At 70.1% G+C, this 113532-nt stretch carries 109 protein-coding genes, 2 tRNA genes and 1 pseudogene (1 of these 112 running past the window's edge); 44 read left to right on the top strand and 68 right to left on the bottom strand.

The window, feature by feature from the left end; translation table 11 throughout:
* Window positions 1–861, top strand: the 3' portion of a protein-coding gene (aroA, locus tag AB3M34_RS07030) for a 3-phosphoshikimate 1-carboxyvinyltransferase (RefSeq protein ID WP_370618518.1). It extends 414 nt beyond the left edge of the window; the window shows 861 of its 1275 coding nt (coding positions 415–1275); its start codon lies beyond the left edge, outside the window; its stop codon occupies window positions 859–861.
* A complete protein-coding gene (gene rsgA / locus AB3M34_RS07025; protein WP_370618516.1) occupies window positions 858–1856 on the top strand; it encodes a ribosome small subunit-dependent GTPase A in 999 nt (332 codons plus the stop codon). The genes aroA and rsgA overlap by 4 nt, the downstream gene beginning before the upstream one ends.
* A 16-nt stretch (window positions 1857–1872) precedes the next feature.
* On the opposite strand, the gene AB3M34_RS07020 is transcribed toward rsgA, so the two are convergent.
* Window positions 1873–2370 (bottom strand): DUF2231 domain-containing protein, encoded by a 498-nt coding sequence (locus AB3M34_RS07020; RefSeq protein ID WP_370618514.1) that lies wholly within the window; start codon window positions 2368–2370, stop codon window positions 1873–1875.
* 56 nt (window positions 2371–2426) lie between these two features.
* Between AB3M34_RS07020 and AB3M34_RS07015 the strand changes: the two genes are divergently transcribed.
* The 5 genes from AB3M34_RS07015 to AB3M34_RS06995 all read left to right on the top strand — a co-directional run bounded on the left by AB3M34_RS07015 (window position 2427) and on the right by AB3M34_RS06995 (window position 5647).
* Window positions 2427–3335, top strand: a complete 909-nt coding sequence (locus tag AB3M34_RS07015; RefSeq protein WP_370618512.1) for an inositol monophosphatase family protein — start codon at window positions 2427–2429, stop codon at window positions 3333–3335.
* A gap of 42 nt (window positions 3336–3377) precedes the next feature.
* Window positions 3378–4193 carry a hypothetical protein gene (locus AB3M34_RS07010; RefSeq protein WP_370618511.1) on the top strand — a complete coding sequence of 272 codons (816 nt, stop codon included), beginning with the start codon at window positions 3378–3380 and terminating at the stop codon, window positions 4191–4193.
* Window positions 4194–4250: 57 nt separating this feature from the next.
* A complete protein-coding gene (locus AB3M34_RS07005) occupies window positions 4251–4688 on the top strand; it encodes a CBS domain-containing protein (RefSeq protein ID WP_370618509.1) in 438 nt (145 codons plus the stop codon).
* A gap of 41 nt (window positions 4689–4729) precedes the next feature.
* Window positions 4730–5377: a pyridoxamine 5'-phosphate oxidase family protein gene (locus AB3M34_RS07000; RefSeq protein WP_370618508.1), complete on the top strand. Its 648-nt coding sequence runs from the start codon at window positions 4730–4732 to the stop codon at window positions 5375–5377.
* A gap of 108 nt (window positions 5378–5485) precedes the next feature.
* Window positions 5486–5647 carry a hypothetical protein gene (locus tag AB3M34_RS06995; protein WP_370618506.1) on the top strand — a complete coding sequence of 54 codons (162 nt, stop codon included), beginning with the start codon at window positions 5486–5488 and terminating at the stop codon, window positions 5645–5647.
* 19 nt (window positions 5648–5666) lie between these two features.
* Here AB3M34_RS06995 and gndA read toward each other — a convergent pair whose 3' ends face one another.
* Complete coding sequence (gndA, locus tag AB3M34_RS06990; protein ID WP_370618505.1) at window positions 5667–7109, bottom strand: NADP-dependent phosphogluconate dehydrogenase; 1443 nt, start codon at window positions 7107–7109, stop codon at window positions 5667–5669.
* A gap of 114 nt (window positions 7110–7223) precedes the next feature.
* Here gndA and AB3M34_RS06985 point away from each other — a divergent pair, with 114 nt between their 5' ends.
* Window positions 7224–7742: a DNA polymerase ligase N-terminal domain-containing protein gene (locus AB3M34_RS06985; RefSeq protein WP_370618503.1), complete on the top strand. Its 519-nt coding sequence runs from the start codon at window positions 7224–7226 to the stop codon at window positions 7740–7742.
* Between the two features lie 41 nt (window positions 7743–7783).
* Window positions 7784–8134, top strand: a complete 351-nt coding sequence (locus AB3M34_RS06980; RefSeq protein WP_370618501.1) for a hypothetical protein — start codon at window positions 7784–7786, stop codon at window positions 8132–8134.
* A 4-nt stretch (window positions 8135–8138) separates the two neighbouring features.
* On the opposite strand, the gene AB3M34_RS06975 is transcribed toward AB3M34_RS06980, so the two are convergent.
* The gene (locus tag AB3M34_RS06975; RefSeq protein ID WP_370618500.1) at window positions 8139–11033 is read right to left on the bottom strand and encodes a helix-turn-helix transcriptional regulator; all 2895 of its coding nucleotides are present in this window, start codon (window positions 11031–11033) and stop codon (window positions 8139–8141) included.
* Between the two features lie 83 nt (window positions 11034–11116).
* Entirely contained in the window at window positions 11117–11260 is a 144-nt protein-coding gene (locus AB3M34_RS06970) for a hypothetical protein (RefSeq protein ID WP_370618498.1), read from the bottom strand.
* 170 nt (window positions 11261–11430) lie between these two features.
* Between AB3M34_RS06970 and AB3M34_RS06965 the strand changes: the two genes are divergently transcribed.
* Window positions 11431–13431, top strand: coding sequence for a glycoside hydrolase family 3 protein (locus tag AB3M34_RS06965; RefSeq protein WP_370618497.1), 2001 nt, complete (start codon window positions 11431–11433; stop codon window positions 13429–13431).
* Between the two features lie 72 nt (window positions 13432–13503).
* Here the strand turns inward: AB3M34_RS06965 and AB3M34_RS06960 are convergent, their stop codons facing one another.
* The 6 genes from AB3M34_RS06960 to AB3M34_RS06935 form a co-directional block, all read right to left on the bottom strand.
* Complete coding sequence (locus AB3M34_RS06960) at window positions 13504–13947, bottom strand: glutaredoxin domain-containing protein (RefSeq protein WP_370618495.1); 444 nt, start codon at window positions 13945–13947, stop codon at window positions 13504–13506.
* Between the two features lie 37 nt (window positions 13948–13984).
* On the bottom strand, window positions 13985–14689 hold the full coding sequence (locus AB3M34_RS06955) for a DNA alkylation repair protein (protein WP_370618493.1): 705 nt from the start codon (window positions 14687–14689) through the stop codon (window positions 13985–13987).
* Window positions 14690–14700: 11 nt separating this feature from the next.
* Window positions 14701–15048 carry a hypothetical protein gene (locus AB3M34_RS06950; protein WP_370618492.1) on the bottom strand — a complete coding sequence of 116 codons (348 nt, stop codon included), beginning with the start codon at window positions 15046–15048 and terminating at the stop codon, window positions 14701–14703.
* Window positions 15049–15104: 56 nt separating this feature from the next.
* The gene (ligD, locus tag AB3M34_RS06945) at window positions 15105–16058 is read right to left on the bottom strand and encodes a non-homologous end-joining DNA ligase (RefSeq protein ID WP_370618491.1); all 954 of its coding nucleotides are present in this window, start codon (window positions 16056–16058) and stop codon (window positions 15105–15107) included.
* Between the two features lie 41 nt (window positions 16059–16099).
* Complete coding sequence (locus tag AB3M34_RS06940) at window positions 16100–16237, bottom strand: hypothetical protein (RefSeq protein ID WP_370618489.1); 138 nt, start codon at window positions 16235–16237, stop codon at window positions 16100–16102.
* 115 nt (window positions 16238–16352) lie between these two features.
* Window positions 16353–17132 carry a helix-turn-helix transcriptional regulator gene (locus AB3M34_RS06935; protein WP_370618487.1) on the bottom strand — a complete coding sequence of 260 codons (780 nt, stop codon included), beginning with the start codon at window positions 17130–17132 and terminating at the stop codon, window positions 16353–16355.
* 48 nt (window positions 17133–17180) lie between these two features.
* Between AB3M34_RS06935 and AB3M34_RS06930 the strand changes: the two genes are divergently transcribed.
* Window positions 17181–17615: a DUF2000 family protein gene (locus tag AB3M34_RS06930; RefSeq protein ID WP_370618485.1), complete on the top strand. Its 435-nt coding sequence runs from the start codon at window positions 17181–17183 to the stop codon at window positions 17613–17615.
* Window positions 17616–17630: 15 nt separating this feature from the next.
* Here the strand turns inward: AB3M34_RS06930 and AB3M34_RS06925 are convergent, their stop codons facing one another.
* From AB3M34_RS06925 to AB3M34_RS06890, 8 genes are all read right to left on the bottom strand, one after another.
* A complete protein-coding gene (locus tag AB3M34_RS06925) occupies window positions 17631–18341 on the bottom strand; it encodes a class I SAM-dependent methyltransferase (protein ID WP_370618484.1) in 711 nt (236 codons plus the stop codon).
* Window positions 18342–18351: 10 nt separating this feature from the next.
* Window positions 18352–19500: an imidazolonepropionase gene (hutI, locus tag AB3M34_RS06920; RefSeq protein WP_370619961.1), complete on the bottom strand. Its 1149-nt coding sequence runs from the start codon at window positions 19498–19500 to the stop codon at window positions 18352–18354.
* A 2-nt stretch (window positions 19501–19502) separates the two neighbouring features.
* Complete coding sequence (locus AB3M34_RS06915) at window positions 19503–20642, bottom strand: formimidoylglutamate deiminase (RefSeq protein ID WP_370618482.1); 1140 nt, start codon at window positions 20640–20642, stop codon at window positions 19503–19505.
* Entirely contained in the window at window positions 20639–21934 is a 1296-nt protein-coding gene (locus AB3M34_RS06910) for an allantoate amidohydrolase (protein WP_370618480.1), read from the bottom strand. Before AB3M34_RS06910 ends, AB3M34_RS06915 begins: the two co-directional genes overlap by 4 nt.
* A complete protein-coding gene (gene hutU, locus AB3M34_RS06905; RefSeq protein ID WP_370618478.1) occupies window positions 21931–23601 on the bottom strand; it encodes a urocanate hydratase in 1671 nt (556 codons plus the stop codon). Before hutU ends, AB3M34_RS06910 begins: the two co-directional genes overlap by 4 nt.
* Entirely contained in the window at window positions 23598–25190 is a 1593-nt protein-coding gene (gene hutH, locus AB3M34_RS06900; protein WP_370618477.1) for a histidine ammonia-lyase, read from the bottom strand. The genes hutU and hutH overlap by 4 nt, the downstream gene beginning before the upstream one ends.
* 92 nt (window positions 25191–25282) lie before the next feature.
* Window positions 25283–25780, bottom strand: a complete 498-nt coding sequence (locus AB3M34_RS06895; RefSeq protein WP_370618475.1) for a flavin reductase family protein — start codon at window positions 25778–25780, stop codon at window positions 25283–25285.
* Window positions 25777–26292, bottom strand: a complete 516-nt coding sequence (locus tag AB3M34_RS06890; protein ID WP_370618474.1) for an NAD(P)H-dependent oxidoreductase — start codon at window positions 26290–26292, stop codon at window positions 25777–25779. The genes AB3M34_RS06895 and AB3M34_RS06890 overlap by 4 nt, the downstream gene beginning before the upstream one ends.
* A gap of 199 nt (window positions 26293–26491) precedes the next feature.
* Here AB3M34_RS06890 and AB3M34_RS06885 point away from each other — a divergent pair, with 199 nt between their 5' ends.
* Together AB3M34_RS06885 and AB3M34_RS06880 are read left to right on the top strand one after the other, a co-directional pair.
* Complete coding sequence (locus AB3M34_RS06885) at window positions 26492–27241, top strand: IclR family transcriptional regulator (RefSeq protein ID WP_370618473.1); 750 nt, start codon at window positions 26492–26494, stop codon at window positions 27239–27241.
* A gap of 66 nt (window positions 27242–27307) precedes the next feature.
* Window positions 27308–27742, top strand: a complete 435-nt coding sequence (locus tag AB3M34_RS06880; RefSeq protein ID WP_370618471.1) for a hypothetical protein — start codon at window positions 27308–27310, stop codon at window positions 27740–27742.
* Between the two features lies 1 nt (window position 27743).
* Here AB3M34_RS06880 and AB3M34_RS06875 read toward each other — a convergent pair whose 3' ends face one another.
* From AB3M34_RS06875 to AB3M34_RS06865, 3 genes are read right to left on the bottom strand one after another with little or no spacing between them, the layout of a single operon-like run.
* Window positions 27744–28295 carry a DinB family protein gene (locus tag AB3M34_RS06875; protein ID WP_370618469.1) on the bottom strand — a complete coding sequence of 184 codons (552 nt, stop codon included), beginning with the start codon at window positions 28293–28295 and terminating at the stop codon, window positions 27744–27746.
* Window positions 28296–28325: 30 nt separating this feature from the next.
* Window positions 28326–30404 (bottom strand): vWA domain-containing protein, encoded by a 2079-nt coding sequence (locus AB3M34_RS06870; protein WP_370618468.1) that lies wholly within the window; start codon window positions 30402–30404, stop codon window positions 28326–28328.
* On the bottom strand, window positions 30401–31783 hold the full coding sequence (locus AB3M34_RS06865) for a magnesium chelatase (RefSeq protein WP_370618466.1): 1383 nt from the start codon (window positions 31781–31783) through the stop codon (window positions 30401–30403). The genes AB3M34_RS06870 and AB3M34_RS06865 overlap by 4 nt, the downstream gene beginning before the upstream one ends.
* A 150-nt stretch (window positions 31784–31933) precedes the next feature.
* Between AB3M34_RS06865 and AB3M34_RS06860 the strand changes: the two genes are divergently transcribed.
* On the top strand, window positions 31934–34621 hold the full coding sequence (locus tag AB3M34_RS06860; protein ID WP_370618464.1) for a S8 family peptidase: 2688 nt from the start codon (window positions 31934–31936) through the stop codon (window positions 34619–34621).
* A 15-nt stretch (window positions 34622–34636) separates the two neighbouring features.
* On the opposite strand, the gene AB3M34_RS06855 is transcribed toward AB3M34_RS06860, so the two are convergent.
* A complete protein-coding gene (locus AB3M34_RS06855) occupies window positions 34637–36103 on the bottom strand; it encodes a cytochrome P450 (RefSeq protein WP_370618462.1) in 1467 nt (488 codons plus the stop codon).
* A gap of 74 nt (window positions 36104–36177) precedes the next feature.
* Here AB3M34_RS06855 and AB3M34_RS06850 point away from each other — a divergent pair, with 74 nt between their 5' ends.
* From AB3M34_RS06850 to AB3M34_RS06840, 3 genes are all read left to right on the top strand, one after another.
* Window positions 36178–36801 carry a TetR/AcrR family transcriptional regulator gene (locus tag AB3M34_RS06850; RefSeq protein ID WP_370618460.1) on the top strand — a complete coding sequence of 208 codons (624 nt, stop codon included), beginning with the start codon at window positions 36178–36180 and terminating at the stop codon, window positions 36799–36801.
* A 71-nt stretch (window positions 36802–36872) separates the two neighbouring features.
* Window positions 36873–37088 carry a DUF6458 family protein gene (locus AB3M34_RS06845; RefSeq protein WP_370618458.1) on the top strand — a complete coding sequence of 72 codons (216 nt, stop codon included), beginning with the start codon at window positions 36873–36875 and terminating at the stop codon, window positions 37086–37088.
* 10 nt (window positions 37089–37098) lie between these two features.
* The gene (locus tag AB3M34_RS06840; RefSeq protein WP_370618456.1) at window positions 37099–38664 is read left to right on the top strand and encodes a DNA polymerase ligase N-terminal domain-containing protein; all 1566 of its coding nucleotides are present in this window, start codon (window positions 37099–37101) and stop codon (window positions 38662–38664) included.
* Between the two features lie 16 nt (window positions 38665–38680).
* Here the strand turns inward: AB3M34_RS06840 and AB3M34_RS06835 are convergent, their stop codons facing one another.
* From AB3M34_RS06835 to AB3M34_RS06825, 3 genes are read right to left on the bottom strand one after another with little or no spacing between them, the layout of a single operon-like run.
* A complete protein-coding gene (locus AB3M34_RS06835) occupies window positions 38681–39223 on the bottom strand; it encodes a dihydrofolate reductase family protein (protein WP_370618455.1) in 543 nt (180 codons plus the stop codon).
* Between the two features lie 59 nt (window positions 39224–39282).
* Window positions 39283–39864, bottom strand: a complete 582-nt coding sequence (locus AB3M34_RS06830) for a TIGR00730 family Rossman fold protein (protein WP_370618453.1) — start codon at window positions 39862–39864, stop codon at window positions 39283–39285.
* A gap of 37 nt (window positions 39865–39901) precedes the next feature.
* Complete coding sequence (locus AB3M34_RS06825; RefSeq protein WP_370618452.1) at window positions 39902–40390, bottom strand: SRPBCC family protein; 489 nt, start codon at window positions 40388–40390, stop codon at window positions 39902–39904.
* Between the two features lie 97 nt (window positions 40391–40487).
* Between AB3M34_RS06825 and AB3M34_RS06820 the strand changes: the two genes are divergently transcribed.
* The 4 genes from AB3M34_RS06820 to AB3M34_RS06805 all read left to right on the top strand — a co-directional run bounded on the left by AB3M34_RS06820 (window position 40488) and on the right by AB3M34_RS06805 (window position 43643).
* Window positions 40488–40982 carry a winged helix-turn-helix transcriptional regulator gene (locus AB3M34_RS06820; protein ID WP_370618451.1) on the top strand — a complete coding sequence of 165 codons (495 nt, stop codon included), beginning with the start codon at window positions 40488–40490 and terminating at the stop codon, window positions 40980–40982.
* A 9-nt stretch (window positions 40983–40991) separates the two neighbouring features.
* Window positions 40992–41540: a hypothetical protein gene (locus AB3M34_RS06815; protein ID WP_370618449.1), complete on the top strand. Its 549-nt coding sequence runs from the start codon at window positions 40992–40994 to the stop codon at window positions 41538–41540.
* Window positions 41541–41687: 147 nt separating this feature from the next.
* Window positions 41688–42620: a DUF808 domain-containing protein gene (locus tag AB3M34_RS06810; RefSeq protein WP_370618447.1), complete on the top strand. Its 933-nt coding sequence runs from the start codon at window positions 41688–41690 to the stop codon at window positions 42618–42620.
* Between the two features lie 72 nt (window positions 42621–42692).
* Window positions 42693–43643, top strand: a complete 951-nt coding sequence (locus AB3M34_RS06805) for a calcium/sodium antiporter (protein WP_370618446.1) — start codon at window positions 42693–42695, stop codon at window positions 43641–43643.
* Between the two features lies 1 nt (window position 43644).
* Here the strand turns inward: AB3M34_RS06805 and AB3M34_RS06800 are convergent, their stop codons facing one another.
* From AB3M34_RS06800 to AB3M34_RS06775, 6 genes are all read right to left on the bottom strand, one after another.
* On the bottom strand, window positions 43645–45042 hold the full coding sequence (locus tag AB3M34_RS06800) for a DUF2252 domain-containing protein (protein ID WP_370618444.1): 1398 nt from the start codon (window positions 45040–45042) through the stop codon (window positions 43645–43647).
* Between the two features lie 63 nt (window positions 45043–45105).
* Entirely contained in the window at window positions 45106–45564 is a 459-nt protein-coding gene (locus AB3M34_RS06795) for an LURP-one-related/scramblase family protein (RefSeq protein WP_370618442.1), read from the bottom strand.
* 70 nt (window positions 45565–45634) lie between these two features.
* Entirely contained in the window at window positions 45635–46639 is a 1005-nt protein-coding gene (locus AB3M34_RS06790) for a lactonase family protein (protein ID WP_370618440.1), read from the bottom strand.
* On the bottom strand, window positions 46636–47334 hold the full coding sequence (locus tag AB3M34_RS06785) for a class I SAM-dependent methyltransferase (RefSeq protein WP_370618438.1): 699 nt from the start codon (window positions 47332–47334) through the stop codon (window positions 46636–46638). The genes AB3M34_RS06790 and AB3M34_RS06785 overlap by 4 nt, the downstream gene beginning before the upstream one ends.
* A 67-nt stretch (window positions 47335–47401) precedes the next feature.
* Complete coding sequence (locus AB3M34_RS06780) at window positions 47402–48274, bottom strand: AraC family transcriptional regulator (protein WP_370618436.1); 873 nt, start codon at window positions 48272–48274, stop codon at window positions 47402–47404.
* Window positions 48275–48409: 135 nt separating this feature from the next.
* A tRNA-Met gene (locus AB3M34_RS06775) sits at window positions 48410–48483 on the bottom strand.
* 129 nt (window positions 48484–48612) lie between these two features.
* On the opposite strand from AB3M34_RS06775, the gene cls reads away from it, so the two are divergent.
* Both cls and AB3M34_RS06765 read left to right on the top strand, forming a co-directional pair.
* Window positions 48613–50055, top strand: a complete 1443-nt coding sequence (cls, locus tag AB3M34_RS06770; protein ID WP_370618435.1) for a cardiolipin synthase — start codon at window positions 48613–48615, stop codon at window positions 50053–50055.
* A gap of 23 nt (window positions 50056–50078) precedes the next feature.
* Window positions 50079–51215, top strand: a complete 1137-nt coding sequence (locus tag AB3M34_RS06765) for an aminopeptidase P family protein (protein ID WP_370618433.1) — start codon at window positions 50079–50081, stop codon at window positions 51213–51215.
* A gap of 8 nt (window positions 51216–51223) precedes the next feature.
* On the opposite strand, the gene AB3M34_RS06760 is transcribed toward AB3M34_RS06765, so the two are convergent.
* The 3 genes from AB3M34_RS06760 to AB3M34_RS06750 are packed head-to-tail and all read right to left on the bottom strand — an operon-like array spanning window position 51224 to window position 53593.
* On the bottom strand, window positions 51224–51604 hold the full coding sequence (locus AB3M34_RS06760; RefSeq protein ID WP_370618432.1) for an STAS/SEC14 domain-containing protein: 381 nt from the start codon (window positions 51602–51604) through the stop codon (window positions 51224–51226).
* A 25-nt stretch (window positions 51605–51629) separates the two neighbouring features.
* Complete coding sequence (locus AB3M34_RS06755) at window positions 51630–52043, bottom strand: hypothetical protein (protein WP_370618430.1); 414 nt, start codon at window positions 52041–52043, stop codon at window positions 51630–51632.
* A complete protein-coding gene (locus AB3M34_RS06750) occupies window positions 52040–53593 on the bottom strand; it encodes an MFS transporter (protein WP_370618428.1) in 1554 nt (517 codons plus the stop codon). Before AB3M34_RS06750 ends, AB3M34_RS06755 begins: the two co-directional genes overlap by 4 nt.
* Before the next feature lie 148 nt (window positions 53594–53741).
* Between AB3M34_RS06750 and AB3M34_RS06745 the strand changes: the two genes are divergently transcribed.
* Window positions 53742–54110, top strand: coding sequence for a YciI family protein (locus tag AB3M34_RS06745; protein ID WP_370618426.1), 369 nt, complete (start codon window positions 53742–53744; stop codon window positions 54108–54110).
* Complete coding sequence (locus AB3M34_RS06740) at window positions 54107–55339, top strand: RNA polymerase sigma factor (protein WP_370618425.1); 1233 nt, start codon at window positions 54107–54109, stop codon at window positions 55337–55339. The genes AB3M34_RS06745 and AB3M34_RS06740 overlap by 4 nt, the downstream gene beginning before the upstream one ends.
* Before the next feature lie 11 nt (window positions 55340–55350).
* On the opposite strand, the gene AB3M34_RS06735 is transcribed toward AB3M34_RS06740, so the two are convergent.
* Window positions 55351–55596 (bottom strand): hypothetical protein, encoded by a 246-nt coding sequence (locus tag AB3M34_RS06735; RefSeq protein WP_370618424.1) that lies wholly within the window; start codon window positions 55594–55596, stop codon window positions 55351–55353.
* Between the two features lie 22 nt (window positions 55597–55618).
* Between AB3M34_RS06735 and AB3M34_RS06730 the strand changes: the two genes are divergently transcribed.
* The 5 genes from AB3M34_RS06730 (at window position 55619) to AB3M34_RS06710 (ending at window position 59371) form a co-directional block, all read left to right on the top strand.
* Window positions 55619–56344, top strand: coding sequence for a UdgX family uracil-DNA binding protein (locus tag AB3M34_RS06730; RefSeq protein WP_370618422.1), 726 nt, complete (start codon window positions 55619–55621; stop codon window positions 56342–56344).
* Window positions 56345–56393: 49 nt separating this feature from the next.
* On the top strand, window positions 56394–56573 hold the full coding sequence (locus AB3M34_RS06725) for a hypothetical protein (RefSeq protein WP_370618420.1): 180 nt from the start codon (window positions 56394–56396) through the stop codon (window positions 56571–56573).
* A gap of 3 nt (window positions 56574–56576) precedes the next feature.
* Window positions 56577–57566, top strand: coding sequence for an LLM class F420-dependent oxidoreductase (locus tag AB3M34_RS06720; RefSeq protein WP_370618418.1), 990 nt, complete (start codon window positions 56577–56579; stop codon window positions 57564–57566).
* Between the two features lie 105 nt (window positions 57567–57671).
* Window positions 57672–58571 carry an ABC transporter ATP-binding protein gene (locus AB3M34_RS06715; RefSeq protein ID WP_370618417.1) on the top strand — a complete coding sequence of 300 codons (900 nt, stop codon included), beginning with the start codon at window positions 57672–57674 and terminating at the stop codon, window positions 58569–58571.
* Window positions 58568–59371 carry an ABC transporter permease subunit gene (locus tag AB3M34_RS06710; RefSeq protein ID WP_370618415.1) on the top strand — a complete coding sequence of 268 codons (804 nt, stop codon included), beginning with the start codon at window positions 58568–58570 and terminating at the stop codon, window positions 59369–59371. The genes AB3M34_RS06715 and AB3M34_RS06710 overlap by 4 nt, the downstream gene beginning before the upstream one ends.
* A gap of 20 nt (window positions 59372–59391) precedes the next feature.
* Here the strand turns inward: AB3M34_RS06710 and AB3M34_RS06705 are convergent, their stop codons facing one another.
* The 5 genes from AB3M34_RS06705 to AB3M34_RS06685 form a co-directional block, all read right to left on the bottom strand.
* A complete protein-coding gene (locus AB3M34_RS06705) occupies window positions 59392–60048 on the bottom strand; it encodes a response regulator (RefSeq protein WP_370618414.1) in 657 nt (218 codons plus the stop codon).
* Entirely contained in the window at window positions 60045–61190 is a 1146-nt protein-coding gene (locus tag AB3M34_RS06700) for a sensor histidine kinase (protein WP_370618413.1), read from the bottom strand. The genes AB3M34_RS06705 and AB3M34_RS06700 overlap by 4 nt, the downstream gene beginning before the upstream one ends.
* Before the next feature lie 93 nt (window positions 61191–61283).
* Window positions 61284–61805 (bottom strand): hypothetical protein, encoded by a 522-nt coding sequence (locus AB3M34_RS06695; protein ID WP_370618411.1) that lies wholly within the window; start codon window positions 61803–61805, stop codon window positions 61284–61286.
* Window positions 61802–64267 (bottom strand): molybdopterin oxidoreductase family protein, encoded by a 2466-nt coding sequence (locus AB3M34_RS06690; RefSeq protein WP_370618409.1) that lies wholly within the window; start codon window positions 64265–64267, stop codon window positions 61802–61804. Before AB3M34_RS06690 ends, AB3M34_RS06695 begins: the two co-directional genes overlap by 4 nt.
* Complete coding sequence (locus AB3M34_RS06685) at window positions 64264–64950, bottom strand: helix-turn-helix domain-containing protein (protein WP_370618407.1); 687 nt, start codon at window positions 64948–64950, stop codon at window positions 64264–64266. Before AB3M34_RS06685 ends, AB3M34_RS06690 begins: the two co-directional genes overlap by 4 nt.
* A 420-nt stretch (window positions 64951–65370) precedes the next feature.
* Here AB3M34_RS06685 and AB3M34_RS06680 point away from each other — a divergent pair, with 420 nt between their 5' ends.
* On the top strand, window positions 65371–66006 hold the full coding sequence (locus tag AB3M34_RS06680) for an isochorismatase family protein (protein WP_370618405.1): 636 nt from the start codon (window positions 65371–65373) through the stop codon (window positions 66004–66006).
* Window positions 66007–66631: 625 nt separating this feature from the next.
* Here AB3M34_RS06680 and AB3M34_RS06675 read toward each other — a convergent pair.
* From AB3M34_RS06675 to AB3M34_RS06650, 6 genes are all read right to left on the bottom strand, one after another.
* Window positions 66632–67144 (bottom strand): CbrC family protein, encoded by a 513-nt coding sequence (locus tag AB3M34_RS06675; RefSeq protein WP_370618403.1) that lies wholly within the window; start codon window positions 67142–67144, stop codon window positions 66632–66634.
* Between the two features lie 143 nt (window positions 67145–67287).
* Entirely contained in the window at window positions 67288–67554 is a 267-nt protein-coding gene (locus AB3M34_RS06670) for a DUF7674 family protein (protein ID WP_370618402.1), read from the bottom strand.
* Window positions 67551–68192: a hypothetical protein gene (locus tag AB3M34_RS06665; protein WP_370618401.1), complete on the bottom strand. Its 642-nt coding sequence runs from the start codon at window positions 68190–68192 to the stop codon at window positions 67551–67553. Before AB3M34_RS06665 ends, AB3M34_RS06670 begins: the two co-directional genes overlap by 4 nt.
* Window positions 68193–68209: 17 nt before the next feature.
* Window positions 68210–68632 carry a hypothetical protein gene (locus AB3M34_RS06660; RefSeq protein WP_370618399.1) on the bottom strand — a complete coding sequence of 141 codons (423 nt, stop codon included), beginning with the start codon at window positions 68630–68632 and terminating at the stop codon, window positions 68210–68212.
* A gap of 80 nt (window positions 68633–68712) precedes the next feature.
* Complete coding sequence (locus AB3M34_RS06655; protein WP_370618397.1) at window positions 68713–69732, bottom strand: site-specific integrase; 1020 nt, start codon at window positions 69730–69732, stop codon at window positions 68713–68715.
* Between the two features lie 162 nt (window positions 69733–69894).
* Window positions 69895–69968, bottom strand: a tRNA-Met gene (locus tag AB3M34_RS06650).
* Between the two features lie 124 nt (window positions 69969–70092).
* Between AB3M34_RS06650 and AB3M34_RS06645 the strand changes: the two genes are divergently transcribed.
* Window positions 70093–71517 (top strand): M1 family metallopeptidase, encoded by a 1425-nt coding sequence (locus AB3M34_RS06645; RefSeq protein WP_370618396.1) that lies wholly within the window; start codon window positions 70093–70095, stop codon window positions 71515–71517.
* 124 nt (window positions 71518–71641) lie between these two features.
* On the opposite strand, the gene AB3M34_RS06640 is transcribed toward AB3M34_RS06645, so the two are convergent.
* The 12 genes and pseudogenes from AB3M34_RS06640 to AB3M34_RS06585 all read right to left on the bottom strand — a co-directional run.
* Window positions 71642–73231, bottom strand: a complete 1590-nt coding sequence (locus AB3M34_RS06640) for an HNH endonuclease (RefSeq protein WP_370618394.1) — start codon at window positions 73229–73231, stop codon at window positions 71642–71644.
* Between the two features lie 99 nt (window positions 73232–73330).
* Window positions 73331–73855 (bottom strand): hypothetical protein, encoded by a 525-nt coding sequence (locus tag AB3M34_RS06635; RefSeq protein WP_370618392.1) that lies wholly within the window; start codon window positions 73853–73855, stop codon window positions 73331–73333.
* On the bottom strand, window positions 73852–74424 hold the full coding sequence (locus AB3M34_RS06630) for a hypothetical protein (protein WP_370618390.1): 573 nt from the start codon (window positions 74422–74424) through the stop codon (window positions 73852–73854). The genes AB3M34_RS06635 and AB3M34_RS06630 overlap by 4 nt, the downstream gene beginning before the upstream one ends.
* Window positions 74421–75596, bottom strand: coding sequence for an MlaD family protein (locus tag AB3M34_RS06625; protein WP_370618388.1), 1176 nt, complete (start codon window positions 75594–75596; stop codon window positions 74421–74423). Before AB3M34_RS06625 ends, AB3M34_RS06630 begins: the two co-directional genes overlap by 4 nt.
* The gene (locus AB3M34_RS06620) at window positions 75596–77011 is read right to left on the bottom strand and encodes an MCE family protein (protein WP_370618387.1); all 1416 of its coding nucleotides are present in this window, start codon (window positions 77009–77011) and stop codon (window positions 75596–75598) included. Before AB3M34_RS06620 ends, AB3M34_RS06625 begins: the two co-directional genes overlap by 1 nt.
* Window positions 77008–78042 (bottom strand): MCE family protein, encoded by a 1035-nt coding sequence (locus AB3M34_RS06615; protein WP_370618385.1) that lies wholly within the window; start codon window positions 78040–78042, stop codon window positions 77008–77010. Before AB3M34_RS06615 ends, AB3M34_RS06620 begins: the two co-directional genes overlap by 4 nt.
* Window positions 78039–79067 carry an MCE family protein gene (locus AB3M34_RS06610; protein ID WP_370618384.1) on the bottom strand — a complete coding sequence of 343 codons (1029 nt, stop codon included), beginning with the start codon at window positions 79065–79067 and terminating at the stop codon, window positions 78039–78041. Before AB3M34_RS06610 ends, AB3M34_RS06615 begins: the two co-directional genes overlap by 4 nt.
* On the bottom strand, window positions 79067–80077 hold the full coding sequence (locus AB3M34_RS06605) for an MCE family protein (RefSeq protein ID WP_370618382.1): 1011 nt from the start codon (window positions 80075–80077) through the stop codon (window positions 79067–79069). Before AB3M34_RS06605 ends, AB3M34_RS06610 begins: the two co-directional genes overlap by 1 nt.
* On the bottom strand, window positions 80074–81375 hold the full coding sequence (locus tag AB3M34_RS06600; protein WP_370618381.1) for an MCE family protein: 1302 nt from the start codon (window positions 81373–81375) through the stop codon (window positions 80074–80076). Before AB3M34_RS06600 ends, AB3M34_RS06605 begins: the two co-directional genes overlap by 4 nt.
* The gene (locus AB3M34_RS06595) at window positions 81372–82166 is read right to left on the bottom strand and encodes an MlaE family ABC transporter permease (RefSeq protein ID WP_370618379.1); all 795 of its coding nucleotides are present in this window, start codon (window positions 82164–82166) and stop codon (window positions 81372–81374) included. The genes AB3M34_RS06600 and AB3M34_RS06595 overlap by 4 nt, the downstream gene beginning before the upstream one ends.
* 159 nt (window positions 82167–82325) lie before the next feature.
* Entirely contained in the window at window positions 82326–83087 is a 762-nt protein-coding gene (locus tag AB3M34_RS06590; RefSeq protein WP_370619959.1) for an MlaE family ABC transporter permease, read from the bottom strand.
* Window positions 83088–83552: 465 nt separating this feature from the next.
* Window positions 83553–84101: pseudogene (locus AB3M34_RS06585) on the bottom strand (ABC transporter ATP-binding protein); the annotation flags it as partial.
* A 510-nt stretch (window positions 84102–84611) separates the two neighbouring features.
* Between AB3M34_RS06585 and AB3M34_RS06580 the strand changes: the two are divergent.
* The 4 genes from AB3M34_RS06580 (at window position 84612) to AB3M34_RS06565 (ending at window position 91402) form a co-directional block, all read left to right on the top strand.
* A complete protein-coding gene (locus AB3M34_RS06580; protein WP_370618377.1) occupies window positions 84612–85754 on the top strand; it encodes a helix-turn-helix domain-containing protein in 1143 nt (380 codons plus the stop codon).
* Between the two features lie 41 nt (window positions 85755–85795).
* The gene (locus tag AB3M34_RS06575) at window positions 85796–87571 is read left to right on the top strand and encodes an RCC1-like domain-containing protein (protein WP_370618375.1); all 1776 of its coding nucleotides are present in this window, start codon (window positions 85796–85798) and stop codon (window positions 87569–87571) included.
* Between the two features lie 117 nt (window positions 87572–87688).
* Window positions 87689–89482, top strand: a complete 1794-nt coding sequence (locus AB3M34_RS06570; RefSeq protein ID WP_370618373.1) for an Ig-like domain repeat protein — start codon at window positions 87689–87691, stop codon at window positions 89480–89482.
* 78 nt (window positions 89483–89560) lie between these two features.
* Window positions 89561–91402: an Ig-like domain repeat protein gene (locus AB3M34_RS06565; RefSeq protein ID WP_370618372.1), complete on the top strand. Its 1842-nt coding sequence runs from the start codon at window positions 89561–89563 to the stop codon at window positions 91400–91402.
* An 84-nt stretch (window positions 91403–91486) separates the two neighbouring features.
* On the opposite strand, the gene AB3M34_RS06560 is transcribed toward AB3M34_RS06565, so the two are convergent.
* Both AB3M34_RS06560 and AB3M34_RS06555 read right to left on the bottom strand, forming a co-directional pair.
* Entirely contained in the window at window positions 91487–91768 is a 282-nt protein-coding gene (locus AB3M34_RS06560) for a hypothetical protein (protein ID WP_370618370.1), read from the bottom strand.
* A gap of 182 nt (window positions 91769–91950) precedes the next feature.
* Window positions 91951–92943: a hypothetical protein gene (locus AB3M34_RS06555; RefSeq protein ID WP_370618368.1), complete on the bottom strand. Its 993-nt coding sequence runs from the start codon at window positions 92941–92943 to the stop codon at window positions 91951–91953.
* Window positions 92944–93195: 252 nt separating this feature from the next.
* Here AB3M34_RS06555 and AB3M34_RS06550 point away from each other — a divergent pair, with 252 nt between their 5' ends.
* From AB3M34_RS06550 to AB3M34_RS06530, 5 genes are all read left to right on the top strand, one after another.
* Window positions 93196–93825 carry a hypothetical protein gene (locus tag AB3M34_RS06550; RefSeq protein ID WP_370618366.1) on the top strand — a complete coding sequence of 210 codons (630 nt, stop codon included), beginning with the start codon at window positions 93196–93198 and terminating at the stop codon, window positions 93823–93825.
* A 104-nt stretch (window positions 93826–93929) separates the two neighbouring features.
* Complete coding sequence (locus tag AB3M34_RS06545) at window positions 93930–94556, top strand: hypothetical protein (protein ID WP_370618364.1); 627 nt, start codon at window positions 93930–93932, stop codon at window positions 94554–94556.
* Between the two features lie 241 nt (window positions 94557–94797).
* Window positions 94798–95424 (top strand): hypothetical protein, encoded by a 627-nt coding sequence (locus tag AB3M34_RS06540; protein ID WP_370618362.1) that lies wholly within the window; start codon window positions 94798–94800, stop codon window positions 95422–95424.
* A 350-nt stretch (window positions 95425–95774) separates the two neighbouring features.
* On the top strand, window positions 95775–97019 hold the full coding sequence (locus AB3M34_RS06535; protein ID WP_370618360.1) for a helix-turn-helix domain-containing protein: 1245 nt from the start codon (window positions 95775–95777) through the stop codon (window positions 97017–97019).
* The gene (locus tag AB3M34_RS06530; RefSeq protein WP_370618358.1) at window positions 97016–98527 is read left to right on the top strand and encodes an HAD family hydrolase; all 1512 of its coding nucleotides are present in this window, start codon (window positions 97016–97018) and stop codon (window positions 98525–98527) included. Before AB3M34_RS06535 ends, AB3M34_RS06530 begins: the two co-directional genes overlap by 4 nt.
* Before the next feature lie 126 nt (window positions 98528–98653).
* On the opposite strand, the gene AB3M34_RS06525 is transcribed toward AB3M34_RS06530, so the two are convergent.
* Window positions 98654–99940 (bottom strand): chloride channel protein, encoded by a 1287-nt coding sequence (locus AB3M34_RS06525; RefSeq protein ID WP_370618356.1) that lies wholly within the window; start codon window positions 99938–99940, stop codon window positions 98654–98656.
* Window positions 99941–100116: 176 nt separating this feature from the next.
* On the opposite strand from AB3M34_RS06525, the gene AB3M34_RS06520 reads away from it, so the two are divergent.
* Entirely contained in the window at window positions 100117–102966 is a 2850-nt protein-coding gene (locus AB3M34_RS06520) for an FAD/NAD(P)-binding protein (RefSeq protein ID WP_370618355.1), read from the top strand.
* A 290-nt stretch (window positions 102967–103256) separates the two neighbouring features.
* Here AB3M34_RS06520 and AB3M34_RS06515 read toward each other — a convergent pair whose 3' ends face one another.
* Genes AB3M34_RS06515 through AB3M34_RS06495 form a run of 5 tightly spaced genes read right to left on the bottom strand, consistent with a single transcriptional unit; the run spans window position 103257 to window position 108572 of the window.
* On the bottom strand, window positions 103257–106214 hold the full coding sequence (locus AB3M34_RS06515; RefSeq protein WP_370618353.1) for a UPF0182 family protein: 2958 nt from the start codon (window positions 106212–106214) through the stop codon (window positions 103257–103259).
* A gap of 60 nt (window positions 106215–106274) precedes the next feature.
* Entirely contained in the window at window positions 106275–106793 is a 519-nt protein-coding gene (locus AB3M34_RS06510) for a PPA1309 family protein (RefSeq protein WP_370618351.1), read from the bottom strand.
* Entirely contained in the window at window positions 106784–107833 is a 1050-nt protein-coding gene (locus AB3M34_RS06505; RefSeq protein ID WP_370618349.1) for a YlbL family protein, read from the bottom strand. Before AB3M34_RS06505 ends, AB3M34_RS06510 begins: the two co-directional genes overlap by 10 nt.
* Window positions 107830–108099: a hypothetical protein gene (locus AB3M34_RS06500; protein WP_370618347.1), complete on the bottom strand. Its 270-nt coding sequence runs from the start codon at window positions 108097–108099 to the stop codon at window positions 107830–107832. Before AB3M34_RS06500 ends, AB3M34_RS06505 begins: the two co-directional genes overlap by 4 nt.
* Window positions 108100–108146: 47 nt before the next feature.
* A complete protein-coding gene (locus AB3M34_RS06495; RefSeq protein ID WP_370618345.1) occupies window positions 108147–108572 on the bottom strand; it encodes a molybdenum cofactor biosynthesis protein MoaE in 426 nt (141 codons plus the stop codon).
* 47 nt (window positions 108573–108619) lie between these two features.
* Between AB3M34_RS06495 and AB3M34_RS06490 the strand changes: the two genes are divergently transcribed.
* Both AB3M34_RS06490 and AB3M34_RS06485 read left to right on the top strand, forming a co-directional pair.
* On the top strand, window positions 108620–110152 hold the full coding sequence (locus AB3M34_RS06490) for a zinc-dependent metalloprotease (RefSeq protein WP_370618343.1): 1533 nt from the start codon (window positions 108620–108622) through the stop codon (window positions 110150–110152).
* Window positions 110149–110694, top strand: coding sequence for an NUDIX hydrolase (locus AB3M34_RS06485; protein WP_370618341.1), 546 nt, complete (start codon window positions 110149–110151; stop codon window positions 110692–110694). Before AB3M34_RS06490 ends, AB3M34_RS06485 begins: the two co-directional genes overlap by 4 nt.
* 200 nt (window positions 110695–110894) lie before the next feature.
* Here the strand turns inward: AB3M34_RS06485 and AB3M34_RS06480 are convergent, their stop codons facing one another.
* The gene (locus AB3M34_RS06480; RefSeq protein ID WP_370618339.1) at window positions 110895–112796 is read right to left on the bottom strand and encodes a bifunctional metallophosphatase/5'-nucleotidase; all 1902 of its coding nucleotides are present in this window, start codon (window positions 112794–112796) and stop codon (window positions 110895–110897) included.
* 152 nt (window positions 112797–112948) lie between these two features.
* The gene (locus AB3M34_RS06475) at window positions 112949–113509 is read right to left on the bottom strand and encodes a M48 family metallopeptidase (RefSeq protein ID WP_370618337.1); all 561 of its coding nucleotides are present in this window, start codon (window positions 113507–113509) and stop codon (window positions 112949–112951) included.
* Window positions 113510–113532: the final 23 nt, after the last annotated feature.

Here is a 113532-nt window from a genome sequence, read left to right as displayed (position 1 = left end):
ACGATCGACGACGACGCCCGCGGCACGATGCCGTTCACGGTCCGCGGCTCCGGACGCGTCCTCGGCGGTGCGGTCACGATCGACGCGTCCGCGTCCAGCCAGTTCCTGTCCGCGCTGCTTCTCGCCGGAGCGCGCTACGACGAGGGCATCGACGTGCGTCACGAGGGCCCGCCCGTCCCGTCGATGCCGCACGTGCGGATGACCCTGACCGAGCTCGCACGACGTGGCGTCTCCGTCGAAGCGGGCTCGGAGCGCTGGGTGGTCGAACCCGGCCCGATCGCCGCGTACGACTGCGCGATCGAGCCCGACCTGTCCAACGCCGGCGCGTTCGTCGCCGGTGCCCTCGTCACCGGTGGGCGGGTCCGCGTCCGCCACTGGCCGCTCGAGACCGACCAGCCCGGTGACCGCTGGCGCGAGATCGCACAGGCCTTCGGGGCCGAGGTGCACATCGACGGCGACGACCTGCTGGTGGTGGCTCCTGACACGCTGCGCGGGGTCCGGCTCGACCTGCGCGACGAGGGAGAGCTCACTCCTGTCGTCGCCGCGGTCGCCGCGGTCGCGGCGGGTCCCTCCACGCTCACCGGCATCGCCCACCTGCGGGGTCACGAGACCGACCGGCTCGCCGCGCTCACCGCCGAGATCACCCGGATGGGCGGAGAGGTCGACGAGCACGCCGACGGACTCACCATCCACCCACGACCGCTGCACGCCGCGGACCTGGAGACGTACGCCGACCACCGGATGGCCCACGCCGCAGCCGTGCTGGGACTCGCCGTCAAGGGCGTCCAGGTCCACGACATCGCGACGACGGCGAAGACCTACCCGGGCTTCGAGCAGGACTGGCAGCGGTTCGCGTCGTGACGCAGCGCTACGACGAGGACCGGCCGCACGAGCGGTTCGACCGTCCCCGCCGCCACACGCGTCCTCGCACGAAGGAGCGCCCGTCGTACGACGACGCCGACTCGGGCTGGGTCATCGGGGTCGACCGCGGCCGGTACACGCTGCTCGTCGGCGACGACGAGCGCGCGGTGACGGCGATGAAGTCGAGGCCGCTGGGTCGCAAGGCGGTCGTGGTCGGAGACCGCGTCCGCGTCGTCGGTGACACGACCGGCAGGCCGGACACGCTCGCCCGCATCGTCGAGGTCGAGGAGCGCACGACGGTCCTGCGTCGTACCGCCGACGACAACGACCCGATCGAGCGCGTGATCGTCGCGAACGCCGACCAGATGGTGGTCGTGGCGGCACTCTCCGACCCCCCGCCGCGGCCGCGGCTGATCGACCGCTGCCTCGTCGCCGCGTTCGACGCCGGCATGACGCCGCTGGTGTGCCTCACGAAGGCCGACCTGGGCGACCCGTCCGCGCTGGTGGAGGCACTCGTCCCGCTCGAGGTGGACGTCGTCGTCACGGAGCGTGGCGGCGACCTCGAGATGGTCCGCGAGCGACTCCGCGGGCGTACGAGCGTGCTCGTCGGACACTCCGGCGTCGGCAAGTCCACGCTCGTGAACGCCCTGGTCCCCGACGCCGATCTCGCGACCGGCGACGTCAACGTGGTCAGCCGTCGCGGCCGGCACACCTCCACGTCGACGCGCGTCCTCCCGCTCCCGTTCGGCGGATGGATCGTGGACACGCCGGGGATCCGCAGCTTCGGACTCGCGCACGTGTCCGTCGAACGCCTGCTCGCCGCCTTCCCGGACCTCGCCTCCGCGGCGCGCGACTGCCCACGCGGGTGCCTCCACACCGCCGAAGAACCCGAGTGCGCCCTCGACGTGGCCGCGGCGGAGGGGCAGCTCGACGCGTCCCGGGTCGACTCGTTCCGCCGGCTCCTCGCGAGCCGCGAGGGCAACGACCTCACCTGACGCAGCACGCGGCCGGTCAGGTGCGGAGGCACTCCTCCAGCGACTCGGTCTCGCCGGCCGCCAACCCGGTGGCGCACCACACCGCGCGCGAGCCGCGGTCGCCGGTCTCGTACGTCAGCCATGCCGCGGTGACGCCGGAGATCGCGAGCAGCACCGCCATCACGGTCGCGGCGACCCCCGCCGTGCGTGACACGACGATCGCCGCGATCACGGCCAGCACCGCGAGCACGATCGTGGCGTACAGCAGCCGCTCACCCCACGTCTGGTGCACGTCGATCGCCGCCGCGATCTCGCCGCCGAGCTCGAGGTTCGCCTTGAGGTCTTCGCCCGACTGCACCGTCGCGTACGTGGCGCCGGCGGTCAGGACCGCGAGGACGGCGATCGGCCACCGCAGCGCCCACCGCCACCGCGGCACGAGGAACGCGAGGGTCAGCAGCGCCGTCACCGGCACCAGCACGATCGGTGCGTGGAGGAACAGGGGATGCATCGGGACACCGTCGATGAAGTCGAACATGCGCCCTCCTTCCGGACGCGGTCCATCCTAGGGCCGCGAACCTCTACTGTGGGGCCATGGCGCACTCCCACCACGACGATCTCCGGCTCTGCCACGTGCTCGCCGACAACGCCGACGCGATCTCGATGGAGAAGTTCCGGACCGCAGACCTCGTGGTCTCGACCAAGCCCGACGCGACCTGGGTGACGGAGGCCGACCAGGCCGTCGAGCACGCGATCCGGCGGACGCTGCGCAACGCCCGCACCCGCGACATCGTGCTCGGCGAGGAGAACGGCGAGCAGGTCGGCACCGTCGAGGACGCCACCCGCCGCTGGATCATCGACCCCATCGACGGCACCTCCAACTACGTGCGCGGCGTGCCGGTCTGGGCGACGCTCATCGCGCTCGCCGTCGAGGACGAGGTCGTGGCGTCCTGCGTGTCCGCGCCCGCGCTCGGCCGGCGCTGGTGGGCGTCGAAGGGCGGCGGCGCGTACGTGGGCAAGTCGCTGATGTCGGCCACCCGCCTCCAGGTCTCCAAGGTCGACCGCATCGACGACGCGTCGCTGGCGTACGCCTCGCTCGGAGGCTGGGAGGAGATCGGCAAGCTCGAGAGCTTCCTCGCCCTCACGCGCCGATGCTGGCGGACGCGCGGCTACGGCGACTTCTGGTCCTACATGCTGCTCGCCGAGGGCGCCGTCGACATCGCCGCCGAGCCCGAGCTCGCGCTGTGGGACATGGCGGCGCTCGACCCGATCGTCCGCGAGGCTGGGGGCACCTTCACGGCCCTCAACGGGCAGCCCGGACCGTGGCACGGCAACGCGCTCGCCACGAACTCGATGCTGCACGACGCGGCGATGGCCTACCTCGGCTACTTCCCCGACAACGAGCCGTACGACGAGCGCGACGACGCCCCGGACACGGTCGGCGCGTCGCCCGCTCCGACCAACGTCACCGACCTGGCCGCCCACCGCCGTTCCGACTCCTGATCCGAGCGCTCGGCGGGCAGCCCCGTCGGTAGGATCGGCGCCATGTCCACTCCGACGCCCCCGTCCTCGCCCGAGCCCGGTCGCCCTGCCGGTTCCGATCCGGCTCCGTCGTACGGTCAGCCCGCGCCCGGGCAGCCGTCCTACGGGCAGCCGCCGCAGTACGGACAGCCCTCGTTCGGGCAGGAGCAGCCGCAGTACGGAGGACAGCCGCAGTACGGCTCCTACGGTCAGCAGCCCGCGCAGTACGACCCCTACGCCGCCGGTCTGCCGCAGGCGAGCTATCCGATCCCGAACGATCCCGACGCCCGTCCGGTGACCGTGACGATCGCGGCCTGGACGGCGATCGTGATGTCCGCGCTCACCGCGCTCGGGTGGGTGCTGATCGGCGCGCTGGCCGGCGTGATCATCGAGGAGATGCGCCAGAACCCGGGCGAGTACGACCTCAGCGCGAGCGACCTCGACGTGCTGGACGACAACATGCCCGGCGTGTACGTCGCCGTCGTCCTGTGCGTCCTTGCCTGCCTCGCCGCCGTCGCGCTCGGTGTCCTGGTGCTCCGTCGGGCGGGCTGGGCACGGATCGCGCTGACGGTGCTCTCCGGCGTGACGATCCTGCTCGGGTTCGTCATGATCCTGTCGGTCATCTCGCTGCTGTGGGCCGCGGCCGGCATCGCGGTCGTGGTGCTGCTGTTCACCGGTGGGGCCAATGCGTGGTTCTCGCGCAGCACACCGGGGTGGGACACCCCGTACCCCGGCGGCAGCGCGTACGGGGCCGCCGGCCCGTACGGGCCGCCCGGTCAGCAGCCCGGTCAGCAGCCCGGTCAGTCCTACGGGCAGCAGGGTCCGCCTCAGGGGTGGTGAGCGTGACCGGTGTCACGCTAGGTTGACCCCATCGTCCGCGTCCGAGGGGGTCCCACGATGAAGGTCAGCGACGTCATCACGTCCAAGGGCAGCACCGAGGTCTTCACGATCGGGCCCGACGCTCCGGTCTCCGAGCTCCTCGACGAGCTGGGTGAACGCAACATCGGTGCCCTCGTCGTCAGCGACGACGGCACCCACGTCCTCGGGATCGTGTCGGAGCGCGACGTCGTGCGCAAGCTCCGTGGCATCGCCGACCCGACGACGGAGCGGGTGTCGTCGATCATGACGGCCGACGTCCACACCTGCACGCCCGACGACTCGATCACGGCGATGCTCGAGATCATGACCAACGAACGCATTCGCCACGTCCCGGTGATCGACGAGGACGAGGCGCTGGTCGCGCTCCTGTCGATCGGCGACGCCGTGAAGTTCCGGATGCAGCAGCTGCAGTTCGAGCGCGACCAGCTCAACGAGTACGTCGCCTCCGCCCGATAGTCGGCTGCGGGGCGGGGGCCGGCGTCCCTAGGATGCGAGCCATGCCCTCGTCCGACTCACCCCGCACCCAGGTCACCCGTCTCGCCGAGAAGCAACGGCACGACCGTCGCGCGCTCGACCAGCTGCTCGACTCGTCTCGGGTGTGCCACGTCGCGGTGGTCGTCGACGGTGCGCCCGTGGTGCTTCCGACGGCCTTCGCACGAGACGGCGACACGCTCCTCATCCACGGCTCCACCGGATCCCCCTGGATGCGGACGGTCGCCGAGGGAGGCCCGGTGTCCGTCGCGGTGACGGCCCTGGACGGGATCGTCGTGGCCCGTTCGGCCTTCGAGTCGTCGTTGCGCTACCGCAGTGCCGTGCTGTTCGGTGCCGCGACTCCTGTCCCGGACGACCGCCAGGGCGCTGCGCTGGACCTGCTCACCGAGGCACTGGTCCCCGGGCGTGCCGCGGAGGTGAGGCCGTCGACGCGACGTGAGCTCGCGGCGACCATGGTGCTGGCGCTGCCGATCCGACGCTGGTCGCTCAAGGTGTCCGACGGCTGGCCGGACGACGAGACCGTGGACGTCGCCGGCCCGGCATGGGCGGGCGTGGTGCCGCTGCGCGAGGTCGCCGGGGAGCCGCAGCCGGCGCCCGACCTGCGCGACGGCATCCCGGTGCCCCCGTCGGTGATCCGGGTGTCGGAGCGCTGAGACCGCTGGCTGTTCGCTCGTGAACTGAGGCACGGAGTGGTTGGGGCGTCCTCGACGGGGTACTCCCCCTGCATCGAGCCTATCCATGCGAGGACGGGGGTGTGGAGCATGGAGCACAAGGACGCCTTGTCGGTCGAGGAGGCCGCGACGTCGTACGAGGTTCGCGAGCGCCGCGCGCGGAAGATGACCGCCTACGTCGTCGCCGCAGGCGCGGCTGCGATCGTTGCCGTCGTCGCGCTGGGACTCGCGGGAGTCGAACCGATCCAGTGACCTCGTCGACGGGCGGGCCTCAGTCTGCGCTCTGCTCCGTGCGCCCCTCGGCCCACAGGGTGTGGAAGGTGCCTTCCTTGTCGACACGACGGTAGGTGTGCGCGCCGAAGTCGTCGCGGAGGCCCTGGATGAGGGCGGCGGGAAGCCGGTCGGCACGCAGTGCGTCGAAGTAGGCGAGGGACGACGCGAAGGCCGGCGCTGGGACGCCGGTGCGGGCCGCGATCGCGACCACACGCCGCCAGGACTCCAGCCCGGCCTGCACTGCATCGACGAAGTACGGCGCGACCAGCAGCGTGGGCAGGTCGGGATCGGCGTCGTACGCCTCCCGGATCCGGTCGAGGAACCGCGCGCGGATGATGCAGCCGCCGCGCCAGATCGTCGCCATCGCGCCGGGGTCGACCGCCCACCCGTACTCCTTGCTCCCGGCCTGGATCTCGTCGAAACCCTGCGCGTACGCGACCACCTTCGACGCGTACAGCGCGCGCCGGACGTCTTCGGTGAACGCGTCGGCGTCGTCAGGCCGCCAGGCGGTGTCGGCGTGCGCGTCCGGATACGCGGCGCGGGCGGGCTCGCGCTGCTCCGCGTGCCCGGAGACCGACCGCGCGAACGTCGCCTCGGCGATCCCGGTGACCGGCACGCCGAGGTCGAGGGCGGTCTGCACGGTCCAGCGACCGGTGCCCTTCTGCTCCGCCTGGTCGAGCACCACGTCGACGAACGCGTGCCCGGTCTCCGCGTCGGTGTGGCCGAGCACGTCGGCGGTGATCTCGATGAGGTACGACTCGAGATCGCCCTCGTTCCACTGGCCGAAGATCTCCGCGATGCGGGCGGGCTCAGCGCCGAGACCGTGGCGGAGGAGGTCGTACGCCTCGGCGATCAGCTGCATGTCGGCGTACTCGATGCCATTGTGGACCATCTTGACGAAGTGGCCGGCGCCGTCCGGTCCGACGTGCGTGCAGCACGGGGTGTCGTCGACCTGGGCTGCGATCGCCTCGAACATCGGGCCGAGGGTCGCGTACGACTCGACCGACCCGCCGGGCATGATGCTCGGGCCGTTGAGCGCGCCCTCCTCGCCACCGGACACGCCCGCTCCGACGAAGTGCAGTCCCTTGTCGCGCAGCGCGGCCTCGCGTCGTCGCGTGTCGGCGAAGTGGGCGTTGCCGCAGTCGATGATGATGTCGCCCTCGTCGAGGAGCTCGGCCAGCTCGTCGATGACGGCATCGGTCGGCTCCCCCGCCTTGACCATGATGATGATCGGCCTCGGGCGTTCGATCGAGTCGACGAAATCGCGCATCCCCTCCGACGGCAGGAACGTACCTTCGTCGCCGTGCTCCTCGACGAGCTTCTGAGTGCGGGCGTAGGTGCGGTTGTGCAGAGCGACGGGATAGCCGTGGCGCGCGAGGTTGCGAGCCAGGTTGCGGCCCATCACGGCCAGTCCGGTCACTCCGATGCGGGCCTGAGTCACGTGATCTCCTCGTCGTCGTCCGGTCTCCCCAGCCGAGGGCGACCGCCACCTCTCGACCCTAAGCCCGGGCCGCGTCGCCGCGCAGGCGGCGCCGCTCGGCGCTACCGTGCCGGAGTGCCGCAGTCTGCGCCTGTCTACGTCTGCCAACGTCACCGCGCGACGGCCCTCCACTTCGACCTCCGCCTCGAGATCGACGGCGTCCTCGTCTCGTGGGCGGTCCCGAAGGGTCCGTCGCCGGATCCCGCTCAGAAGCGGCTCGCCGTGCGCGCCGACGACCACGACCTCGCGCACGCCGGCTACGAGGGTGCCTACGAGCGTGCGGGCAGGAAGGTCGGGAGCGTCGTCGTGTGGGACATCGGGACGTTCGAGCACCGCACCCGGCGGGGTGGGGAGCCCCTCCGCGCGAGCCAGGCCCTGGCGGACGGACACCTCGTCGTCGTCCTGCACGGGCAGAAGCTGGTGGGACCGTACGCACTGACGCGGACCAGCGCGCCGGGTCCGAAGGAGCAGTGGATCCTCGTCAAGATGCGCGGACCGGGAGTCGAGGAAGGAGCCGAGCCCGCCCGAGACCAGCTCGCCTCCGTCCTCACCGGTCTCACGAACGACGACCTCGAGCGCGCCTGGCGTGCGTGATCCCACCTGCGCGGGACGGCCTGCAGGGCGACGATGACGTCATGGCGACCTACGAGGTGAACCCGGCCGGCGTCGCGAAGGCGCGGGCCCTCATCGACGCGCGGCAGTACGTGCTCGACAGCGACTGGGGCGACGTCCAGCCGAGCGCGGCGGACGAGAACGCGTTCCTGGAGAGGCACACGTGGGAGGAGTACGCGCAATGGTTCCTCGGCCTCACGGTCGGGCCCTCGGACGAGAGCAAGGCAGGGTACGCGTTCGTGTACGGGGATTTCCGCCGCATCCACCGCACGGGTCTCATCGCCGTCGTCTATCGTGCCGCCGAGTGGCGCCACAAGGACGTCGAGCTCGCGGCCCACGAGCTGCTCCAGCACCTCGACGCGACGTCGGGGTAGCGGCTCAGACGCGCTGACGCCGAGCGATCGCCGCGGCCTCGGTGCGGGTGGACGCGCCCAGCTTCGCGAGGATGTTGGAGACGTGCACCGAGACGGTCTTGGTGCTGATGAAGAGCAGGGTCGCGATCTCGCCGTTCGTACGGCCCTCGACGAGGTGGTCGAGCACCTCGCGCTCGCGGGCGGTCAGCGGCTTCTCGCCGGGCTGGGGCGCCGGCGCGCTCACGGTGACCGTGCGGGGAGAGCCACCGCCCGCACCGCTGCCGAGGAACGGCTCGAGGCGCCGGAGGAGCGGTTGCGCCCGCAGTGCGAGCGCCTTGTCGTGGGCGGCGTCCGCGGCGGCCTTAGCTCCTGGGACGTCACCGGACGCATGGAGCACCTCAGCGAGGCGGGAACCGGAACGGGCCTCCTCGTAGGGGTCGCCGAGGGCGGCGAAGTTCTTGAGTGTGGCCTGCCACGAGTCGAGGAGGGTTGCGAGCTCGGTCTCCGCACCGGCGTACCAGCGGAGCCGGAGGATCTCGGCGTCCAGGCGTTGGCTCCATGCATCGCCCTCGATGCCGAACGGCCCGCGCTCGGCGATGGCGCGGTCGGCGTCGGCGCGCAGCTCGTGCGCTCGATCCACCCACGCGGCCCGCTCCGTCGTCGAGGTGTGGGCGGCATCGTCGGCGAACCGTGCGACGAGAAGCGCTCCCATCCTGAGGCGAGCCGGCGGGAACGGCCCGGCCCAGTCCTTGGCGAGCGTGGCGACGAGCTCGTCGTGCCAGACCGCGGCCGCGGAGGCGTCGGACGCGAGGTCGATCGCCGCCGTACCGCTGTGGATGGCGAGCGCGATGTCCTTCGGCCAGAAGTCGCGCAGGCGACGCACGGTCGCAAGCCTGTCGCGCTCGCCGCGACCGGCGTGCACCAGCAGGCCGACCGCCTCCAGGCACGCCGCGTGCACCGACGGCGGCCGCAGCGCGGTGATGTCGACGAGCTCCTCGACGAGGTCCCAGCGGCCCCGGTGGTAGGCCGTCACCGCGGCGAAGAAGCGACCGTCGAATCCGTAGGGAGCCCACTGTCGACCCGCGTCGGCCGCGGTGCGCATGGCACCGAGGAACTCGCGCTCGGCGCGGTCGAGATCGCCGCGCTCGTAGTAGTGGAAGGCCAGGTGGTGACGGGCGCGCAGCTCGGCGACGACGTTGCCGGCCCCTCGCGCCGTCTCGGCGACGTCGTGGAAGCGGCGCTCGTCGCCACCCGGGTCGTCACCGATCCGGGATCGGGCGCGAGCCTTCGTGGCGGACGCGTCAGCGACGACCCGGGTGAGCCCGAGCCGTTGGCCGAGCGTGATCGCCTGCGTGGCCCAGCGGATCGCGTCGTCGAAGCGGCGGTCGTTGGCGGCGACCTGGGCAGCCAGGGCCTCGAGCGACGCGCGCAGTGCTGTCGGCTGCTCGGGCACGACGGCGAACGCCTGCTCGACCGCCTGCACCGGCTCGACGAGGCGGTCGGCGAGAAGCGCCGCCGTGCCGTACGCGACGAGCAGTCGGCCGCGCTCCTCGTCCGACAGGTCGCGTGGAGCGTCCTGGAGGTGGTCGTCGATGAGCTTCCAGGCACGCCGGACGTATCCGGAGGCGGTGAGCGCCTCGCTCGCGGCGATGACGAGGTCGACGACGTCGGTGCCGTCGGGCGCCGAGCCCGCGACGCTCAGCGCGCGCTCGTAGTGCTGGGCTGCCTCGTCGTGGCCGGTCACGCGGGTCGCCTGCTCGGCCGCCTGCACGCTCGCCGTGAACGCCACGTCGGGCATCTGCGCCTCGAAGGCGTGACGGGCGACGTCGGCGGAGTCGCCGTTGTCGAGGAGGGCACGCACGTAGGCCGCGTGGATGCGTCGGCGCTCGGCGGGGAGCAGGTCGTCGCGCACCACCTCTGCGAGGAGCGCGTGCCGGAAGGCGTAGCCGTCGCTGCGGGTGCGCGTCAGGATGCGGTGGTCGAGCGCGCCGCGGAGGGCCTCCTCGATCGTCGCCGCGGGGAGGTCGACGACCGCGTCCAGCAGGCCGTCGCTGACCTGGCCACCCGCGCAGGCCACCGCACGGATCACCTGACGCCCGGCGTCGTCGAGCCGGTCGAGGCGCACGAGCATGAGGTCGGACAACGTCGACGGGAGCGGGCCTGCCTGGTCGTCGACGTCGATCAGCTCCTCGACGATGAACGCGTTGCCGGCGGCTCGGCGCACGATCGCCGTCACGTCGGAGTCGCCGATGCCGGCGGTCGCCCGCGTGCGTACGAGCTCGCGTACGTCGTCGTCGGCCAGCGGCCCGAGCTCGAGGCGCTGGACCCCCGGCAGCCGGCTCCACTCGGCGACGTCGGGCCGCAGCGGGTGACGGCGGTGCAGGTCGTCGCTGCGGTAGGACACGACGAACCGGACGGGCCCCTCGTAGCGCTGGGCCAGGACGTAGCGGATCAGGTGGCGGGTGGAGGCGTCTGCCCAGTGGGCGTCCTCGACGACGAGAAGGACCGGTCGGCTCGCGGCGAGGACCTCGAGCGCGGCGACCACCGACGAGAACAGCTCGCCCCGGTCGACGCCGGCGCCGTCCACGGCTCCCCACATCAGGGGACCCAGCGGCGGCAGGGCCTCGGAGATCGCCTGTCGGGTCGGCGGGTCGAGACCGACCAGGACCTCGGCGAACGGCTGGAACGGGATGGCGCTGTCGCCGAGGTCGAGGCAGTGCCCGGCGAGGACGTGGTGACCGTCGTCGGCAGCACGGGAAGCGAGCTCACGCAGCAGCCGCGTCTTGCCGATGCCGGCGTCGCCGCTCAGGAGGACACCCCCGCGGGCCTCCGGATCGCCGACGCCGGTCGTCAGCAGCAGCCGCTCGAGCTCGACCTCGCGTCCGACGAGCGGCTCGGTCGTGGTCCAGTCGGAGGGCATGACCCCATCGTCTCGCACACCACCGACAGGAGCCCAGTGCATTACCCCGTCGCCGGGGCTGCGTCGCGCGGCGTCGTCGGTCGTCATCCCGCGGCGTGGGGCGCTGCCGCGCGGGAGCCTCCGAGCCGGCGACGACGACGGGCGGTGCGGTGCCTCGCGCTCGGGTGCGCCTGCTCGATACGGCGGTCCATCTCGTACTTCACGTAGTACTCCGGCATCACGATCATGAATCGATCGTCGTCGTCTGAGGTAGCTGGGCTCATCGGGTGATGTCCCTAGGCCGTCGATCGGCGTACCTCAGATCTGCGGGTCGGCCGCTACCCCTTGCCATTTGTTGCGGCGTACGCAATATTCGGAGGGCGGGTATGACGTAGATCACATTCGAACGGAGGACTCCATGAAAGTCGCACGTCGAAGCAGAGACACCTCGCCCCGCCCGACCTTCCACCGGGCCACCCTCGTCGTCGGAGCCGCGGCCGCGCTCGTCACGGGACTCGCCGTGGTCGGCGCGAGCGCCGCGCCGGCCACCCTCGACACCACGGCAGCCGGCAAGCAGTCCGGCACGCCGGCCTACCTCAACGCACGTCTGTCGACCGAGCGACGTGTCGACGATCTCCTCTCCCGCATGACCCTGGCCGAGAAGATCGGGCAGATGACCCAGGCCGAGCGAGCCAACGCCACGCCCGAGGACGTCACCGAGCTCGGTCTCGGCAGCATCCTGTCGGGCGGCGGGTCCGTCCCGGCGGACAACACCCCCGAGGGCTGGGCCGACATGGTCGACGCCTACCAGGACGGCGCCCTCGCCGGCCGCCTCGGGATCCCGGTCCTGTACGGCGTGGACGCCGTCCACGGCCACGCGAACCTCTACGGCGCGACGGTCTTCCCGCACAACATCGGCCTCGGCGCGACCCGCGACCGCAGGCTGGTCGAAGAGGTCAACCACATCACGGCCAAGGAGACCCGGGCGACGGGTCCGCAGTGGAACTTCGCACCGTGCCTGTGCGTCGTACGCGACGACCGGTGGGGTCGGACCTACGAGAGCTTCGGCGAGTCGCCCGACCTGGTCTCTCGGCTCTCCGTCGCGGTCCGCGGCCTGCAGGGACGTCGTGGCGAGCTCGACGACCGCGACCGCGTGCTCGCGACGCCCAAGCACTTCGCCGGAGACGGCCTCACGACGTACGGCACCCCGACCGGCGACTACACCGTCGACCAGGGCATCTCCATCGTGAGCCGGCAGGAGTTCGCCCGGCTCGCGCTCGCTCCCTACTGGCCGGCGATCCAGAAGTACGACGCCGGGTCCGTCATGCCGTCGTTCTCGTCCGTGGACTGGACCGAGGACGGCGTCGGCAACCCGGTCAAGATGACCGCCAACCGGCAGCTGCTCACCGGCGTGCTCAAGCGGCGGATGGGCTTCGACGGCCTGGTCATCAGCGACTGGGAGGCGATCCACCAGCTCCCCGGCGACTGGAACACCCAGGTCCGGACAGCCGTCAACGCGGGCGTGGACATGGCGATGGAGCCGGCGCAGTTCCGCCAGTTCATCACCGCCCTGACCGAGGAGGTCGAGGCAGGACGCGTCTCGCGGGCACGCATCAACGACGCCGTGCGCCGCATCCTCACCGCGAAGTTCGAGCTGGGACTGTTCGAGAAGCCGTACACCGACCGACGCAACATCGACAAGGTCGGCAGCGCCGCACACCGCAAGGTGGCCCGCGAGGCCGTCGCCGAGTCGCAGGTGCTCCTCAAGAACCGTGGCGGGGTGCTGCCGCTGTCGAAGAAGGCTCCCGTGTACGTCGCGGGCAGCAACGCGGACAACATCGGCAACCAGGCGGGCGGCTGGACGCTGACCTGGCAGGGCGGCTCGACCAACGTGATCCCGGGCACGACGATCCTCGAGGGGATCGACGACGCCTCGCGGCGCAACGTGACCTTCAGCGAGACGGCGTCCACGCCCGTGCCGAGCAACGCGACCGGTGTCGTCGTCGTGGGCGAGACGCCGTACGCGGAGGGCTTCGGTGACGTCGGCGGTCCGCGGTGGGCCTACGACCCGGGCGACAACGGCGTCCCGAGGCCGGTGAAGGACATGTTGCTGTCCGCCGCCGACCAGCAGGCCGTCGACACCGTCTGCACGCAGGCCGCCGAGTGCGTCGTGATCGTGGTCTCCGGACGACCGCTGGAGATTCCGCCGGCGCTGCTGTCGAAGATCGACGGTCTCGTCGCCGGGTGGCTCCCCGGCAGCGAGGGCGACGGCGTCGCTGACGTGCTCTTCGGCAAGAAGCGCTTCACCGGAAAGCTTCCGGTGACGTGGCCGCGCACGGTCGACCAGGAGCCGATCAACGTCGGCGACGCGGACTACGACCCGCTCTACCCGTACGGCTTCGGGCTCTCGACCCGATAAGGACCAGGGGCCGTCGCCCGCGCCCCCGACGTAGGCGGCGGACCCTGCACCACCCGCTCCGCGTGCCTCGTGTCAGGACCTGCCCGACGCGAGGCACGCGGAGCGCACCACGGCAGGATCGGGGTTCACGACCGCCACTCCGTCGAGCACGACCGTCGGGACGGTCTCGTCACCGCCCGTCGCGGCGCGCACCGCGGCGGCGCCGTCCGGATCGGCCCAGATGTTGACCCAGCGCGCCTCGCGGCCGCGTCGTCCCAACCGGAGCCGCAGCCTGAGGCAGAAGCGGCAACCGGGTCGCCAGTAGACGATCGGCCTGCCGTCGCCCGCGCTGCGACGCTGCGCCTCCTGGGCCGGGAGCGATCGCGGGAAGACCAGTGGCGACAGGGCCAGTCCCAGCGCGGCGAGCACGAGGCCCTCGGCGATCGCGAGTCCTGCCTCGCCGGCGTACGCCAGCACTCCGACGAGCAGGCCTCCAGCGACCCAGATCCGAACGGCGACCGACCAGCTGCGCGTCATCGTACGAGCGTATGCCGTCGCCGCGAGGAGCGAGCCGTCAGGTCAGCTCGGTGCGACCGAGGTAGGCGGAGCGTTCCGCCTTGTCGAGCTTCTCGATCGCGGCGCGCAGCATCGCGCGCGGCATCGTCGCGGCGCGCTCGTCGAGGAACTCCCGCAGCGCCGCAGGGTCGACGTCGCCGGCGTAGCGCAGCATCCACCCGGCGCCCTTGTGGACGAGATCCTCCGGGTCGTCGAGGAGCAGGCGGGTGATCGCGAACGTGTCCGCGACCTCACCACGCCGGATGAAGGCGGCAGTCGCGACCACCGCCGTACGCCGCTCGGGCCACACGGCCGACCGTGCCAGTGTGTACAGCGGCTGGCGAGGACGGTCGAGGAGCCAGCTCCCGACGACCTGGTAGGCGACCAGGTCGACGAGGTCCCAGGAGTCGATCCGGTCGTGGCGGCGCAGGCAGAGGTCGTAGAGCTGCTCGTGCCGCTGCTCGGCGACACGCTTCTGCGTCGCAGCCTTGCCCATGATCGAGCACCCCCCGACGCGGACCTCGTGCACGTCGTGGTCGAGCAGGACCTCGATCTCCTGGACGGGCATCGCGAGGTGCTCCTTGGCGAGCGCGAAGACCGATCCCATCCGTACGCCGGCGAACGAGTCGTCGCCGGGGAAGAACCGCTCGTACTTCACCTTCTGCTCGCCGGTCGCCATCGGGAGCAGCCGGGCGATGAACGCCGCGGCGGTGAGATCGGCCACGCGCCTCGCCGTCAGTCGCGTCGGGGTTCGTCGGAGGAGGTGGTCCAGGCCAGCTTCTCGTCGACCTCGACGTGGTTGCCACTGGGCGTGGTCGAGTAGGTGCCGACGATGTCGTCGGAGGAGTCGGAGCCTGGGGTCACCTTGTCGGCCACCTTGTGGGCCGCCTCGGAGACCTTGTCCTTGACCACCGGAGCCTGGTCCTTGATGGTCTCGCCCGCCTTGGCGACCCCGCTCTGCACGGGCTGGCTGCCCATCAGCTTCTTGGTCTGCGCCACGATCTGGTCGTAGCGGCCTCGGCCCGCCCTGGCTCCGAGCACGTATCCCGCACCTGCGGCGATGAGGAGAGACGTCTTGCGCATGAGGGTTCCTCTCGGTGGGTGACTGGAAACCTCGACGCTAGCGCGCTTGCGGGCGGTCAGCCACCCTCGTCGGGCGGCGTCTCGGCGCCCTCGGCCTCGTCGCGGTCCGCCCACTCCAGGAGCGGGGCGATCGAGAACACCGCGTCGTCGATGCCTGCGTGCAGGTCACCGAGCTCGGCGAAGCGCGTGGGCATCGTCGCGATGGTCATCTCGGCCGGCTCGACGTCGTCGACCTCGTCCCAGCGGATGGGGGCCGAGACACGGCCGTCGGGAACCCCGCGTACGGAGTAGGCCGCCGCGATCGTGTGGTCGCGGGTGTTCTGGTTGTAGTCGACGAACAGCTTCGCGGGGTCGCGGTCCTTGCGCCACCACGTGGTCGTCACGTCGTCCGGGACGCGGCGCTCGACCTCGCGCGCGAACGCCAGCGCGGCGCGGCGTACGTCGGAGAAGCCGTGCTCGGGGGTGATCCGCACGTAGACGTGCATCCCCGAGCCGCCGGACGTCTTGGGCCAGCCGACCGCGCCGAGCTCGTCGAGGATCTCGTGGGCGACGTGGGCAACCCGACGGACCGTGGCGAAGTCGCAGGCCGGGCCCGGGTCGAGGTCGATGCGCCACTCGTCCGGCTTCTCGGTGTCCGCGCGCCGCGAGTTCCACGGATGGAACTCGACCGTCGACATCTGCACGGCCCAGATCACGCTCGCGAGCTCGGTGACGCACAGCTCGTACGCGTGGCGGCCGTAGCGCGGGAACTCCACCCGCACGGTCTCCAGCCACGGCGGGGCGCCGGCCGGGACCCGCTTCTGATGGACCTTCTTCTCGGCGACGCCCTTCGGGAACCGGTGCAGCATGCAGGGGCGTTCGCGCAACGCGTTGACGATGCCGTCACCGACGGCGAGGTAGTAGTGGACGAGGTCGAGCTTGGTCTCTCCCCGCTCCGGGAAGTAGACCCGGTCGGGGTTGGAGACGCGGACGTCGCGGTTGCCTACCTCGACCTCGACCGCGTCGCCCATGCGGTGCATCCTTGCACGGACGACGCGGTCGCGGGGGTCGCTCAGCGGCGCGAGGCGCGGCGCCGACGGAGCCGCGGGCTACGCACGTACTCGGCCCGACGGTCGTCGCCCAGGACCGGGATCCGCTCGATACGGTGGTTCATCTCGACGGGAACGGTGCTCTCGGGATCGATCAACATCAGGGTCTCCTTCGCTCGTCCTGATGCCTCAACCCTCGTCGTCTGAGGTAGCGCCCCACATCAGGCGGGCACCCTAGATCTGGCACCCAGGGGCCTTAGGTCACCGGCGTGCGCCTTAGGCGCGGTGGAACGAGCCCGGCGTCGCGCCGAGGATCCGGCGGAAGTGGCGGGTCAGGTGCGCCTGGTCGTGGAACCCTGCGGCGACCGCGGCGTCAGCGACCGTGTGGCCGTCGAGGATCATGCGGCGGGCGAGGTCGACGCGGCGGCTCGTGAGGTAGCGGTGCGGCGCCATCCCGTAGGCCCGGGAGAACGAGCGGACGAGGTGGCTGGGGTGAGCGCCAAGGAGGAGGGATGCCTGCTCCAGGCTCACGCCCTCGGCGACCGAGGCGTCGAGGAGGTCGCGCAGCCGACGGGCCAGCGGAGCGTCGGCCGCCGTCGACGGGGGCGTCCCGTGGAGGTGCTCCCGCAGGCCGTCGTGGACCCGTACGAGCTCGGACTCGGCCTCGAAGCTGTCTCCGTCGCCGAGGGCGCGGTGGACGTGCCGCACCCCCTCGGCGAGCCCAGGGCGTACGACCGTCGGCCGGTCGACGCTGTGCCCGATGGCGTCGTGCGGCAGCCAGGACTCGTCGAGGTAGAGGACCCGCTTGCGGAACGCACGCCCCTCTCGCGCCGTGCGGCCGTCGTGCGGCACGTGAGGCGGCAGGAGTGTCACGGTCGTCGGCTCCGCGGTGTGCGGGTGCCGGTCGAGGTCGTACGCCACCGCGCCCGCGTCGATCAGCAGGACCGCCCAGTCGCCGTGGGTGTGGCTCGGATAGGCGTGCTCGGTGAACTCGGCGTGCAGCACCTCGCGCAGGTGCGGCACGTCCGGACGCCATGCACGGACCCGGTCGGCCATGCAAAGAACGTACAAGACCGGGCGGCACCGCCGATCGAGGATGGAGCCATGACCACCGTGCTGGAACCCTCCGTCCGCTTCGACACCAAGATCGCGATCGTCCTGCGCGACGACCTCCTCCCCTGGCAGGAGCTCAACGTGACGGCCTTCCTCGTCAGCGGCATCGCGACCCGGCAGGAGGGCCTCGTCGGCGAGCCGTACGAGGACGGGGACGGGCAGCGGTACCTGCCGATGATGCGGCAGCCGATGCTCGTGTTCACCGCGGACGCGGCCGTCCTGCGCTCCGCCCACGCCGCCGCGCTGCGCCGCGGGATGCCGATGTCGATCTACACCCGCGACCTGTTCGCCACCGGGCACGACGAGGCCAACCGCGCCGCCGTCCGGGCCGTGGCGACCGGCGAGCTCGACCTCGTCGGGATCGCCGTCCACGGACCGCGCAACGCCGTCGACAAGACCGTCAAGGGCGCGCGCCTGCACGCGTGACGTGCCGTCGCCAGCTCAGACGAACGCCTTCGTGGCGCGGACGACGTAGTTCTTGGGCATCCCGCTCGCGGTGTACTGCCACCGCAGCTCCAGCCGGGCGAACAGGCCCGACAGGACGTACGCCGTCACCCGCGACGCTGCGAGGAAGGGGCCGACCAGCAACCGCCGCCGCAGCGAGTGGCCCTTCGCCCTCGGCAGCACGCGATGCATCAGCTCCAGCTGGTAGGCGACCGTGCCGAAGTAGCCCTCGAGCCAGCTGACGCTGACCTCGTCGAACCCGGCGTCGGCGAAGAGCTTCGCCAGCGCGAACTGCGTGTAGCGGAAGTAGTCGTAAGGCTGCTGGTGCTCCGGGTAGAACAGCGGCGCGGAGAGCAGGATCTGGCCGCCTGGGGCGAGGACCCGGTGCAGCTCGACGAGTGCGTCGGCGGGGCTCTCGAGGTGCTCGAGGACCTGGTTGCACAGGATGCGGGCGAAGCGTCCGTCCTCGACCGGGATGTCGGTGAGGCTGCACACGTAGTCCAGCGGCGTGTAGCGGGTGCCGAGCTGCGCGAAGTCCGCCGTCTCGTACCGGGCGTGGGCGAAGAGGCGCCGGTACTGCCCGTGTCCTGCTCCCGCGTCGAGGACCAGCGCGCCGGCGGGAGTCGCCTTCGCGAAGGCGCGGTTGACGCGCAGGAGGCGGACGCGCGACGTGTTGATGAGCCAGGGACGCCTGCGCCGCTTCGCCATGGCGGTCACGCTAGTGCGCCGAGGTGACCGTGCGCGAGACCAACGGCACACCGGGCCGGTAGGCGAGGTGAACGGCCGACGGAGCATCGAGCACCACCAGGTCGGCGCGTGCGCCGATGCGCAGATGGCCGACGTCGTCACGGCGCAGCGACGCGGCACCACCGACGGTCGCCGCACGGAGCGCCTCGTACGGGGTCATCCCCATCTCCCGCACCGCGAGGGCGATGCAGAACGGGATCGACGACGTGTAGCTGCTGCCGGGGTTGCAGTCGCTCGCGAGTGCGACCGTGACACCGGCGTCGAGGAGGCGGCGCGCGTCGGGGTACGGGTGGCGGGTGGAGAACTCGACGCCCGGCAGGAGCCCCGCGACGGTGCCGGAGCCGGCGAGCGCGGCCACGTCGGCGTCGGCGAGGTAGGTGCAGTGGTCCACCGCTGCGGCACCCAGCTCGCAGGCGAGCCGCACGCCCGGCCCGTACGACAGCTGGTTGGCGTGGACGCGCAGCCCCAGGCCTGCGGCGCGTCCGGCGGTGAGAATCGTCCGCGCGGCATCGGCGTCGAACGCCCCCGTCTCGCAGAACACGTCGATCCACCGCGCACGAGGAGCGCACGCCTCGAGCATCGGGCCGGTGACCAGCGCGACGTACGCCTCGGGGGTGGTGCCGTCGGGGACGACGTGCGCGCCGAGGTACGTCGTCTCGGCGGTGTGCCGGGACGCGATCGCGAGCGAGCGTGCTTCGTCCGCGACCGAGAGGCCGTAGCCGCTCTTGATCTCGACCGTCGTCGTCCCCTGACGGCGCATCTCGGCGACCAATCGGCGTACGTTCGCGTCGAGTGCCTCGTCGGTGGCGGCGCGCGTGGCGGTGACGGTGGTGCGGATGCCGCCGGCGGCGTACGGGCGGCCTCCCATCCGCGCCTCGAACTCGGCCGCGCGGTCCCCGGCGAAGACGAGGTGGCTGTGGGAGTCGACGAAGCCCGGGACGACCGCTGCCCCCGCGACGTCGAGCACCTCGTCGGCGGCGGGCGCGCCCACGGCGTCGCCGACCCAGGTGACCTCGCCGTCTGCCAGCGCCAGCGCTGCGTCGCGGCGGACCGGCCGCTCGTCGTCCCACGTGACGAGCTCGCCGATGTTCGTGACGAGCAGGCTTCCCCGTCCCTCCACGCTCACACACGCTCCCAGATCGCGCCCACCGCACGGCGCAGCATGACGGCCACGTCGGCGGCCTCGTACGGAAGGTTCTTCGGAGGCTCGACGTCGGCCGCGGTGGCGGCCCAGAGCGGCTCGGTCGCTCCGGCGAGGCGCACGGAGTCGCGCAGCGTGACGGCATCCGCGTCCGCAAGGTCCGGCGCGAACCCCAGGGATGCGTACCCGCTCCGCGTCGCGGCCTCGGTCAGCGCCGACGCGCGCCACGTCCCACGAGACCCGCTCACCAGCCGCTCGTGCATCTCCACCGCCCTCGCCTCGGCGAACAGGTCGATCACCGTGTTGCTGTCCGACCCGAGCGTGAGCCGTGCGCCCGCATCGCGCAACCGCGCCGAGGGCCCGACGCCGTCGGCGAGCTCGGCCTCAGTGGTCGGGCAGAAGCACGCGTACGCCGTCGCGTCGCCGAGCGTCGTGATGTCGGCGTCGGAGAGATGCGTCGCGTGGACGGCGGTGGTGCGTGACGTCCACGCGCCGGCGTCGGCGAGCAGCGCGACGGGGGTGTGGCCGGTGGCCGCGAGGCAGTCCGCGTTCTCCTGTGGCTGCTCGGACACGTGCACGTGGAGCGGCGCGTCGGGCAGCGCGTGGGCGACCGTGGCGAGCTGGCCGGGCGGCACGGCGCGGACGGAGTGGATCGCGGCCCCGACCACGACGTCGTCGGCACCGGCATGGCGCGCGGCGAGGTCGTGCACGCGTGCCGCCCAGGCGTCGGCGTCGCCGTCGGAGAAGCGGCGCTGGACGCCGTCGACGGGCACACCGAACCCAGCCGCGAGGTAGCACGTGTCCAGCAGGCAGATCCGCAGCCCGACCTCCCGGGCGGCGGCGATCAGCGCCTCGCCGGTCGCGTTCGGGTCGTCGTACGCAGTGCCGTCCGGCCCGTGGTGCAGGTAGTGGAACTCACCGACCACGCCGATGCCGGCGAGGCGCATCTCGGCGTACGTCGCCACGGCCAGGTCGTGCAGGAGATCAGGATCGAGGACGGCTGCGACGGCGTACATGCGATCGCGCCAGGCCCAGAACGTGCCACCCCCGACGTCCCGACCACGCAGGGCACGGTGGAACGCGTGGCTGTGACAGTTCGCGAGGCCGGGGTGGCTCGTCACGCCAGCTCCCGCACGACCGCGGCCAGGGCGTCGACGCCTGATGCACAGTCGGCGTCGTCGGCATGCTCCTCGGGCGAGTGCGAGACGCCCGTCGGGTTGCGGACGAACAGCATCGCCGTCGGCACCGACGCGCTGAGGACGCCCGCATCGTGGCCCGCACCGGTCGGGATGAGCGGCGCTTCCAGCAGCCCCGCGAGGCGCTCGCGCAGCGCGGTGTCGAAGCCGACGGCGGGGCTCGACGACTCCACCGCCACTTCCAGCCGCACGCCCGCAGCCGCCGCAGCGTGCCGCGCGTCGTCCAGCACGGCGTCCAGCAGCCGGGCCAGGGCGAGGTCGTCACCGGCGCGGGCGTCGAGCCAGCCCTGGACCCGCGAGGGGATCGCGTTCGCACCACCGGGCTCGACGGCGATCCGCCCGAACGTCGCGCGTGCCCCCGCGCTCGCGGCGCGAGAGGTCGCCGCGACGACCGTGGCGGCGTACGCAGGCATGGGGTCGCGCCGGTCCTCCATCGGCGTCGTCCCGGCGTGGTCGGCGCGACCGGTGAAGTCGAGCCGCCAGCGGCCGTGCGGCCAGATCGACGTCGCGACGCCCACCGCGTCGCCCGAGTGCACCAGCGACCGCCCCTGCTCGACGTGGAGCTCCACGAAGGTCCCGATGCGTCCGAGCCACTCCGCGCGTCCGACCGCCTGCGGATCGCGCCCGCGTGCCGCCATCACCTCCGCGAGCGTGCGACCGTCGCGGTCGGTGAGGGAGAGGGCGCGCTCGGGCGCGAGCGTGCCGGAGGCCAGACGCGACCCGGCGCACGCGACACCGAACCGCGCGCCCTCCTCGTCGGCGAAGCACGCCACCGCGATCGGGCGCGACGGCGCGAAGCCGTCCTCGCGGAGCGCGTCGATCGCCGCGAACGCGGACACGACACCGAGCGGACCGTCGTACGCACCTCCGTCCGGGACGGAGTCGAGGTGGGAGCCGAGCAGGAGCGCGTCCCGCCCCGCCGGTCGAGGCGCGCTCACCCCCGCCGGTCGAGGCGCGGTCACCCCCGCCGGTCGAGGCGCGTCCCGCCCCGCTGGTCGAGGCGCGCTCACCCCCGCTGGTCGAGGCGCGGAGCGATCGAGACCCCACCACGCCACCTGGTTCCCGTTGCCGTCCTCCTCGTACGCCATCCCCCGTGCGGCCGCCTCACCGGCGAACCACTCCCGCAGCTCCATGTCGGCGTCGTTCCACGCGAACCGGCGGTAGCCACCGGTCCGCAGGTCGCGTCCGATGCGCTCGATCGGGGCGAGCAGGTTCATGCCACGTCCATCGGGATCCGTACGCCGCGGTCGTGCGCGACCTCGCGCGCCCGGTCGTACCCCGCGTCCACGTGCCGCATCACGCCCGTCCCGGGATCGTTCGTGAGGACCCGCTCGATCTTCTCCGCAGCCAGGGCCGACCCGTCGGCGACGATCACCTGGCCGGCGTGGATCGACCGGCCGATGCCGACGCCACCGCCGTGGTGCAGCGACACCCAGGTGGCTCCGGAGGCCGTGTTGAGCAGCGCGTTGAGCAGCGGCCAGTCGGCGATGGCGTCGGAGCCGTCGGCCATGGACTCGGTCTCGCGGTACGGGGAGGCGACCGAGCCGGAGTCGAGGTGGTCGCGTCCGATCACGACCGGCGCGCTGAGCTCGCCCGACGCGACCATCTCGTTGAAGCGCAGCCCGGCGCGGTGCCGCTCGCCGTACCCGAGCCAGCAGATGCGCGCGGGCAGCCCTTCGAAGTGCACCTTCTCCCCCGCCTGCGTGATCCAGCGCCGCAGGTGCTCGTCCTCGGGGAAGAGCTCGAGGATCGCGCGGTCGGTCGCGGCGATGTCCGCGGGGTCGCCCGACAGCGCCGCCCAGCGGAACGGGCCCTTGCCCTCGCAGAACAGCGGGCGGATGTAGGCCGGGACGAACCCCGGGAACGCGAACGCGCGGTCGTACCCGCCGAGCCGTGCTTCCTCACGGATCGAGTTGCCGTAGTCGAACACCTCCGCGCCGGCGTCGGCGAACCCGACCATCGCCTCGACGTGCCTGGCCATCGACACGCGGGCGCGGTCGGTGAAACCCTCAGGGTCGCGCTCGGCCTCCACCTTCCACTCCGCGACGGCGATGCCCTCGGGGAGGTAGCTCAACGGGTCGTGCGCGCTCGTCTGGTCGGTGACGACGTCGATCTCGACGCCGCGCGCGAGCAGCTCGGGGAACACTTCGGCGGCGTTGCCGACGACCCCGACCGAGAGCGGGCGGCGGTCCTTCTTGGCCGCGAGGACACGCTCGACGGCGTCGTCGAGGTCGCGGGTGTGCTCGTCGAGGTAGCCGTGCTCGACGCGTCGCGCGAGGCGGGTCTCATCGACGTCGACGATGAGGACCACGCCCTCGTTCATCGTGACGGCCAGCGGCTGCGCGCCACCCATGCCGCCGCAGCCCGCCGTGAGGGTGAGCGTCCCGGCGAGGGTCGGCTCGTCGAGGCGTCCGGCGTCGTGGAGCTTCCGCGCGACCGCACCGAACGTCTCGTACGTGCCCTGGAGGATTCCCTGGGTCCCGATGTAGATCCAGGAGCCTGCCGTCATCTGGCCGTACATCGTGAGCCCTTCGGCCTCGAGACGCCGGAACTCGGGCCAGGTCGCCCAGTCGCCGACGAGGTTCGAGTTGGCGATGAGGACGCGGGGCGCCCAGGCGTGCGTACGGAACACGCCGACGGGCTTGCCGGACTGAACGAGCAGCGTCTCGTCGTCGCCGAGCGTGGTGAGCGTACGGACGATGGCGTCGTACGCCTCCCAGCTGCGCGCGGCGCGGCCGGTCCCGCCGTAGACGACGAGATCCTCAGGGCGCTCGGCAACGTCGGGATCGAGGTTGTTCATGAGCATCCGCATCGGCGCCTCGGTCTGCCACGAGCGGGCAGTGAGCCGGGTGCCTCGGGGTGCGCGGACGGGTGGGTGGCTCATCGGGGTGCCTCCTGTGTCGGTCCCGTCCCCGATTCGTGCAGTTCATCAAGGTTCTCCCTGCCGGATTCCTTGATGTTCCGCACAAATCGCGGACGGAGCGTGCCGGTCTGGACGAGGTCGACGGCGGCGTCGATCTCGGGGGCGAGGAAGCGGTCCGGGCCGGGGCCGGGGACGTGCTCGCGGAGCGTACGGATCGCCGCCCCGGTCATCGGTGCCGGTGCGAGCGGCGCGCGGAGGTCGATCCCGCGGGCCGCCACCATCACCTCGATCGCCAGCACCCGGCTCAGTGCGTCGAGCGCGCGGCGGAGCTTGCGGGCGGCGGACCAGCCGAGCGACACGTGGTCCTCCTGCATCGCGCTCGACGGGATGGAGTCGACGCTGGCCGGGACCGCGAGGCGCTTGAGCTCGGCGACCAGAGCGGCCTGGGTGTACTGCGCGATCATCGCGCCCGAGTCCACGCCCGGGTCGTGGGCGAGGAACGGCGGCAGGCCCCGGTTGCGCGACACGTCGAGGAACCGGTCCGTACGCCGCTCGCTGATGCCGGCGACGTCCGCGACCGCGATCGCCAGGAAGTCCAGGACGTACGCCAGAGGTGCGCCGTGGAAGTTGCCGTGCGACGAGACCCGGCCGTCCGCGAGGACCGACGGGTTGTCGATCGCCGAGGCGAGCTCGCGCTCGGCGACCGTCGCCGCGTGGTCCAGCGTGTCGCGGGCGGCACCGTGGACCTGGGGGGTGCAGCGCAGCGAGTACGCGTCCTGGACGACCCCGTCGCCGTACCGGTGGCTCGCCACGATCTCCGAGCCGGCGAGCAGCGCCCGCAGGTGCGCGGCCGACGTCGCCTGGCCCGGGTGCGGACGCAGCGCCATCAGCTCCTCGGAGAACACCTGGTCGGTCCCGAGCTGGCCCTCGACGCTCAGGGCGGCGGCGAGGTCGGCGGTGTCGAGGAGCGCGCGCAGGTCGTGCAGCGCCAGCACGAGCATGCCGAGCATCCCGTCGGTGCCGTTGATGAGGGCGAGCCCCTCCTTCTCCGCAAGGACGACGGGAGAGAGCCCGTGGTCGCGGAGTGCGTCGGCCGCAGGGCGTACGACGCCGGCATCGGTCACCTCCCCCTCCCCCATGACGGCCAGCGCGCAGTGGGACAGGGGCGCGAGGTCGCCGGAGCAGCCGAGGCTGCCGTACTCGCGGACCACAGGGGTCAGGCCGGCATCGAGGAGGTCGGCGTACGCCTCAGCGGTCTCGAGCCGCACCCCGCTGTGGCCGCTCGCCATCGTCGACAGCCGCAGCAGCATGAGTGCGCGGACCACCTCGTCCTCGACCCGGGGCCCGGTGCCGGCTGCGTGGGACCGGATCAGGCTGCGCTGGAGCTGGGTGCGCTGGTCGGCAGGGATGTGCCGGGTCGCGAGCGCGCCGAAGCCGGTCGAGACGCCGTACACCGGCTCTTCCGAGGCCGCCAGCGCCTCGACGTGCGTGCGGGCGGTCTTGATCGCGGTACGGGCGTCCTCGGACAGGGAGACGCGGGCCCCGTCGCGGGCGACGGCGACGACCTCCTCGGGCGCGATCGGCCCGGGGCCGACGATGACGGTCTGCATGCTTCCATTGCACGGCGTGCGTGACTGCTCTCGCTACGGGCGCGCAGGCGGCGGTGTCTCGGATCCGAGACACCGCCGCGTGCGGGTGCGCCTCACGCCAGGCGGACGAACCCGCTCCGGTGGAAGATCAGCGGCGTCGGGACGTCGGAGTGCTCGAACGCGTGCAGCTCCAGCAGCACCAGCACGTGGTCCCCGGCCTCGACCTCCCGGTAGATCGTCGTGTCGAACTTCGCCAGCCCGTCGTCGACCAGAACGGCACCGTCCTCGGTGACCGTGACGTCCAGGTCGTCGAAGCGTCGATCCACCGGTCCGGCCAGCTGCCGGCACAACGGACCGTGGTGGTCGGCGAGGACGGTGAGGCCCAGGTGCGACGAGCGACGCAGCTGCGGCCACGTCTTCGAGCTGCTCGCCAGGTTGATCGAGACCAGCGGCGGATCGAGGCTGACGCTCGCGAAGCTGCTCGCGGCAAGACCCACCAGCTCGCCCTCGACCTGGGCGGCCACCGCGACGACCCCGGTGGGAAAGACACCGAACGCCTTGCGGAGACGCAGCGGGTCGAGGTCCTGGTTGGTCGGGAAGGTGACCGTCATGCCACGCCTCCGACGCGGCTCCCGAGCACGGCCTCGACGACCGGACGAGTGTCGTCGAGCCAGCGGACGTACGCCGCCGGATCGTCGTACGCGGTGTCGACCACGAACAGCCCGCGGCCAGGGACCGTCGCGCCGAGTTCGGTCAGGACCGGACGCAGGGTGAGCTCGGGAGACAGCGCGTGGGCGGGAGAGCCACCCAGCATCAACGGCACCGCGAGCCCGGTCAGCCCGGTCCCTGCGGCGAACCTGTCGAGGAAGAGCTTGAGCAGCCCGGTGTAGGCGCCCTTGTAGGTCGGCGAGGCGACGACGACGAGGTCCGCGTCGCCGATCCGCTTGACGAGGTCGGCGACCTCGGCCGAGGACCAGTCGAGCAGCGCCGACCCCAGCGTCGCCAGGTCGACCACGAGGTCCGGCTCCCTGCCGGTGAGCTCGTGGGCGACGTACGACGCTGCGGTCAGGGTGCGGGAGGCCGGCTTCGGGTTGCCGACGACGACGGCGACGCGCTCAGACACCGTCCGCCCCCGGCAGCGGTTCGAAGGCGGCGATGATCCGGTGTCCGGTGGTACGAAGGCGGCTCATGGGTCTCTCTCGTCTGGCTCGTTGAGGCGGCGTCAAATACCATAAACTTAATAGACCTTGTTGGATACCGTATCTTGCAGAGTGAGCGGCGCCGGGTGGGCGCCCACGTCTCGTACCCGAGACAATCGAGGTGTGTCCCGACCCGTCCCGGCAGCGACCGCGACCCTGCGCGTGCTGCGGTTCCTCTCCGGGCAGCCCGTCCCCGTCCCGGCGGGACGCATCGCCGCGGAGATCGACCTGCCGCGCTCGTCGACGTACCACCTGCTCGCCGCGATGGCGGCCGAGGACTTCGTCGTCCACTACCCCGAGGACCGCACCTGGGGCCTCGGCGTCGGCGCGTGGGAGGTCGGCATCGCGTTCGCGCAGCAGGAACCGCTCGCCCGCCTCGCCCGCGTCCCGCTCGCCCGCCTCGTCGACACGCTCGGCCAGTCCGCGCACCTGGCCGTGCTCCACGGCTCCGACGTCCTGTACGTCCTCGAGGAACGCTCACCGGGTCGACCGTCGCTCGTCACCGATGTGGGCGTACGACTGCCGGCGCACCTGACCGCGTCCGGGCGGGCGATCCTGTCGACGCTGCCGCGCCCGCAGGTGCGCGCGCTGTATCCGACCGAGTCCGCGTTCGTCCTGCGGACCGGCACCGGACCACAGACCCCGCGCGAGCTGCGGGACCTGCTGAGCGAGACCCGTCGACGGGGACACGCCACGGAGGACGGCGAGGTCACGCCCGGCTTCAGGTCGGTCGCCGTCGCGCTCTCGGCTCCCTCCGTCCGCGCTGCCGTCGCCGTGACCTGGGAGTCGCTGGCCGACGTCGCGGAGTCGGTCGTCGTCACCGCCGTACGCCGGACCGCAGCCACTCTTGACCGTCGCCTTCACGCGCACTGACGTCGGCACGCCGTGCGCCTGCACCTCTCCGTCCGACTGTCAGTGCATGCCGACATCCTCGACGCCATGACCTCGTCGCCGTCCCCGATCCTCGCCGACTTCCTCGCCGACGTGCAGCGCGACCGCACTGCACGCACGCAACGCGCCTATGCCGGCGTGGTGCTCCACCTCCAGCACTACCTCGACACCGCCGACATGTGCCCGCACCTGGGGACGCACGACGGCACCCTCCTCGCGCAGGAACGCCAGGTCACCGGGTCCGAGGGTTCGTTCTTCCGCCTCTTCGGGCCCGGCGAGCTGCTCTGCTGCCTGCCCGGCTTCCTCGACGACCCCTGGCTCGCGTCAACTCCGCAGCCACGCTCGCACGTGGCCCTCGTCGGACGGCTGCTGCGCTTCCTCGACCGGCGCGGCCTGGTCGGGCCGACGGGTCGGTGCGCCTGGTACGACGCGGAGGCGGCGGTCCGCCGGGCGCGTCAGGCGGCCCGCGACGCGGCGCCGTGACCTACTGCCCCGTGCGACCGTCGATGCACTCACGCAGGAGGTCGGCGTGGCCGACGTGCCGCGAGTACTCCTCGATCATGTGCACGAGCACCTCCCGGAGCTCGATCTCGCCGCGCTCGGTGTCGAGCGCCATCACGCCGAGGTCGCTCGCGTCGGCGACGAACCGCTCCGCGTAGGCGACCTCGTCCTCCCAGCGGCGCCACGCGTCGGCGACGACCTCGTCGTCGGCGACCGCACCGTTGAAGTCGGCATCCCGGTCCTGGGTCGTGCGGGAGTGACGCGGCGCGTCCTCGCCGGCCATCACCTGCCTGAACCACGTTCGCTCCACATCGCTCAGGTGCCGTACGAGGCCGAGGAGCGACATCGACGACGGCGGCACCGACCGGCGCGCCAGCTGCTCGGCGTCGAGCCCGTCGCACTTCATCCGCAGCGTCAGCCGATAGACGTCGAGGTAGTCCACGAGGACTGCCCGCTCACCCTTCAACGTCACGTCCGCCGCACGCGGATCGTCCTGCGGGTCAACCCACATGTCGGAAAACTGCCGTTCGCTCATACGGCGAGTCTCGCAGGACGACCTGAGGCGCTACTCGTCCACCCAGAACCCGCGACCACCGAACCAGCCGCCGTACGACCCCCCGTACGAGGAGCCACGGTCGTGGGCCGAGCTGCCGTCGCGCGAACCGAGATAGCTGTCGACCACGGCGACACCGAGGTCCTCCAGCTCCGGAGCGACCACGCGCCCGTCGACGCGCCGCGCCATCTGCTCGATGAACCTCGCCAGACCCGGGTCCTCCCCGAGCCGGAAGAACGTCGTCTGTGCACCCAACCTGCCGACCTCGTCGAGCGCCTCGACCGTGAACGCGACGGTGCGCGGCGACGGCGGGTACGTGAAGAAGAGCTGGCCGTCGGCCTCGAGGTGCGACGTCGGCTCGCCGTCGGTGACGATCAGGAGAACGGGCTGCGCGTTCGGGTGCTTGCGGAAGTGGCGGTGGGCGAGCAGCAGGGCGTGATGCAGGTTCGTGCCCTTCGCCCACTTCGCGTCCAGCGCCGTGAGCTCGTCGATCTCCATCACCTCGGCGTACGGGCCGAATCCGATCATCTGCAGGTGGTCTCCGCGGAAGCGGCTCTGGATCAAGGTGTGCAGCGCCAGGGCCGTGCGCTTCATCGGCACCCAGCGCCCGTCCATGGCCATCGAGAAGGACGTGTCGACAAGCAGCGCGACGGCCGCCTGGGTCCGCGCCTCGGTCTCGCTCACCTCGACGTCGCGGATGTCGAGCCTCACCCCGTCGCGTGCGTCGCCGCCCGCCGAAACCGTCCGGACGACGGCGTTGGTGATCGTGCGGGTGACGTCCCACGGCTCGGTGTCGCCGTACTCCCACTCGCGGGTCGCACCCGACATCTCTGCCGCCGCACCGGCGCGCCTGACGTCACGCGCGCCCTGACGGCCCGACATGCGCTGCGCGACGTCACGCAGCAGCGACCGGCCGAGCTGGCGGATCGCCTTCGGCGACAGCCGGAGCTGGCCGTCCGTCCCGCGCTTGAGCGACCCGCTGTCGCGGAGAGCCCGCTCGAGCTCGGTGAGGGTGCGGGCGTCGACCGCCGCGTCCTCGCCGAGGTGGCGCTCGAGCTTGTCGAGGTCGATGTCGCTCATGCGTGCGCCGGGGTACGCCTGCGACAGCTGCTCACCGAGCGCGTCGAGGTCGGCCAGCTCCTGGAGGACACCGGTTCCGTCCCCGAGCCCGAGTCCCTGCTCCCCGCCGAACTGCTCGGAACCGTCCCAGTCCTCACCGGGGCGCAGGGCCTGGAGGTTGGCGTCGAGCTGTCCGAGCGCCTCCTGGAGCGCGGGGCTGCCGAACGCCTGCGCCGACAGCGCCATGAGCTCCTCGCGCTGCTCCGGCGTCATCGAGTTGAGCATCCGCTGTGCCGCGGCCGAACGGGCTGCGAGCGCATCGATGAGCTCGTCGACGTTCTGCGGGTTCTCCGGGAAGAAGTCGCCGTGCTTGTCCATGAACTCGTCGAACTGCGCCTCGGTGTCCTCACCTCGGCGGTGCGCGTCGAGGAGTGCGTTGAGGTCGCCGATCATCTCAGCGACGGCCTCGCGGTCCTGCTCGGTCGCGTTCTCGAGCGCCTGCTTCATCCCGGAGAACCGCTGGTCGAGCAGCTCACGGCCGAGAAGGTCCTTGATCCGCTCGAAGTCCTCACGCGCCTGAGCACTGCGCCACGTGTAGTCACCGAGCTCGGACACCGCGGCCGCCGGCGACGACGGGAGGTTCTCGATCCGCATCTCCGCGAAGCGGGCGTCCTCGTCGAGGTCGCGCGCGAGCTGCTTGCGCTCCTCGAGCACGGCCCGGTCGAGCAGCTCACGGACCTCGCGCATCGTGCCGTCGAGGTCGTGGCGCTGCAACAGCTCACGGCGACGCTGCGCGACCTGGCGGGCGAGGTCGTCGAGACCGCGCTGGCCCTGGGTCCCGCGGCGGAGCACCTCCGCCATCGCACGCTCCGGCGAGTAGCCCGCCATCACGTCCTCGCCGATCGCGTCCAGCGCCTCGGCGAGGTCGACCGGCGGTGCCAGCGGGTCACCACCGGCGTACCGGCCGTACGAGGTGGCGCGCCGCCTGCCTCCGGCCGATCCCCTCCCGCCGACCGCGCCTGCCGAGGTCATCCGTACACCGTCTCCCCGCCGGCGGAGTCCTTGCCGATCTTGCGTGCGAGGTACAGGCCCTCGAGAGCCAGCTCGATCGCGCTCGCGCGCTCGCCGTCGTCGGTCGCACCGAGGCGGTCCATCACCTCGTCGTACAGCTCCGACTCCCCCAGCACGGGCAGGCCGGCGAGGACGTCGGAGGCGGCGACCTGCTCACCGGTCATCACCGTCGCGCCGGCGCCGAAGGCGTCGACGAGGAGTGCGAAGTCGATGCCCCGGAGTCGGTGGCGGACCGTCTCGGCGGTCGCCGTCCGCAGGACGTGCGCCAGGATCTCGCGCTCACGTCCGTCCTCACCGGTCTCGAACTCGATCTTGCCGCCGAGCACGTCCACCGCCGTCTCCAGATCGACGACCCGGGCCACCGCGTGGCCCTCGCCCTGGACGGTCGCCCGGTGCAGCGCGGCAGCGGCGACGGTCTCGGCTCCGGCGATCGCGAACCGCGCGGAGACGCCGGAGCGCTGGTCGACGGCGTTGGACTCGCGAAGCGACCGCGTGAACCGCGCCATGATCTCCATCAGAAAGTCCGGCACGGTTGCGACCAGCGCCGCCTCCTGGCGGATGACGGCGACCTCGTCCTCGAGCTCGAGCGGGTAGTGGGTCCTGATCTCGGCGCCGAAACGGTCCTTCAGCGGTGTGATGATGCGACCGCGGTTCGTGTAGTCCTCCGGGTTCGCGGTGGCCATGACGAGGACGTCGAGCGGCAGCCGCAGGACGTACCCGCGGATCTGCACGTCACGCTCCTCCATGACGTTGAGCATCGACACCTGGATGCGCTCGGCGAGGTCGGGCAGCTCGTTGATCGCGACGATGCCGCGGTGCGAGCGTGGGACCAGTCCGAAGTGGATCGTCTCCGGGTCTCCCAAGGACCGACCCTCCGCAACCTTCATGGGATCCACGTCGCCGATCAGGTCGGCGACGCTCGTGTCGGGCGTCGCGAGCTTCTCCGCGTACCGCTCGTCCCGGTGCCGCCACTCGACGGGCAGGGCGTCGCCCAGCTCGTCCGCGCGTCTGCGGGACATGGGTGTGATGGGCTCGTACGGGTGCTCGCCGAGCTCTGAGCCCGCGATCACGGGCGTCCACTCGTCGAGCAGCCCGACGAGCGTACGGAGGAGCCGCGTCTTGCCCTGTCCTCGCTCGCCGAGCAGGACGACGTCGTGACCGGCGATGAGCGCACGCTCGAGCTGAGGGATCACCGTGTCCTCGAGGCCGTGCAGCCCTGGCCACGGGTCGCGACCTTCCGCGAGCGCGGACAGGAGGTTGTCGCGGACCTCCTCGCGGACGGACTTCTGGACGTGGCCGGAGGCGCGCAGCTCGCCGACCGTGGAGGGAGCGTCGTTCACGTCTCCACGCTAGTCCGCGACCCCACAGATCGCCGACGATCGTTCGCTGACGGCGGACGCGAGATGCGTGACGAGCCACGGAACAAAAGGGACATTCCGTGACACCACAGCGCCGTAACGTCCCCAGAAGCATCGACCGGGGGGAAGATCATGGGCACGTCACGGACAGTGTGGGCAGCGGCATCGGCCGCGGTGCTGGCAGCGGGGGCGCTGGTCGCTCTCGGCCCGGGCACCGCCGCCGCCGAGCCGGACGGTCAGACCGTCCGGGTCATCGTCGAGCTCGAGCAGCGCAGCGATCTCGCCGCCGTCGAGGCGGACACGGGTGCCGACCGGGTCCGGGCGATGAGCCGCCTCCCCGTCGCGGTGCTGACCGTGGACTCGACCGACCTGCCCGCCCTCGAGAACCACCCCGACGTCGTCGCGGTGATGGGAGACGTCCCCGAGCGTCCGTCGCTCGCCTCCTCCCTGCCGGTGATCAACGGCGACGACGTCCACGACCTGGGGTTCGACGGGTCCGGCTCGACCGTCGCCGTGCTCGACACCGGCATCGATGACGACCACCCGTTCTACGGCGCCGCCGGGGCGCGCATCGTCTCGGAGTTCTGCTCGTCGACGCCTGCAGCGTCCGACGAGGACAGCCTGTGCCCCGACGGCACCACGACCGACACCGACGCGGACGTCGACGGGCTCGCTGCGTGCCTCAACGCCGCGATGGCGAACATCTGCGACCACGGCAGCCACGTCGCCGGCATCGCCGCCGGAAGCGCGGCGACCGACAGCGCCAACGCGCCCGGCGACGGGGTTGCTCCCGGAGCCCAGATCGTCGCGATGCAGGTGTTCACCCGCTTCAACGACACCGCCGACTGCGACCCCGACGGCGTCGGTGACCCCACGCCGTGCGTGCTGACCTATCCGAGCGACCAGATCAACGCTCTCAACCAGCTCATCGCCCTGGACGCTGCGAACCCCGGCTGGAACGTCGTCTCCGCCAACATGAGTCTCGGCGGCGGCAACAACGGGGCGGCCTGCGACGGCGACACCCGCAAGGCGGCGATCGACGGTCTCCTCGCGGCCGGGGTCGCGACGGTGATCTCCGCCGGCAACGACAGCCACCTGAACGCAACGGGAGCTCCGGGCTGCATCTCCACGGCGTTCACGGTCGGATCGACGACCGACGCCGACGCCGTGTCCGGCTTCAGCAACCGCGGAGGCCTCCTCGACGTCTTCGCTCCGGGCAGCGGGATCATCTCGTCCGAGCCCGACGACACGTACGGGAGCAAGTCCGGGACCTCGATGGCCGCCCCTCACGTCGCGGGTGCGTTGGCCGTCCTGCGCGACGCCTACCCGACCCGCCCGGTCGCCGATCTCATGAACGACCTGCGGACCACGGGTGTGCCGATCACCTATGCGACGAACGCGGCTGGCACGACCACGGCGACCACACCGCGGATCGACCTCCTGGCCGCGCTCCGTGCTCCCAACGATCCGCCGACCGTGTCCGCCGATGCAGCCATCGTGACGGCGGCCGAGGGCGCGATCGCCACGAATACAGGAACCTTCGCCGATCCCGACGGAACGGTGACGAGCCTGACGGCCTCGCGCGGCACCGTGGTCATGGGCGCCGGCACCTGGGCCTGGAGCGAGCAGACCTCGGACGGTCCGGACTCCGCGCCGGTGACGATCACCGCCACCGACGACAAGGGCGAGACCGGGGCCGTGACCTTCACCCGTGACGTCACGAACGTCGCACCGACGCTCACCCTCGACCCAGCACAGGTCACCGCGCTCGACGAGGGCGGCACGCTCTCGGTCGAGGCGACCTTCACCGATCCCGGGTGGCCGGACACGCACACCGCGACCGTCGACTTCGGGACGGGCACGGGTGGCCCGCAGCCCGCGACGATCACGGTCGACGACGAGGGCGGGCCGGGTGTGCCGCACAGCGCGACGCTCACCGCGAGCTTCCCGTACGGCGACAACGGCACCTACACCGCCACGGTGTCGGTGACCGACGACGACGGCGGCGTGGACACGGCGACGTTCCCCGTGGTGGTCGACAACCTCGACCCGAGCGTCGTGATCGACGACGGCGACGCGGTAGCGTTCCCAGGCGGTTCCTACGTTGTCTCCCGGATCGGTGAGACCGCGACGGTGGAGGCCGACGGCAGTGACCCCGGCTCCGACGATCTGACCTTCACGTGGGACGACGGAACGGTGCCGAGCATCACGACGTTCTTCAACGACGGCGCGGCGCCCGAGCCTGACGAGCCACCGACACCGACCCCCCTGGGCACCTTCCCGTTCTTCGCCAGCGACGACGTGGGCGTCACCGCCGACGTCCCGGGCGTCGTGGATCTCGCCCTGGCCCTCGCCGACGACGACGGCGGCACCGCGACCGACGAGGTCGGCATCATCGTGACGGGGGACGCGACGTCGACCCAGGGTCCCGGCTGGTGGAAACACCAGTACAGCGGCAAGGGCAAGCCGCACATCGACCCGGCGTACGGGGCGGGCTACCTCGAGATCGTCGACGCGGTGTCGAGCGTGTTCTCCGAGGACACGTCCGCGCTCACGGCCAGCGAGGCCCACGCGGTCCTGCAGCCGACGGGCGGCGACCGGCGCGACCGCGCGCGTGCCGACCTGCTCCTCGCCTGGTTCGAGCTCGCGAGCGGTGCAGTCCCTTGGAACGCGACGGTCCCGCTCGGTGGAGGCCAGGGTTCGGTCGGCTTCCTCCCGCTGATGTTCGAGGCGGAGGAGACGATCCTCGACCCGTCAGCGACGAACGCCGAGCTGCAGGACGTGTCGAAGGACCTGTCCCGCGTGCGGCACGCGCAGTGACGTCGGCCCGTCGACCTATCCCGGTGTCGAGCCGGTGTACGGGCAGGTCTCGGCAGCCGCAGGCTCGGCAACGGGCGTGCGGGGTGCCGTCGCGGCGGCACCCGGCGTACGTCGCGTCAGCGTCAGATGGAAGTCCTCGGGCATCAGCGTGAGCCGCTCGTTGATCGTCAGCGCGTACGACGGGTCGCCGGCGACGTCGTAGCGGTGCAGGATCCGGGCGAGCGCCATCGTCGCCTCGTGCACGGCGAACTGGCGTCCGATGCAGGCGCGCTCGCCGGTGCCGAAAGGCTTCGCCGTCGAGGCCAGGCGTGGCTTGGGGCGCTCGGGATCGAAGCAGTCGGCGTCCTCCCCCCACACCGCGCGGTCGCGCTGGACCAGCGGGAGGAGCACGAGGGCCCAGTCGTCGGGCGTCATCGTCCACCGCCCGCCGAGCGTGGTCGTCTCGCGCGGGCTGCGGGCGTACCCCGGCGCCGTAGGCCACAGCCGGAGCGACTCGTCGAGCACCTTGCGGAGGTAGCGGAACCTCGGGACCTGCTCGTACGACGGCGTCGCGTCGGGGTCGTCGCCCAGGATCGCGTCGGCCTCGGCCTGAGCCTTCGCCAGCACGTCAGGGTGGCGCGCGAGGTAGTAGAACGCGAACGACAGCGCGCCCGAGGTCGTCTCGTGGCCGGCCACCAGGAACGTCAGGATCTGGTAGCGGATGTTCTCGTCGCTGAGCCGCTCGCCGGTCACGGGGTGGGCCTGGTCGAGCATGATGCCGAGGAGGTCGTCGCCACCTGTCGTGGCCGCCGTACGCCGCGAGCGGACGATGTCGTCGAGGAACCCGCGCACGTAGTCGAGCTGGTCGGCGTGCCTGCGATCGAGTCGGCGCTCGAGGAACCCCGCGCCCGGCAGCGCTCCGATGACGCCCTTGCGGCGCCCGAGCGTGAGAGCAGTGACCATGCCCGCGACGAACGGATGGATCTCGTCGGTGGTGAAGGAGCCGAACGCCTGGCTGAACCCCGTACGTCCGATCGTCTCGAGCGTCAGCCGCGTCATGTCGGCACCGACGTCGACCCGCCCGTCACCGGCGTCCCACACGGTGAAGAGCTCGTCGAGCGTCTCGGCCATCACCGGGTGGTAGCGCTGCATGGCCTGCTTGGTGAAGGCCGGCACGAGCAGGTCGTGCGCGAGCTGCCAGTTGGGCTCGTCGTTGTGCGCGGTGAACAGGCCGTCGCCGGCGATGCCCCGCAGGCCCTCCAGCGCGGGCGAGTTCGCCTTGACGAACCGCTTCTCGTCGTTGAGCTCGGCGGCCAGCTCGGCGTCGGTGACGAAGACGAACTTCTGACCGAAGACGACGATCTCGAAGATCGGCCCCAGGTCGCGATGGTGCTCGAGGATGTGCTGGACCGGGCGCTCGGGATCCATGCTGTGGGCGTCCTTCATCCAGCGTCGACGGCCCGGCGGGTGCGGGAACGTGTGGCCGGACCAGGCGTTGCGCATCGGTAACTCCTTGTTGCACGTCGGTTCAACAAAGACTGTCGCGCTACTGAACCCATGTCAAGTAGTCTCCAGCCGTGGCTACGCGCACCCGCCTCTCCCCCGAGCAACGTCGCGAGCAGCTGCTGGCCCACGGGGCGCGACTGTTCGCGACGCAGCCCTACGAGGACGTCCACATCGAGCGTGTCGCAGAGATGGCCTCAGTCTCGCGCGGGCTGCTGTACCACTACTTCCCGACGAAGCGTGCGTTCTTCGCCGCCCTCCTCGACCATGCCGCGGAGCAGCTCGCCGAGGCGACGACGCCGGACCCGGACCTCGGCCCGCGGCAGCAGCTGCTGGCCGGCATCGACAGCTATCTCGGGCACTGCGCCGCGAACCGCCTGGGCGTCAGCACCATCCATCGCGGCGCCGCCAGCGGCGACCCCGAGATCGAGGCCATCCTCGAGCGGTCCACGCGCCTTCACGAGGAGCGCATCCTCGTGGTCCTCGTCCCCGGCGCCGAGCCCCATCCGCTGCTCACCCTGGCAGTGCGAGGTTGGCTGCTGCACCTTCGCACGGTCGGCCACGAGTGGGCGACGACCGCTCCGGAGGTGCCGCTCGCCGAGGTGCGCGACATGTGTGCGGGAGCGCTCGTCGGTGCGATCGCCGCGCTGCCGGCCGCCGCACAGCCGGAGCGAATCGACGACCTCCTCGCCGGCTGAGCGGTTTGAGGCGGCTCGACGCGGGTACTTCTTGTGGTGTTCCGCACCCTATCCACGAAGGAGTGGCATCCATGGCCATCGGCCTCGGCATCGTTCTGATCGTCCTCGGGCTTGTCTTCGCACTCGACGTGATCAACATCGACACGTCCGCCGTCGACACCGGCACGCTGGGGTGGATCCTGCTGGCCGTGGGAGTCCTCGCCATCGTGATCTCCCTGGTCGTGAACCAGCAGCGCCAGCGTTCGACGGTTGTGGAGGAGCGACGCAACAACCCACCGACGCGCTGAACAGGGCAGCATGGGCGATCCGCTGGAGCTCTACCGCCGCAAGCGCGACTTCACCCGAACGCCGGAGCCGTCGGGCGACCCGACGCCGTCGGGAGGCGCCGGCAGGTTCGTGGTCCAGCGCCATCGCGCGAGCCGGCTGCACTACGACGTGCGGTTCGAGATCGACGGCGTGCTCGTCAGCTGGGCCGTACCGAAGGGGCCGACGCTCGACCCTGGCGCCCGTCGGCTGGCCATGCACGTGGAGGACCACCCGATCGAGTACCTGTACTTCGAAGGCGTCATCCCCTCGGGCGAGTACGGCGGCGGCGACGTCATCGTGTGGGACACCGGCACCTGGGAGCCGGTGAAGTCCGACGACCCGCGCGCGGCGGTCGAGGCGGGCGAGCTGCACGCCGAGGTCCACGGCGAGAAGCTGCGTGGCCGTCTCGTGCTGGTACGCCGTGACGGTGACGACGGCGAGAACGCGTGGATGCTCCTGCACAAGCGCGACGACCACGCCGTGGCCGGATGGGACCCGGAGGACCATCCGCGGTCGGTGCTCAGCGGCCGGACGAACGACGAGGTGAAGGCCGACCCGCACTTCCTGTGGCGTTCCGACCTCCCGGCCGCGGAGGCGAGCGTGTCGCTGCTCCCCGCACCGCTGCAGGACGAGGCGATCGACGCCCTCATGGCGCTCGGCAAGCAGGGGACGTGGGAGGTCTTCGGGCGGAAGCTGAAGGTCACGAACCTGGACAAGGTCCTGTTCCCCGGTGATCCGCCCGTGACGAAGCGCGAGCTGCTCGCCTACACGGCACGCATCGCGCCGGTCGCCTTGCCCTACGTCGAGGGCAGGGCGCTCAACCTGCACCGTTACCCCGACGGTGCCGAGGCCAAGGGGTTCTGGCACAAGCAGCGCCCCGGTCACGCCCCCGACTGGCTGGGCGCGTGGGACAACGACGAGGCCGACGAGGGAGAGACGACGACGTACCTCGTGCCGGACGAGCCGGCCGCGCTCGTGTGGGCGGCCAACTTCGGCGCGCTGGAGTGGCACCCCTGGACCTCGCGGGTCGCCGCGCCGCACAAGCCGACCTATGCGCTGATCGACCTCGACCCCGGCGACCGCACGTCCTGGGACGACCTCCTGATGCTCGCCCGGCTGCACCGTACGGCGCTCGAGCACCTCGGCGTGACGGCGCGGCCCAAGGTCACCGGTCGTCGAGGGATCCAGATCTGGGTCCCGGTCGTCGGCGGCTACACCTTCGACGACACGCGCGCATGGGTGGAGACGCTCTCGAAGACCATCGGACGGCTCGTGCCGGAGCTGGTCAGCTGGAAGTGGGCGGTCAAGGAGCGTGCCGGACTCGCACGACTCGACTACACCCAGAACGCCGTCAACAAGACGCTCGTCGCCCCCTACTCACCACGCCCGGCCTTCGGGGCGCCGGTGTCGGTGCCGTTGACGTGGGACGAGCTCGACGACCCCGAGCTCCGCCCGGACCGTTGGACGATCCGCTCCGTCCTCGACCGCCTGGAAGCGAAGGGAGACCCCTTCCGCGTGCTCCTGGGCGCCGCGCAGCGGCTTCCGGAGATCAGGTAGCCGACGTCCGTACGGCTCAGCCGCCGGTCCGGCGGTAGTCCGCCAGCACGCTGCCCGACGGCGTACCCGTTGCTCGTACGAGCTCCCACCGCTGCGCGTCGCGCTCGCCGTCCCACAGCCGGCGTCCGGAGCCCACCGCCACCGGCGAGACGACGAGACGCAGCTCGTCCACGAGGTCAGCGGCCAGCAGGGAGGAGGTCAGCGTGAGGCTGCCGTGGACTCCGATGTCGCCACCGCTCCCCTGCTTGAGCTCGCGCACGAGCTCGTCGACCGGACGGTCGACCGCCACTGCCCCGGACCAGGCGGGCTCGAGCGGTGTCGAGGTCACCACGTGCTTCTCGACCCCGTTGATGAAGCTCGCGAACGGCTCGTGCGTCGACGTGGGCCAGAACGGTGCCCACTCGTCGTACGACCGACGGCCGAGCAGCACCGTGTCCTGGGTCTCGATCACGCGTCCCAGATTGCCGTACATCACCTCGTCGAAGTCGTGGACGAACTGGTCGGGCGCCTCGGCGACCCCGTCCAGCGATACGAGCATGTAGGCGACGACGTTGCACATGAGGGCTCCTCGATCGGGTCAACCGGTACGCACCAGCAGACCTGGCTCGCCGCCCGAACTCATCGCCGGGCAGCGAGCCCGTCGAGGACCGCCGGAAGGTCCGAGTCGACCACGAGGTCGTCGACGAGCTCACGGCTCATGAAGCCGGTCCCGGCGATACGGTCGAGCATCGCGACGAGCGGGTCCCAGAAGCCGTCGGTGTTGAGGAGGCCGAGCGGCTTCGCGTGGAGCCCGAGCGTCTGCCAGGTCCACACCTCGAACATCTCCTCGAGCGTGCCGAGGCCGCCGGGCAGGACGACGAAGGCGTCGGCGCGCGCCGTCATCATCGCCTTGCGCTCGTGCATCGTCTCGACGACGTGCATCTGCAGGCCCGGCTCCTCGACGCGACCCCACTCGCGCTCGACCATGAAGGACGGGATGACGCCGTAGACCCGTCCGCGATGGTCGAGGGCACCCCGCGAGACCGCACCCATCAGACCGCTCCCGCCGCCGCCGTACACGAGCTCGATGTCGCGCTCGGCGATCTCGGCCCCGACCTCGTACGCCATCTCGAGGAGCGAGGAGTCGTTCCCGTCACGAGATGCCATGAAGACGGCAAGGCTGCCGAGCGGACCCGAGGTGCGAGACGGTGAGCGTTGCATGCCCCGGATCGTACGGCGCACGCCACGCTCGTCGCCGTCAGACCATCGCCCGCCCAGCCCGTGCGGCGGCGAGCCCCTCCGGGCCCTCGAACGAGCCCGGGCGGCCGGACCCCTTCTCGATCAGCGCGCGAAGGCTTCCGACGACGTACGACTCCCACGCGGTGTCACAGACGTCGTAGCACTCGTCGGCAGGCGCGAGACCCTCATGGGTGAAGCGCACCTGCGTGCGGCCGTCGTCCTGGAGCACCTCGAACCGGACAGTCGTCCCCGTCCACTCCTCCTTGTCGTCGATGAAGCTGAGGTAGCTGTCGAGCACGACCCACGCCGTGCTGCGGTCGGGGACGAGCTCGGTGATCCGGAACTTCGAGTAGTGGAGGTCCGACGCGACGTAGACGAAGTCTGCGCCGAGCGTGTCGGTGGGGCCGACGACGTTCCCGGACCACCACGCGCGGACGTCGATGATGGCGGCGAACGCCTCGGCCGGTGTGGCGTCGACCGTGAAGGTCTTGGTGAGGCTGGAAGTCATGGAGGTTCTCCCTTGAGAAGTTGCGCAACCATTTGGTTGCGCCTCCGACTCTAGGTCGAGAACTTTCATGATGCAAGCCCTGGCGTACGATGATCCTGTGCTCCAGAAGACCTACGACAGCCAGATCTGCTCTCTCGCCCGCGCTCTCGAGCTCGTCGGCGAACGGTGGAGCCTCCTGATCGTGCGCGACGCCCTCTTCGCCGGCGTGACCCGGTTCAACGACTTCCAGCACAACCTGGGCATCGCGACCAACGTCCTCGCGAGCCGCCTCGAGGCGTTCGTCGACGCCGGCATCATGGAGCGCCGCGAGGTCCACGGTTCGCCCCGCCAGCACACGTACGCGCTCACCGCGAAGGGGCGCGACCTGGCGCCGACCCTCGTGGCCCTCACTTCCTGGGGCGACCGCTGGGCGACCGACGGCGAACCACCGATCCTGTTCCACCACGCCGACTGCGGCGCCGCGGTCGGGGTCGAGACGACGTGCGCGCGCTGCGGAGCCGTCGGACACGACGGCGTCCAGGTGGCGCCCGGGCCCGGCATGCCCGCTGAGTACCTCGCAGACCGCCGCCCTGCGCGCCCACCGCAGCCCTAGGCTGGCGCCGTGACCGTACGACCGCTCCTCATGCTCGCAGCCACGCTCGCCCTCCTCGCGGGCTGCGGGAGCGGACCCGAGAGCGCCGACGAAGGCTCCTCGGCCTCAGCGTCCCCACCGACCACCCAGGCACCGTCGGCGACCGCCGCACCATCGACCGCCGCACCGACGGTGACGGCGCAGCCGACGCCCACCGGCAGGACGACGGTGATCACGGTCCGCGACAGCGACTACGGACCGATGCTCTTCGACCGGCGCGGTCGGGCCGTCTACCTGTTCGAGAAGGAGACGTCGACACGGCCGCGGTGCTACGGCGACTGCGCCGCCGCATGGCCCCCGGTGCTGACCGAGGCTCCGCCGAGCGCCGCACGCGGCGCTCGCGGCGACCTTCTCGGGACGACCCGGCGGCGAGGCGGCGAGCTGCAGGTCACGTACGCCGGCCACCCGCTCTACTACTACGCGCACGAGGGTCGCGGCGAGGTTCTGTGCCACGACGTCGTCGAGAACGGCGGTCGGTGGCTGGTCGTGGCGCCCTCCGGGAAACCCGGCCCGCACTAGCGGCGGGTCAGGCGATCGGAGCGGCGAGGAGCGTGAGCGAAGACCTGCTGTTCTGAGAACCTGGTGAGCCGGGCTCGGGGAACGGCCGTGACACAACTACCCTTCTCTCGTGACAGTGATCGCCATCTCCCCGCTCGGAGCACACGCATGAGCGTCGGGCTCGCGGCGCTGCTCGACGACGTCGCCGCTCTCGCACGACTCGCCGCCGCGTCGATCGACGACGTCGGCGCTGCGGCCGGGCGTGCGAGCGCCAAGGCGGCGGGTGTCGTGGTCGACGACGCGGCCGTGACGCCGCGCTACGTCCAGGGCTTGTCGCCCAAGCGCGAGCTGTCGGTGATCGGACGCATCGCCAAGGGATCCCTGCGCAACAAGCTGCTCGTCATCCTCCCGGCGGCGCTGCTGCTGAGCCAGTTCCTCCCGTGGCTCCTCACTCCGATCCTCATGGTGGGCGGCACCTACCTGTGCTACGAGGGCGCCGAGAAGCTGTGGGAGAAGGTCTCCGGCCACCATGCCCCAGAGAAGCCGTCGACCGCCGAAGGCGTCGACCAGGAGCAGACGGTCGTGTCGGGAGCCATCCGTACCGACTTCATCCTGTCGGCCGAGATCATGGTGATCGCCCTCAACGAGGTCGCCGACGAGCCGTTCGTGTCACGCGCGATCATCCTCGTCGTCGTCGCGCTCGGCATCACCGCACTCGTGTACGGCGTGGTCGCGCTGATCGTCAAGATGGACGACATCGGCCTGGCGCTCGCGCAGCGGACGTCGTCGATGTCTCGCGGGTTGGGCAACGGCCTCGTCAAGGCCATGCCCGTCGTCCTCGCCACCCTCTCCGCGGTCGGGGTCGTCGCCATGCTGTGGGTCGGCGGCCACATCCTGCTCGTGGGAGCCGAGGAGCTCGGCTGGCACGCGCCGTACGACATCGTCCACCACCTCGAGGAGGCCGTCCACGACGCCGTGTCGGGTGCTGGTGCCGTGCTCGGTTGGCTCGTCAACACGATCGCGTCGGCGATCATCGGGCTCGTCGTCGGAGCGATCGTCGTCGCCGTCATGCATCTCGTCCCGCGTCGCACCGCCCACTGAACGCACGACACGCCTCACCGGGGCTTCTGAACCGCACGGGCCGGGAGGTCCGGGGCCTGCCAGAGTGTCCCCATGTCCACGGCGCTGCTGATGGTGCTCGGCCTGGTCGGCCTCGTCGTCGGCGCCGAGCTCCTCGTACGCGGGGGCTCCGGCCTCGCGGCACGGCTGGGCATCGCACCGATCACGATCGGCCTCACCGTCGTCGCACTCGGCACGAGCATGCCCGAGCTGGCGATCGGCATCGACGCGGCCCGGCGTGACAGCGCCGGACTCGCCGTCGGCAACATCGTCGGCACCAACCTCGTCAATCTCCTCCTCATCCTCGGGCTGAGCGCGGCGATCCGCCCGATCGGGCTCGCCTCGCGGACCCTGCGCTTCGACCTCCCGTCGATGACGGCCGCCGCACTGCTCGTGTTCGTGATGGGACGCGACGGCACGCTCACGTCGTTCGAGGGCGTGGTCCTGCTCGTCCTCGGCGTCGCCTACACGTATGGAGTCCTCCGAGCGGGGCGGGCTGACGCCAAGGACGATGCGGTCGCCGCACCCCCGGTGACGACGTCCGGCTCCCTGCTGCGCGACGTGCTCGGGCTCCTCGCCGGACTGGTGATCATCGTGGTCGGCGCCGAGCTCCTCGTCCGCGGTGCGGTCGATGCCGCGTCCTCGCTCGGGGTGAGCGACGCCGTGATCGGACTGACCGTGGTCGCGATCGGCACGTCGGCCCCGGAGCTCGTGACCACGCTGCTATCCACCCTCCGCGGTGATCGCGAGCTCGCCCTCGGGAACCTCATCGGGTCGAGCGTCTACAACCTGGTGTTCATCCTCGGAGTCGTCGCGATCGCCGCCCCCGGTGATGTGCCCGTACCCGAAGAGGTCCTGGCGGCCGACCTGGTTCTGATGGCGGCGGTGGCCGTCGCGTGCGTGCCGGTGTTCCTCAGCGGGCGCCGCATCACGCGCTGGGAAGGCGGCGCGTTCGTCGCCGCGTACGCGGTGTATCTCGCCTGGCTGGTCGCCGTGAGGGCGTGAGTCACGCGAGAGCGGCGGCGACCCGCCCCGCGTCGACCGCGGCCCTCAGTGCGGCATGGTCATGCTCGTTCTGGTCGGCGTACGCCTCGGCGAAGTCGGCCAGAGCGCGGTCGAACTTGTCCCCACTGCCGAGGTAGCCCCCGATCTCGGCCGCGTCGCCGGAGCGCGCATGAGCCCTGGCCAACGTCGCCCCGCAGATCTCGGCGTACGCCACCATCGACCCGGCCGACATCACGTCGACCATCGCCGAACCCTTGCCGTCCCAGAGCTGCCGCACGTAGTAGTCCCGCGTCGCCCCGTCCATCCCGTTCGACCGGACCCAGCCGAGCAGCACGTCGCTCGCCGGCTGCATCAGCCGCTGGCCCTCGACCACGCGCTGGCCGTGGTTGCGAGCAGCGCTGCGTGGCAGGTGCCGCTCGAGCACCGACGGCTGCGCCTCCTTGAGCTGGAGGAAGAGCGGGTCGAACAGGTCGTTCCCGACCATGAGCACGATCCACGCTCGCGTGCCGACGCTGCCGACACCGCCCACCTTGCGCGCTGTCTCGACGAACCGGAAGCCGCCGAGCAGGTGCCGGTGCGCGGACTGGAGGCTCCGACGGTACGACCGCAGGATCGCGTCGACCGCGGCCTCGAGACGGTGCTGCTCGATGTCGGGGAACAGGTCACGCAGGGGGACGACGAGCGGGGGCCTGCTCGCGAGCCGCGGGTGCCCGTCGACGACCTCGACCATCTTGCTGTACGCCCTCACGCTGTCCTTGGCTCGCGCCTTCGCGATGTTGCGCCGCATCCGCTTCACCTCGTCCGGAGCGATCCGGCTCGCCGCCTCCTCCTCGATCTTGTCGATGTTCGCGCGGGCGTACCAGACGTCGAGGCGACGCTTGCCTGCCAGCTCGCGCATCGTCGTCCGGTAGGCACTCACAGCGGACACGATGATGGCTCCGCGCTGCTTGGCAGAGAACCCGCGGTCGCGCCCGGCGACCGCGAAGCTCGCCGCGAGCCGCTTCACGTCCCACTCGAACGGACCGGGCAGCGTCTCGTCGAAGTCGTTGATGCTGAAGACGAGCCGACGGTCGGGGGCCGCGAAGCTCCCGAAGTTGGACAGGTGCGCGTCGCCGCACAGCTGGACGACGAGCCCGCTGTGCGGAGTCGCCGCCAGGTCCTGTGCCATCAGCGCGGCGGCGCCCCGGAAGAACGCGAACGGCGACCCGAGCATGCGGCCATACCGGATCGGGACCAGCTCCGGCACCCGGTCGGCCGCCTGCTCCTCCAGGACCTCGACGGGATCGCGGCGGTCCGGGAGGGGCCGCCACCCGCCCTGCGAGGACCGTGGGATGCGCTGACGCAAGGCTTTTCCGCCCGCCGCGCGGTCGTCGACCGACGCGAATGTGAGGGTGCTCATCCTCCGATGGCACCTCAAGTCGCGGCTGTGCGCATCACTCCGGTGGTGTGAGGTGCGGGTCGCTCAGTCGGTCAGCGAGTCGATGGCCACGACCGTGGCGAGCAGGAGGGCCTCGTCCTCGCCGGCCTCGATCTCGACGCCGTAGGTGTCGCGGACACGGAACCACTTCTTCGAGATCCGCGCGACCGTGTCGCCGTCGCGCTCGATCTCGTACTCGTGGTCGACCACGTTGCCGTGCGCCTTGAGGTCGGGGCCGCCCTCGACGTCGATGGCGAAGCGGTCCCGGATGCCGACCAGTGCCTTGTGCACCGTCGCGAGCGTCTGATCATCACGCTCGACGGCGACCTTGTCGCGCACGCTGAGCTTCCGCTCCTGGATCTTCGCGACCTCCCGGCCGGTCAGGTCCTCGAGCACGAAGGTGTCGCGCACCCGGACCGCCTTGCCGTTCACCTTGAAGGCGCGGTCGCCGTCCTCGTCCTCGATCCAGAAGTCGTCTCCGATCGAGGCGAGCTTCTCCCTCATGCGGAACCGTCGTACGTCTCCGTCATCGCGTCGTCCGCGCAGGATTCCCATGCGTCACACCCTCTCGCCGTCAGCCGCGCACCGCCACCCAGGTCGGCTTGGCGGTCGTGAAGCTGCTGGTCAGCCGACCGCCGGAACCACCGGCGTCGAGCTCGAGCGTCTCGATCGTGGACGAGTCCTCGTTGGCGACGAGAAGGAGCCCGTCCACGACGGCGAAGTGGCGGGGCCACCGGCCTCCCGTCGGGAGCTCGGCGACGTGCGCGAGCGACGACGACCGGACGTCGAGGACGGCGACGGTGTCCGGACCGCGGTTGGAGACGAGGACGTGGTCTCCGTACGCCGTCAGCTGGGCGGGCAGCGACCGCTCGTCGCCCGACGTGGTCGGGGCCTCGGCCAGCACCTCGGCGTCGTCGGAGTCACCGAGACGGACGTGCAGCAGGGTGCCGCTGAGCTCGCCGACGACGAGCGCGGTGCCACCGTCGGGGTGCGTGACGATCTGGCGCGGTCCGGTCCCCGGGGGCAGCCGCCACGTCCGCTCCTGAGTGAGCTGCCCTCGGTCCGAGATCGCGAGCGACGTCAGCAGGTCGGTCCCCAGATCGACGCAGACCAGCATTTCCCCCACGACGTCCGTGGCGACCATGTGGGGGTGCGACTGCTCCTGCCGCTCGGCGTCAGGCCCGCTCCCGACCAGGTGCGCGGAGTCGACGGTCGCACGTGGGCGGCCATCGGGGTCCAGCTCGACGAGCGTGACGGTGCTGCCCGTGTAGTCGGCGGTGAGCAGCCAGCGGCCGTCAGCGGTGACCGTGGCGTGGCACGGGCTGCCGCCGGTCGACGCCGTACCGAGGACGCGCATCCCTCCGGCCCCGTCGACGGCTACTGCCGTGACGCCGCCGGCAGCGGTCTCGTTGGTCGCGTACGCGACGGGCAGGGTCGGGTGCCAGACGACGCACGACGGCGACTCCATCTCCAGCGCGCTCAGCGGCTCGACGTCTCCGTGGCGGTGCACCCGGACGGACTGCAGACCGGGGGCGCCGTCGCTCGTATAGCACCCGACGAGCGCAAGGTGTCCGCTCATGCGGCGACGGGCGTACGGCGCGCGAGCAGCGTGGAGTCGTGGACGGCGACCTCGACCCCGTCGCGGACCATCGTGCGGGGCCGCTGCTCGACGACGAGGACCTCGAAGTCCTCCGGGAGGCCCGGGAGCAGGTCTGCGGCGAGGAACATCGCCCGGCGCTGGTTCGCGGTCAGGTGGTTGAACGTCTCCGAGGGGGCATGGCCCACGACGAGCAGGTGCCCACCAGGAGCGACCGCCTCCGCCAGCCTGGCGGTGACCTCGATCATCCCGTGGTCCGGCGGGTGCAGGAAGTGACTGCTCACGAGGTCGAACTCGCGTCCCTCCGCAGAGAACGTGCGGGCGTCGACCTGCCACCAGTCGGTGCGGTCCGCGACACCGGCTTCCTCGGCGTGCCGCGCGGCACGGGCGAGGCCGTTCGCCGAGAAGTCGGCTCCCGTGGCCCTCCACCCCTGGCCGGCGAGCCAGATCACGTCACCGCCCTCGCCGCAGCCGACGTCCAGGGCGGTGCCCGGAGCCAGCGCCGACGCCTCGTTCACCAGCTGCGCGTTCGGCTTCCCGCTCCAGATCGTCTCTTCGCCGGAGTAGCGCTCGTCCCAGCTCGACGGCTCGAACATCGCCGCCTCCTCCTCGGTGAGGGGCTCGTCGGAAGCGGCGTTGTCGGCGGAGGGCTCTTCGTACGACTCGTTCGTGTCCACGTCCACAGCCTGCCGGTGCTCGGCCCGCGCCACAAACGGCGTTGCCGAAACCGCAAACCAGCCACGCTCAGGGCCGTGCGTGCTCCACGGGCAGCCACAGCTCGCACGTCGCCGTGCTGAAGTCGGCGGCGCGGTCGAGAACTGCCACGATCGAAGGCCCGGGACGCAACCGCCACGGGTTCGACGGGAACCACTCGGTGGCGGTCGCGGCCCACGTCGCCTGCAAGGCGTCCGGGTGGGGGCCGGACGAACGGAACACCGCCCATGCGCCGGCGGGGACCTCGATGGCGTCGAGGTCGCCGGGCACCGAGGTGTCCTGGCTGAGCGCGACGCCGTGCAGGTAGGTCAGCTCGCTGTCCTCGACGTAGTCGGGGTCGACGTCGGCACTGACCTGGAGAAGACCTGCCGGCTCCGTGTCGCTCAAGCCCTTGAGTCGCAGGTGCTCGGCCTCGGGGAGCGACGCGACGTGCTCCTGGATGTGCGGGTTGACGCCCTCGTGGATCAGCGGCACGCGTGCTGCATGTCCGACGAGTCGGAACTCCGGTCGTTCGACGATGCGGGTGTCCATCGGTGTGCTCCCTTCTACGGTCAGGCGAAACCTGAGCAGCGGTTGAGTACGAAGGGGTCCTCCCTCGCGGCGTACGTCGCCAGGACTGGCTCCGTGCACCGCCCGGAACGCGCGACCGAACGCCTCGGTCGAGCCGTATCCGTAGCGCACCGCGATGTCCAGCAGACCGTCGCCCGTGACGACGTCCGCGGCAGCGACCGTCATGCGGCGCCGACGGACGTACTCGGACAACGGCATGCCGGCCAGCGACGAGAACATCCGACGCAGGTGGTACTCGGTCGTCCCGAGGCGGCTTGCCACCTGCTCGACGTCGATCTCCTCGGCGAGGTTCACGTCGACGGCGTCGACGAGCTGGTTGAGAGCTGCGATCACGGCCCCTCCTTCGCGCTCAAGCCTGCACGCCCCCTGCCTGCTCGCACCCGATCGTCGCGGACCGATCCGATCAGTGACCGGCGACAGAAAGCAATCAGGCCCGGGATCCGCTGGGATCCCGGGCCTGATGTCTTGTAGCGGGGACAGGATTTGAACCTGTGACCTCTGGGTTATGAGCCCAGCGAGCTACCGAGCTGCTCCACCCCGCGTCGGTAGGCACGACACTACCGGACGCCACCTCGCCGGCCGAATCCAGGGGTGCGACGCCGTTGTCTCCGTCGGCTTTTCACCCCCGCCGAGTGACGACGGCGGCTCCCCGCCTGCACCACAGTTGGCTCATGGTGGCGTGGATTGCAGCGGCGTTGTACGTGGTCGACCTGGCGATCAAGGTGATCGCGCTCGGGGTCGTACCCAAGAACCGGCGACCGTCGAGCGGCATGGCTTGGCTGCTGCTGATCCTGATCATTCCGCTGTTCGGCTTCGTGGTCTTCCTCGTGCTCGGGCGGACGAAGCTCGAACGACGGCGGCACGAGGAGCAGGCGGCGATCAACGCCATGGTCGCCGAGCAGACGGCCAACGTCCCCACCCTCGAGACGGCTTTCCCGGGCCCGGAGTACGTCGCGTCGGTCGCGACGCTCAACCGCACGCTCGGCGCCAAGCCGGTGTCGCCCGGCAACAAGGTCGACCTGCTTCCCGGGTACGCCGACAGCATCGCGGCGATGGCAGCGGAAATCGACACGGCCAGATCGTTCGTGCACGTGGAGTTCTACATCAGCGCCTGGGACGACGTGACGTCCCCGGTGTTCGACGCGCTCGTGCGCGCGGCCGACCGCGGAGTCACCGTGCGCATGCTCTTCGACCACCTGGGATCGCGGGGCATCCCCGGCTTCAAGGAGTTCAAGGAGCGCCTCGACACCACCGGGATCGAGTGGCACATGATGCTGCCGATCCAACCGCTGAAGGGCCACTGGCGCCGCCCCGACCTGCGCAACCACCGCAAGATCATGGTCGTCGACGGCACAGTCGCGTTCACCGGCTCTCAGAACCTCATCGAGCCCGGCTACAACAAGCCCAAGAACCACAAGGCCGGCCGCGAGTGGGTCGAGCTCATGGCCCGGGTCGAAGGCCCTGCGGTCAGCGCGCTGAACCTCCTCTTCGCGACCGACTGGTACGCCGAGTCCGACATCCGGCTGATCGACGAGATCGCCTCCCCGCCGCCGAGCCGCGGTGAGATCGAGGCGCAGGTGATCCCGAGCGGGCCGGGATTCGCGACGGAGAACAACCTGCGGGCCTTCACGACGCTCATCTACTCGGCGCAGAAGCGGCTGTCGATCACCAGCCCGTACTTCGTCCCCGACGAGTCGCTGCTGTACGCCGTGACGACCGCCGCCCAGCGCGGCGTCGACGTCGAGCTCTTCGTCAGCGAGGCCGGCGACCAGTTCATGGTGTTCCACGCCCAACGGTCCTACTACGAGGCGCTCCTGCGGGCCGGGGTGCGCATCTACTTCTACCCGGCGCCCGCCATCCTCCACTCGAAGTTCTTCACCGTCGACGAGGACGTCGCCGTGCTCGGGTCCAGCAACATGGACATGCGGTCGTTCGCGCTCAACTACGAGGTGTCGCTCATGCTGCTGGGGCCCGAGGCCGTCGCCCAGATGCGTACGGTCGAGGACAGCTACCGCGCCGTCTGTCATGAGCTGACCCTCGACGAGTGGCTGAGCAGACCGCGGCGGTCGGCGTACATCGACAACGTCATGCGACTGACCGCCGCGCTGCAGTGACGACGAGAGACGGTGCGGAGACGATGACCGAGACAACACCTGCCGGCCCAGCCGCGTTCACCACCGACGACTACGTCGCGCGGATGAGACGCGTCGCCGCGGACGCCCAGGACGCCGGACTGGACGGCTTGATCGTCACACCCGGACCCGACCTCGTGTGGCTGACCGGCTACCAGCCCACCGCGATCACCGAACGCCTCACCGCGCTCGTCCTCTCCGCCGACCGCTCCCCCACCCTCCTCGTACCGCGGCTCGAGCGACCCGACGCCGAGGCAGCCGAGGGCGCCGGCGGTCTCACGCTCATGGACTGGGCCGACGCCACAGACCCTTACGCCTCCGCGCGAGTGCTGATCGACGCGGACGGGACGTACGCCGTGTCCGACTCCGCCTGGGCCATGCACGTCCTCGGCCTTCAGGACGCCCTCCCGCACTCGCGCTACCGGTCGATGACCCAGGTGCTTCCGATGCTGCGCGCGGTCAAGGACGACAACGAGCTCGCGCGGCTGGCAGCGGCCGGTTCCGCAGCGGACGCCACGTACGAGGAGATCGTCCACGTGCAGTTCGCGGGCAGGCTGGAGACCGACGTGGCCGCGGATCTCGCCCGGTTGCTCCGCGAGCGGGGCCACGAGCAGGTCGACTTCACCGTCGTCGGCTCCGGCCCGAACGGCGCCAACCCCCACCACGAGGCTGGCGCCCGGAGGATCGAGCGGGGCGACATGGTGGTGCTGGACTTCGGCGGGCTCATGTTCGGCTACGGGTCGGACACCAGCCGCACCGTGTCGGTCGGCGAGCCGACCGCTGAAGCACGGGAGGTCCACGAGATCGTGCGGCTGGCTCAGCAGGCAGGCGTCGACTCCGTACGCCCCGGGGTGAGCTGCCAGGAGATCGACCGTGCTGCCAGGAAGGTCATCACCGACGCGGGGTACGGCGAGCAGTTCATCCACCGCACCGGTCACGGGATCGGGGTGACGACGCACGAGCCGCCGTACATGGTCGAGGGAGAGGAGCAACCGCTGGTTCCGGGCATGTGCTTCTCGGTCGAGCCCGGGATCTATCTGTCAGGACGTTTCGGCGTCCGGATCGAAGACATCGTCACCGTCACTTCGAACGGCCCACGTCGGTTCAACGACACCGACCGACAGCTGCGGATCGTGGACTAGCGCAACCGTCAGTCGTCATCGTCGTCGTCGAGACCGACGAGCCACTCCTTCGCGTCGTCGACGTCATCGGTCTCGAAGACCTTGATGTCGCCCGGCATCATCCAGCCGAAGGCCTTGACGCTGTTCTCCAGCCAGTCGGCGTCGGAGACGATCGCAACCCGCTTCCACCCCTTGATGTGGCGTGCCCACAGCTTCGTGTCCGCCCACACCGCACCCGGCGCGTACGACCCGAAGTCTTCGCCGAGCACGTAGAGGAGGCGGACGTCCCCCCGTTCGAGCGCCGCGTTGACGGCGGGGACGAGCACGTCGCGGTAGTCCTCCTCGGTCACCTTGCCGACCGCCTCGAGGCCGACGGTTCCCGGGGGCATGTCGTTGATGAGCCTGATCATCGCGATGTCCTTCTTCCGTATGGCGTCAGCAGGTCGACTCGACGTCGCTGACGAGGGTCTTCACGTCTTGCCCGAAGGTGGACAGTGCCGTCCCGGCCGCGGACAACGTCGCGCCCGTCGGGCTGGCGACCGCTGCGTCCAAGGCGGCCTGCAGGGTGGCCCAGCTGGACTCGGCCGCGGACAGCGGTGTGGCGAACTCGGACTTCGCCTCGGCCTTCACGTCGGCGAGGGCGTCGCCGACCTCGGGGATCCCGTCCTTGAGCTCGGCGAGGCTGCCTTGGGAGGTGACGTCGATGTCCGACAGCTCCTCGACCGAGTCCTGCAAGGTGTCGACCGAGCTGCAGACGGCCGGCGGCTCGTCGTCACCGTCACCGTCGCCGCAGGCCCCGAGCGACCCGGCGAGGAGCAAGGGCACGACCAGTGTTGCTGCGCGTCTCATGCACGTCCTCCTTCGTCGGGTGGAACCGCGGCGGCGGTCCCGACACCTCGATCGTCGGTCACATGGCGGTCGGTGTCGTCATACCCCAGGGGTGATTCGACGCCGCTCGGTCGACGAGCCGTACGGCGGGTGTTGAGGACGGCACACCCCAGCAGGAGGACAGCGGTGCACAGCCCGACGGCGTGCAGGGCGTCGGTCGCCGCCACGGCGAGGGCCTCGAGGGCGACGTGGTCCTGCGGTGGCCCCTGGGCCGCCGCTCGCGCCTCGGCCATGGTGCCGGTCTCGCCTCGCGACAGCGCGAACACCGTCGTGGCGAGGCTGCCGACGGCCGCGAACCCGAGGGACGAGCCGACATGGTTGCTGGTCTCCGCGAGCGCGGCCGCCCGACCGGCTGCCGCGGGCGGCGCAGCCGAGAGGATGCGCTGCGTCGAGAACGCGAACAGGGGCCCGCACCCGAACGCGATGATCGCGATCGCCACCAGCATCGGCCAGTACCCGGATCCCGCCGAGACCGTCAGCTGGAGGAGCGCGCCGAGTGACGAGACCACCAGGCCGGCGGGGATCAGCCGGTCGGGATCGAAACGCCGACCGAGCACCGGTGCGAGGAACGTCCCGGCTCCGATCCCGAGTCCCATCGGCATGAAGACGACCGCAGCGACGAGGGGTGAGAGACCAGCGGCCGACTGGAGGTACTGGGTCACCCAGAACCCGGTGCCGGCGAGCACGACGGCGGCGAGAGTGAGGCTGGCGACCGACACGACGATCACCGGTTCACGGAGCAGGTCGAGATCGAGGAACGGTACGGCGAGCCGCCGCTGGCGACGGGCGAACACGATGCCGCCCACGAGTACGATCGCCACCGCCGCGACGGCGATCGGCAACGGGGTGGGTGACCCGGGGATGCACGCCTTGATCGCAGTGAAGAGCGCGAGCAGCACCGCCATGAGGAGGCCCGCGCTGAGCAGGTCGACCCGCGGCCCACGTTCGGCCGGCCGTGACGCCGGGAGCAGCCTTGGCCCGAGGACGAGGACGACTCCACACACCGGCACGGCCAGCAGGAACACCGAGCCCCACCAGAACCAGTGGAGGAGCAGGCCTCCCACCACGGGGCCGAGCGACGCGAACGCGAACTGGCATGTCGCCCAGGTGGCGATGGCCTTCGTACGCGCTGCGTCGTCGGGGAACACCTCACCGATCAGCGCCAGCGTGGACGGCATCAGCGTGGCGCCGGCCACTCCTTGGAGAACGCGGGCGAGCAGCAGCATCTCAGGAGTCGCTGCGTACGCGGCCAGCAACGAGGCCGCGAGGAATCCCGCACAGCCCAGCAGCAGGAGGCGGCGCCGGCCGACCCGGTCACCGACCGCACCGGCCACGATCGCGAGCACGCCCACCACCAGGCCGTACACGTCGGTGATCCAGAGCTGCTGCGTCGCCGAGGCGCCGAGGTCGGCGGTGAGCTCGGGCACGGCGAGGAACAGGACGTTGAGGTCCACGGCGACCACGGCCGTGGGAAGAAGAAGGAGCGCGAGGCTCAGCCTGGGTGACTTCATGCCCCTAGGTCGTCGCGGGATCACGGGGATCGACAGCGCCGCCGGAATCCGGCCAAGATTCTTTCTGGCGTGGTGTCGTGCCAGCGACGACGGTGACGACCACCTGACGACACTCCGACCGGGGTGCGCCAGTCCAGAGGAGGACCCCATGAAGTACCTGATCCTGATGCACATCGACCCGGCCGTCCTGGAGAACCTTACCGACGAGCAGCAGCAGCAGATCGGCGAGGGGCACGGAGCTTTCATGGCCACGACCAAGGAGAACGGCGAGTTCATCTCCACCCAGGCGCTCGGAGACCCGAGCCGGTCGAAGGTCGTCCGCAGCAACGGGGCGCGACCCGAGGTCACCGACGGCCCCTTCGTCGAGGCGAAGGAGTTCATGGGCGGCTTCTACCTGCTCGACGTCGAGGACGAGGCGCGGGCGATCGAGCTCGCGCAGATGATCCCCGACGCCTCCATCCCCGGCCTCGCCGTGGAGATCCGGCCCGTCGTGTTCTCGGACCTGGGGGACGGGTGACCGGTCCCTCGCCTGTCGACGAGGGCCTGTGGCGCGACCTGGCGCCGCAGACCCTCGCCCGGCTGCTCCGCACGTACGGCAGCAGCCAGTTCGACCTGTGCGAGGACGCCGTCCAGGAGGCGCTCCTGGATGCGTACGTCCGGTGGCCGACCGATCCCCCCGACGACCCGCAGGCGTGGTTGGCCACGACAGCCCGACGGCGCTACGTCGACCGGGTCCGCAGCGACCAGCGCCGTCGTGTCCGTGAGGGGCGCGTCGCCCTGCTCGAGGAACCGCTGAGCAACGAGGGCGTGCAGAGCGACGATGCCCTGCTGCTGCTGCAGCTCTGCTGCCATCCCGCGCTGTCCCGGTCCGCGCAGGTCGCGCTGACGCTGCGGGCCGTCGCCGGGCTCACGACCGAGCAGATCGCGAACGCGTACCAGCTGCGGGAGGCGACCATCGCGCAGCGCATCACGCGGGCGAAGCGGCGGCTCGCCGACCACGGCGCGCCGCTCGACCGACCCGCGGACGTCGCCGAGCGGCTGGCCCCGGTGCTCGACGTGCTCTACGTCATGTTCACCGAGGCGCACCACACGACGAGCGGTGCGCCGGCGCAGAACACGGACCTCGCGCTGGAGGCGATCCACCTCGCGCGGCTGCTCCGTCAGGCGGCGCCCGAGTCGACCGAGGTCGCCGGTCTCCTCGCGCTCATGCTCCTCACCGAGGCACGCCATCCGGCGCGCGTCGGGTCGCGCGGGCAGCTGATCCCCCTCGACGAGCAGGATCGGCGCCGGTGGGAGGAGGCGATGGTCGCGGAGGGCCTGGCCGTGCTCGATGCCGTCGTCCCTGGCGCCGAGCCGGGGCCGTACCTGCTCCAGGCCTGCATCGCGGGGCTGCACGCCCAGGCTGCCGACACCGACTCCACGGACTGGGACGAGATCCACGCGCTCTACACGGTGCTCGACCACACGACCGACGGACGCAACCCCGCGATCGCCTTGAACCGGATCGTCGCGGCCGGCATGGTGCACGGCCCCGAGGCTGCGCTGATGCAGCTGGACGCGCTCGAGGCGGACCATCCGCGCGTCACCCGCGTCGACGCCGTACGCGCGCACCTCCTCGAGCGCGCCGGGCGTCCGGAGGAGGCGGCGGTCGCCTACCGCCGGGCGATCGCGGCGACCGTCAACGTCGCCGAGCAGCACCACCTCCGCGACCGGTTGCGCCGGCTCGGCGTCGGCCCGGTGGGCTGACAGGCTCCGCGTCAGTCCGCGTGCGGAAGGTCCCCCGGCGACTCCTCGGCCTCCCGGCGCGGAGCGGCGTCCGGTCCGGCGGTGCCCTCGTCCGCGTGACCGCTCTCGCTCGGCGGGTAGCCCGCGGTCGCGTCCCCGGGCGAGATCGGCGTGCTCGGATCCCTCATGCCCGAGACCTCCGAGACCTGCGCCGCGTCACCCTCGTCGGGCGACTGGTCCTCCGACGTCCGCTCGTCCGGCTTCTGACCGTCCGACATAGATCCTCCTCGTTGAGCGGCGATGTGCACACCTCTGGTACCCAGGCCCGTTCACCGCATGATCAGAAGCGGCGATTCGGGGTACAGGCAGGTCGTGGTGAGTGAAGAGCGTCCGGGCGCAGAGGCCTGGGTCCCAGAGCGCGTGAGCCTGCGCAGCCTCCACGAGGCGGCGCAGGCATGTCGCGGCTGCGAGCTCTATCGCGACGCGACGCAGGCGGTCGTCGGTGAAGGACGTCTCAAGGCGTCGCTCATGCTCCTCGGTGAGCAGCCCGGCGACCAGGAGGACCGTAGAGGTCATCCCTTCGTCGGCCCGGCGGGGCGTGTCCTCGACGACGCGTTGACCGATGCGGGCGTAGGGGCCGACGACGTCTTCACGACGAACGTGGTGAAGCACTTCCGGTGGGAACGGACCCGGGGCAAGCAGCGGATCCACAAATCGCCGAGCCAGGCGCACGTCACCGCGTGCAAGCCGTGGCTCGACGCCGAGCTCGGACTGGTACGGCCGAGAGGCGTGGTGCTGCTGGGCGCCACCGCGGGCAAGGCCGTCTACGGCCCGTCCTTCCGAGTGGGCGACGTACGGGGCGAACGCCTGCAGTGGCCCTCCACCCTCGCCGTACGACGGGCCCCGGACTGGGTGCTGGCGACCAACCATCCGTCCGCGGTGCTGCGGGCCGACGACCGCGCGACGGCGTACGACGCGCTGGTCGCAGACCTCACGGTCGCGGCGTCTCTGCTCCAGGAAGCGTGACGGCCGAGACCCGAGTCATGGGACGGACGAGACCGGGTACCGGAGTCGCATGACGACGACACCGGACGAACCGAACCCCGACCCCAAGGTCGTACCCTCGGGCGACCCTGTCCCGATCGATCCCGGCGAGGACCCGCGCAACGATCCCGACCTCCCGGAGCCGGAGATCGTGCCACCTCACGACGAGGGCGTGCCCATCGCCGACGCCGAGTGGCCCGAGGACCGCTGACGCATGACGCGATTCGGCTACACCCTGATGACGGAGCAGAGCGGTCCGCGTGAGCTGGTCCGGTACGCCGCGGAGGCTGAGGAGGTCGGCTTCGACTTCGAGGTGATGAGCGACCACTACTCCCCCTGGCTGACCGAGCAGGGCCATGCCCCGTACGCCTGGACGGTGCTCGGCGCCGTCGCCCAGGCGACGTCGCGCGTCGGCCTGATGACCTATGTGACCTGCCCGACGCAGCGCTACCACCCCGCGGTCGTCGCCCAGAAGGCGGCGACCCTGCAGGTCCTCGCCGACGGCCGGTTCACCCTCGGTCTCGGCAGCGGCGAGAACCTCAACGAGCACGTGGTCGGCGAGGGATGGCCCGCGCTCCAGGAACGGCAGGCCATGCTCGCCGAGGCGGTCGAGATCATCCGCGCGCTGCACACCGGCGAGCTCGTCGACCACCGGGGCGACTACTTCCAGGTCGACTCTGCCCGCATCTGGGACCTGCCGGACGAAGCCGTCGAGATCGGGATCGCCGTGGCCGGCGAGCGGGCGATCGCCACGTTCGCACCCCTCGCCGACCATCTCATCGGCGTCGAGCCGGACTCGTCCCTCGTCGAGCAGTGGAACGCCGTCGATGGAGCGCCTCAGATCGCGAGCGACGCTCGGGCGATCGGGCAGATCCCGATCTGCTGGGATCCGGACAAGGATGCCGCTGTGGCACGCGCCCACGAGCAGTTCCGCTGGTTCGGTGGCGGCTGGTCCGTGAACGCCGACCTCACCACGCCCGCCGGGTTCGCCGGCGCCACCCAGTTCGTACGACCCGAGGACGTCGCCGACGCGATCGCCTGCGGCCCGGACCTGGACGCGATCGTCGAGGCCGCGAGCGCCTACTGGAAGGCGGGCTTCACCGACCTCGCACTCGTCCAGGTCGGCGACGACGGTCAGGAGCGCTTCCTCAGCGAAGCAGCCGGGCCTCTGCTGGAGAAGCTCCGCGAGGCGGCGCCGGCCTGAGACGTCGCTCGACCTCAGGCATGGACCCGTCTCGTACTTTCGGTCAGGACAAGACTGGCCATCGAACCGATACGCGCGCGACGCGATGCCGCGAGCGTAGAGCCCATGATCACAGTCGAGTCCCTGACCCGGAGGTACGCCGGCTTCACCGCCGTCGACAACGTCTCCTTCACCGCCCAGCCCGGCCGCGTGACCGGTTTCCTCGGTCCGAACGGTGCCGGCAAGTCCACCACGATGCGCGTGATGGTCGGTCTGACCGTCCCGACATCCGGCTCGGCCACCATCAACGGAGAACGGTTCGCCGACCTCCCCAACCCCGGCCTCGAGGTGGGCGTCCTTCTCGACGCCTCGGCCCAGCACGCCGGCCGCACCGGCCGCGAGATCCTCGCGGTCGCCGCCGACACCATGGGCCTGCCCCGGACCCGGGTCGACGAGATGATCGAGCTGGTGAGTCTGACTTCCACTGAGGCCAAGCGCCGGGTGCGCAACTACTCCCTCGGGATGCGTCAACGCCTCGGCATCGCCACGGCACTCCTCGGAGATCCTCAGGTCCTGATTCTCGATGAGCCCGCCAACGGGCTCGACCCCGCGGGGATCCGGTGGATGCGCGACCTGCTGACGGGCTTCGCCAGCCAGGGCGGCACCGTGCTGCTGTCCTCACACCTGCTCCACGAGATCGAGGTCATCGCCGATGATCTGGTCGTGATCGGCAACGGCAAGATCGTGGCGGCCGGCACCAAGGAAGAGCTGCTGGCTGCCGCCGGGACGCTCGCCAGGTCGGCGTCGCCGCGCGACCTCGCCCACGCTCTGGAACAGGCCGGGATCCCCAGCACACTCGCCGGCGACGACTCGGTCCGCACAGATGCCGATCCCGCTCTTGTGGGGGCAGTGGCCCTGACCGCCGGCATCGCCCTCACCGAGCTCCGGTCCGCCGAGGGCGCCGGCCTCGAAGACATGTTCCTGTCGCTCACTGCCGACACCCAGCGCGAAGGAGTTGCGGCATGACCGCCACGATCGTCCCCCCGGCCACCACCCCGGCCCGCAGGACCGCCCAGCCCATCCCCATCACCCGACTCGTCAAGGCCGAGCTGCGCAAGATGTTCAACACCCGCTCCGGATTCTGGATGCTCATCAGCATCGGCGTCCTGTCGGTCGTCGCGACCGGGGCGGTCATCGTCTTCGCTCCCGACAGCGCCGTCACCTACGAGAGCTTCGCGACGGCGATCGGGTTCCCGATGTCGGTGATCTTGCCGATGATCGCGATCCTGGCCGTCACGAGCGAGTGGAGCCAGCGCAGTGGGCTCACGACGTTCACGCTGGTGCCGAGCCGCGGACGGGTGATCGGCGCCAAGGCGATCGCGACCCTCCTCGTGGGCCTCGGCTCGATGGCCGTCGCCTTCGCGGTGGGGGCCCTCGGCAACGTGGCCGGTTCCGCACTCGCCGGTGTCGACACCGTGTGGGACATCTCGTTGTCCATGGCGCCCCAGATGGTGCTCGGCAACCTGGTCGGCATGGCCATCGGCTTCACCCTCGGTGTCGTGCTGCGCAGCTCCGCGGCCGCGATCGTGGGCTACTTCGTCGTCTCACTGGTCATGCCGGGCATCCTCGTCCTCCTGGCCCAGGTGCGCTCGTGGTTCGAAGACCTTCAGCCGTGGATCGACTGGAACTACACGCAGGTGGCGCTGTTCGAGGGCGCCACGAACACCGGTGAGGAGTGGGCCATGCTTGGCTCGACCACGATGATCTGGATCGTCGTTCCCCTCGTCGTCGGGCTGCTGTTCCTGCGCCGCTCCGAGGTCAAGTAGTCCCGCGCAACGAGCGGCGTCTAATCCCGGATCCGGCCGGTCTCGTAGCCCCACATCGCGACCTCCACCCGGTTACGGGCGCCGAGCTTGGCCATGAGGCTGCCGATGTGGGTCTTCACCGTGCTGAGACTGATGTGCAGCTCGGCGGCGATCTCTGCGTTGGTACGACCCCGCGCGATGGTGAGCAGCACCTGCTCCTCGCGTTCGGTGAGCGGGTCGATGGGCTGGGCGGGAGGTGCTGCCCGACCCGTGCCCGCGAACGTCGACAGCAGCCGGCGGGTGATGCTGGGCGAGATGAGCGAGTCACCTCGGGTGGCCGCCCGGATCGCCTCGCCGAGCAGCTCGGGTCCGGCGTCCTTCAGCAGGAAGCCGGTGGCGCCGGCCAACAGCGCGCCGTGCACGTACTCGTCGAGGTCGAAGGTGGTGATCACGACGACCGCGACCGGGTCCTCGACGCCCGGCCCTGCCAGTAGACGGGTCGCCTCGACCCCGTCGAGGACGGGCATCCGGATGTCCATCAGGCACACGTCGGGACGGAGCTCGCGGACCAGCCGCACCGCCTCCTGCCCGTCGCGCGCCTCCCCCACGACCTCGATGCCGTCCAGGGTTCCGAGGATCAGCCGCAGTCCGGTCCGCACGAGATCCTGGTCGTCGGCGACCAGCACCCGGATGCTCACGCCGACACCTGCCGCGGCAGTGTCGCGCTGACGGCCCAGCCACCTCCGGGGCACGGGCCCGCCTGGCACGTGCCGCCCAGGAGCAGGGCGCGCTCGACCATCCCTGCGAGTCCGAAGCCTGCGTCCGGGGCGGGGTCCCCCGGACGGGTGTCACCGTCGTCACGGACGGCGAGGCTGACTGCTGACTGACCCCCTGTGACGCGCACGTCGACCAGAGTGGCGTTCCTGGCATGCCGCAGCGCGTTCGTGACCGCCTCCTGAGCGATCCGGAAGACAGCGGCGTCGATCGCCGCCGGGAGGGCGGCCAGGTCACCCGAGACCCTGACCTCCACCCGCGGCCCGGCCGGCGAGGCCCCGGACAGCCGCTCGAGGTCGGCCACACCGGGCTGCGGGGCGTAGTCGGCCGGCGCCGCGTTGCGCAGCACGCGGACCATGGCCCGCATCTCCGCGAGCGCGCGCGACGCCTCCACCTCGATCACCTCGAGTGCCTCGAGCGGCGACGACGGGCTGGTCGCCGCGAGAGCGCGCCCCGCCTGGGCCTGGACGGCGATGGCGGAGACGTGGTGGGCCACCGTGTCGTGCAGCTCACGCGCCAGCAGGACCCGCTCCTCCGACTTCACCTGTTCCATCCTTCGCTCCCGGGCGCCGTGCTGCGAACGTACGGCCCACCCCAGGGCAAAGGCGGACATCAGGACAGCGACCCCGCCGATTGCGTCGCCGACCCCGGTCCAGCTGACGACGAGCGCCATGGTGGCCGGGACCAGGATGATCGCCAGACCCGCCACCGCCTCTCGCCCGGAACCCCACCGGAAGAGTGCGTAGGGCAGCAGCAGGAGGTAGACCATCGTGTACATGTCGAGCGCCGGCGCGTCGGATGCGATCAGGCCGATGTCCACGATCGTGGTCACGCCGAAGGCGGTCGCGACCACGGCGAGCGGGTGGGTACGGCGCCAGAGCAGCAGCGGCGCCAGTCCGAGCGTCAACACCACCGACAGCACAGGTAGCGGCAGGTCCTCACGCAGGACACCCTCCAGCACCGCGGAGACCGTCACGACCGCCAGCAGCGCCCAGTCACGCCATACCCGAACAGGCGGGACCGAGGGCCGGGGTTCCTCCAGCAGGGACCGCAGTGGATTGCTCACCCCCTCAGCGTAGGGATGCAGCGCCGCCAGCGGACCGGCCGAAAGTCTGACCCGTCCCCCGGCCCATGGCACGACAGGGGTGAATCGGCCGGTTCAGCCGGTGACCATGATCTGAGCGGCGGTCTCCTTGACCTTGGCGTTGGCCCAACGCATCTGGCGAAGGGTCTGCGGGTGACAGCCCTCCGCGAGCTCGAGAAGCGTGCGGTCCTTCATCGCCTGTGCCGTCTGGGCCATCACCTCCCAGTCGAGGGACACCCCGGCGGCCATGCGGTGCACGCGTCGAAGGTCGGCGAGCAGGAGGAGCGCGGGTTCGTGGAACCGGCCCGTCAGCTCGGCGCCCAGCTGCTTGACCCGGGCGAGGAGGGTCGCCTCGTCCTCCGGCTCGGGGTCCAGCTCGAACCCGTAGTCGGTGCCGACCTCGGCGAGGCGGCGTACGTGCTCTTGTGACCACCGGGCGATGTCGCGGGCGACGTAGAAGATCTCGTGGTCGACCTTCTGATGGTCCGAGAGGTTGAGCAACGCACCGGCCAGGTCGTTCTCGGCACGGTGGAGCTCCTCGACGGCCGCCCCGACCTTGTTGCCGTGCAGCGAACGCAGGGTCGCGGTGATGCTCATCGTCGGCCTTCCGTGGTGGGGAGCTGTTCCGTGGCGAGGGCGTCCGGTCCGCCGGTCGTCGGTGGAGCGACATCGGGATCCACCGGCCGCGAGGCCGTCGTCGTCGGCGCGCGCGAGGGCGTACCGGTGGAGCGCTCGACCAGCGTTGCGGCAGCGGCTGCGGTCTTGAAGAGGGGCTGCTTCGAGGCGGGATCCCAGTCGGTGAGGGTGAGTTCGTTGGCTGCCCGTCCCGGCCCGTCGGGTTCATGACCGTTGATGGTGTCCCAGTAGCCGTAGTGGAAGGGCAGGAAGAGGACGCCCGGCCGGATGCCGCTGACGCGTGCGCGTGCGGTGACGTCTCCCCGCGGCGTCGTGATGCTCAGCCGGTCCCCCTCCGACCAGCCTTGCTCCGCAGCGTCTGCAGCCGACACCTCGACCCACACCTCGGGAGCCGCCGCCCGCAGCTGGGGTGCGCGGCCGGTCTTCGTCCGGGTGTGGAAGTGGTACAGCGTACGACCGGTGATCAGCTGGAACGGGAAGTCCTCCGAGGGCAGCTCGTGGGGCGGCAGGTACTCGGCTGCCTTGAGGACGGCCTTGCCCTGCGGGTTGAGCGCCTTGTACTCCGTCGGCTCGACCGGCGCACCGGTCACGAGGTCACGGCCGTAGCTCTCGCAGTAGTCCGGATCGGCCCAGAACGCGCCGTCGACGTAGATGTGCTCCGTGCCGTCGGGCCGCTCCTCGGTGCAGGGCCACTGGATGCCGCTCCCGCCTCGGAGCTTGTCGTACGTGATGCCGCTGTAGTCGCACGGTCGGCCGCGGCTGCACTCCTTCCAGCCCTCGAACGCCTCCTCGGGCGTGGTCCACTTCACCAGCGGCGCGCCGTCCTTGTCGCGCAGGTCGAGCCGCCGCGCGTAGTCGAGCAGGATGTCGAGGTCGCTGCGGGCGTCGCCGGGCGGGTCGACCGCCTTCTCCGACAGGTGGACGGTGCGGTCGACGTTGGTGAACGTGCCTGTCTTCTCGCCCCACGTCGCTGCCGGCAACACCACGTCGGCGAGCTGCGCGGTCTCGGAGAGGAAGATGTCCTGGACGACGAGGAAATGCCGGTCCTGGGACAGGATGCTGCGCATCCGCGACAGCTCCGGCATGGACACTGCGGGGTTGGTCCCGGTGACGTACAGGAATCGGATGGAGCCGTCCTCGACGTAGCGCATGATCTGCATCGCGTGCGTCGGTTCGGAGTAGTGCGGGATGTCCATCGGGTCGATGTTCCAGACCTTCGCCAGATCCTTGACGTGCGCGTCGTTCGACCAGTTGCGGAACCCCGGGAGATCGCCGTCAGCTCCGGCCTCCCGCGTGTTCTGCGCGGTGGGCTGGCCGTTCATCTGAAGGAGTCCGCAACCAGGCTTGCCGAGCATGCCGCGCAGGATGTGGATGTTGTTGACCTGGACGGCGGCCGCGGTCGCCTGGTGGGACTGGTAGAAGCCCTGCAGCACCGTGGACATCAAGCGCTCCGCGGTCCCGATCAGACGTGCGGCCTCGCGGAGATCCTTGGCCGACACCCCGCAGACCTCGGCAGCCCGCTCGACGGAGAAGCCCCCGAGCATCTTCTGCAGCTCCGCGAACCCGACCGCGTGGGCGGCGACGTAGTCGTGGTCGACCCAGTCGTTGCTCAGCAGCTCGTGCAGCAGCGCGTTCATCACCATGACGTTCGTCCCCGGGCGCGGCGCGAGGTGGACGGTCGCCGCGTCAGCGACCGGCGTCTGCCGGGGATCGACACAGATGACGCTCGGCGGGTTCGGGCCGGCGAGTCGGTCGAGGATGCGCGTCCAGAGAACCGTCTGGGTCTCCGCCATGTTGTGGCCGTAGAGGCAGATGACGTCCGCGTGGTCGATGTCGGTGTACGACCCTGGCTGGCCGTCCGAGGCGAACGACTCCTTGAGGGCGGCTGCCGCGGTGGCCGTGCACAGGCGCGTGTTGCCGTCGACGTGGTTCGTGCCGATGCCCCCGTGGGCGATGAGCCCCAGCGTGTAGTACTCCTCCAGGAACAGCTGGCCGGTGGTGTAGAAGGCGACCGAGCTCGGGCCACGCTCCTCGAGCAACTCGGTGGTGCGGCCGGCGACCGCGGCCATGGCGGTGTCCCAGTCGGTCTCGACGAGCTGGCCGTCTCGCCGGATCAGCGGCCTGGTCAACCGGTCCGGCGAGCCGTTGGCCTGCCATCCGTACAGGTCCTTCGGACCGAGCCGGCCGTGGTTCACGCGGTCCACAGCCCGACCACGGACGCCGACGATGCGTTCGTCCTTGACGGCGATGTCCAGGCCGTCACCGTTGGAGTGCAGGATCGTCGCCGACTGCACCCACCGGTCGACGTCGTCTGGTGACACCCCCTCGACGAGGTACGAGTCGACCCGTACGGGCCAGTCCTCGCCCGGACCGTACGGCGTCCGGCTCCCCCACGGCTGCGCGATCCGATCGATGGCGGTCACGTGGTCCTGGTACCCCACGCGACGCCGCTGTATGCCGAGGTCTCGAACCTCCTCCGGTACGACGTCGGAGTGGTGGCGAACGCTGCGACGAAGTTCTGCCGGAAGGTGACGGCGCTCCCGAATCCGCACTCGCGAGCGATGCGGTCGATCGGCCAGGTGGTGTTCTCGAGCAGACCGCGAGCCCGGTCGAGGCGGCGGGCCACCACCCAGCGGGCGGGAGTGGCCCCAGTGGTCTCGGCGAACCGCCGGTTGAAGTTCCGCCGGCTCATCCCGGCGTGGTCCGCCAGCACGTCGACGCACAGGTCGGCGTCGAGGTTGGCCAGTGCCCAGTCGAGCGTCGGCCCAAATCGGCCGCGTTCCTCCGGTTCGGGGATCGGGCGCTCGACGTACTGGGCTTGGCCTCCCTCCCGGTGCGGGGCCACGACGAGATGGCGCGCGACCGTGGCAGCTGCCGCGGACCCGAGCTCGGCGCGGACCAGGTGAAGGCACGCGTCGATGGCCGAGGCGGTACCCGCCGAGGTCAGGACGTCACCGTGGTCGAGGTAGAGGGATGACGCATCGACGGTGACCTGCGGGACGCGCCCGACGAGCTCGGGAGCCACCGCCCAGTGCGTCACGACCGCACGCGCACCCACCACGCCGCTGTCCACGACCGGGAACGCGCCCAAGCACAGTCCAGCCACGCGGGCACCACGCTGGTGCGCGCGCGATCGACGCCGTCAGCTCGTCCGGGGCAGGGCTCAGGTCGGCGTACCAGGAAGGGAAGACGAGGAGGTCTGCGCTCTCGAGGAGCTCCGGCCCGTCGACGTCGTCGACCCTGAGTCCCTCGACCGTACGCACGCCCCGCCCGTCGTGCGTCCAGACGCGGGTCTCCCAGTCCGGCGCGAGAGCCTGACGAGCGACCTCGCCGAAGACCATCAGCGGCACGGAGAGGTGGAACATCGTGATTCCGTCGAAGGCATGAACAGCAACCCGCATGCTGGCCTGATTTCATCGAAGAACGGCTTCTGTGCCACTCACGGTAGCCGCTTCCCCTTCGGCACGCTTGAGGTACCGGCAGCGAACCCGCCGGCGGTACACCCGAGACCCACAGGAGCTCACCCATGACCTCACCGCAGCGCGCCCTGATCGTCGTCGACGTGCAGAACGAGTACTTCGACGGCATCCTCCAGGTCCAGCACCCCGACCGCGAGACCTCGCTCGCCAACGTCCTGCGCGGCATGGACGTCGCCGCCGAGCAGAACCTGCCGGTCGTGGTCGTGCAGCACGAGCTCCCCGAGGACGCCCCCGTCTTCGCCAAGGGCTCGGCCAGCTGGGAGCTGCACCCCGAGGTCGCCAGTCGGGTGAAGCCGGAGTGGAAGCGCGTGGCGAAGGACAAGGCCAGCGTGTTCGCCGGCACCGACGTCTCCGCCTGGCTCGGCGCGCAGGGCATCGACACGATCTCGATCGTCGGCTTCATGACGAACAACTGCGACATCGCCACGGCCGCGGCAGCCGAGGAGCTCGGTCTGGCCGCCGAGGTTCTCGCCGACGCCACCGGCGCCATCCACCTCGCCAACGAGGCGGGCAAGGTGTCGGCCGAGCAGCTGCACGAGACGCTCCTCGTGCTGCTTCATTCCAACTTCGCCGCCGTCGCGACGACCGACGCCTGGGTCGCCGCCGTCGAAGGCGGACAGGCACTGCCGAAGTCCGACCTCGGCACCTCCGCGATGCAAGGCCGCGCCGCGTTCGCGGACTGACAGGCGCTCCAGCGTCTTCAAGGAGCTCAGGCTCGGTCTCCCGAAGGAACCGAGCCTGATCTTGTAGCGGGGGCAGGATTTGAACGTGCGACCTCTGGACAAGATCGGCGTCCTGTCCCGGGCTACCTCACACCTCGGGTCCCTCTGGGAAACCTCGGGTTGTTGAGGAGGTTCCCCATCGGACGGCTTCCAGAGTATCGGAACGTCTCGGAACCGTTGCCGGTCATATCTGATGCCTTTTCGATGACGGGTCGAATCCCGCCGACGATCGGTTCAATCGCCTCGCCAAAGTAGCGAAGACCCCTCGTGCGAGGCGCAGTACTCGGCCATGGCGTTGAGTCGCAGCAGGCCGCGCTTCTCAGGCCCCTCCCTGGCCCGAGGTACCGCCAAGGCAAGGTCGTGAAGAAGCATCGGCATTGGGTCAGCCGACATCTCGGTGTCAGCGTAGGGGTCGACAGACTGTAGGTAAGGAAGCCGAGGATCCTCTGGGTAGCCGAAGTACGCGGCGTGGATGAATCTGTCGAAGTCGCCAGCTGCGTCAAACGTGCCGCCGGCAGGATCGGGAAGGCGACGCACGGGACGTCCTTGGCCGTCACGCAACTCGACGTAGATGGGCACGATCGCCTCAGGATGCGTCTGCGTACGCGGTCTGTGTTCCGCATTGAAGGCAGCGGAATAGGTAGCCCGTCAGGTCGCCTTCGGCGCTCATGTGCGGAAGTACGTCCGCGGGCCATCCGTCGGCAATCAGTGACTGGATGACGTCAGGCAGCTCGGCGACATCTTGATAGCCGATCTTGCCGAGGAACGCTGCTGCATCCGAGCAGTGGAAGAGCCAGCGCTCCTGCTGCCATCCAGCGAATCCCGGGGTTCGGTGTACGACCTCGTCGAGCACCGTCGCGGGGACATCGTCGGGTGCCCCGTCGACCGTGCTGAATTCGGCGTCGAACTCCTGCGCGGCGCTGCCGTCTGCGATGCACCATGCGCAGGTGGTCTCGATCTCCTCGACCGAATAGGTGGGACCGACGTAGTTGAGACCGCGAGCCTGGCCGCAGCGCTCGCACTCGTCCGTGGACTCGACCAGCGATCCGGTCGCGAGGGGGTCGGGGTGATAGCGGAAGGCTGGCGGGGTGGCGCTCACGATCTGAGTCTGTCAGCAAAGGCCCCAAGGAACGCTGCCATTCGGCGTCGCGTGCATTAGGCCGGCGGCGAATGCTGCTGACGGTCCGCTTCACGGCGCAGGTCTGGGGGCCAGGATTCAATGAACGGCTGCATCGCAGGGTCTCACCAGCCCGTGTCTTCCACGAAGGAAACGGCGATGGCGTTCTGCACATCGTCGGCGCCCTCGATGAGCGCGGCGTTGAGGACTCCCAGCAATCTCAATAGTTCCGGCGATCGGCCTGCGTCGAAGGCCTCCATCGCGTGCCGCCGCAGATCGGCCGTGAGCAGGTGGAGAAGTAACTCGTCGTTGTCCTCAAGGTGCTCGAGGATGAGCGGCTGCACCTCCGGGACGTCGCGCTTGAGTTGCTCGACGAAGTCGTCGGGGGTCATTCGGCTTCCTCCTTACTCTCCGCGGCCGCGTGCTTTCCATCGATGAACCCCGGATCGTCGTAGCCCATGCTTTGGAGCTTCGCCGATGCGAAGACGACCATGATCTCGTCTCCGGGAATGAACGTGTCTTCCATGGACGGAGCCTGCGGGATTGCCGCGACGAACCAGACGGGACCGGCATCGAAGTGCAGGCGGAGTGCCGTGGGCAAGTCGACGTCGCGGGCAGCCTCGACGACCTCGCCGCTCGACAACGTGGCTGGGCCGAGTTGGAGCAGATCCCACCAGACCTGCGCACGCCGAATGGGGGTACCGAGGAGCGGCGACCACCGCGACTCCCCGTCTGGACCGATCCGCTGGGGACCTTCACTGCCAAGCACGAGGTGGCACTCGATCGGGTCGGCGAAGACTTCCACGCCGTACGGGTGGAAGGTGTTGGTCCAGGTCACGGTGAAGGGGCCTGAGTCGGTAGAGAGCTGAACGCCCATCACTGCGTGGTGCCAGTCGCCGTAATCCCAGACGGACGGCTCGGGGCCGAAGTTGTGGATATCCCAGTAGTCGACGGCTTGGAGCCGGGCGCCCTCCAGCGCACGGACTCGCGCTTCGAATGCGGTTCGCGCTCGTGTCGGGTCCGAGGTCATTTGCCCATCTGCTCCGATCACGGGCGGTCCCGTCGGGGCTCGGCCAGCCAAGCCAGGAACCTTCCTGCATCATTCTCGACGGACGGCCACGTTGCAGCTGCGATCCACTCCACGATCGCGCGACCGCAGATTCTTGAGCCCTCGTACATGCGAAGCTCATCACCAGCTCGGACGTCGTGCCATGCCTGAACGTTCTCGATGAACAGTGCGACGAGAACCGCACGAGTGTCGTCTCCGGGGAGGATGTCGGACCGAGAAAACCCGAAGACTGGGCCGGCTGTTTGTTCCCCGTCGGCCCAATCGGGCAGGCCCCAGTTCGGGCGATACGTGAAACGGTTCTCGGGCGCCGTGCCGCCAAGCAGGCCTGAGCTGCGGCCGCCATCCTCGGTCGAAACGAGGTGGAGCTCGACTCCGTATGCAAGTGTCTGAATCGGCTCCATGCGTCAAGCCTAAGAGCCAGCCCGTTCGCGTATGCGCCACCTCCGCTCCGGGGTGCCCGCGAAGGCGTACTGCTGGCGCGCTACAGACCGAGGTCCTTGCTCGATGTCGTGGCGAGGGCTTCGAGGGGCCGGATGTAGCGGGTGACGAGGACGGAGATGTCCTTGTGCCGCGTCTGCGCGGCGATCCGGTCGAGCGGGACACCAGCGAGTGCCGCGGTGGTGGCGTGTCCGGCGCGCATCGAGTGGGCGGTGATCCGGGTTCCGTCGAGGCCGGCCGCTTCGGCCCGTGCGCGGAGCATCCGGGCGGGGACGTGTCCGGTGAGCGGCTGGAGGCTGACGGTGCTGCTCCAGATGCGAGTGAACACCGGGCCGGGAGCTGCTCCCCTGATCTCGCGCCAGGCGTTGAGTGCCGCGACAGGGTCGGTGGCGGCATGCTGGCCGTGGGCGACACCGACCACCTCGCCGTGGCCCTCGGGGTCGGTCTTGGATCGCCGAATGTGGAGCATGAGGCCGGCGGGCTTGTCCTCGACGTCGGCGAGGGTTAGGGCGACGAGTTCGGAGCGGCGGAGTGCGGAGGCGTAGCCGAGAAGGATGATGGCGGCATCACGGATGCCGATCGGCGCGGTGCGGTCGATGCCGTCGACGATCTGGCGGATCTCGCCGACGGTCAGGGGTCGCGCCAGGCGCCGGGGTGCGGAGCCGTAAGTGCGGCGCAGGCCGCGACGCACCTGGTGGACGGCGAGGGCGTCGGTGGGATTGTGCAGGTCGCACGTGCGGTGGACATGGCGGATCACCGTGCAGATGAGATCGAGGGTGCCCATCGCGCGCCCGGCAGCGGCCTGTTCGGTCAGGTACGCGCACACTGCGAGCGGATCGCTCGGCAGGACCGCGACGCCCCGGCTGGAGCACCAGCGCTCCCAGCGGCTCCAGACCCCCGCGTAGACGCGGCGGGTGGACTCTGTGCGGGCCGCAGCGATCGCGGCGGCGATCCGCTCGCCGTCGGTGTCGGTCAGGCCCTGCGGCATGATGCCGACGGTGTCGATGGGGAGGACAAGGGCGGAGGCGGACGCCGGCATCGCGGCGCTCATCATCGTGGTCATGACCCTGTCGTAGCGGCGTCCATGCCAGCTCCGCCCACCGGCCGGACGTCTCACCACTGCTCACCGCGGTGGTTCGTCAGAAAAGACTGACTTTGTGATGACCGAGTCAAGTTAGAAAGCTTTCAGGCTCGGTTCCCCAGAGGGAACCGAGCCTGAATCTTGTAGCGGGGGCAGGATTTGAACCTGCGACCTCTGGGTTATGAGCCCAGCGAGCTACCGAGCTGCTCCACCCCGCGTCGGTAGGTACGACACTACCGGACGCCCGTTCAAGACCCAAACCCGGGTGAACGCGGCCGAGCGGCCCTGAACGGGCCGCAATTCGAAACGCCGACGTCATCGGGCTGGTCTAACGTGCGAGACATGAGCACTCTGCGCCGCACCACGATCGTCACCGCCGCGGCGTGCCTCGCCCTCGCGGGAGGCACCGTCGCGGTCGCCGCCAGCCCCGTCACGGGCCTCCACCCCACGCCGGGCGGCACGTGGGCCGGCGACCCCTACTTCCCTGCGCTCGGCGCCACGGGCTACGACGCGCTCACCTACCACCTCGACCTCGACTACGAGCCCGTCGACGCGAGTAGCGGCACGCTCGACGCCACGTCCACGATGACGTTCCGCGCCACCAAGACGCTGTCGTCGTTCAACCTCGACCTGCGCGGCCTCGAGGTCTCCTCGGTGCGCGTCAACGGGCTGCGCGCGACGTTCACGCACGTCGACGGCGAGCTCATCGTCACGCCGCGCCTGCCGTTGCTGGCGCGCCTCCCCGTGGTCGTCACCGTCGAGTACGGCGGGACGACCGGCCGCCCGCGCGACATCGAGGACTCCCTGTACGGGTGGGTGTCCACCGCAGACGGCGCGATGGTCGTCAACGAGCCCGACGGTGCTCCGACGTGGTTCCCGGTCAACGACGACCCCAATGACAAGGCCATCTACACCTTCCGCATCACGGTGCCGGAGGGCAAGACCGCGGTCGCGAACGGTCTCCCGATCGGCCAGCCGAGGACGCGCGACGGCAAGACGACCTTCCGCTGGTTCGAGCCGAGCCCGATGGCGAGCTACCTCACGACCGCCTCGATCGGTGACTTCGACATCACGACGACCAGGACGGAGGACGGGCTCCCGATCATCGACGCGATCGACCGCGACGTGACCGCGGCGAACCGGACGACGAGCGAGGCGTCGCTCGCCAAGCAGGCCGACATGATCGCGTTCTTCAGCGAGCACTTCGGCCCGTACCCGTTCACGTCGGCCGGCGCGATCGTCGACGACGACACGGTCGGCTATGCGCTCGAGACGCAGTCGCGGGCGGTCTACTCGCGGGTCGCGTCCGAGGGCACGGTCGCGCACGAGATCGCGCACCAGTGGTACGGCAACACCGTCTCGCCCCACCGCTGGGCCGACATCTGGCTCAACGAGGGGTTCGCGACGTACGCCGCGTGGATGTGGGGCGAGCACACAGGCGGCCAGACCGTCGAGGCCCGCGCGGCGGCCGTGTACGCCACCCCGGCGACCTCGCCGTTCTGGTCGACGGTGGTCGCCGACCCGGGCGCCACGGGGCTCTTCGCGTCCGCGGTCTACAGCCGCGGCGCGCTCACGCTGCACGAGCTCCAGCAGGAGATCGGCGAGGACGACTTTGCGGCGCTGCTGAAGGCGTGGCCGAAGGAGCGCCGAAACGCGACCGGGTCGACGAGCGACTTCATCGCTCTGGCCGAGCGCATCTCCGGCCAGGACCTGGGCGCCTTCTTCGACGCATGGGTCTACACCGGGACGAAGCCGACCACCTGGTGATCGATCACCTGCGCCGCAAGCGCCCGCAAGCGCCGCGGACGCCACGGGATCGGTCGTGAACGGCGTCCACGCGTGACGAGACCGTGCGGCGCACACGTTCAGGGTGGTTCGTCCGGTCTGATCGTCACGTGCGTGGCGTCAAGGTATGGCGTCTGAGGTGGTGGAGCGCGGTCACGTCGCCGACCTCGGCCTCGTGCTCCGGCGCCGTGGTGGCCGTGGTGGCCGTGGTGGCCGCCGAGCGAATGTCCGCCGTCACGGCCTGCGGGCCGGCCACGGTGGGGCCCTTCGGCCGCACGCCGTCTCTGACGGTCCCGAGCTCGCGAAGGTAGTCGGAGAGGCGTCGCCGATTCAGCCGTTCACGGTCGTCGATCTCACGCTTCGAGGCGCCGAACCGCCTCATGAAGACGAACCCGCCGGCACCGTCGACGGTGATCCCCAGCCGTCCGGCATGGGCGTTCATGTGACACGACCGGCACAGGCCGACAAGGTTCTCGAAGTCGGTCGGCCCACCATCCCGGCGCCACCACGACACGTGGTGGATGTCGGCGATCCGATGACGACAACCCGGATTCGCACAGTGCCCACGCTGCCGCGCGCGCACCGCTTCGCGCTGCTTAGCCGTCGCCAACCGCCGTGTCCGCCCCACGTTCAGCACGGCCGCAAACGGCGTCGGCCCACCGGTCACCCCATCCGTCAACACCTCGGTATGGTCCCCGGTACAAGCCAGATATCCATACAGGTCACGACCGATCGACCCGAAGCCTTCCAGCTCCGGCGGCGCGGCACCGGGCTGTTGGGCCAGCCAGTCCGCATCAACCGTCACGTGCACCTGCGGCCGCAACCGACGATCGGACGGGACCCCACCCGCGGCGGCCACATCCAACAACTCGCTCAGCGCATCCGCACGACGTTGTGCCGCCGTCCGCCGATCCTTGCGACCGCCGCGGTCGGCGTCGTCCGTGGCCTCGCATTCGCCTTGCGATCGCGGTGACGACGCTGCGATCAGAAACGACCGCAGCCGGGCACCTAGCTCGACATCGAGGAACCCCGTCAGATGGAAACCCTCACCGGCACGAGCGAGCTTGATGTCACGCTTGTCCATCCCGTCTTCCCACGCCTTGACCGCCCGCTCTGGCCGGACCAGCTGATCGACACGGTCGATCGCCTTCCGCAGATCCGCCGGCGGTGCCTGCTTCGCCAACGGCAGCAGCACGCCCTCGGTCGCATCCACCAGCACCTCGTGATCGATCCGCCGCAGCGCCCCGGTGAACGCCGCCAGATGATCCAACCGGATCTCCCCGGCAGCCATCGCCGCACCAACGCCCGGCAACATCCGCATCGTGCGACCTGCCGCCCGGAGCCGAGCAGTCGTCCTGTCATCCAGGCGGAGCTCACGCCGTGCCCACGCCACCGCCGACGGGGCGCCGTCATCGGAATACGCGGCGGTCTCGTCAAGCTGATCCAGCAGCTGTGCTCGCCAGCCCTCCAGAAGGTCGGCCATCTCCTGGGCCGTCCGCAACGCCGCACGCGCCTGCACGCCGTCAGCCAGCGCGACCGGCATCTCAAGGGCACCCTCGAGAGCGGCCTTCGCCATCGCGACCCGGCTTGAATCGAACATATGTTCATTGTCCTCGGCGCCGCCGACACTCACCAGAAGGCCGACGCCGACTGTGGACGACGACAACCGTCCACAGCCGAACCCAACCTGACCCACGCGCAGGATGGTGGGTGTCTCGATCGCTTCGCGCCCCGACCAGCGGGGTAGGGCCGCGCCTCGACCAGCGGAGTGGGGCCGCGCCTCGACCCAGCCGGCTCAGAGGGGCGTGAGGCCGGTGACCTTCCACGCCCCGTCGACCTTCTCGGCATCGACGGCGAGCTGCGCCGCGGACACGCTCGCCTCCTTGTCCGTCGCGCGTTGAGACGACTGGTCGAGGAAGACGAGCAGCTCGGCCGAGTCGTCGGTCAGCGTCTTGACCGCAGCGACCTGCACCTGTGCGGTGAGGGTCAGCTGCTGCCCGGGCGCCCGCTCCTGAAGCGACGCGAAGAGCTTGTCGTACTCGGTGCGCGCGTCGCCCGCGAGCACCGCGTCAGCGGCCTGCTCGGTCGGCGTCGGGTCGGCGTAGTCGTACGACAGCACGCTGACGAGCGCCTGCGACACCTCCGACTGCACGGCGGCGGTCGCCTCCTCGTCGACGACGGCGAGGTTCTGGGCCGCGTCGGCGGAGCGGATGTCGTACGCCGTCCAGAGTCCGACCACGCCCACGGCGAGCATGATCGCGGACAGGATCAGGACGAGATGCTGTCGTGCGGATGCGAGGAGCGGCTTCACGGTGCTCATGAGATGTTCACCGCGACCTGCTCGAGGCTCTCGAGGAGCCACTCGCCGTCGACCTTCACGAGGTCCGACGTGAAGCGGTTGCGTTTGAGCGACGGCACCTCGTCGGGCTTGGCGTCGTCCTTCACGGTGACCTCGACCGACGCCACGACGGTGGCGGTCTCCTCGTCGACCGAGAACACAGCGGCGTCCACGACCTTGCCGGTCGAGACCTTCTTCTGGTCGGCCAGGAGCTGCCGCTCCTCGTCACCGACCTGGGCGAGCTGGTCGTGGAGGGTGCCGGTGGTGACGTCCTGCCAGGCGTCGAGCCCTTCGTCGACCTTGCGGTAGTCGAGGGTGTTCATCGTCTCGATGTTCTGCGTCGCGGCGATGAGGACCTCGTCACGGGTCTCGGCGAGGCTCAGCTGCTCGTCGCTCGCCGCACGCCACCAGAGGAGGGCACCGACCACGAGCACGAGCGCGGCGACGGCCGGCACGGCGTACCGTCTCCATCGCGGCGGCGCAGGACTGGGCTCGGGCGTCTCTTCGACATCGTGTTCCGCCTCGTCGGCGCTCTCGACCTGGTCGATCATTCGTTCCCTCCCAGCAGGTCCCCGAGCGTGTCGGGGACCGTCACCCTAGCCGCCGCAGGGCTCTTGCCGGCGGACTTCGGCAGGGCGTTCGGTCCGCGGACGTTCGTGCCGGACGACGGGCGTACGGCGCAGCGGGCCTTGGTGTTGAACGGCTTGCCCGGCGTCGTCACCGTGCCGGGCCGCATCGTGGTGCCTCCGTAGCCGGCTGTGCACGGCAGCGGGTCGAAGAACGTCGTGGCCAGACCGAGGTTCATGCCCTTCGACCCGTTGACCGCCCAGCCGACGCTGATCGCCTCGGGCACGCGGACGAGCGCGTCCTCGACGCCGCCCGCGTTGGTGCCGAACACCTGCGCGGTCGACACGAGGTTGCTCATGAGCACGCCGAGCGGCTGCCCGACCTGGCCGATCAGCTGGTGGACCTCGCGGGCGGCGGCCGGTGAGCTCGCGATCAGCGTGCGCAGGTCGCCGTCGGTGTCGGCCATCGTCTCCGCGAGCAGGCTGAGGTCGGCGCTGTACGACTTGATGCTCTCGGCCGCCTCCTGCTGCGTCTGCAGGACGGTGCTCGAGTTCTTGATGAGCGCCTCGGAGACGAGGAAGTTGCGGTCGGCGACCTCGTGGAACTCCAGGGACGTGTCGACGAGTCGACGCAGCGGGAGGTTCGCACCCTGCGAGAGGTCGTAGCTCTCGTCGATGACGGTGTTGAGAGAGTCCTCGGGCACCGACGCCGTGAAGTCGCGCGCAGTCTCGAGCAGCACGTCGATGGCCTGCGGGATCGCTTCGTCCCCTCCGCTCAGCTGGTCGCCGTCGGCAAGGACCTGGTCGGTGCCGGACGTGCCACGGAGGTCGACGTACTGCTCACCGATCGTCGAGCGGTTCGCGACCTGCACGGTCACGTCGGCGGGGATGTCGGGTGCGTCCGAGTCGATCCGGAGGACCGCCTCGACGCCGCCGGCGGGAGCGTTGGTGAGCGTCTCGATCCGCCCCACGGGCACGCCGAGGTACGTGACCTCACCGTTCTCGAAGATGCCGCCGGTCTCGGGGAGCGACACGGTCACGTGGTAGTCGGAGCTGAACGGGTCGATGCCGACGTACTTCCCCGCGATGTACGTCGTACCGACGAGGGCGACCACGACGAACGCAGCGAGCTGGGTCTTCGTACGGCTGGTGAGCATCAGTCGTCACCCTCCTTCGGCGCGGCGGAGTCGTCCGACGTCGGTGACGGGTCGTTCGGGGTGGGAGCCGGGTCCGTCGACGGCGCGGGGCTCGTCGGCGGGTCCGTGGGGCTCGAGGTAGGCGCGTCGGACGGCGACGGCGTCGCGGGGACGGGGATCGTCTGCTGCGGCGCGCCCGGGGTCGGCGAGCTGGTCGGCGGGAGCAGCGTCGGTGGCGCCTCGGGCACCCCTCGCTCGTCCGGCTGGCCCTCGGCAGGCGTCGGCGCCCCGAGCAGACCACCGGGTACGCCGACGCCGGAGGCCGCGCCCACCTGCGGCCAGGGGCAGCTCGTCGTGGTGCAGCCGGACGGCAGCGTGCGGAAGTTCGTCGTGACGAACACGTTGAGGTAGTCGCCCTTGATCGCGCCGAGCACCGAGTCGGGGAACGGGTACGTCAGGAGGATCTCGAGCGAGTTCGGGAGGTCGGAGCCGGCCTTCGCGAGCTGCGTGAGGATCGGCTCGAGCAGCTTGAAGTCGGCGACGATGTCTTCCTGCGCCTTGTCGAGGGTGTCCACGGTGACCTCGGACAGCTTGTCGAGCGACTGGAGCATCGCCACGAGGTCCTCACGCTGGTCGACGAGCACCTCCATGCCGGGGCTGAGGTCGTCGAGCGCGTTCGCGATCTTGTCCTTGTCGGCGTTCAGCGTGGTGGACAGCGCGGCGAGGCCGTCGATCGCGTCGGTGATCGCGCCCTTGCGCTTGTCGAGCGCGGTGACGAACGTGTTCATCTCCTGGAGGAACGCCTTGATCTCCTCCGGGCGGCCGTCGCTGACCTGCTGGAGCTCGCGCGAGATCTCCTGGAACTGCCCGATGCCACCGCCGTTGAGCACCATGGACAGCGCACCGAGGACCTGCTCGACCTGGGCCGCCTGCGAGGTGGACGCGAGTGGGATCGCGTCGCCGTCCGACACGGGCGTGCCGGCAGCGGGCTTGGCGGGGCGTACGAGCGCGACGTACTTCTCGCCCAGCAGCGACGTCTGCTGCAGGCGCGCCGTCGTCCCCGCGGGGAGGGCGGTCGCACCGTTGACGACGAGCTCGACCTTGGCGCTCTTGCCGTCGGGGTTGAGCTCGATCTTGGAGACCCGGCCGACGTCGACGTTGTCGACCTTGACACTGGACTGCGGGACCAGGTCGAGGACGTCCTCGAAGTCGGCGGTGATGGTCATCGGGTCCGAGCCGACATCGGCCCCGCCGGGCAGCGGCGCCTCGTACACACCGCCGCTCAGCGCTCCGCACCCGGACAGCGTGAGGACACCCGCTGCGGCAAGGACGATCAGGGATCTCGATCGCTTCGCGCCTCGATCAGCGGGAGATCGCTTCGCGTGAACCACCGCTGGTCGAGGCGACGGAGTCGATCGAGACCACACTCCCCTCATCGGTCCTCCCCCAGCCCGGGCAGCAGCACCGGAGGTGCAGCGTCCGAGGTCTGCGCGTCCAGCCCGTTGGTCGACCACAGCGACACCTCGTTGAGGTTGCCGCGGCCGTCGACGGTGTTGGTCTGCACGTTGTACGCCTTGAGGAAGTTCTGGAGGGCGAGCGGGATGGTGCGCACGGCCTCGTCGAGCGACTTGCGCTGGTTCACGAGCACCTGGGTCGGTCCCTTGAGGTTGTCGACGCTGGTCTTGAGGTTGTCGCGGTTGTCCTTGATGAAGTCGTCGAGGATCACCATGGCGTCGCCGAGGTTCTTGACGGCCTCGGCCATCTGCTCGCGGTCCTCGGCGAGGTAGTCGCTGACGGAGGCGAACTGCCGGTTGACGTCGGCGACGCTCTGGTCGTTCTCGACCAGCATGTCGTTGAACGACTTGAGGTTGGCGATCGTCGCGAACAGGTCCTCGTCGCTGTTCGACAGCGTGCCGGTGGCCTTGCCGAACTCGCTGATCATCGTGTTGAGGTCGGCGCCCTGACCGTCGAGGTTCTCGGCGGCGACGTCCAGGAGCCGCGACAAGGCACCGTTCTTGTTGGCGCCGTCGGGCCCGAGCTGCTGGCCGACGTCGTTGAGGCTCGCGTACAGGTCGTCGATCTCGACCGGCACTGCCGTCTTCTTGATGACGGCGCCCGACTCGAGCGCCTCGCCGCCGGTGTACGGTTCGGTGAGCTGGACGTAGCGGTCGCTCACCAGCGTCGGTGCGACGATGACGGCCGCTGTGTCGGCGGCGACGCTCTGGCCACGGTCGAGCGTCATCGTGACGCGGACCTTCCCGTCCTCGGGCTCGACGGCGGTGACGGTGCCGACCGGGACGCCGAGCACCTGCACGTCCGACCCGGGATACAGACCGACGGTGGAGTCGAACAGCGCCGTCACGTCCGTCCCGCCGGCGGCGAGCACCCGGTCGCTGGCGAAGCCGGAGAGTCCGAGCGCGGCGATGACGACGGCACCGATCGCCCACTGCTTGGCGTTGATCCTCATCGGGCGGCCTCCTTCGGGTCGCAGTCCCGGACCACGTCGTTCTCGAGCACGGGTCGCTGCTGCTCGTCGAAGAGCCCGCACAGGTACGAGTCGACCCAGCGGCCGTTGCCCATCGCGGAGGCGATCATCCGGTAGTACGGGCCGATCTTCTGCAGCGCCGCCGTCAGGTTGTCCTGGTTGCGCTGGAGGATCTCGGTGACCTTGTCGAGCTCGGCGAGCGCCGGCTTGAGCTGCTTCTCGTTGTCGGTGACGAGACCCTGGAGCTGCGTGCCGAGTGCCGCGGTGCCGTCGAGCATCACCTTGACGGCCTTGCGGCGGGTCTCGAGCTCACCGAGCAGCGCGCTGCCGTCCTCGATGATCTTCGCGAACTCCTCGTTGCGCTGCTCGAGCGTGCCGGTGACGCTGGCCGTCGACGCGAACAGGTCGGCGAGCTCCTCGTCGCGGCTCGAGATCGTGCGAGAGAGAGCCGTGAGACCGGTGACCATCCCCTGCACTGACTCCGGCGTGTCCTTGAACGCCCCGGACAGAGCGTCGAAGCTCTCCTCGAGCTGCTCGGTGTCGATCGTGTCGATCGTGGTCGAGAGGTCGGAGAACGCGGCGTTGACGTCGTACGGGGTGGTCGTGTTCTCGACGGGGATCGCGTCGTCGAGGGTCTCGCGGCCCGCGGGGGCCAGCGCGAGGTACTTCTGGCCGAGCATCGTCTTGACCTTCACGGCGGCGGTCGTCTCGCTGCCGAGCTCGACGCCCTTGATCCGGAACTTCACGACGACCGTGTCTCTCTCGAGCGAGATCTCGGTGACCTCCCCGACCTTCACACCGGCGACGCGGACCTCGTTGCCCTCCTTGAGCCCGCCGGCCTCCGCGAAGTGCGCCACCTGCACGTCACCACCGCCGATCACCGGCAGCGCCTGCGCGTTGAAGGTGAGGAGGAAGACGAGTGCCGCGGCGAGCATCCCGACGATCGCGATGACGACCTTGTTGCGCTCGGCGAAGGACGTGGGATAGCGACGGACCTTGCGCGACATCAGCGGCACCTCCCCGCGACCGGCTTCACGCCGAGGTCGCCCATGTAGCCCTCGGGCAGCGGGATCCTGCCCTCGATCGAGCAGACGTAGAAGTTGAGCCACGACCCGTACGACGCCAGGCGTCCGATCTTGTCGAGCTTGACCGGGAGGGTCTTGAGGAAGTCGTCCAGCACGGGGCCTGCCTCGGAGAGGTTGGTCGAGAGCTCCTGCAGCGAGCCGATCGAGTCGTCGAGCGGCGGCCGCGTCTCTTCGAGGAGACCGGCGACGCTCGTGGTGAGGTTGCCGAGGCCGACGACGGTGTCGCCGATGACCTCACGGTCCTCGGCCAGCCCGCTGACGAGCTTCTGCAGCGTGATGAGCGTGGTGTCGAGCTGCGTGGAGCGGTCGTCGACGACCGTCAGCACCTCGTTGAGGTTGGTGATGAGCTGGCCGATCACCTCGTCGCGCTCTGCGAGCGTGGAGGCCAGGTCGGCGGTGCTCGACAGGAGCCCGTCGACGGTGGCGCCCTCGCCCTGGAACACGGCGACGATCTGCTCGCTGAGCCGGTTGACGTCCTTCGGGTCGAGCATCCGGAACAGCGGCTGGAACCCGTTGAACAGCATCGTCAGGTCCAGCGCCGGTCGCGTGTCGTCGAGGGTGAACGTGTGGCCGGCGGGGAGGCCGACGCCACCGGGCGTCTCGGAGGGCGACAACGAGATGTACCGCTGCCCGACGAGGTTGCGGAACCTCAGCTCGGCCCGCGCGCCCGACGTGAGGCGTACGTCGTCGGTGACGCTGAAGGTCACCTCGGCGACGCTGTCGTCGGTCACGGTGATGTCGTGGACGGTGCCGACCTTCACGCCTGCCATCCGTACGTCGTCGCCCTTGTTGAGGCTCGTCGCGTCGGAGAACAGTGCGGTGAACCGGCGGCCGTCGTCGCCCGTGGTGTTGCGGATGGTGCCGGCGAGCGCGACGGTCGCCAGGACCGTCACCACCGTGAAGACGATGCTCTTGATCAGGGTGGAGGTCATCGCACGACCACCGTCGCGTTGCGGAGGGCGGGCCCGACGAGGAGGCTGCTCCACTCCGGGTAGTCGGACGGGGATGCGCCGTCCTGTGCGGCGAGGATCTCGCTGATCAGCGTGTTCTCGGCGGGCGAGTTGGCCTCGCCGAGCCCGGCGCCGGCGGCCATCTGCTGTGCGAGGCGGCTGGTCGGCGGCGCTGGGATGGTCGGCGGCTGGTCGGCGTCACCGCCCGCGGTCCGGGCGGGCTTCGTCCCCGTCTGGCCGTTCACGTACGGGCAGCGCGGCGCACCACCGTCGCGGTAGGTGACCTTGTCCTTGCCGGGGACGTACTTGCCGCGGCCCTCCACGACGTTGAGCACGACGTGCATGCCCGGCTCGTCGGTCCCCTTGCCGAGCACCCTGTCCATCTCGGGGATGAACGAGCGCACCGCCTTGAACAGGCACGGGAACTGCGTGGCGTACGGCGCGGTGGCGGAGAGCGCCTTCCGGCTCTCCTCCGAGAGGACGACGATCGTGTCCTGGTTGTCCTCGAGCCAGCCGGTGGAGGTGTCGGCGCCGGCGATCACGTTGGCGTACACCTCGCCGAGCTCGGTGCGCTGGTCGACGAGGGTGTCGGCCGTGGTCGTCATCGTGTCGAGCGCGTTGAGCAGGTCGGGCACGGCTTCGTCGTACTCCATGGCGACGTTGCCGAGCGCCTCGAAGTCGTCGGCCATCTGCGGCACGAGCGGGTTCATCTTGGTCAGGTAGTCGCCCCAGGCCGACATCGACGCACCGATGTCGTCCCCCTCGCCGCGCAGCATCGTGGACAGCTCGCCGAGCGTCGCCGAGAGCTTGTCGGGCTGGATGGACTGGAGCACCGGGAGCAGCTCGTCGAAGACCTGCTCGAGCTCGACGGCCTCGGCCGACGAGTCCTGGTGGATGGTGTCTCCCCCGGACAGCCCGCTCGCAGGCACGTCCGCCGGGACGACGAGCGAGACGTAGCGCTCGCCGAACAACGTCTTCGGCAGCAGCCGCGCGGTCGTCGTCGGCGGGAGCCGGTCGGCGGTGTCGGGATCGAGCGCGAGGGTCAGGACAGCGCCGTCGTCGGCGGCCTCGATCGTCGTGACCGTGCCGACGGGCACGCCGTCGAGCTTCACGTCGGAGCCCGTCTGCAGCGCGTTGCCGATCGTGCCGGTGGTGAGCCGGATGTCGGTGCTGTCGGCGAACGCCTTGTTGTACATGAGCAGTGCTCCTGCGAGGAACGCGGCGACGACCAGGAGGTAGCCGACACCGATCAGGCTGTCGAGGACGCGCGTGGACCTCATCCGGCGATCCTCACCGTGGTCGTGGTGCCCCACATCGCCATCGACAGCACGAGGTCGAGCACGGCGACGGTGACGATACTGGTGCGGACCGAGCGGCCGACAGCAGTGCCGACGCCGGCCGGGCCGCCGCTCGCGGTGTAGCCGAGGCGGCAGTGGATGAGGATGATGAGCACGCTGAAGATCAGCACCTTCCCGAACGACAGAAGGATGTCGATCCCCGGGAGGAACAGGTGGAAGTAGTGGTCGTACGTGCCCGCTGACTGCCCTCGGAAGAAGACGGTGACGATCCGGGCGCCGGCGTACGACGTGAGCAGGCCGATCACGTAGAGCGGGATGATCGCGATGAACCCGGCGATGACGCGCGTGGTCACCAGGAACGGGATCGCACCGATGCCCATCACCTGGAGGGCGTCGATCTCCTCGCTGATCCGCATCGCGCCGAGCTGCGCGGTGAAGCCGGCGCCGACGGTGGCCGACATCGCGAGGGCGGCGACGAGAGGAGCGATCTCGCGGGTGTTGAAGTACGCGGAGATGAAGCCGTTGAGCGTCGCCGTGCCGATCTGGTCGAGCGCGGCGTAGCCCTGCATGCCGACGACCGTGCCGACGAAGAGGCTCATGCCGACCATCACACCGACGGTGCCGCCGATGACCGCGAGGGCGCCGGAGCCGAAGCTGACCTCGGACAGCAGCTTGAGGACCTCCTTCGGATAGCGGCGCAGCGCCATCGGGATCGCGAGGATCACCTGTGCGTAGAAGCGCAGGTCCTGCCCGATCCCGGCCAACCGGTCCACGCCCTTCGACGCCACCTTCGCTGGTCGAGGCGCGAAGCGATCGAGACCCGGTCGAGGCGCCGTATCGAGAGCCCTCTTCGCGGGACGAGGCGCCTCCTCCCCCGATGGAGGCGCCCCTTCCCCCGCTGGTCGAGGCGCGAAGCGATCGAGACCCATGCCCTACGCCCCCTTCCCCGGGAACAGCTGCAGATACAGCGTGGTGATGACGAAGTTGACGAAGAACAGCAGCAGGAACGTGATGACGACGGACTGGTTCACCGAGTCCCCCACACCCTTCGGCCCGGGCCGCGTGTTGAGCCCCCGGTACGCCGCAACCACGCCGGCGATGAACCCGAAGATCAGCGCCTTGACCTCACCGACGTACAGGTCGGTGATCTGGGCGAGCGCGGTGAAGCTGGCCAGGTACGCGCCAGGGGTGCCGCCCTGCACGACGACGTTGAAGAAGTAGCCGCCGAGGACACCGACCACGGACACGAGTCCGTTGAGCAGGACCGCTGCGCCCATGCACGCCAGCACCCGTGGCACTACGAGCCGTTGGATCGGCGACACGCCGGTGACCTTCATCGCGTCGATCTCGTCACGGATCGTGCGCGCCCCGAGATCTGCACAGATGGCGGCACCACCCGCTCCCGCGATCACCAGCGTCGTGACGATCGGGGCCGCCTGCTGCACCACCGCGAGCACGCTCGCCGCACCGGTGAACGACTGCGCGCCCACCTGCACGGTGAGCGTCCCGAGCTGGAGCGCGATCACCGCACCGAACGGGATCGCGACGAGCATCGCCGGCACCCAGGACACGCTCACGACGAACCAGAACTGGTCGAGCAGCTCACGCCCCGCGAACGGCCGCCTGAACGTCGCCCGGATGGAGTCGAGCCCGAGGGCGAAGAGGCTGCCGACCTGGTTGAGGCCGCGGGTCAGAGCGTTGGGTCGTCGCGGTGGGGCCGCTAGGTGATGCTCCTCGTCGTCGGCGACGTACAGGGAGGCCTTGCCGGACGCGACGCGTCCGCCGTGGCGTACGGCGCCGGAGCGGACCGCACCGTTGGTCGGGACGAGCTGGCGCGGCAGCACCTCGATCGCACGCGCACCGGCGCGCACCATCGTGGTCGTCGAGCCGTTGGGGTAGCCGTACGACGGCTCCTCCTCGTACGAGACGTCCGTCGTGCTGTGGTCGACCTCCTCGCTCATGCCGATCGGCCCGTCCGGGTCGCCGCTCATGAACTGCGAGACGACGGGGTGGTCGGTGAGCAGGAACTCCTCGCGCGGGCCGAACATGACGAGCTCGCGGCGGTACAGCATGCCGAGGTTGTCAGGGAGCGTGCGCGCGAGCTCGATGTTGTGCGTGACGACGAGCATCGTCGCGTCGGTCTGCGTGTTGACGTCGAGGAGCAGCTGGGCGAGGTTCGCCGTACGGACCGGGTCGAGGCCGGAGTCGGGCTCGTCGCAGAGGATGATCGACGGGTCGGTGACGAGCGAGCGGGCGAGGCCGGCGCGCTTGCGCATGCCGCCCGACATCTCACCGGGGAGCTTGTGCTCCTGGCCGACGAGACCGACCATCTCGAGCTTCTCGAGCACGACCTGCCGGATCTCCTTCTCGGAGAGCTTCGTGTGCGAGCGCAGCGGGAAGGCGACGTTGTCGTAGATGTTCATCGAGCCGAACAGCGCGCCGTCCTGGAAGAGGACGCCGAAGTTCTTGCGCAGGTCGAGCCGCTGCGACTCCTTGGCCCGGCACATGTCGACGCCGTCGATGTGACAGGTGCCGTGCTCGGGCTGGATGAGCCCCATGAGCGACTTGAGGAACACCGACTTGCCGGTGCCGGAAGGGCCGAGCAGCGCGGTGATCTCCCCGGGGGGCAGCGTGAGCGTCACGTCGCTCCAGATGTTCTGGCTGCCGAAGCTCTTCGTGAGGCCGGTGACCTCGACCGTCCCGCCCATGGGGGTCCCTCCATCATGTGTACGCGCCGGGGTGCGCGTCCGAAGTAGGCGGCACCGAGTCGCCCCCTCAGCCGATCCGGTGCCTGGCGATGAAGGTAGGTGTGGCCCGGGTCACGCGGTAGAGGGTCAGGTCGAGATGATCGGTTCGTAACCTTTTCGTGACCCTGACTTGTCACGCAGGTGACAAATGAATGAGGTGTGACGCAAAGGCTCGATGCCCAGATAGCCTCTGCTCGCGCTGCACTCACGGCCAATTTGACCGACATCACCCGGGCGCGCCGCCGCAGCTGGCCGGCAGCGCAGTACGCCCCTACGTCGCTCGTCCTGCACGCGAAGCGCCGTTACCTAGTCGTTACCTGTTCTTGTCATGCGCATGACAAGAACCGTGGTTCTTGGCACCCAATATCGCCAGATCGGTTGCCGATGTGGCACTCCCTGTGGCTTGATCGGCTCGTCGCCCCCTACCGACGGATGCACCGGCATGTGTATCGACTGGTGGAGGGAGCTGGCATGACACTCGTGGCACCTGAACGCGGCACACGACCCTCTCGGGAACCCGCACTTCGGAACATCACCCGCGACCGCCTCGCGATGCTCGCACGACAGATCGTGCGAGCAGCGATGCCCGGTCTGCCCGACGACTCCAACCTGACGAGCATCGTCTCGGAGGCCATTACCGCCTTCGTCGACGCCGAAGGCTCCTGCGTTCTCGCCTCTCAGCAGGTGGAGGTGCGCATGCGTGACCTCGGCGGTCGCCTGGCGGACGCCGACACTCCGCTCGAACGCGTCGACGAAGCCTTCGACACCATCCACGCAGCAGCTCAGCGGGGCCTCCAGATGGCATTGGGCAGCTCGGTCTCGGGTCACGTCGTGATCCGACTGCGCGAGGGCATCGTCGCCTATCTCGCCCAGCTGCAGACTCAGCTCAACAGCGGCTGGGAGCATCGTCAGCGGACTCGCTCAGCTCCCGCGCCTGGCCTCGAAGACCTGCGTGTCAGCGTCTTCCGGGGTGGCGGCTCTCGGCTCGACCATGCGCTCGAGCTCTCCGGCTTCGACCCGACGGCAGAGTTCACGGCGATCGTCTCCGTCATCGATCCTCTGCCGGCCCGGGTCCTGCAGGACCCGAACGTGCTCGCCGGCAACGATGTCCGGGAGGCGCTCGTGCCCGTGGCATGGTCGACGACTCTCGGCGACCACGTCACGCGCCAGGTCGTCCTCGGCCCACCAGCGGGCCTGCAGCGGATCGGCGACTCGCTCGACCTCACCCGCCGCGCCGCGGCCCTCCTGCGCGAGTCCGTGGCATACGACGAGCGCACGATCGTGCCGTGCACGGACCTTCTGGGTCCGCTGCTCGTCGGCGGCAACCGTCTCCTCGTCGAGCTCCTCGTCCAGAAGCACCTCGGTCCACTCAGCGACGCTGGCCCGGAGCGACGCGTGCACCTCGGCGAGATGCTCCTGCTCTGGCTCGAGTCCGGCCAGTCGGTCGCAGCCGTCGCCCGCACCCTCAACATCGCCCCGCAGACGGCGCACAGCCGTGCCCAGTCGCTCCGCAAGATCTTCGGCGACGACCTCGATGACCCGGCCGCACGGCTGGAGCTGATCCTCGCCCTGCGTACGGCGCTCCCCGGTTGGACTGCGGAGACCGCCCGATGAAGATGCACGACACCCATCCCCCGATGAAAGAGAGTACGACCATGAAAACCCTCGTACGGCGCGGCGGCGCCGGCCTCGCGGCGAGCGCGCTCGTTGCGGGTGCGTTCGCCGCGCTCCCACCTGCCTCCAACGCGGCCGTGCCCCCCGAGAAGGCCGGCAAGGTCGCGGCGTGGGGCACCGGTACGGAGACGATCACCGTGCCGGAGTCGCTGAACGGGAAGGTGGTGACCGCGGTTGCAGCAGGCAACAACGTCACCCTGGCGGTCGCCGATGGGACGGTGACACCCTGGGGGGTCCTGGGGCAGGCTCCGCTGGTAGTGCCTGAAGACCTGTCGGGCGTCGTCGACGTGGCTGTCGGGACGAGCAACGCGGCAGCGTTGAAGGCAGACGGCAGCATCGTCGCCTGGGGCGCGGACTTCAGCGGCATCAACACCGTTCCCGCTGATGCGACTCCGGCGAAGTCCGTCGAAGTCGGCGGCACTCTTGCCTTCTCCGTGAAGACCGACGGCACTGTGAAGTCCTGGGGAAGCGGCGCAGCGACCCCTGCGAATGTCATCCCCGATGGCCTCGCCAATGTCACTGAAGTCGCGGCTGGAGCCGTGCACCAGCTTGCCCTCCAGTCCGACGGCCATGTCGTCGGCTGGGGAAACAGCGCCCTCCCCGCCGCGTTCACGATTCCGGACGCAGTTCAGGGCCACGTCACTCAGATCGCGGCCGGCAACATCAGCTCGGCGCTGGTGACAGATGACGGCAAGGTGACAGTGCTCGGCACTCTTGCGTCCGCACCGCAGCCTGCGGGCCTCGCCGATGAGACCGTCGTCGACGTGGATGTGACAGGCTCGATCACGGCCCTCACCGCCTCTGGCAAGGTCTACTCGTGGGGCGGAGCCCCCGCGCTGAACGAGGTTCCACCTTCGCTCGAGGGTGCGCCCGTATCGGCGATCGCTGCTGGCGCAACCCACAACGTCGCGCTGGTGACCACCCTTCACGCACTCGTCGATCCGACGATCTCCGGCACGGCGAAGGTGGGCCAGACACTCGCGGCAACGCCCGCCACCTTCACCCTTGATCCTGGCGTCACGACCCAATGGCTGGCGAACGGTGTCCCCATCGCCGGTGCGACGGGCACGACTCTCGCCCTGACCACGGCGCACGTCGGCAAGCGCATCAGCGTCTCTCAGACAGCGACGAAGGGCGAGGACGCCGTCACGGCAACCTCAGGACAGACTGCGGCCGTTGTTCCGGCGACGGTCTCCTCTCGCCTCACGGCATCGGCTGCCACCGTCCGCTATGGCACGGCGCCGCAGGTTCAGGTGAACCTCGCCCCGCACAATGCGACCGGCACCGTCGAGGTCCGGAAGGGCAGCGCCCTTCTCGGGCGGGCATCGGTCAGGGCTGGGCGCGCCACCGTTGTCCTGTCGCGTACGGCGCTCGGGCCAGGGCATCACGTCCTCAACGTCCGTTACATCGGTGATGCGACGACGACGCCGTCGACGTTTGCTCTCCGCCTCAATGTCGCCAAGGCGAACGCGAAGGTCGCGACGAGGGTGAAGACGAAGAAGATCGTGGCCAAGAAGACCAAGGCCAAGATCGCCGTCACCGTCCGCGCCACCGGCGTCCGCGCAGGCGGCACCGTCGCCGTCTACAGGGGCAAGAAGAAGATCGGCACCGCCCGCCTCAAGAGCAACGGCACCGCTGTCGTCACCCTCAAGAAGCTCAAGAAGGCCGGCAAGACCAAGCTCACCATCCGATACCTCGGATCCAGCACCATCAACAAGGCCACCAAGACGATCAAGGTCAAGATCCGCAAACGCTGACCCGTCTCTCTACCGCCGTGTGGTGCCGCACCCGTGACCCGGGTGCGGCACCATCCCCCTTTCGGAAGGAACGCCCGCATGATCAGCAGACTCACCCGCGCCACCGCCGGGCTCACCGTGACCGCCCTCGCCGCGGCCACCCTCACCCTCGCCCCCGCTCAGACCGCACAGGCGAACCCCAACGGCTCTGTGCCGTTGGAGGACGCTGGCAAGATCGTCGCCTGGTCCAGGCTGGGCACTATGGAGCCAGTCCCGAGCGTGGTGAACACCAAGGCCGTGGTCAGCGTCGCGGCGGCGGGCGACGCCAACTTCGCAGTGATGGCAGACGGAACCGTTGCCGGTTGGAGCCAGTCGATCCCGCGGTCGACGCTGGTGTCTGGGATGCCAGCGGGCCTCAGCAACGTCGTGCAGATCGCCGCCAATGGAACCAACGTCGCCGCATTGAAGGCTGACGGCACGGTCGTCGCGTGGGGCGCCACCTCCTCACTGATCAACCGCGTCCCCGCCGGCCTGCGTGACGTTGTCGACATCAGCCTCGGCACCAACATCGCCTACGCCCTCAAGTCCGACGGCACCGTCACCGGTTGGGGCGCCTTCTGGACCGGTCCCTACCTCCCGCCCGCGGGCCTCGCTGACGTCGTCGATATCTCCGCCAGCGCACGCATCGCCTTCGCGCTCAAAGCGGATGGCACCGTCGTGTCTTGGGGGGATCCAATGGTTCCCGAGTGGCGGGAGGTGCCGCCCGAGGTCCAAGGTCACGTCGATCGCTTCCTGTACACGTGGGGGCACGCCAACGCCTTGCGCACAACGGACGGGAAGATGCATACCTGGCCACTCGCAGGGGCTTTCAACAACCAACCACCGGATGGCCTCAGCGACGATTCAATCGTCGATGCCTCGTCGACCGGAGCCAACCACATCGCTATCGCGGAATCGGGACACGTCTACCTGTGGGGTCAGGATGGTCCCGCGTATGAGGACCTCCTCACCGCGCCCGCGGCACTCGACGGCAAGACACCGGTCGCTGTCGCGAGTGGCGCCAACGGCACACATGTCGTGCTCTACAAGGCGCTCGCCACCGCACGTGCCCCCCGCATCAGCGGCAGCTCGCTCCTCGGCAGCACCCTCACCGTCACCCCAGCAACCTTTTCGGGCACCCCCGAGTCCACGACCACGCAGTGGCTCGCCGACGGAGCCCCGATCCCCGGCGCCACCAACGCAACGCTCTCGTTGACGACAACATTGCTCGGCAAGCGGATCAGCATCGAACAGACCGCCACCCAGGGCTCGGAGACCGCTAAGGCAACCTCCACCGCCACGGCACCGGTCGCCCGCCCGCAGGTCGCCTCATCGCTGCGTGCGAGCGCAGGAACCGTCCGCTACGGCACCACCACCCCGCGCGTCAGCGTGACCCTCTCACCGTCCAACGCCACCGGCCGCGTCGACCTCTACAAGGGCACCCGACGCCTCTCCAGCGGCAACTCCATCGCGGGCCGCGCGACCCTCACCCTCGCCAAGACGACCCTCGCCCCTGGCACCCACACCCTGACCGTCCGCTACGCCGGCAACACCACCACCAAACCCTCAGCCACCACCGTGCGCGTCGGTGTAGCCAAGGCCAACGCCGCGATCGCCGCCAAAGCCAAGACCAAGAAGATCGTGGCCAAGAAGACCAAGGCCAAGATCGCCGTCACCGTCCGCGCCACCGGCGTCCGCGCAGGCGGCACCGTCGCCGTCTACCAGGGCAAGAAGAAGATCGGCACCGCCCGCCTCAAGAGCAACGGCACCGCTGTCGTCACCCTCAAGAAGCTCAAGAAGGCCGGCAAGACCAAGCTCACCATCCGATACCTCGGATCCAGCACCATCAACAAGGCCACCAAGACGATCAAAGTCAAGATCCGCAAACGCTGACCCGTCTCTCTACCGCCGTGTGGTGCCGCACCCGTGACCCGGGTGCGGCACCATCCCCCTTTCGGAAGGAACGCCCGCATGATCAGCAGACTCACCCGCGCCACCGCCGGGCTCACCGTGACCGCCCTCGCCGCGGCCACCCTCACCCTCGCTTCAACCTCCCAAGCCGACCCGGACGGCGACGTGCCGCTGTCGGACGCAGGGCACGTGGTCTCTTGGGCGCAGAACAACGACGACATGGACCCCATCCCGACCGCCGTCACCTCGAAAGCTGTGGTCAGCATCGAAGGGGCCGGACAGGCCACGTTCGCGGTGATGGCTGACGGGACGGTCGCCGGCTGGAGCCAGTCTGTCCCGCGCTCCACCCTCGTCACCGGGATGCCAGCAGGGCTCAGCAACGTGGTGCAGATTGCAGGCAATGGAACCAACGTCGCCGCATTGAAGGCTGACGGCACGGTCGTCGCGTGGGGCGCCACCTCCTCACTGATCAACCGCGTCCCCGCCGGCCTGCGCGACGTTGTCGACATCAGCCTCGGCACCAACATCGCCTACGCCCTCAAGTCCGACGGCACCATCACCGGCTGGGGCGCGTTCTGGACCGGCCCCTACATCCCACCCGCCGGACTCACCGACGTCGTCGACGTCTCTTCCAGCCAGCGTGCAGCGTTCGCCCTCAAGGCCGACGGAACGATCGTCGGCTGGGGGGACCCCCTGGGTCTGCCCAGTCCACTCGACGTGCCCGACTCGATCCAGGGTCACGTAGAACGCATCCTCTTCACGGGAGGGTCGCATAACGCCGTCCGCACCGACGACGGGCGCATGCACACATGGCCGCTCGGAGCCTTCGGGTATGGCGCGGCCGGAATCGAGCTCCCCGAGGGTTTGGTCGAGGACTCGATCGTTGACGCTTCGTCGACGGGCGCAAACTTCATCGCCGTCGCGGAATCGGGCCACGTCTATTTGTGGGGGCAGGCGGGTCCCCCGCTCGACAATCTCCTCGTCGCACCCGCCGCCCTCGACGGAAAGTCACCGGCCGCGGCGGCGAGCAGCAGTGTCGGGCATACGGTGCTCTACCGGGCGTTGACACCGGTACGTGCCCCCCGAATCAGCGGCAGCTCGCTCCTCGGCAGCACCCTCACCGTCACCCCAGCAACCTTTTCGGGCACCCCCGAGTCCACGACCACGCAGTGGCTCGCCGACGGAGCCCCGATCCCCGGCGCCACCAACGCAACGCTCTCGTTGACGACAACATTGCTCGGCAAGCGGATCAGCATCGAACAGACCGCCACCCAGGGCTCGGAGACCGCTAAGGCAACCTCCACCGCCACGGCACCGGTCGCCCGCCCGCAGGTCGCCTCATCGCTGCGTGCGAGCGCAGGAACCGTCCGCTACGGCACCACCACCCCGCGCGTCAGCGTGACCCTCTCACCGTCCAACGCCACCGGCCGCGTCGACCTCTACAAGGGCACCCGACGCCTCTCCAGCGGCAACTCCATCGCGGGCCGCGCGACCCTCACCCTCGCCAAGACGACCCTCGCCCCTGGCACCCACACCCTGACCGTCCGCTACGCCGGCAACACCACCACCAAACCCTCAGCCACCACCGTGCGCGTCGGTGTAGCCAAGGCCAACGCCGCGATCGCCGCCAAAGCCAAGACCAAGAAGATCGTGGCCAAGAAGACCAAGGCCAAGATCGCCGTCACCGTCCGCGCCACCGGCGTCCGCGCAGGCGGCACCGTCGCCGTCTACCAGGGCAAGAAGAAGATCGGCACCGCCCGCCTCAAGAGCAACGGCACCGCTGTCGTCACCCTCAAGAAGCTCAAGAAGGCCGGCAAGACCAAGCTCACCATCCGATACCTCGGATCCAGCACCATCAACAAGGCCACCAAGACGATCAAAGTCAAGATCCGCAAACGCTGACCCGTCTCTGACCATCATGAGGGCCCGGGTGAAATCACCCGGGCCCTCGGCGATCCCCCGACGACTCATGTGAACATCCGAAGCCTAGGCGGGGCTCGGGTAGTCCGCGAAGCGTCTCATCCCTGCGAGCGTGAAGTTCACCTCGGTCAGGGCGATCGGATTCAACGTCCCGCTGGTCGGCATGGGCTGCAGCTCGTCCATCGGCACGGGGTCGCTCAAGGTCGGCGCATCCGTCGCCAACCCGCACGCCAGCATCGGCTTCACCGGCTGCAGCTGGATCGGTGGTCTGCCGATGACCGCAACCCTAGCGGGCTGGAACCTGTCCATCACCGGCGGCGGACCCACCGTCTGGAACGGAACCATCACCAGCGGGTCCCACGGTGAGCAACATGACGGGCGGTTGCGTCGGCCTCATCGCCAACGGCGACCCGCTCACAGCCACCGCCACTTACCACGCCGCCAACCTCGCAACCGGCCTGCGTCGTAACGTGACCCGACCTGGGTCCGTACGGACCCAGGTCGGCTCGGCTCACAGTTCGTACGGCAGATCAGTCTCGCGGGGGAGACGGATACGGCTTTGGATAGATGCACGTTGCCTCATCGCGGGGACACGCGCGCCCCGTCATCGACGACTGGAACATCTTGAGCGGGAAGCCCTTGCCCGACGCGAGAGCGGAGATCATGGGGCTCAGGTCTTCTCTACCTGCTCCACATCCGCTGAATCGTGGAACGTCCAACGTCCCGTTGAGCTCGCCACCTATCGCGGCGTAGTAGCCCCCGATCGGGACGTTTGGCACGTCGGGGTAATTCTCCTGCCCCACCTTAGGACCGAAGTAACCAATTCCACGAGCCTCCAGGTGCGCCCCTCGGGCCCAGCAACGGTCTCCAACCTCGACCTGGCGGCCGTCGATTTTCACGTCCCGAAGTCGAACGTCCACGGTGCCGGAGACCGGTGTGTCGTGGACGTGGTCGTAAGAGTTAACCCCGTGGCCGCATTCCTTCGGGCAGGGCCCAGTGCCAGACAGATACCGGTCGATGATGGTGACCGCGTATAGACCGACCGGCAATCCTTCGTCGTTTGCCTGCAAGCGAATTTGTGCGGTCGCCGTCACCGGGACCGAGCCGAAACCGACAGTCCTCACCGGAATCTCCGGGAAATCGAAGAACGTCGTCTTCTCGATCGGCTTGGCGTGGTTGGTCGGGTAGGCGAGAGCGTCAGCGATGATGCGCTGAAACGCGCCCGGCGCCGGCACACAGTCCGCGTCGTCGAAGTACTCACGGCACAAGACGTCCGGCGGCGTGGTGATGGTGACGATATCTGCAGCCATCGGGATCTTCGTCGCCCTCACCCACTGCTGTGCGGGGGCGACGTAGGCGAGGGCTGTTCCCCCGCCGCCCCTCAAGCCTTCAAACCTTGTTGCAGGCACATTCGGAAACTCAGCATCGGGTTCGGCGCTGGCCACGCCGCCGAGAAGGAGCGGGCAGACGACCGCCATCAGGCCGACCACACGGCGCACACGGCCGCCGACACTCAAGTTCATGGAGCCACGCTCGCATGGAGACGCCGCCTCCCTCAACGCATGCGGTCAATCCGGGCGGCAACTCGGACGAATGTCTGATCGCTGGTTCAGATGAAAATCCGAATCCTGCAGTGTCGACGGGACCGATGCGGTGGATTCATCCAGATGTGGAACCAATTCGCCCTGTGGGTGATGTGGATCACGTCGTGCTCTGGTGGAGTCGGTTCCACCACCGCAGCGACCCCGCTGCACCCAGTCACAGGAGGATGTCCCGTGAAGAAGCTCATCCGCACCGCGGCAATCGCGGCCAGCGCCATCGCACTCGTCGGCGGAGCCGCCGGCACCGCCCACGCCAACGCCCCGTGGGACGTCAAGGTCGGCGGCGGGTACGGCAGTGGCGCCGCAACCTTCGCGTCCACCGGCGCACTCAGCTTCACCGTGCCGCTTCTCCCCATGTCCTGCACCTCGTCCAATGGCTCCGGGGCGGTCACCACCGGCGCAGCGGTGAACAACCCGGTCGCCGCGATCACGTCCATCGGTTTCACCGGGTGCACCGGCCCCGGCGGTCTGCCGATGGGCGTGACGAAGGGTGCTGGCAACTGGAACCTCAACCTCGCCAACGACCCCAATGGTCCGACGGTGTGGACTGGAACCATCACCGGAATCAATGCGCGCGTGACCGACCAGGTCGGCGGAACCACGTGCGACTTCCAGGTGACCGGCTCCGTCGCTGCGTCGTTCAGCGAGACAACCCAGGTCCTGTCCATCAACAACTCGACCGGACTCACCGTCACCCTCCTGAACGGCACGACCTGCCTTGGGCTCGTCGCGAACGGAGACCCGGCAACCTTCGACGGCGACTACCTCGTGACCACCGCCGGCGGCGCGGTCAACATCACCTGATCTCTCGGTCAGGGTGACCACGGGCGGATGCGGACGGCTGTTCCGCATCCGCCCTTGTCGATCCATCCATCCCACGTCCACACCCCAACGCAGAGGATCCCCCCATGAAGAAGCTTCGTGCCCTTGCCGTGGCGGCCGCAGCCGCCGCTCTCACCCTCCTCACCGCCGTACCCGCCAACGCCGTCACCCTCAACTACGAGTACGACGCCAACGGCTGGACCCACATCCACTCCACCGACTCCGACCTGTGGATCAAGCCCACCAAGATGCAGCTCGCCATCCAGGGCGCCGACGGCACCTTCACCGGCCACATGCCGATCTCCCCCGCCGACACCAAGTTCGAGGTCCTCGGGTTCCTCCCGATCAAGGCACAGGTCAACTTCGAAGAAGCTGCCCCGTTGGACGGCGGAGTCATCCGCGTGGGCAACATCGCCCGCGTCGAGTCCACCGCCTCGTACTACATCCGGCTCTCCAACGTCCTCATCGGCGGCATCCCTTCGCCCGTCGGGTCGAACTGCCGCACCAAGGATCCGGTGACGCTGAACGTCAGCACGCCGGCCGGCGAGATCTTCAACATCGCGACCGGCGGCAACCTCGCCGGATCCTTCACCATCGGCGACTTCGAGCACTGCCTGCTCAACACCCTCATCATCAACCAGCTCGTCCCCGGCGACGGCAACATGACCCTCGCCGTCTCCAACGCCAAGTTCATCTCTGCCACCAACCCCTGACCCACCACCAAGCCCGACCCGGGGGTGGCACGAGCGATGCTCGCGCCACCCCCGACCTGTGTCGCGACCTCGGACGACTATCCGAGGCATGGACTCCGCTCAGCCTCGTGATCGTTGATTCATCCGGGATTGTCTCCCGGACGGCGGTGATCGCTGCGAGCTTCATCACTCTTCTGGTGGGCTCAGCGCATGCAGCGTCCGCTGCATGCGCAGATCTCAACACACGTTTGGGAGCCCACCAATGAAGAAGCTTCGTGCCCTTGCTGTTGCGGCGTCGGCTGTCGCGCTCACCCTCCTCACCGCGGTGCCTGCCCAGGCAGTCACGCTCAACTACGAGTACGACGCCAACGGCTGGACCCACATCCACTCCACCGACTCCGACCTGTGGATCAAGCCCACCAAGATGCAGCTCGCCATCCAGGGCGCCGACGGCACCTTCACCGGCCACATGCCGATCTCCCCCGCCGACACCAAGTTCCACATCCTCGGATTCCTCCCGATCAAGGCACAGGTCAACTTCGAAGAGGCCGCGCCGCTGAGCGGTCGGATCATCCGTGACGGCAACATCGCCCGCGTCGAGTCCACCGCCTCGTACTACATCCGGCTCTCCAACGTCCTCATCGGCGGCATCCCCTCGTTCGTCGGGTCGAACTGCCGCACCAAGGACCCGGTGACGCTGTCGGCCAACACTCCTGCCGGCGAGAGCTTTAACATCGCCAACGGCGGCAACCTCGCCGGATCCTTCACCATCGGCGACTTCGAGCACTGCCTGCTCAACACCCTCATCATCAACCAGCTCGTCCCCGGCGACGGCAACATGACCCTCGCCGTCTCCAACGCCAAGTTCATCTCCGCCACCAACCCCTGACCCACCACCAAGCCCGACCCGGGGGTGGCACGAGCGACGCTCGCGCCACCCCCGACCTGTGTCCGGACCAGCTGCGGTGGGATAGCGATCCGAAGGACTGTGGCTGTGAAGGGGCACCGATGGATATCCGTCCGAGTCCTGCCCCAATCGCGCGCATCGACTGGCACACCTCGAGAATGCGCTGATTTGCTTGTCCTACGCCCCGCAGGGCAGCCGGATACCCTCCCTCCTTTCGGCGCCCTGCGGGACCGTAACGTCGTTTCTCTGTGATAGGAAATGTGATGCACGGCACACCGCAGGAGGGGCGGCCCAGCCATGGATCACCATCAAGCCATCACGAGGACCCCGGCATGATCGAGGCTGGGACCGACCACATGCGCTCGCCGGACGAGATCCCTCCCGGCATCGTCAACCTCGTCAAGCCGACCCTCGACGGTCTGGTCGAGCGGATCTCCAGCAAGATCCAGCGCGAGGTCCCCGCCTTCGCAGGATCGGCATCCGGCCGACGTCACAAGCTCATCACCACCGCCGCGACGGGCGCGATCAGCCACTTCCTCGACATGGTGCTCGGCAAGCCGTCCTCGACCGGCGCCCGAGTCGACGATCTCTTCCGACGGATGGGCCACGCCGAGGCAGCCGACGGCCACGACCTCACCGCGATCCGCGAGGCCCTCCAGGTCGCCGGACGGGAAGCGTGGACGGAGCTCCGCACCATCGCGTCGACGCACGACCTGTCAGCGGATGTGCTCGGCAAGATCGGCGACGACGTCTTCGGGTACCTCGACCATCTCAGCAACCAGGTCACAACGGGTTACGATGCGGCCCGGCGCGCGCAGGACAGCGACGTCGGAGCGGCACGTCGACGGTTGATCGAAGCCTTCTTCGACGACGCCGGGCAGGACGAGATCGACGCCCTCGCGATGAACGCCGCTTGGGCGATTCCCTCGCGACTTGTCGTCCTCAGCGCCGACGCTTCGGGCGGGCGGGAGATGCCGGAGCTCGTCGACTCCGGCATCGATGTGCTCGTCCGCCTCTCGCCCGGTCCAGCGACGTACCTCTGCTCCGCCGACGATCGTGATGCCGTCGTCGGACAGCTGCGCGATGTCGCGCCCACGATCAGGATCGCGGCGAGCTGGAAGGTCGCGACCAGCGACGTCGGCGACGCACGGCGGTGGACACTCCGTGCGCTCGAGCTCGCCGACAAGGGCATCATCTCCGCTGACGACGTCATCGAATGCGTCGACTACCGCACGCTGCTGTGGCTGCACTCCGAGCCCGCGCTACGCCGTCAGCTGGCGCAGGAGCTCCTCGTCCCCCTCTTCGCCGAGACCCCCAACTCTCGAGAGATCCTCTCCGAGACCCTCCTCGACTGGTTGCAGACCCGTGACAGCGCTCCCGCGATCGCGGCACGCCTGGGAGTGCACGCGCAGACGGTGCGCTACCGCTGGAAGCGCATCAACGAGCTGTTCGGCGAGGCGCTGCACGACCCGGAGTTCGTCGTCCAGCTGACCCTGGTGCTCAAGGCCAGCGTCCCGTTGTGGGTCGCCGGCGACCAGAGCGACTTCGAGCGCTACCTCAACGAGGAGCCGTCGTGACGACAGCCTCGACCGATGCACGCGCGCCCAGCGACGGGCGTACGCCTGCGACTGCGCACCGCCCGCACGCATCCCCGGCGGGGCGGATGGCGCTCGGGATGATCGCCGCGCTCGCGATCGGCATCGTGGTGGTCTGCTCGACTCCGGTCGTCCGGTTCCCCTCGTGGCGTGAGGTCGTGGTCGCGACCGGGAGCGCCGTCTCGCTGGCGTGCCTCTGGACGCTCCGTACGGAGGCACTGAGCGAGCTGCGCCATCGCCGGCTTGCCCTCACGACCCTCTCGCTCGTCGCGGTCGCAGCCTCGTGCGCGTGGTCCATCGGCGCCCTCCTCACGAACGGTCCCGCGCCCGACCTCGGTGTGGCCGCCGTCGTCGGCGTCGTCGTCCTCGCATGTCGGGGGATCCGCCGAGAGGCAGAGGCCGGGCAGACGCCGGTGCCCACCTGGATGGTGCCGACCGCCCTCGTGATCGCCATCGCCACGGCGGGCGTGTGGCTCGCGATCGACGCGCGTCCGGCGCGCGCGCTCGCGGCAGGTGTCGCCGTGACGGTCGCGGCGTGCCCTGGCGCTGTGGGCCTCGCCCTTCCTGCGGTCTACCGGTACGGCACGCGCCGCGGCGATGCACTCGGCGTGGTGATCGACGACGTCGCGACGTTGACCGCGAGCCGACGCGTCGACGTCGTCGTGCTCAACGGCCTGAGCACCGTCGCGTCCGGCATGCGCGTCGCGTCGGTCGACCCGTTCGTCTCCGATCACGAACGCAATCTCCGCTGGTTCGCCGGTGCGCTCGAGCATGCGTCGAGCCACCCGGTCGGCAAGGCGATCGCGAAGCTCTCCACGCGCGGCCGGCTCTCCGACGTCGAAGCGCTTCCGGGGCTCGGCATCACGGGGTCGGTCGATCGCCATCCCGTGCGTGTCGGCCGCCCCGACTGGATGGGCATCGACGTCACCGACCGTGTCGGCACGACGGTCGGGGTCGAGGTCGACGGGCGACCTCTCGGCACGATCACCGTCGTCGACGCCGTACGCCCGACGGCGAAGGCGGCCAACGACGACCTCCGCCGGATCGGGGTCGATCCGGTCCTCGTCATGGCGACGGACCCCCTGACCGCCAAGGACATCGCCGAGCAGGTGGGCATCGACCGGTTCGTCGCCGAAGCTGGCCCGACGAGCACGGCTGCGCTCGTGTCGGACCTGCGGGACGCCGGTGCTACGGTCGCCGTGCTGACCGACGCCGAGCTGGCCCTGAGCGCCGGTGCGGACGGGTCGGAGACGTCGGTCGTGACCCTCACGGAGGGCGACGTCACCGAAGCCGTCACCGCGCTCACGCTCGCCCGGACGATCGACGGCACGGTGCGCTCGACAACACGCGCCGCCTTCGCGTACACCGGGGTCGCCATGGTCGCCGCCGCTGTCGGCCTGCTCCCGCCGATGGGCGCCGCGTTGGCGCTTGCGGCAAGCTCGCTCGTCGTGCTGGCGAGCGCGTCACGGCTGCGCCGCTTCGCCGGCTGAGCGGCTTCGCTTCGGACGAGCGGCTTCGTTCGGGTATCCCATCAGGTCCGCACTGACCCCAGCGGGGAGGTCGGGTCGGTGCGCGTCCGTTGGGGTACCCCAACGGACGCAGCGGAGTGAGCCGACTCAGCCCGCGTCGGCGGGCACGCGGTGGGCCTTGCGGTTCGCCATCGCGACCAGCACGCCCGATCCCGTCACCGTGATGTACGACGTGAGCACCGCGAGCGCGATCGGCACGGTCTCGACCGCGCCGAGGTCCATCATGAGCGCCGCCAGCATCACGAGCGTGAACGGAGCGGCGACGATCGCGCCGGGCAGTGCCGCAAAACCACAGCTGAACGCGAGTGCCACGGGCACGTCCGGCACCAGCAGGTGGATCGCGTAGCCATACGTCCCGCCCATGAACAGCATCGGGAAGAACGGCCCGCCGATGAACCCCGTCTCCATGCAGACAGCGAACGTGATCATCTTCGCCAGCACGACCACGAGGAGGAAGCCTGCGCCGAGGCTCGAGCCTGACTTGATCACCGTCTCGAGCTGGTCGCTCCCGGTGAACAGCGTCAGCGGGAGCACGACTGCCACCACTCCGAACACCAGCCCGCCGACCACCGGGCGCAGCACGGTCTTCCCCTCGAGCGGGGCGACCAGCTTGCGGACGACACCCGTGATGACTGCCAGGACGAGGGCCGCCACCGCCGCAGCGAGACCGAGCACGACGCCGCCGAGCAGGTGCCAGTCCTTGAAGTCGTACGAAGGCACGTCGTAGAGGCCGAGGAACGTCGTCCCCGCGATCGGGTAGAAGATCGCGAACGCCACCGTCGACGACACGAGCGACCCGAACACGATGTGGGTGAACCGGCGACGGTGCGGCTTGGCCAGCTCGAGCACGAGCAGCGTCGCGACGATCGGTGACGCGAGCAGACCGCCGTACGCACCCGAGATGCCGGTGAGCGTTGTCGCCTTCTGCATGTCCGGATCGGTACGCCGCTGGCCGACCAGGGTGCCGAGACCGCCGCCCATCGAGCCGAGCGCCGCCTCCGGACCGAGGCTGGCGCCGCCGACGAGCGACACCGCCGACACTGCGACCGTCCCCGGCACGCTTCTCGGCTCGACGTGCTCGTCCTCGAGCTCGTCGATGAGGCCCGGAGGGTGCTCGGGCATGTGCAGGAAGTGCCGGATGAGCCCGACGACCAGCCCGGTCGCGACGGTCACCGCGACCCACCACCAGTGGCCGCCCCACCACTCGTTGGTGGTCGGGTCCCCCCAGAAGTTGCCGTTCTCCACGACGAACAGGAACGCGAGTCCGCCGAAGGCCAGCACGACGCCGAAGACGACGGCGTCGCGGATGAGGCGCCAGAAGTCGCGCGACTGCGCGAGCGGAGCGATCTGAAGGGTGCCTGGTTGGTCCGCCACGAGCGCCTGCCTCCCCGCCGTCCGCGCGTCAGACGACGAGCGCCATCGTTGCACCTCCCCGCTCGGCCCGCGACACGCTGGCGATTCCCGACCGGGTGTGTGACTTCTCCTTCGTGAAACTAGACTTGGTCACTACACTTACCCGAGTCCATTCCCGCTCCGCCGAGGAGAACGCCGTGGCGACCACCCGCAGCACCCGACCATCGATCGTGATCGTGGGAGCAGGCGCCGCCGGCACGCTCGTCGCCCTGCACCTCGCGCGCACCGCCGGCCGACGTTCCACCGGCATCGACGTCGTGCTCGTCGATCCCGCCGACCGGTGGGGACGCGGCACGTCCTTCGGCACGCTCGACGACCAGCACCTCCTCAACGTCCCCGCAGCCGGCATGAGCGCGCTGCCCGAGGACCCGGCGCACTTCGTCGGCTGGCGGACACGCGAGGAGATCGACGGCGGAGACCCTGCGACGTTCGCTCGGCGCCGCCAGTACGCGCGCTACCTCGACGAGACGCTGACCGAGACCTATCAGGGTCCGCCCGGCGAGTTCGCCTCCCTGCACCACGTACGAGCGCGCGCGGTCAGCCTGCGCCGTACGGGTTCGGGCGCCGTCGTCGCGACCAGCGACGGTCGCGAGCTCGAGGCCGACGCCGTCGTGGTCGCGACCGGCCTCCCGGCCGCCGGCCACGCCTGGGCACCCGAGTCGCTGCGCAGCTCCGCGTTCTTCGTACCCGACCCGTGGGCAGCCGGTGCGCTCGACGTCGTACGCCGCGACCGCTCAGGGCCCGGCGACGTCCTCCTCGTCGGCACGGGCCTCACGATGGTCGACGTCACGCTCTCCCTCACCGACCAGGCCAACCGGTCCGACCGTGTCGTCCACGCGATATCCCGCCACGGGCGCCTCCCCCGTGCGCACGTGCCGGCGCTCAAGCTTGCGGCGATCCCGGACGTGTCGGAGTGGGGCACGTCGCTGAGCGACATCCGCGCGCAGGTCCGCCGGCACCTCGAGACGGTGGAGCGCGACAGCGGTGACTGGCGTCCGGCGGTCGATGGGCTGCGGTTCCAGGTCAGCGCGCTCTGGGGACGGCTCAGCGAGGAGGACCGCGCCGCGTTCCTCGCTTCCGACGCGGGCGCCTGGAACGTCCTCCGCCACCGCATGCCTCCGTCCAGCGCCACTCTCGTCGACGGGCTTCGCGACGCGGGGCGCCTCGTGCTGTCGGCGGGATCGGTGGTCGACGCCGAGCCGTTGCCGACCGGCGGGCTGCGGGTGCGGGTCGGCGGCAGAAGCGATGAGGGCAGCACCTCGTACGACGTGGGCTGGGTCGTGAATTGTACGGGTCCACAGGCCGACATCAGGCTCCTCGGCGACCCGTTCCTCGACGACCTGCTGCGGCCGCGTGGCGGCGCGTCGACCGCCGTCGTGTCGACCGCGGGCATGGGTTTCCGTACGGAGCAGGCGCGGCTCGTCGACTCCGAGGGGCGCACCGATGCTCCGCTGTGGACGCTCGGCGCGCTTCGACGCGGCGAGCTCTGGGAGTCGACGGCGGTTCCCGAGATCCGTAGCCAGGCGCTCGCCCTCTCCACCGCCGTGCTCGACGCGATCGCGCCGCTACCGCGCCGCCTTGCCGACGGACGCATCGTCAGCGGCCACCACCCGGCGGCACGTCCGCGCGATCCCCTCGGCCTGCCGATCTCGACCACGGCCGAGGCGGCGACCGCGTACAACGCCGGGCTCGAGCGGCTCATGCGGCTCCAGGACGACGTCGAGGTCCCGCTGCGCGAGGCCGTCGCGCTCGACCCGGACTTCGCTCTCGGTCACGCGACCCTCGCGCTCCTCGGTCACGAGGCGGGTGCCGACGCCGACGTCCAGGCCTCGCTCGAAGCCGCCTTGCAGGCGGTGCTCAAGCGCGGCGACGAGCGCGAGCGCAGCCTCGTCGACGTGGTCGCTCAACGCGTCAAGGACGTACGGCACCAGGGCGCTCGCGCATTGATGAACCACATCGCCGGACACCCGCGAGACATCCTGGCGGTCTCCGCTGCGGTGCCGACGATCGCCTTCTCCGGCGTCACCGACGTCCAGCAGGAGGCGTGGGACCTCGTCGAAGGACTCGCACCCGCGTACGGCGACCACTGGTGGTACATCTCGCTGCTGGCGTTCACCCGTCAGGATCAGAATCGCTTCGAGGAGGCGGGGCTGCTCGCCGAGAGTGCGCTGTCGTGCGAGCCGTCGTCGGGCCACGCCGTGCACGCGCAGACCCACGTCATGTACGAGACGGGCCAGCACGAGGGAGGCCGCGTCTGGCTCGACCACTGGGTCACCGAGAGCGGCCGGTCGGCCAGCCACCGCGCACACTTCTCCTGGCACGCGGCGCTGCACGAGCTCGCGCTCGGGGACACGGAGGCCGTACGCCGTCGGTACTACTCGCAGCTGGCCCCGCCGACCGTCACTGGCGTCCGCGCGCTCATCGACTCGGCGTCGCTGCTGTGGCGCTGGCGCCTGACCACGTCGGACTGGGATGCGGCCGTCAGCCGTGGCGTACCCGGTGCTGCCGGCGGCGCGTTCGACGGCGAGACGGCGCCGCCACCGATCGCCAGCGTCCTCGACGCCGTCGACCCGGCGATGGTGGATCGGCCGGAGACACCGTTCGTCGCGCTCCACGCGGCGATCGCGCTGGCCGCTTCCGAGCAGCCTTCGCGGCTCGCCGCGCTCGCGCAGCACTGCCGCCGGTCGGACGACGCCACGATGCGTTCGGTCGTCGCGACCGTGTGCGACGCGCTGCTCGCCGCCGCCGAGCGTCGGTGGGACGATGCCGCGACGCTTCTCGAGGACACCGTGCCCGTGCTCGCGAAGGTCGGCGGGTCTGCCGCTCAGCGCGAGATCGTCGAGGAGACGCTGCTGTTCTGCCTCGTCAGTGCGGGCCACGCCGAGCGCGCGCAGGCGCTGCTCGGTGCACGGCTGCACCGTCGCCCGTCCCCGCTCGACTCGCGCCGCGCGGGATCGCTGGTGACGCGGACGCCGACACCCGCCTGAGGCGGATTGAAACGGACACAGCGACACTCACGCCCACTGAGCGACGCGGATAGACGTCGCTCAGTGGGCGTAGGCGTCGCCGAGTGGTCTCGATCGCTTGTCCTGAGGAGCCCGAGCTTGCGAGGGCGTCTCGAAGGGCTTCACGCCTCGACCAGCGACCCACCCTCGCTGGTCGAGGAGGGCGAGGAACGAGCCCGTCTCGAGACCCGTCTCGAATCGCTTCGCGCCTCGACCAGCGGCACTCCCGTCGGTCGAGGAGGGCGAGAGACGAGCGCGTCTCAAGACCGCCGCTAGGGCGTGGGTGTTGCCGTCGGTTGGCCGACCTGGCCCTTGACACGGTCGAGGATGCGCGCCATCTCGTTGACCTGCGCCTGGTACTCGCCGAGATCGCCGGCCTCGAGCGCCTTCTGGGCGGCGTCGTACGCGGCGTCCGCCTGCTCGAGGAGCTGCTCCACGCTCTGCGGCGTCGGCGCCGGGGTCGGTGTGGCACCGCCGTCACCGTCACCGCCGGTGCCGCCCTCTTCAGGATCTGGCGCCGGCGCACCCTCGATGCCGAGCGCGACCCGCAACGCCTCGTCGAGGTCTGTGCCGAAGCCGATGCCCTCGCCGAACGACGCGATGACGAACTGGAGCACCGGATAGGAGCCCTCGGTCGCGCTACGTCTGATGTAGACCGGTTGGACGTACAGCAGTCCCTCGCCGACAGGCAGCGTCAGCAGGTTGCCGAACAGCACCTTGGTCTCGGCCGACTTGAACGGCAGCAAAGCCTGCGAGACGCGACTGTCGGCCTCGAACTTGTTGGCGACCTGGTTCGGGCCGTCCACCGTGGTGGCAGAGCCCAGCTGCAGGACTTGTAGCTTGCCGTAGTTCTCGGCGTCGCTCGCCTCCGAGTTCACCGACACGAACGAGGCCAGGTTCTGGCGGTTGTTCGGGAGGTACACGCTCGTCAGCGAGAACCGCGGCTCTTCCTCACCGGGACGCTGGATCGAGAGGTAGTACGGCGGCTGGAGCGCACCCTTGGCGGTCGGGTCCTCCGGGATCTTCCAGCGCTCGCCGCCCTCGTAGAAGGTCTGCGGCTCGGTGACGTGGTAGGCGCCGAGGATGTTGCGCTGCACCTTGAACATGTCGACCGGGTAGCGCAGGTGCTGGAGCAGGTCGGCGGAGATCTCGGACTTCGGCTTGACCGTGTCCGGGAAGACCTTCATCCAGGTCTTGAGGACTGGGTCCTCGGTGTCCCACTCGTACAGGTCGACCGTGCCGTCGTACGCGTCGACGACCGCCTTGACGGCGTTGCGCATGTAGTTGACCTGGTCCGACGGGAGCAGCGCCTGCGCTCCGGAGCCGGTGAGGGTGTCGGAGGTGGCCTCGTCGAGCGAGACCTTCTCGGAGTACGGGTAGTTCGACGACGTGGTGTAGCCGTCGATGATCCAGACGACGCGGCCGTCGACGACCGCGGGGTACGGGTCGCCGTCGATCGTCAGCCACGGCGCGACCTTGGAGACGCGGTCGCGCGGGTTGCGGTCGTACAGGATCTTGGAGTTCTCGTTGACACGGTTCGAGAGCACGATGTTGGGCTCGCTGAACTTCACGGCGTACAGCAGCTTGCGGAACATGCTGCCGATGCCGACGCCACCCTCACCGTCGTAGATGTTCTGGGTGGCCGTCTCGCCGTCGGCGTCGGCGGCCGCGGCGTCGGCATCGTCCGTGTCCTCTTCAGTGGTGCCGTTGCCGCGCGGGATGTCGACCTCGATCGGCTCGGCGCCGTCCGGGCGACCGACGATCGAGTACGACGGGGAGCCCTCGCCGAAGTAGATGCGCGGCTGCTTGTCGAGCTTGAGCTCGCCCACCGGCGGGATGTCGCGCTCGACCCAGACGGGCTCGCCCTGGCTGTCGCGCTGGTTGCCCTGCGCGGCGATCACGCCGTAGCCGTGGGTGTAGACGGTGTGGTCGTTGGCCCAGTTGCGCTGGTTGTCCGGCAGACCGGAGAGGTCGAGCTCGCGGGCGGCGATGACGATGTCCTGCGGGGTGTCGCTGCCCTCGATGGCGTAGCGGTCGACGTCGAGCGTCGGCGGGACGTTGTAGTAGCCACGGACCTGCTGCAGCTGCTCGAACGCGGGCGAGACCAGCGTCGGGTCGAGCAGGCGCGTGCTGACACGCGACTCCGCCGACTCGGTCAGCTGCTCGGGCGTCAGCGTCGTCTTGGCGTTGTAGTCGCGCACCTCGACGTCGGCGATGCCGTACGCGTCGCGCGTCGCCTCGATGTTCTTCGCGATGTAGGGCTCCTCGCGGTCCGGCTCGTCCGGGTTCACCTGGAACGACTGCATGATCGCGGGCCAGATGCCGCCGATCAGCACCGAGGTGAGGACGAGCAGCGCGAGGCTGATGCCGGGGAGGAGCCAGTTCTGCCAGATCGCGTTCGCGAAGAACAGGAGCGCGCACAGCAGGGAGACGGCGAGCAGGATGTTCTTGCTCGGGATGCGCGCGTTGGCGTCGGTGTAGGAGATGCCGGTGAGCAGGCTGCCGCTGTCGACCGAGAACCCGAAGCGGTCCAACCAGTACGCGAAGGCCTTCAGCAGCATGATCAGGCCGATGAGGATCGACAGGTGCGTCTGGGTCGCGCGCGATATGCGGCGGTTCTTGCCCGACAGCGAGATGCCGCCGTACACGTAGTAGACGAACGCCACGGCGAGCACGGACACGATCAGCAGCGCGAACCCGTACGCGGTCAGGAACCGCAGCCACGGGTAGTCGAAGACGAAGAACGAGATGTCGCGGCCGAACGTCGGGTCGTCGTTGCCGAACGAGGTGCCGTTGCGCCACATCAGGTATGTGCGCCACTGCCCGGCCGCCGACGATCCGGCGAAGAGCAGGAGCACCACGCCGAGCGCAGCCATCGCCGGCTTGCGGAGCGGGTGGATCGCGTCGCGGTAGCGGACGACCGGGTCGTTGGGACGGGCCATCGCCGGCGTCCTGGGACGCGCGCGGTACGCGAGCCACACGTTGAGCAGCACGACGGCGGCGAACAGCACACCGAACACGACGAACAGCAGCACCCGCGTGCTGAGCATCGTGGAGAACACGCTGGCGTAGTCGACCGAGCGGAACCACAGCCTGTCCGTCCACACACCGGTGAAGATCGCGCCCAGGAACAGCAGCGCGACCAACGTGATGATGGTGGGGATGAGGACACGTCGTCCTTGCCGGCCTACGTCAGGCTGAGGTCGGGCGGCGGCGGATCCTTCGCTCACGAGTCTCCTTCATTGGGTGTGCTCGCGCACGGCTGCGTTCCGGGATGCCAGTGTGCCAGGTCACTCCACAAGAGTCTGCCGAAGCATCGTCACGAGTCCCGGAACGAGATCCGGGCCCTCGGCGAGTGAATCGCTCCCGCGTGCCTCGACGATGCAGTGCGCCTGTCCGTCACGGGTGACGGCGACCGTCAGCCGCACCTCCTGGCGGTCGGGGTGCTCGGCGGCGAAGTCGACCACCGAGTCGTCCTCCGGGAGGGCGCCCTCGGCCTCCGGCGGAAGCATCAGGCGCTCCAGCACCACCGCCGTACCGTCGACCTGCGGCGGCCACACGATCTCGGACACGAAGTCCTCGAACGACCGCTCCATGGGGAGCTCGTCCTGCTCCACCGCGGTGTACGAGTCGTCGGCCTCGTCGGGGCCGACCCCCAGCTCGCGGGCGAGCGCCGGCTCGTCGGCGATCAGCGACGCCGTGCGCACGAGCGCGTACAGGCGCGGCGGCACGTCCCAGCCGGAGGACTGCGCGACCTCCGCGATCTCGAGCGCGGTCTCGCGGAGGGGGTTCGTGGGTGTCAGCTGCATGTCGGCACCTCGGCCTTCGGATCGTCGGAGAGCTTCTCGAGCGCATTGATGGCGTCGTCCAGCGTGGCGACCCGTACGAGTCGCATGCCGAAGTCGTCCGAGGCCGCCGCCTCTTCGCAGTTGCCGTCGGGGACCATGAACACGGTCGCGTCCGCGTCGGCAGCGCCGGCGAGCTTCTGCTGGATGCCACCGATCGGACCGACCGTGCCGGCGGCATCGATCGACCCGGTGCCGGCGATCGTCTCGCCGTCGGTGAGCGCGCCCGGGGTGAGCATGTCGTAGAGCGACAGCGCGAAGACCAGGCCGGCGCTCGGGCCGCCGATCGACGCGCCGAGGTTGTTGGTGATCGTGAACGGCAGCTCGACGTCGGAGCCGAGGCTCACGCCGATGCGTGCCTTCGTCGGGTCGTCGGGCGACTTCTCGGACGTCACCTCGACGGTCTTCGGCTTGTCGTCGCGTCGGATCTCGACCGTGATGACCGATCCGGGCTCCTGGGACGAGACGAGCGACACGGCCTGCTCCGTCCCGGTGACCTTCTTCCCGTCCACGCTCACGAGGACGTCACCGACCTCGAGCACGCCCGCGGACGGTCCGTCCTTGGCCACCGACGCGACCGTGACGACCGACTCGACCTCGTAGCCGGCCTCCGTGAGCGCCGCTGCCTCGGAGGTCAGCTGCGACGACTGCATCTGGACCGCGTTCTCCTGCTTCGACTCCTCGGCCGTCTGACCCTCGGGATAGACGAGGTCGCGCGGGACGACGGCCTCCTTGGGGTTCACGTACGCCATGACCGCCTGCGGCAGGCTCACGCGCGAGTCGGCACGGGTCACCGAGACCGTGGTCAGACGGATCTCGCCCTCGGTCGGGTACGTCTTGGCGCCCTCGATCTCGAGCACCGGCTTGTCGTCGTAGTCGCCGAGCGCGTCGACCGTCGGGCCCGGGCGCATCGTGACGTACGGGACGGGCAGCAGCATGGCCACCGCGAACAGGCTCACGACCAGCAGCCCGGCCGCAGCCAGGGTGGAAGTACGTCGAGTCATCGCTTCCCGTTCACCGGCCCCGAACGGCGTACGACGACACCGCTGGCGCGCTGGGGAGCCTGCCGTGCGTGGACCGCCTCGGGCAGCGGGCGGCGTACGGCGTCGCTGAACCGCGCGTACGCCGGGTCGCCGGGACCCCACGTACGGCCGGGGCGGGCGCCGCCGCGCGCTGACTCGTCGGCGCCGCGGCGGGCGTACCACGCTGCCCACACCATCGCGAGCGCCGTCACGGCGAGCGGCACCGCCAGCCACAGCAGGATCTTCACCCGCTCAGTCTAGGCACCCGGGCCGCACGGCCGCCCCAGGCGCGCCCCTACGGGGTGCCGACCCACTCGTCGGTGCCGTCGTCGAACAGCTGGTGCTTCCAGATCGGGACCTCGGCCTTCAGCCGCTCGATGAGCGCGCGGCACACCTCGAACGCCTCCGGCCGGTGCGGGGCGGACACCGCAGCCACGACTGCCAGCTCACCGACGTCGAGGTCACCGACCCGGTGCACCACCGCGACCCCTCGTACGGGCGTCCCGGCCGACACCTCGGTGGCCAGCGCCTGCAGGACCGGGAGGACCCGCGCGTGCGCCGAGTACTCGAGGCCGTCGACCTCCTTGCCGGAGTCGTGGTCACGGACAGCGCCGACGAAGAGCACGACCGCTCCGGCGGCGTCGTCGGCCACCGCGTCGTACACCTCGGAGATGTCGAGAGGCTCGTCCCGCACGTCGATCAACCGGAGTACATCGCTCATGGCGAACAAGCCTAGGGTGCCGCGGGCCTCGCGGGTACGTTGGAGACATGCCTGACGACGCGGACCGCCAGCCCGACGACCTTCCCGACGACCCGGAGGGGAAGCCGAGCGGCGACGACCGCACGCCCGATCACGGCATCGGGTTCGGCAAGGTCCCCGGTCCTTCCCAGGGCGGCGGCGACACCCCGGCCGGCAGCAACCCGTTCGCCGGGACCCCGATGGAGGGACTGTTCGGCGGGTTCGGCGAGATGTTCGGAGGCGGAGGCGGGCAGATGCCCGACATGAACCTCCTCATGCAGCAGATGCAGCGCATGTTCGCGCCCCACGAGGGCGCCGTGAACTGGGACCTCGCGACCGACGTGGCACGCCGTACGGTCGTCGCGTCGCCCGACCCGTCTCCGCTGAGCACCGAGTCGTCCGCCGTCGACGATGCGATGCGTCTCGCCGAGGTCTGGCTCGACACCGCGACCGACATCCCCGCCGCGTCCACGCGCTCCGTCGCGTGGAGCCGCTCGCAGTGGGTCGAGTCGACGATGCCGACCTGGCGCGCCATGGTCGAGCCGATCGCGGAGCACGTCGTCGCGGCGATGGGCAACGCGCTCCCCGAGGAGGCCAAGGCGATGGCCGGGCCCCTCGTCGGCATCCTCAACCAGGCCGGCGGCGCGATGTTCGGCAGCCAGGTCGGTCAGGCGATCGGCACGCTGGCGACCGAGGTCCTCTCCACCACCGACGTCGGTCTCCCCCTCGGGCCGGCCGGCGTCTCCGCACTCCTCCCGGCGAACGTCCGCGCGTTCGGCGAGGGCCTCGACCAGACCGACACCGACGTCTTCCTGTACGCCGCGCTGCGCGAGTGCGCGCACCAGCGGCTCTTCGCCCACGCCCCGTGGCTGCGCGGTCGGATGCTCGCGACGATCGAGGAGTTCGGCCGCGGCACGACGATCGACGTCTCCTCGATCGAGGAGAAGATGCGCGGCCTCGACCCCACCAACCTCGAAGCCGCCCAAGAGGCGCTCCAGGGTGGCCTCTTCGAGCCCGAGCGCACCCCGCAGCAGCAGGCGGTGCTGACCCGGCTCGAGGCGCTCCTCGCGTTCGTCGAGGGCTGGGTCGACGACGTCGTCACGCAGGCCACCGACGGCCGGATGCCGAGCGCCCCGGCGCTCCGCGAGGCGATGCGGCGACGCCGTGCAGCCGGCGGTCCGGCCGAGCAGACGTTCGCGGCGCTCGTCGGTCTCGAGCTGCGTCCCCGCCGACTCCGCGACGCCGCGGCCCTGTGGGCGGCGCTGCGCGACCGCCGTGGGGCCGAGGCACGTGACGCCGTCTGGTCGCACCCCGACCTGATGCCGACGCCTGCTGACCTCGACGACCCGCTCGGCTTCGCGTACGGCGACGACGACGTGGCGCAGAGCACCAGCGACGCCGACTTCGACGCCGCGCTCGCGGACCTGCTCGACGGCGGGACGCCTGATGCCGACAAGACGGACGGCAACGCTCCGGCCGACGGGTCTGGCGACGGCGACGAGGGTGCTGGCGACGAGGGTGCTGGCGGCGAGGGCGAAGGCCGCCCCGGCTCCGACCGTTGAGCCTGCACTCCGACGCGTACGCCGTCCTGTCCGGCTGGGCCGCGCCCGACGCCGAGCAGGACGCGCTGCGCGAGGACTACCTGGCGCACCTGCGCGACCGGCCCGACGCGCTCCAACGCACCTGCCTGCCGCACCACCTGACGGCGAGCGCACTCATCGTGTCGGCAGACGGCTCGCAGGTGCTGCTGACGCTCCACCGCAAGCTCCAGCGATGGCTCCAGACCGGCGGGCACTGCGAGGACGGTGACGTCACCGTGCGCGGGGCGGCGCTGCGCGAAGCCACCGAGGAGTCCGGCATCGCGGGGCTCGACGTCGACCCGGAGCCGCTGCGCCTCGACCGCCACAGCCTCGTCTGCGGCGGACGCGACGACGCCCAGCACCTCGACGTCCAGATGCTGGCCGTCGCCGCGACCGGCGCCGTACCCGCGATCAGTGACGAGTCGCTCGACCTCGCCTGGTTCGACGTGGATGCGCTCCCGGACACGGACGACTCCGTACGCGCGCTGGTCGCCGCCGCGCAGTCGCGCCTCGCCCTGGCCTGACGCTGCCGTTCCGCGCCGCCCCGCCGCCACGCCGCTTCCGCCCCGCTTCGCCGCCACGTCCGCTCCCCGTTTGAGGTGTTCACACCCGATGGGGCGCGATCGCACCCCATATCTTCGGTGCGATCGCCGCGCTTGAGGTGTGAGCACCCCAAACGGGGGGGCGTGAGGGGCAGGCGCGGCGGCCGGAGACGCGTGCGGGGCTACGCGGTGACGGTGATCGGTGACCCCGCGTGGACGAGGCGCCAGTCGAGCGACGCGAACAGCGCCGGATCGATGGTGCCGACCTCCGTGACCCAGTCGATCAGCAGCTGCCGGATCTCCACCTGCGCGTTGTAGACGACCGGCGCGGTCTTGACGCCCGGGAAGTTGCCGCCACCGGACTGGCGGTAGTTGTTGATCGCGATCACGAACCGCTGGTCCGCAGCCACCGGTGCCCCGCCGTACGCGAGCCCGACCACGCGCGAACCGACCGGCTGCGCGAGGTCGATGTCGTAGGTCAACGCGGCGTCGAGGCCGCCCATGATGTCGTAGTTGTAGTCCGGCGTGCCGTTCGGCGCGGTGTCGGTCACGGCGTTGGTGACCTGGCTCGACGGGAACGGCCCGGTGCCCGAGACCGGCTTGAAGTAGCGGGCCGAGAACTCGAGGTACGCCTTGACCTCCGCCCCGGTGAACACGATGCCGAGCAGCGTGTTGTCGTAGATGTAGAGCCCCGCCACGTCGCGTACGGAGACCTCACCCGCGGGGATCGCCGCCGCACGGTTGAACGGGGCCGCGATGCTCAGCATCGGGAGATCGGCCTCGGGCGTGCCGGCGATCGCCTTCTTGACCGCGTCGGCCTGCACGTAGTTGATGAAGTCGATCGCCGCGGTGTCCTCCCACGGCGCCGTCGCCGCCGACATGGCCGTGAGCGACGTGCCGATCACCGAGTTGACGTAGGTGACGACCTTCTCGTGGTCGGCCGTCAGCATCTTCACGATCTCCGGGTCCTCGGCCACCGTGTTGGCGTTGAGCACCTGCGAGGTGACGCCGACGACCTCATAGCCCGACCCGCGCCGCTTGCGCTTGACCGTGACGTCGATCGCCGACAGCCGCATGCCCCACCGCAGCGGCTCGGTCAGGATGACGTCCTTGCCGGTCGCCTTGTTCTTGACGATCCGCTGTCCGATCTCGACGTGCGCGTGGCCGACCAGGATCGCGTCGATGCCGGGCACCTCCTCGGCGACCAGGCTCGAGGAGTTCTCCGGGTACGGGAGGGCGTCGCCGTACGAGGAAGACGTGTCGGCACCGGAGTGCGCGGAGACGATCACCACGTCCGCACCCGCGCGGCGCATCTTGGGGACCCAGTGCTTGGCCACCTCGACGAGGCCCGGGAACACCATCTTGCCCTCGACGTTGGCCTTGTCCCAGATCGCGATGCCCGGGTTGGTGAGCCCGAGGATGCCGACGCGGATCGTCTCGCGCCCGACCCGCACCTTCTTGATGACGAACGGCGGGAACACCGGCAGACCGGTCACCGCGTCCTGAGCGTTGGCGCCGAGCAGCGGGAAGTCGCACTGCCGCTCGAACGTGCGGAGCAGCGGGATGCCGTAGTTGAACTCATGGTTGCCGAGCGCGGCGGCGTCGTAGCCGATCGCGTTCATCGCGCGGGCCATCGGGTGCACGACCTTGCGGCCGATCGGCTCGATCTTGGCGTAGTAGTACGCGAGTGAGGTGCCCTGGAGCGTGTCTCCGGCGTCAATGAGCAGCGGACACGGAGAGGTGTGGCCCTCGCGCATCGCGTCGACGAGCGTCGAGATCTTGGCGAGGCCGATGTCGTTCGAGGCCGAGTCGGTGTATTCGGCGTTCTTGAAGTAGTCCCAGTTGAAGACGTTGCCGTGCAGGTCGGTCGTGCCGAGGACGGTGAAGGTCGTGGTGCCACGACCGCCGTGACCGTGACCGTGGCCGTGGCCCTTGCCGTGGGCGGACGCGGGTGCCGCGTAGCCGGCGGCGGCCAGCGCCGCAGCGGCGGCGGATCCGGTGATGACGGTGCGGCGTCGAAGCGGGTGCGACGGCGAGGCCGCACCGGGCTCGAGCTGCGGCTCTGGGTTGTGCTGCGCAGTCATGGGGCTCCTCCGGGGGCGGGCACATCTGATGGGCCCATCTTCACCCCAGGTCGCCAGAACCGCGTCGGCAGAACCTGACGGGATCTGGTCAGATCTCCGGCACCTCCCTCCAGTCGGGCTCAGCCCACCAATGGGACAGCCTTCAGTCGGGCTCAGCCCTCCCAGTCCTCGTCCGTCTTCCACGCGGCGCCCGCGGCGACGCCTTCGAGGAAGCCGCGGGCACGCTCCGTGCGCGGGTAGCGCTCGACGTACGCCCAGAACTCGGGCCCGTGGTGCGGCACGAGGAGGTGGACGAGCTCGTGGAGGAGGACGTAGTCGATCACCCAGTCGGGCAGGTCGCGCAGCCGGCTCGACAGGCGGATGGTGCGGTCCTCGGGCGTGCACGACCCCCAGCGTCGCTTCTGGTTGTCGACCCACCGCACGCTCGCCGCGTCAGCGGCACCGTCGAGGAACTCCGCGCTGAGCGCGTCGGCTCGGGCGTGGAGGTCGGTGTCGTCGAGCCGCGTACGGCGCTCGCGCTTCTCGATCTTGGCCACCATCGTCTCGACCCAGCGCTTCTCCTCGGCACGCGAGAAGCCGGCCGGCATGAGGATGACGATGCGGTCTCCGTCGCGGTACGCCTGGACAGACTTGCGTCTGCGGGCGCTGCGGCGGATCTCCACCTGGGGCGAGGCGGTCGTGGGACCCGACGTCCGGTCGAGGGGGGAGGCCATGACGCCACGGTACGCCTGCCGCG

Source organism: Mumia sp. Pv4-285 (genome assembly GCF_041320275.1).
In the GTDB taxonomy this organism is placed as follows: Bacteria; Actinomycetota; Actinomycetes; order Propionibacteriales; family Nocardioidaceae; genus Mumia; species Mumia qirimensis.
This window is presented reverse-complemented; position numbering and strand designations above follow the sequence as displayed.

Coding starts and splice junctions, on each gene's coding strand:
- AB3M34_RS06760 (WP_370618432.1), bottom strand. CDS start 51,604: ATGATCAGGCTCATCAACGACATGCCCCCGGGAACCGTCGGCCTCGAG.
- AB3M34_RS06995 (WP_370618506.1), top strand. CDS start 5,486: ATGGAGCACAAGGACGCCTTGTCGGTCGAGGAGGCCGCGACGTCGTAC.
- AB3M34_RS06745 (WP_370618426.1), top strand. CDS start 53,742: ATGAAGTACCTGATCCTGATGCACATCGACCCGGCCGTCCTGGAGAAC.
- AB3M34_RS06980 (WP_370618501.1), top strand. CDS start 7,784: ATGGCGACCTACGAGGTGAACCCGGCCGGCGTCGCGAAGGCGCGGGCC.
- AB3M34_RS06630 (WP_370618390.1), bottom strand. CDS start 74,424: ATGATCGACCAGGTCGAGAGCGCCGACGAGGCGGAACACGATGTCGAA.
- AB3M34_RS06635 (WP_370618392.1), bottom strand. CDS start 73,855: ATGAGCACCGTGAAGCCGCTCCTCGCATCCGCACGACAGCATCTCGTC.
- AB3M34_RS06615 (WP_370618385.1), bottom strand. CDS start 78,042: ATGAGGATCAACGCCAAGCAGTGGGCGATCGGTGCCGTCGTCATCGCC.
- AB3M34_RS06580 (WP_370618377.1), top strand. CDS start 84,612: ATGACACTCGTGGCACCTGAACGCGGCACACGACCCTCTCGGGAACCC.
- AB3M34_RS06605 (WP_370618382.1), bottom strand. CDS start 80,077: ATGACCTCCACCCTGATCAAGAGCATCGTCTTCACGGTGGTGACGGTC.
- AB3M34_RS06645 (WP_370618396.1), top strand. CDS start 70,093: ATGAGCACTCTGCGCCGCACCACGATCGTCACCGCCGCGGCGTGCCTC.
- AB3M34_RS06625 (WP_370618388.1), bottom strand. CDS start 75,596: ATGCTCACCAGCCGTACGAAGACCCAGCTCGCTGCGTTCGTCGTGGTC.
- AB3M34_RS06880 (WP_370618471.1), top strand. CDS start 27,308: ATGACCTCGTCGCCGTCCCCGATCCTCGCCGACTTCCTCGCCGACGTG.
- AB3M34_RS06925 (WP_370618484.1), bottom strand. CDS start 18,341: ATGGCGAAGCGGCGCAGGCGTCCCTGGCTCATCAACACGTCGCGCGTC.
- AB3M34_RS06810 (WP_370618447.1), top strand. CDS start 41,688: ATGAGCGTCGGGCTCGCGGCGCTGCTCGACGACGTCGCCGCTCTCGCA.
- AB3M34_RS06765 (WP_370618433.1), top strand. CDS start 50,079: ATGACCGAGACAACACCTGCCGGCCCAGCCGCGTTCACCACCGACGAC.
- AB3M34_RS06660 (WP_370618399.1), bottom strand. CDS start 68,632: ATGGAGCCGATTCAGACACTTGCATACGGAGTCGAGCTCCACCTCGTT.
- AB3M34_RS06975 (WP_370618500.1), bottom strand. CDS start 11,033: ATGCCCTCCGACTGGACCACGACCGAGCCGCTCGTCGGACGCGAGGTC.
- AB3M34_RS06665 (WP_370618401.1), bottom strand. CDS start 68,192: ATGACCTCGGACCCGACACGAGCGCGAACCGCATTCGAAGCGCGAGTC.
- AB3M34_RS06535 (WP_370618360.1), top strand. CDS start 95,775: ATGATCGAGGCTGGGACCGACCACATGCGCTCGCCGGACGAGATCCCT.
- AB3M34_RS06835 (WP_370618455.1), bottom strand. CDS start 39,223: ATGTGCAACGTCGTCGCCTACATGCTCGTATCGCTGGACGGGGTCGCC.
- AB3M34_RS06970 (WP_370618498.1), bottom strand. CDS start 11,260: ATGATCGTGATGCCGGAGTACTACGTGAAGTACGAGATGGACCGCCGT.
- AB3M34_RS06505 (WP_370618349.1), bottom strand. CDS start 107,833: ATGACTCGACGTACTTCCACCCTGGCTGCGGCCGGGCTGCTGGTCGTG.
- AB3M34_RS06845 (WP_370618458.1), top strand. CDS start 36,873: ATGGCCATCGGCCTCGGCATCGTTCTGATCGTCCTCGGGCTTGTCTTC.
- AB3M34_RS06480 (WP_370618339.1), bottom strand. CDS start 112,796: ATGACTGCGCAGCACAACCCAGAGCCGCAGCTCGAGCCCGGTGCGGCC.
- AB3M34_RS06610 (WP_370618384.1), bottom strand. CDS start 79,067: ATGTCGCGCAAGGTCCGTCGCTATCCCACGTCCTTCGCCGAGCGCAAC.
- cls (WP_370618435.1), top strand. CDS start 48,613: ATGGTGGCGTGGATTGCAGCGGCGTTGTACGTGGTCGACCTGGCGATC.
- AB3M34_RS06840 (WP_370618456.1), top strand. CDS start 37,099: ATGGGCGATCCGCTGGAGCTCTACCGCCGCAAGCGCGACTTCACCCGA.
- AB3M34_RS06725 (WP_370618420.1), top strand. CDS start 56,394: ATGACGACGACACCGGACGAACCGAACCCCGACCCCAAGGTCGTACCC.
- AB3M34_RS06795 (WP_370618442.1), bottom strand. CDS start 45,564: ATGAGGGAGAAGCTCGCCTCGATCGGAGACGACTTCTGGATCGAGGAC.
- AB3M34_RS06695 (WP_370618411.1), bottom strand. CDS start 61,805: ATGAGCATCACCGCGACCCTGCGTTCGCTGCACGGCAACAAGGTCGGG.
- AB3M34_RS06895 (WP_370618475.1), bottom strand. CDS start 25,780: ATGACGGTCACCTTCCCGACCAACCAGGACCTCGACCCGCTGCGTCTC.
- AB3M34_RS06555 (WP_370618368.1), bottom strand. CDS start 92,943: ATGAACTTGAGTGTCGGCGGCCGTGTGCGCCGTGTGGTCGGCCTGATG.
- AB3M34_RS06860 (WP_370618464.1), top strand. CDS start 31,934: ATGGGCACGTCACGGACAGTGTGGGCAGCGGCATCGGCCGCGGTGCTG.
- AB3M34_RS06965 (WP_370618497.1), top strand. CDS start 11,431: ATGAAAGTCGCACGTCGAAGCAGAGACACCTCGCCCCGCCCGACCTTC.
- AB3M34_RS06720 (WP_370618418.1), top strand. CDS start 56,577: ATGACGCGATTCGGCTACACCCTGATGACGGAGCAGAGCGGTCCGCGT.
- AB3M34_RS06935 (WP_370618487.1), bottom strand. CDS start 17,132: ATGGCCGACCGGGTCCGTGCATGGCGTCCGGACGTGCCGCACCTGCGC.
- AB3M34_RS06735 (WP_370618424.1), bottom strand. CDS start 55,596: ATGTCGGACGGTCAGAAGCCGGACGAGCGGACGTCGGAGGACCAGTCG.
- AB3M34_RS06800 (WP_370618444.1), bottom strand. CDS start 45,042: ATGAGCACCCTCACATTCGCGTCGGTCGACGACCGCGCGGCGGGCGGA.
- AB3M34_RS06475 (WP_370618337.1), bottom strand. CDS start 113,509: ATGGCCTCCCCCCTCGACCGGACGTCGGGTCCCACGACCGCCTCGCCC.
- AB3M34_RS06540 (WP_370618362.1), top strand. CDS start 94,798: ATGAAGAAGCTTCGTGCCCTTGCTGTTGCGGCGTCGGCTGTCGCGCTC.
- AB3M34_RS06545 (WP_370618364.1), top strand. CDS start 93,930: ATGAAGAAGCTTCGTGCCCTTGCCGTGGCGGCCGCAGCCGCCGCTCTC.
- AB3M34_RS06490 (WP_370618343.1), top strand. CDS start 108,620: ATGCCTGACGACGCGGACCGCCAGCCCGACGACCTTCCCGACGACCCG.
- hutH (WP_370618477.1), bottom strand. CDS start 25,190: ATGCAGACCGTCATCGTCGGCCCCGGGCCGATCGCGCCCGAGGAGGTC.
- AB3M34_RS06750 (WP_370618428.1), bottom strand. CDS start 53,593: ATGAAGTCACCCAGGCTGAGCCTCGCGCTCCTTCTTCTTCCCACGGCC.
- AB3M34_RS06805 (WP_370618446.1), top strand. CDS start 42,693: ATGTCCACGGCGCTGCTGATGGTGCTCGGCCTGGTCGGCCTCGTCGTC.
- AB3M34_RS06655 (WP_370618397.1), bottom strand. CDS start 69,732: ATGACCACGATGATGAGCGCCGCGATGCCGGCGTCCGCCTCCGCCCTT.
- AB3M34_RS06930 (WP_370618485.1), top strand. CDS start 17,181: ATGACCACCGTGCTGGAACCCTCCGTCCGCTTCGACACCAAGATCGCG.
- AB3M34_RS06940 (WP_370618489.1), bottom strand. CDS start 16,237: ATGTTGATCGATCCCGAGAGCACCGTTCCCGTCGAGATGAACCACCGT.
- AB3M34_RS07005 (WP_370618509.1), top strand. CDS start 4,251: ATGAAGGTCAGCGACGTCATCACGTCCAAGGGCAGCACCGAGGTCTTC.
- ligD (WP_370618491.1), bottom strand. CDS start 16,058: ATGGGCGACGCGGTCGAGGTCGAGGTAGGCAACCGCGACGTCCGCGTC.
- AB3M34_RS06950 (WP_370618492.1), bottom strand. CDS start 15,048: ATGCGCAAGACGTCTCTCCTCATCGCCGCAGGTGCGGGATACGTGCTC.
- AB3M34_RS07000 (WP_370618508.1), top strand. CDS start 4,730: ATGCCCTCGTCCGACTCACCCCGCACCCAGGTCACCCGTCTCGCCGAG.
- AB3M34_RS06710 (WP_370618415.1), top strand. CDS start 58,568: ATGACCGCCACGATCGTCCCCCCGGCCACCACCCCGGCCCGCAGGACC.
- AB3M34_RS06620 (WP_370618387.1), bottom strand. CDS start 77,011: ATGAGGGGAGTGTGGTCTCGATCGACTCCGTCGCCTCGACCAGCGGTG.
- AB3M34_RS06565 (WP_370618372.1), top strand. CDS start 89,561: ATGATCAGCAGACTCACCCGCGCCACCGCCGGGCTCACCGTGACCGCC.
- AB3M34_RS06670 (WP_370618402.1), bottom strand. CDS start 67,554: ATGACCCCCGACGACTTCGTCGAGCAACTCAAGCGCGACGTCCCGGAG.
- AB3M34_RS06575 (WP_370618375.1), top strand. CDS start 85,796: ATGAAAACCCTCGTACGGCGCGGCGGCGCCGGCCTCGCGGCGAGCGCG.
- AB3M34_RS06755 (WP_370618430.1), bottom strand. CDS start 52,043: ATGAGACGCGCAGCAACACTGGTCGTGCCCTTGCTCCTCGCCGGGTCG.
- AB3M34_RS06830 (WP_370618453.1), bottom strand. CDS start 39,864: ATGCAACGCTCACCGTCTCGCACCTCGGGTCCGCTCGGCAGCCTTGCC.
- AB3M34_RS06870 (WP_370618468.1), bottom strand. CDS start 30,404: ATGACCTCGGCAGGCGCGGTCGGCGGGAGGGGATCGGCCGGAGGCAGG.
- AB3M34_RS06680 (WP_370618405.1), top strand. CDS start 65,371: ATGACCTCACCGCAGCGCGCCCTGATCGTCGTCGACGTGCAGAACGAG.
- AB3M34_RS06730 (WP_370618422.1), top strand. CDS start 55,619: ATGTGCACACCTCTGGTACCCAGGCCCGTTCACCGCATGATCAGAAGC.
- AB3M34_RS06510 (WP_370618351.1), bottom strand. CDS start 106,793: ATGCAGCTGACACCCACGAACCCCCTCCGCGAGACCGCGCTCGAGATC.
- AB3M34_RS06960 (WP_370618495.1), bottom strand. CDS start 13,947: ATGACGCGCAGCTGGTCGGTCGCCGTTCGGATCTGGGTCGCTGGAGGC.
- AB3M34_RS07015 (WP_370618512.1), top strand. CDS start 2,427: ATGGCGCACTCCCACCACGACGATCTCCGGCTCTGCCACGTGCTCGCC.
- AB3M34_RS06495 (WP_370618345.1), bottom strand. CDS start 108,572: ATGAGCGATGTACTCCGGTTGATCGACGTGCGGGACGAGCCTCTCGAC.
- AB3M34_RS06715 (WP_370618417.1), top strand. CDS start 57,672: ATGATCACAGTCGAGTCCCTGACCCGGAGGTACGCCGGCTTCACCGCC.
- AB3M34_RS06855 (WP_370618462.1), bottom strand. CDS start 36,103: ATGCGCAACGCCTGGTCCGGCCACACGTTCCCGCACCCGCCGGGCCGT.
- AB3M34_RS06790 (WP_370618440.1), bottom strand. CDS start 46,639: ATGAGCGGACACCTTGCGCTCGTCGGGTGCTATACGAGCGACGGCGCC.
- AB3M34_RS06910 (WP_370618480.1), bottom strand. CDS start 21,934: ATGAACCTGCTCGCCCCGATCGAGCGCATCGGACGCGACCTGCGGACC.
- AB3M34_RS06825 (WP_370618452.1), bottom strand. CDS start 40,390: ATGACTTCCAGCCTCACCAAGACCTTCACGGTCGACGCCACACCGGCC.
- AB3M34_RS06600 (WP_370618381.1), bottom strand. CDS start 81,375: ATGAGGTCCACGCGCGTCCTCGACAGCCTGATCGGTGTCGGCTACCTC.
- AB3M34_RS07020 (WP_370618514.1), bottom strand. CDS start 2,370: ATGTTCGACTTCATCGACGGTGTCCCGATGCATCCCCTGTTCCTCCAC.
- hutU (WP_370618478.1), bottom strand. CDS start 23,601: ATGAGCCACCCACCCGTCCGCGCACCCCGAGGCACCCGGCTCACTGCC.
- AB3M34_RS07010 (WP_370618511.1), top strand. CDS start 3,378: ATGTCCACTCCGACGCCCCCGTCCTCGCCCGAGCCCGGTCGCCCTGCC.
- AB3M34_RS06875 (WP_370618469.1), bottom strand. CDS start 28,295: ATGAGCGAACGGCAGTTTTCCGACATGTGGGTTGACCCGCAGGACGAT.